We start from the raw sequence: 115,343 nt of genomic DNA, 5'->3' as shown, positions 1-115,343 counted from the left end.
CTACATCGCTGCGTTGCGGGACTATTGGTCGGCCTGGTATGAACTCCGCTATTTGTCACTATATGATTTTCAACTGGATAAAAAAATAGATTATAAATAACTTACGTCATGATCAAGCTGCAAAACATCGAAAAGGTATATCGTACCGACACCATCGAAACGCTGGCCCTGAATGGCATCAACCTCCATGTGGCCAAAGGGGAATTCCTTTCCATCATGGGACCTTCCGGCTGTGGTAAAAGTACTTTACTGAATATTATGGGTCTCCTGGATGAACCCTCCAACGGGCAACTCCATATAGACGGACATACCGTTACGAAGTTGTCCGATAAGGAACTGGCAGGATTCCGTAATAAACGACTGGGTTTTATCTTCCAAAGCTACCATCTTATCAACGACCTGAATGTACTGGATAATGTAGAACTACCCCTGCTCTACAGAAAAGTGAATGCAAAAGAACGCCGCCGCCTGGCCACCGCCGCCCTGGAAAAAGTGGGACTCAGCAATCGTTTGCGCCATTTCCCTACCCAGTTATCCGGCGGACAAAAACAAAGAGTGGCCATTGCCCGCGCAATCGTAGGAGAACCGGAAATTATCCTGGCAGATGAGCCGACCGGTAACCTGGACAGCGCCATGGGTAATGAAGTCATGGATATCCTGATTCAATTGAATCAACAGGATAAAACCACTATCGTCATGGTAACGCATGATGAACAGATGGCAAGAAAAACGCATCGCCTGGTACGACTCTTCGATGGAGCACAGGTACAGTAATCACTTGATCATAATTTTAACAGATGCTGAAAAATTATTTTAAAATAGCCATCGCAGTACTGAAAAGACGGAAGTTCTTCACCTTTATCAGTCTCTTTGGTATCAGTTTTACGTTGGCTACCTTATTGGTGCTGACTTCATTCCTTGATAAGGTTATCAATGATGAATACCCTGATGCCAAACGTAGCCGCTCCATATACGTCACAGGTATAGAAGAGAGGGGAAAAGGTACCCGCAGTAGTTCTGCGCTTTCACTAGGCTATGTGAATAAGTATATACTGCACATGAAAACGCCGGCTGCGATTGCTTTTCATAGCATGCAAATTGGGACTAATGCATATCATAATGGTAAAAAGATTAGCGTTAACTACAAATTTGTCAACAGCGTTTTCTGGGATATAATGGAGTTTGACTTCCTACAGGGCAAGCCCTTTTCCGCCCAGCAAGTAAATAGTCTGGATAAAGTGGCGGTCATCTCCCAGGACCTCAGCGACGCTTACTTCGGTATCGGAGAACCCGCTGTGGGAAAATACCTGGAAGTAGGTAACGATAAATATCGTATATCCGGCGTCGTTAAAAATGTGCCTGCAACGGCCTATATGTTGAATGGCGATATGTACATCCCCTATACCTTATCGCAGGATAATCCGAATGAGCAAACCTATTTTGGTTCCTGGAATGCAGTACTGCTGGCCCGCAGTAAATCGGACATGCCACTGATACAAAAGGAATATGAGGATATTATTGCCAGATTACCACATTCTGATAAACGATTTACAAAGACGTTGAGTAATGCGGATGAATACCTCGATGCGTATATGCGTGCAGGTAATCAGGATGGAAAGAGTAAAACCTGGATCTACACCGCACTCGGTATTTTTGTATTCCTGATTGTATTGTTGCCTGTAGTAAACCTGGTGAATATCAATATTACCCGGATTATGGAACGTTCCTCTGAGATCGCCGTCAGGAAAGCATTTGGAGCAACCGCGAATACGCTGGTTTATCAGTTTATAGTAGAGAATATTATTCTTACACTGCTGGGCGGTTTGTTTGGTTTACTGTTGGCGCAGTTTTTCCTCTGGATACTCAATGGCGCAGCCCTGTTGACGAATGTGCACCTGACACTGAATCTTACCGTATTGTTTACCGGACTGCTGATCTGCCTGATATTTGGATTTCTGTCTGGCGTATACCCGGCATGGAGAATGTCCAGATTCCCGATCATAAAGGCATTGAAAGCTTAAAAATATCACTATGTTCAGACATCTTTTAAAACTCATATGGAATAAAAAGAAACATCATCTGTTATTGGTGGTAGAAATTTTTGTCTCCTTCCTCGTTATATTCTCACTGACAAGTATGTTGGTGTACTATTATCGTAACTATATGAAGCCGGCAGGTATTGACGACAGAAATATCTGGCAGGTGAACTATTATGATGTAACCAAGCCTAAACAAATAGATTCGCTGCGACAGTTTTATGCCATGATGTATCAGCAGTTGAAAAATACGAAGGGTATTGAAGAAGTTTCTTTTGTCTCCAACAATACGCCCTATTCTGCGAATATGCACCGAAGCTCTGTGGGAATTAATAAGAGAAATGCGGAGAATACAGATATTTACGAGGGTACAGAAACCTATGCATCCCTGTTAGGTATGCAAATGGAGAGCGGGCGTTGGTATACCAAAGATGATATGGCCGGGAAATACCCGCCTGCGGTAATAGGCGTCGCGTTGAAAGAGGAATTGTTTCCTGATAAAAATGCAGAAGGACAGGTGGTGAAAGTGGATGATACGGAATATAAGGTGGTGGGTGTTGTGAAAGAGGCCAAATACAGAGGAGATTTCCAGGAATCAGGGAAGTCGGTTTTCATTCCTTTGGATACTTCCTCCTTGAAACGGAATACCACCATACTGATGAAGGTGAGTCCCGCTGTATTCAATGATGCTAATTTTGAAGGACAGGTATACAAACAACTGGTGTCCTGGCTGAAAGGCGTGAATATTGAAATACAGCATCTGGATGAAAGACATAGAAGTATGGATCGGCTGGCTATTATTCCTGTTATTATACTGCTGATCGTGAGTGCATTTCTCATCATCAATGTGGCTCTCGGTACTTTCGGGGTACTCTGGTATAACATCAATAAACGTAAAGGCGAAATAGGTCTTAGAAGGGCCATAGGCGCTACCGGCATGAATGTCAACCAGCAGTTAATCGGGGAGTCTATGGTGATCGCTACACTGGCATTATTGCTGGGCTGTTTTTTTGCCGTCCAGTTTCCGTTATTACATGTGTTCGATATCGCTTCCAGTACCTATATCATCGCCATGGTTTTGAGCGTTTTGTTTATATATTTGCTGGTATTGCTGTGTTCCATTTACCCAGGAAAACAGGCAGCTGCCATATTCCCGGCTACTGCGCTACATGAAGATTAATTGAAAACATGATACTGATTGTTGATGATGATATAGCAGTTAGAACCTCATTGCATTTGATGCTGGAAACGCAACATTTTCCGGTAGTCAGTGCAGACACTGCGGATGCAGCCCGGCTTAAGCTGGCGCTGCATCCGGTGTCGTTGGTGATACTGGACATGAATTTCAGTCTGGAAACTTCCGGAAAGGAAGGACTGGCCCTGCTTCGGGAGATCCGCGAAGACTATCCCGCTATTCCGGTGATCCTGATCACTGGCTGGGCTACTATCCAACTGGCTGTGGAGGGCATGAAGCTGGGAGCCGCTGATTTTATCAATAAACCCTGGACCAACGATTACCTGCTGCAATCCATCCGGACAGCCTTACAGTTGAAGGAACCACCCACGGAATCGCATACACGCAAAGAACTGAATGAGCGATTCCAATTTGGTCAAATAATAGGGGAAGATCCACAACTGGTACAGCTCCTGGAAACCATCGGGCGAGTGGCCCCCACAGATGCCCCGGTACTGATTACCGGTGAAAGTGGCACTGGTAAGGAATTGATCGCGGAAGCTATTCATCAGAACAGTCTCCGTCATGGCAAACCTTTCGTGAAAGTGAATCTGGGCGGTATTTCCGCCACACTTTTCGAAAGTGAAATGTTCGGCCATGTGAAAGGCGCTTTCACCGATGCCCGCAATGACCGAACGGGCCGATTTGAGATGGCCTCAAAAGGGACCATCTTCCTGGATGAAATCGGAGACCTGGACCCTGCCAGTCAGGTAAAACTCCTGCGGGTATTACAGGACCGCACCTACGAAGTGTTGGGTAGCAGTCGCACCAAAATGGTGGACGTTCGCGTCATATGCGCTACCAATCGTAATCTGGAAGAAATGGTACGAGACGGACTTTTTAGAGAAGACCTGTTATATCGAATTAACCTGATCACTGTAAAATTGCCTGCATTGCGGGAACGACCAACAGATATCCCCCTGTTATTAGATTTCTTTACTTCCAATCTGAAAGAGATTTATCGTCGTCCTGGGCTGGGAGTGACGGCTGCTGCGGTGAAGTGGCTGCGTCAGCAATTATTTCCCGGTAATATCCGTCAGTTTAAAAACCTGGTAGAAAGAACCATTTTGTTAAGTCCCCATGACATGCTGGATACAACCGATTTTCAGTCACAGTTATCCGCTACTGCGGCAAATAAATCAGGCCGTTCCCTACCGGCAGTAGGAGAGCTGACCCTGGAAGAAATGGAAATATTGATGATCAGGCGCGCGATGGAATTCCATCGGAATAAAGTGGCCAAAGCTGCGGCATCACTGGGCCTCACAAGGAGTGCTTTGTATCGCCGGTTAGAAAAGTATAACATTCCTTATGATGAAACTGAAGATTAAATACCTCTTATTTATCAGTATCCTTCACCTGCTGGCATTGGTACTTGCCTGGCATGTTTTCCGCCAGGAGAAGGTATGGTTCATCGTTTCGGAAATATTTGTACTGTGTTCCGCAGGGATAGCATGGCGTCTCTATGGTCAGTTGATACGGCCACTTGGCTTCCTCATGCGAGGAGTAGATGCTATCCGCGAAAGAGATTTCAATGTAAAGTTCCGTCCTACCGGACAAATGGAAATGGACCGGTTGATCACAGTATATAACCAGATGATTGATGAGCTGAGAAAAGAGCGTACCAAGCAGGAACAACAACATTTTTTCCTGGAGAAATTAATCCATACCACCCCAACGGGCATTATTATCCTGGATTTTGAAGACCAGGTACAGGAGGCGAATCCAAAGGCATTACAACTGCTGGAAACCACCGCAGCTGCTATTTACAAACGGAGTATACTGGAATTGAAGCATCCCGTATGGCAGGAAATTGCGGCGCTTAAATCCGGAGAATCCCATACTATCACGATTAACGGCGTCTCTACCTATAAAATTCAAAAATCGCATTTCATAGATCGTGGTTTTCCCCGCCATTTCGTGATGGTGGAAGAACTGACGGCAGACATACTGGCCGCAGAAAAGAAAGCCTATGGTAAGGTGATACGGATGATGGCGCATGAGGTGAATAATACCATTGGCCCGGTGAACTCCATTCTGCAATCTGTTCAGAAAATGCAGTCCGGACATGCCAGTCAGTTGATGATGGATAGTCTGCAAGTGGCTATAGACCGTAATTACAGCCTGAATTCCTTTATGCGTAATTTTGCAGATGTAGTGAGACTGCCATCTCCCCAGCTTCGGTCAGTAAACATCAATCAGCTCCTGGAGCATGTAGGGGTACTGATGCAGCCGGTTGCAGCAGAGCGAAATATAACATTGCATATTTCCTTACCACCGCAACCCTTACTCATTGCAGCAGATAAACAACTGCTGGAACAGGCCCTGATCAACGTAGTTCGCAACGCCACGGAATCTATTGGCCGGGAGGGTAATATTCGTATATCCCTGAACGGTAGTACGCGTCTTTTAACCATCACAGATGATGGGCCGGGAATCCCGGAAGCATTGGCGGATCAATTGTTTACGCCCTTTTTTAGCAGTAAGAAAGATGGGCAGGGGATAGGGCTCACACTGGTGAAGGAAATTCTTTTGCAGCATGGGTTTACTTTTGGGCTGCAAACAGTGGCGCCCCGGCAAACAGTTTTCAGTGTAGCGTTTAGCTAGCGACTTCCAATAAGAAATCGTACAGATTGATGTCTCCGGAAATATCCAGTTTTTTGCGCAGGCGATATCGGCTGGTTTCCACGCCACGTACGGATATACCCATGGTTTGCGCAATTTCTTTTGTACTGAGATTGATCCGCAGGTAAGCGCATAGTTTTAAATCAGTCGTGGTTAATTCAGGAAATTTTTTCTTTAAGGTCAGGAGGAAATTATTGTGTACTTCATCAAAGTGCCGGGAGAAGTCGGCCCAACTTTCTTCGTCGTTTTCTGCTTCCTCAAAGAGTTTCATGACTTTCCTGAATTTAGGCAGCGGGGAAGGATCTGATAGTTTCTTCATGGATTCCAGCAGGGCTTCTTTAATATCTGCGAGGGTTTTTCCATTCTGCACTATATTCATGGCGGCGGTGGCCAGTTCTTTGTTCTTGTGCTGTACGTCTGCCTGCAATTTATCATTTGTCAATTTCACCAGCTGCATTTCATTTCTTTCTATTTCCAGTTGATGTTGTATAATCAGTTGTTGTTGCTCCTGGCGGTGTTTCTCCTGTTGTGCAGCCAATCTGCGTCTTTGCCGCCGTCTGATGGCGATAATCAGTAATACTAACAGTAACCCATATACGCACCAGGCATACCAGCTTTGATACCAGGCTGGTTCAATATAGAAGCTATAGGTAGCAGGAGTAGAAATGTTTCCCAGATTATCTCTTACGACTACACGAAAAGTATAATGTCCGAATGGAATATTGGTGTATTCCTTTTCCGTTTTGGAGGTCCAGGTGGAAGGCTCTTTGTCGAAGCCCTGTAACTGGTAACTGTATTGAATATTATTGCCGGCGGCAGCAGCAGGCGACGAAAATTCAAACCTGAAATTACGCCAGGCATTTGGTAGCGAAATCTCTGCTAAAGCGCTGCCATTGGAGTATCCGCCGTAGAGGAGACTGTCTTGTTGCTTGCTGGTGGTAGTGATGCTTCCCATGAGCATCATGGGGCCAGTGTGTTGCTGACTGTATTTCCGGTAGTTCAGGTGCAGGATACCTTTATCGCCTGCGAAGAAAATGTTTTCATCATTATAGGGATAGATAAATTCGAAACCGGTAATGATCTTATCGGAGAGCTCCGGGAAATAGATAATGCGTTTTGTCTGGACGTCGGCGAGGCCGACTTTTCTATCAGATACAAACCAGATGTTTCCATGCGGGTCCTCCCGGAGGTACTGAATAGCGATGTTGCCGAAAAGCGCCTGCCAGTGGGGAGAGGGACGGAATTTGTGACTATTGCTGTCGAATTCGTATAGCCCTGCAGGTGTGGTGACCACCATTTTCCCCGCCAACGTATAAACGAAATTGTTGTAGTTGGAGGGCAGGCCGTCTCCCTGGGTATATAATGTATACTGCAATGAATCAGCAGTGAATTGCAGGTGATAGATACCGCGGTAAGGATGCGAAGACCATACATTGCCGTTACCATCCGGAGCGAGAAAGCGCAGGGATTCATACAAGCCATTGATATGCGGTTGCACTCGGAATTGGTTGTTTTGTAATTGCAGTGCAGATAAACCGGTATAACAGCCAGCAATCAACCGATTTGTGATGGGCAGATAGATCCAGCTGCCGGTGCCTTCCAACAGCGCTGTGGCTTTGTTTTGAACGATCTCGTAAGTGCCTTCGCTATGGCCCATGAGCAGGTGATCCTCGTATTGACTGAGTCGCCATACCTGGCCGGAAGTATTGGGGATGCGGCTAAAACTACTCCTGGAAAGGCTGTAATCTGTATTGCCGTCCAGTGGCGTTACATAGAGTCCATCGATGGTACCGATGTAAAGCTGATTTTTAAATACGGCTGCTGCATAAGCCCCGATGAGATTGTTTTTATCTGGTGCAATACGCTGAATGGCGGCATTGTACTGAATATGATCGATCCCATTTTCCAGCGCCATCCATAGCTGTTGACTCTCATCCGCGAATATTTTCAGCACATTGTTGTTCTGCATGCCTTCATCGCGGGAGAAGCGTTGCAGCACTTTACCACTTGGCAGATCGATAATGTAGCAGCCATTGGAGAAAGTGCCGATGGCATATTGGCGTTCATTTAGTTTGAGTCCGCAGTAAATATGTGTGTTTCGGAAGACGACATCTGCAGCGGTATGTACGGGGATCACCTGGTCGTGAAATATTTTGACGAGTCCGTCTTTCACGGTTGTTACAAGGAGGGTATCATTGTTTTCCTCCAGGAAAGCGGTAATCACCAGTTGTTTGTCTGTTACTGCGCTGGAGTATAGTTTCCAGCTATTGTTTTCAAATCTATATAGACCAGTGTTATAGTCTTCCGCATAAAGATTTTTACCAGTGCTACCTAGTATTTTCCATTCTATGGCGGCAAGGGAAACGTCAATTTTACCTTTATTATCGAGGCGGAAAATCTTGTTGTTGGTGCGGAAGAAGTAATGATCCTGGAAGGGAACAATATTCCATACATCTGCGAACTGCTGGTAAGCTTTGGGGATATTGGGTTTAAGGGAAGTGTATTGCAGGCAGCCTTGCAGATTGGGGGCGAAATAGCCGAATTCGTCCTGGGCGCCAACGTAGATCCGTCCGTTTTCTCCCACTTTCACGCTGCGCACCCTTGTTTTATTGGGTACCTGGAACAGATGCCAGTTGCTGCCATTGAAAGTGATGAGTCCTTCATTGTTGGCAAAGAAGAGCATTCCTTTCTGGTCGATATCGATGTCCCATGTTTGTCCATTGCCTTTATACGTCATGCGATCATAGCTGGCAATGGCAGGTAAGCCAATGGTATGCTGAGCAGATAACGTGGTGCAGGCAAAAGACAGTACGTGGAATAACAGGTACCGGATAAACTTCATAGTAGTAAATGTAAAATATTTTTCGGGTAGTAGGTATGTAGTAGACAACTTCCTTTGATTACAGGCAGTTTCCGAGTGTATGTAGTAGAAATGACGTAGTGCAGAAAGTGAATAATTTCAATGGATTATAGATTTTAGCGTTATAGATTTTTGTATTTAGAAACGGCTCATTTTATGCGATTTCACGGTTATGATACCTCCTGGTCCAGGAGGTGGGTAGTATTGTCCATTATCTTTTTAGGGTTTGGAATGTTGGCTAATGGTCAGGGATATCTGAAAGCCAAGGGACCTATTATTGTAAATGAAAAAAACGAGAAAGTCATACTCCGGGGTATGGGATTGGGCGGATGGATGTTGCAGGAAGGATATATGTTCCGTTTAGGAAATATTGGTCAGCAATATAAGATTCGGGCAAAGATACAGGACCTGGTAGGGCCGGAACGTACAGAAACCATTTACCAGTCGTGGATAAATAGTCATACCCGGAAGGCGGACATGGATTCGTTGGCGAAGTGGGGGTTCAATTCTGTGCGACTTCCTATGCATTATCAGTTGTATACTTTGGCGGTAGAAGATGAACCGGTGGCGGGTCAGCAAACCTGGAAAGAAGAGGGTTTTGCCCTAACGGATTCCCTCCTGGCCTGGTGTAAGGCCAATCGCATGTATCTGATCCTGGATCTGCATGCCACTCCGGGTGGGCAGGGACATGATCTGCCTATCTCCGACCGTCATCCGGAGCGGCCCTCTCTCTGGGAGAGTGAGGCTAACCGACAGAAAACGATTGCCTTGTGGCGCAAATTGGCTGAAAGATATGCCAACGAGCCATGGATTGGCGGTTATGATATCATCAATGAACCTAACTGGGGATTTGAAGATCCTGCGGATAAAATCGGTAACAAAGAAAAGACCAATGCCCCCCTGAAGAAACTGATGCAGGATATCACTGCCGCTATCAGGGAAGTAGATAAAAAACATATTATCATCATTGAGGGAAATGCTTTCGGCAATAACTACAATGGCATTCTGCCTGCCTGGGATGATAATATGGTCCTGAGTTTTCATAAGTACGGCAATTTCCCTGACAGGGCTTCCATTGCGAAGTTCCTGGAGTTGAGAGCGCAGTATAATGTGCCTTTATGGATGGGCGAATCGGGGGAGAATTCGAATAACTGGTATCAGCAGGTTATTAGTCTCGTAGAAAGTAACGACATCGGATGGGCATGGTGGCAGCAGAAGAAGATAGGAATCAATCAGCCTATGGAGATGAAAGTCGCTCCCGGCTACCAGGCGATTCTCGATTATTGGAATGGGAAAGCTCCTGCGCCTGGCGCAAATGAAGCCTATCAATCTCTCCTGGATTGGGTATCCGCTACCAGGGCTGAAAATACAGTCGTGCATCCGGATGTCATTGATGCGATGTTCCGGCAGATACATAGTACAGCCGCTATTCCGTTCAAACAGCATGTCATCACCAATAGCACCAGTATTGCAGCGGTGGATTATGACCTGGGTCGTAACGGATATGCGTATAACGACCTGGATACTGCCAGTTATCATTATACGCCTGGCGTGAATACCAGAGGGAACCGGGGCGGCGCTTACCGCAATGATGGAACAGATATCAGAAAGGCAGATGGAGAATATGAGGTTTTCAGCATAGAAGATGGAGAATGGTTACAATATACAGTAGAGGTGCCGAAAGCGGGCAATTATCAGATCGGCATTAAAGCGGCGAAAGACAGTGGCGATGCCGTTTGCAGCATTTTAGTGAATGGCCGTAAAGCCACTGCGGATGTAGCAGTGCCGGCAACGGAAGGTTGGCAGCAGGTTGCCATGGGACAGGTAAAACTGACGAAGGGTACGCATCGTATCCGCATTTATTTCAACAAAGGAGGTTGTTTATTACAGCAGCTGACATTTAAAAAAGTATAACCATGAACTTAATATATCACCCCTCAATTGTTAACTTTTATAAGTGTAAAATCCATGAAAGCAAATCCATTCCACGTGGGCGCATTGCTGATGCTTGCCCTTATTTCCTGTTCCAAGGAACCTAATAAAGTACTGCAGTCTGCCGAAAGCACAACAACCAAAGCGGCCGTAGAAGCAGTAACGTATAACCTTATCTGGTCGGATGAATTCAATGGCACAAGCGTAAATACAAGTAACTGGAATTTTGAAACTGGTCCCAACAACGCAAACAACGAAAAGGAATATTATCAGGCCGCCAATGCTACTGTCAGCAATGGTAACCTGGTAATTACCGCTAAGAAGCAATCCGTGGGAGGTATGCCATATACTTCTGCGAGAATGAATACGGCGGGCAAATTTTCTGTTACTTATGGCCGTATAGAAGCGAGGATTAAGCTCACCTCCGGACAGGGCCTCTGGCCTGCCTTCTGGATGCTGGGCAATAATATTGGTTCTGTAGGCTGGCCTAAATGTGGCGAAATAGATATTATGGAACGGGTGAATACCAGTAATATTATTTATGGTACTATTCACTGGGATTCCAATGGACATGTGTCCTACGGCGGTAACCTGACCACTACGCCGGATGATTATCACGTATATGCGGTAGAGTGGGATGCCAGTGGTATCCGCTGGTTTGTGGATGGCACACAGTATGTGTCTGCCAACATCCAGAACAACATTAACAACACCGGCGCTTTCCACAATCCATTCTTCATCATACTGAATCTGGCGGTAGCGGGCGACTGGCCTGGTCAGACGGTAGATGAAAGTAAACTGCCGGCAAACATGTATGTAGACTATGTAAGAGTTTACTCCATGACCCAATCTGGCGGCGGTGGTACTGCGCCTATTGGCCAGACGATTACGCTGAAAGGCTTCAATAATGCTTTTGTAAGCAGTGAGAACGGTACACAGGCCATGACCTGTACCCGTGCTACCGCACAGGGCTGGGAGCAGTTCACTGTAGTAGATGCCGGCGGTGGAAAGGTAGCGCTGCAGGCTATGGGAAAATATGTTTCATCAGAAAACGGCGCCAGTGCGATTACTTGTAACCGCACTACTATTGGCGACTGGGAAAAGTTTGACTGGATCGTGAATGCAGACGGTACAATATCGTTACGGGGCAATAATGGGCGGTATATTTCCTGTGAAAACGGGACGCAGCCTATGACCTGCAACCGGACAACGATATCCGGCTGGGAAGCTTTTCGTATCTAGTTATTTTGGGTGATGTATCAGGCCACGCTTTCCAGCGTGGCTTTTCTTTTTTATAGCAATAAAAAATGCCGGACTGAATCAGCCCGGCATCCCTAAATTTTTTATCGGAAGATATTACTGTTGTGCAGCTTTTTTCTTTTTCGCATGGTCTACAATTGCGCCAGTACCTGCGCCTACGCCAGCGCCAATGAGCGTGCCGATGGCAGCGCCTTTCACGTGGTCTTTGTTAACGATAGCCCCGGTTACAGCACCAGCGCCTGCGCCTACCACAGCGCCTTTAGCAGTATGACTCCAGGAGCCGAAGCCTTTTTTCTTCTTAGCAGTGGTGGCTGCAGGAGTAGCAGCTGTTGCCGCAGAAGATCCCTCTTCAGGAGCATTGTAGGTAGCAGGACTGTAGCCCGCTTCACTAGCGCCTTTTTTATGATGATGACCGGCTTGGTTCATAGAATCAATGACCTGTTGTTTCACCAGATTGACATTGTTGATGGAATCGATGGTGGCTTTTTTGGCACTTTCGATGGCTGCCTGATCAGGTTGGCCTTTGCAGGAGAACAGTACTACAGCGGCGGATACGGCTACAATTACTTTACGCATTACGGTTAAAATTTTTTTGTTTTTCCCTCTAGCAAGGGGATCGGCCAAAATTATGCCATTTTTCGGACTGCAAATATAATATATTATAAAAAAATCACAAGACATGGATGTGTGATAGAGTAAAAGCAGTGATTTTTAATCATTTTGAATACCTTTACAGCTTCAATTATTCGGTGGTATATGCGTTTTTTAGCGGTAAATGGAATCAACAAGCAGTTGCAGGATCAGCCTGTGCTGAAGGATGTTAGCTTTAATCAGTTACAGTTTCAGAAGCTGGCCATTGCGGGCGCTACTGGGTCGGGGAAGAGTACTTTACTCAAAATTATTTCAGGCCTGGTACAAACGGATGAAGGCACGGTCGATTTCCTGGAAAAACGGGTGAAAGGGCCGTTGGATGTATTAATTCCAGGTCATCCGGGTATTGCCTATTTATCGCAGCATTTCGAGTTGCGTAATAATTTCCGGGTAGAGGAAATCCTTGAGCGGGATAATAAACTAACAGAGGAAGACGCCATGCATGTGTATGAAGTATGTCGTATCACCCATCTGTTTAAAAGAAAGAATGACCAGATATCAGGAGGAGAACGTCAGCGGGTGGCGCTGGCCCGGTTGCTGACCACCGCGCCGCAGTTGTTGGTGCTGGATGAGCCGTTTTCCAATTTGGATATGATTCATAAGCAGCAGTTAAAGGATGTAATCGCGGATATTTCCAGCGAGTTATCCATTACCTGTTTACTCACTTCCCATGATCCGCTGGATGTATTATCATGGGCGGATCGTATCATGATTATGCGTCATGGAGAGGTGGTGCAGGAAGGTACGCCGCAGGAAGTATACCTGCATCCGCAGGATGAATATTGTGCAGCGCTCTTTGGCAAATTTAATCACCTGGAGGCAGCACAGGCGGCAGTATTAGGAATCAAAACCGCGGAAAAGTCGATTTACATCCGTCCGGAGAAGATTGTACTTGCGGAGAGTGACGGGATAGATGCGAAGGCATTATCCGTGAAATTCTTTGGCAGTTATGAAGAGGTGCAGTTGCAGGCTGGAGATATCCCATTGCTGATGAGCGCTCATCCGGGCGCAGTGAAAAAAGGAGAGACCGTGAAGATACGTGTCGAGCTATAAATAGCAGTACTAACGGTACCGAATAAACGTTGTTAACCCCTGGAATGCCATGCCCGTTTAACCCGGTCTGTTTCCGGTTATAAATCTGCCCCTTGTAATAACCAGTATTTTTCACGAAGTTCGTTAGACCATAAACTGCTTTATGAGAAGATACATTTTATTATTGACTGCTATCCTGGGATGCTCTGCCATAAAGGCCCAGGAGCTGTATATGCCCCGTAATATCAAAAATGCCTACAAAGCCCAAACCAGGGATATGAGTGGTAAACCGGGTGTAAATTACTGGCAGAATAAAGGGAGATACGATATCCAACTGAAGGTAGCGCCTCCCACCCGCACCGTATATGGCACCGAAACGATTACTTATGTGAATAACAGTCCCAATGACCTTTCCCGGTTACGTATTCGGATGAACACGAATCTGCACAAGTATCAGGCTCCCCGCGACGGTTATCACAGCATGGATTTCCTGGATAGCGGCGTTGTAGTACAGCGTTTTGTATGTAACGGCAAGGAATTGGAATTTTCAAATGATGTAGGCACTGTGGGCGTAGTGGAGCTGTCGTCTCCCATTAAATCTCACGACAGCGCCAAAATTGAGATCACCTGGCGTTACGATCTATCCAAAGAAAGTGGTCGCGAAGGGATGATAGACGCTACCACCTGCTTTATGGCATATGCCTACCCTCGTGTATCCGTATATGATGATTACAATGGCTGGGACGATATTCCGCATACCGACCGGGCAGAATTCTATAATGATTTCAATGATTACACTGTTGCAGTTACTGTTCCCAAGGACTTCATCGTTTGGGGAACCGGCGATCTGCTGAATGCAGCAGAGGTATTACAACCGGAAGTGGCAAAGCGACTGAAAGCGTCCTATACAGCCAATGAAACCATGCATATTGCCACGCAGGAAGACCTGGACGGACATAAAGTAACTGCGCAACAGGATTGGAATACCTGGAAATTTGCTGCGAATCATATTACAGATGTCACCTATGGCGTAAGCAATCATTATGTATGGGATGCCTCCAGCGCATTGTTGGATACGGCGAGTGGCCGCAGAGCCAGCGTACAGGCAGCTTATAAAGCAAGTGCCGCCGACTTCCAGCATTCCGTTGAATACTCCCGTTATGCTTTGGGATGGTTTTCCAATCACTGGCCTGGCGTGAAATATCCGTTCCCGGTTATGACTGCGTTCCAGGGGTTTGCCGATATGGAATATCCTATGATGGTGAATGATGCGACAGTGGGCACTAACTTGTCGTTTGCCCAGTTGGTGCAGGATCATGAAATTGCGCACACTTATTTTCCATTTTACATGGGGATTAATGAAACCCGCTATGCCTTTATGGATGAGGGTTGGGCTACTACTTTTGAATACCTGATCGGTATTTCGGAGAAGGGACAGCAGGCAGCGGATGATTTCTACAAACGTTTCCGGGTGCAGTATTATACCAAAGACCCATCTACTGAAGAAGATCAGCCGATCATCAGCATGTCTACACAGGTAAGTGGAATAGGCTATGGCAGCAATGCTTATGGAAAGCCTTCCCTGGCTTATCTGGCATTGAAAGATATGTTGGGAGACGAGTTGTTTAAGAAATCGCTGCATGTATATATGGATACATGGCATGGGAAGCATCCTATTCCGTGGGACTTTTTCAACATCTTCAATACCGCTTCTAGTAAGAATTTGAACTGGTTCTGGAATAACTGGTTTTTCTCCAATAACTATATAGATCTGGCCGTTGGCAGTGTGAAAAGTGGTAACATCACTATTAAAAATGTGGGTGGATTTGCTATTCCGTTTAACTTGGTCGTTGTAACCAAAGATGGACAAGAATTGCAATACCACTATACGCCATCCGTATGGCAGGCGAATCAGAAAGAGTTGGTGCTGAAAGTGCCGGTGAAAGAAGCGCTGAAGGAAGTGCGACTGGAAGGCGGACTGTATATGGATGCGACTCCGGCTGATAATACCTGGAAAGCGAATTAATAAAAAAATATAGATAGATGAATGTCCCCAGCAGGCGTAATGCTTGTTGGGGACATTTTTATTTTAGCCTTTTGTGGGAGTCTGCATTCCATTGCCAATAGGAGATTTTAGATTTTTTTTGGAAGATAAAAAAGCCCCAACGGTCATAAACCAATTGGGGCGCTGTATAAACGGGGTATTTATTAAGGTTGGAGGTTGTCTTTGAATTGTATGGCGGCATGGGAGCCATCGCAGAAAGGTTTGTTTCTGGAGGCGCCGCATCGGCAGAGGGTTACGCGGTTACGTATTTCGTAGGGGGTACCTTTTTCGTTATGGATAGTGATACCGCCTTGTACGTAATAGGGGCCGCTGATATTTTTGGAGGGATCTTCCACTACGCCGATGGCGGGTGGTAGTTCTGGCTCAATGGGTGTTTGCGTGTCTTTGTCCCATGCCATGAGTCGCCCGCTGGGGCATTGGTGTACTTGTTTGAGGAATTGTTTTTTCACGGCGGGATCGTCTGTATGTTCTATCATGCTCCATACCTGGCCGTTGGGGTCGCAGAATCTTGCGAAGGCGCAGAGGCCTTCCGCATCGGTGAGGAGGGTATCGGGGCCTTCCATCAGGCCTGCTTGTTGCAGATAGGAGCGGTGGTGGGGATTGGTAGTGCCGTTGAATGGAATGTTCAGATGGGATTTATCGCAGAACGGTTTGTGGGCGGACTGGCCGCATCTGCATAAATACACGGGATCAGACTTAGACTCAAATTTTTTTCCTGGCACCCATTCGATGGATTCGCCTTCATCGTTGGTACCGATGGTCATTAATTGCAGCGGGATATTGCCTTTTACTTCGTAGGGGCCATTTGGAGTGACGGACACAGACATGCTGTCTGGGGCTGCGGGATGTGGTTTCATGGGGAAGAATTTGTCTAAGGAACAAACATTTTAAAAAAAAGTTGTTATTCATAAAATACTACTGACATAGGGTTGTCACTTCAGCATTTTTACTTTGTATCACAAAACAGAAGTATTATGAACATTATTGAAATTCTTCAGAAGGAAATGGAGGAGGAAGCAGTAACCACCCGTAAGATGTTGCAGCGAGTACCGGCGGAAAAGCTGGACTGGCGGCCTCATGAGAAAAGTATGCCGATGGGTATTCTGGCTACGCATATTGCGGAACTTACAGGCTGGGTACCGATGGCGTTGAATACTTCAGAGCTTGATTTTGCGGTAAATGAATACAAACCTACGATCGTTACTTCCAATGCCGAATTAATGGAGCATTTTGAATCGAACCTGAATAAGGGCAGGGAAGGGCTTGCGAAGGCGCAGGAATCTCAGTTATCGGAGCGTTGGGTGCTTCGTAATGGGGATGTGATATTAAGTGATAGCAATAAATTGGAAGTTATCAGAATGGCATATTGCCAGATTGTGCATCACCGTGCGCAGTTGGGCGTTTATCTGCGACTCCTGGACATACCGATTCCAGGCAGTTACGGGCCAAGTGCAGATGAACACTAGGCTGCAAGGAGAAACAAAAACTGGGGCAAGGTAATGTTGTACGGGCGCAACATTACCTTGTCACGTTGACGTATATACGCAAATTTGTAAAATATTTTTTCCTTTGAAATAGGCTACAGTAATGGGTTTTACATTTTTGTAAATAAAAATGTTTCAAAAATATTTTGCAGGAATGAATATTTTTCTATCTTTGCACTCCCGTTACAAACAAGGGTATCACGGTGAAAGCAGTGATATGATTCCGTAGCTCAGTTGGTAGAGCAATACACTTTTAATGTATGGGCCCTGGGTTCGAGTCCCAGCGGGATCACAACAAGAATATCAAAGGTTATTAAAGCCGCTTAAATCACAGGATTTAAGCGGCTTTTTTGTTTTTGCCAATTAAAGGTAAATCATACAAAACGAATCTGAAAGGATACAAAAAAGGATACACAAAACAGTTTTACTTTTAGTGTATCCTTTTTTCTGGTAAAGGCTTATCAGTAAAGGGTTTTAGGACTTACAAACCGATGTAAAACAAACCAAACAAAAACAAAACCAAACATCGGCACTAAAACTTTATGGACTATGAAAGTAAGCCAAGAATTTTCTATCCTCTTTCACCTTCGGTATGATAATAACAACTCCGAAGGCAAAGCAACGATCTGCGTTCGTATTACTGTAACTGGTTTTCCCAGAGATGGGTTTTCACTGGGTTACAAAGTTGACCCCTCAAAGTTCAACAAAGATGCGGGTGCCATCATCGGTAAATCTGCGGAAGCAATTGAAATTAATAATCACTTGCAGCATGTAAAAAGTGAACTTATCCGCCATTACAATCTCCTGAAAGCGATCGACACCACCGTAACCCCAACGATGATAAAGAACGCCTACAACGGTATAAACCGGGATAAGCGAACGCTTTTAGAAGTCTGCGATTTCCACAATGAAAAATTCCAGGAGAAGGTGGACAAGGATAAACGTAAAGGTAGCAGTATGAAAAAGTGGGTTACTACAAAGGAAAGAATTTCAGGTTTTCTCTCCAGTGTTTTTAAAATGAAAGATATTCCCTTGGGCAGGATTGAATATTCCTTCGCTGAAGATTTCTTCGATTACCTGACCTTAACGGTAGGTATCCAGGACAACACAGCTATGAAGTACGTGAAAAATACAAAGCAGTTACTGAAACTTGCCGTACAACGTAAATGGTTAAACGCTAACCCGATTGAAGGTTACGCCTGTTCCTATATCAATCCTGAAAGAGATATTTTAAACGCGCAGGAGTTGAGTGTACTTTATCATAAGGAATTTAGCATTCGCCGATTGCAGGAAACAAAAGACGCTTATCTGTTTATGGCTTTAACCGGCTATGCTTACAAAGATGCCCTGTTGCTTACCCGCGATAACATCGTGAAATTCTTCGATGGTGAAGACTGGATCGTTAAAAACAGGGAAAAGACCTGGTGTCGTGAAAACGTTCCCCTGTTGCCTATTGCAAAAGAGATCCTGAAGAAATACGAAAATCACCCGTACTGTATCGCCAACAATGTTTTATTACCTATCAACAGCAACCAGCGGTTTAACGGTTACCTGAAAGAAGTAGCGGACCTTTGCAGCATAGATAAAAACCTGACAACCCACACCGCCCGGCATACCTTCGCCACCACAGTAACACTAGCCAACGGTGTACCATTGGAAACAGTGAGCGCCATGTTAGGCCATAAGTCCATCCGGACGACACAGATCTACGCTAAGATTGTGGCTTCAAAGGTGAGTCAGGACATGAAAGAGTTAAAGACTACATTTAATTTGATAATACCAAATTCACTTCTAAGTAATGTGGCCTAGAGTTACAAATGGTCTATGTCCTCCCTGTGGTCAACTTCTTTAAAGTATGAATATCATACTTTAAAGAAGTTGAATGGTAAGAATAATTAACGAATATACAGGTAGATAAATTGGTTCATAATATTTATACTATTTTAGTAATATTCCAGATTTATAATTATACTAAGATATTCCCCCAATTTTAAAAAATATCAGAGAATGAGTATTCCACCGATTTTTTACTTTGACCTAAATGTTTTTAACAAGATCGAGAAGATTGACACTCTTGAGGGAGCCGAGAAAGAGTTCTATCAAAAATTAGAACAAATGGCAGTCAAAGGCGATATCCTGGTTCCTTATTCTAATGCACATATGCGCGATCTTGTCCGTGGATATCAGAAGAGCAAGGAATATATAGATGGTCATTTGGCAACAATCGGACGAATAACACAGAATCTTTGTGTAACTCAATATTGGAATGAATCAAAGGTTAGGTGGCACCAAAGAGATGTAAAGGATTTTTTTCAGGACACATTAGAGGATGCTCCAATAAATAGCTTTTACAATTTATATAAAGGAATAGATGATGATAATCCCTTAATGCAGATGGCAATAAGGGCACATCAATCAAGATGTGAATTAATGAAGCTGCAACCCATTAATCCGATTTTTAAACAAATTTATAAGGAAGATCCGATCTTTGGCCATATATATCCTCTTACTAGGGAGAATATGAACCTATTCTCCCTCAATGAAGACCTTTTGAACTTTTCCCAAAATGTGAAAACTGATTTCGTACTTTACAAGAATTTTAGAAAATATTTAGGTACTCTAAGGCAAAAATTTCCACAGTTGGTAAAAGAATATGGGGTAACAGATATCTTTCAAAAAATTTCAACTTTAAATCCAGCTCATCTTACATGGGAAGGGATATGGGATGATCTTTCGTCTAAATATAAGCCTTCTTCTAACCCAGACATGGACCGTATGTTCGATCTTTTTGTAAAGACGGATTTCAATGGGTATAAGCAGGATGAACGATTTGCGAATCTGGTGGATGATGCCCTTCATACCTGTTATGGAGCTCACTGTAATGTTTTCGTTACTAATGATAACCGTTGTTTCGAGAAAGCTAAGGTTGTATACAAAAAGTTTGCCCCACATGTGCATTTAATTAAACCTGGAGATATTTTGGCTTTGATGAAAACAAACAATTCCGTAAAAGAATAAATTCTTAGCTAAAACATGAAAAGTTTAAAGGCTTCCTTTAATTTGGCCGTTCCGGAGTCTTTATTACTCAGCCCAGTAGCATAGTGGCCTATTTCGTAGGTGACCGGCGCCGGTCACCTATTAGTACAAAACCGACATTAACAACTGGTTAACAGATGGTTATGTTCTAAACCTATTTATTGCAGACCTTGTTGTATTAGCTGGACCCTCCCCCGGCTTTCCATATCCTTAATAACCACTGACACCAAACTATCTGGCGCTAGAAAAACCGAGTTCCATGCAGCAGACCTTTCAATTGGCCTATTTTGAAAAACTGATTAGAATTGATCTTAAAACGAAATTTCAGCAACACAAAAAACCGGAAGCGAATTATCTTACTTCAGTAGTTGATGAGGCGGCAAAGCATAAAGACCGGTTAATACAAGACTTCAGCCAACAGCTTTATGATCTTGGGAAAAGGAAGCAGGCCGACTGGCATGTGCAGAATTGTCAACACCGGCTTATTCAATTGATGGACTTGGCCACCGAACATCTGGACGCGGAGGACATATTGAACCGGACCGTTACACTTCCGTCTGATTCCTGGCGATACCTCTACCGATTTTTGTACAGGATACTAGCCGAAATTCTTTCTTTTATTGAATCGCAGTATCCGCGACACATGGACATAGACTACAAAATTCCCGACTCATATTTGTACCTGGCACAAGAAACCTTTGTGGCTACTATGATGCTGTTGCAGGAAAAGTCCGAAGACGGAGAGGTAGAAGCTTTATTAATCCCGATACTAATACAGCCCTTTGAGGACTTTCTTGAAATAGAACACCCTGGACAATTTATCAGTTATAGCCACCTACATTATTTAACGAAACTTAGTAGTCGGATACGTCAAATCCTTGACAGTTGCCACTCTGAGATAATTACCGAAAGCATAGAATCGGAACTACATGCTTTAAATTTCAACTCCCCTGCATACTTACAGTACTGGGCCGACCGCGCCAGTAAAGAAATAGAGCAATTACCATCCTCACGGGACCGGCTAAACCGCCTGATTTTTCTTCAGAAAAAAATCGCCCAGACCCGTACCAAACCAGGTATTAGTTTAAACAGACTTCACGACTCTTTACGGAATCAGCTATTGTGCTGGATTTCGGCGGAAATCGCCTACCAGAAGGAAAGAGAAGTCATTTCATTATCCATCCATTCGACAGGAGAGCTTGACCGGTGGAAAGATTTTAAGGTGCAGACTGGTTTTTCAGTTCCACAGATGGGCGCTATTCTGAAACTCCTTTTTGACAGTGGCTACTACCTGAACAAAAACAAAACGGAGCTGCTGGACTTCTTCTCTTTTTTCTTTACCTCAGCAAAGCAGGACGCGGTTTCCAGCCAAAGCCTGCGAAGCCATTTTTATAAGGATAGTGCCGCAGTGTCCAGAGCTGTACAGGAAATCCTGGGAGAGCTGCTGGACATCTCACAGAAAGGCATCAACGTTTTATGCTGCTTTATCTGGAATCTGTATGTTTTCCATGATTTCCTAGCGTTAAGTGACTGGTTAGACCTATTCTAAAATAATTTTTTAAAATTTTTCTTCTTAATAATCAATGTGTTACAGGGGGTTACGTATACCCCCGTGACTGTTTTTGTGTTCAAAAAGAATATTCTTTTGCTGCTGTATCAAACAAACATAAATCTTATGGCAGCAGAAATCCTAACGCGTGAAGATCTGGCGATCTTCAAAGTTGAATTATTCAAAGAACTACGGGAAGTGATAGGTTCTCACCCGGCACAACCCCGCAAGTGGTTAAAGTCTTACGAAGTCAAAGACCTACTCAACATCTCCTCCGGCACACTTCAGAATATGCGTATCAATGGCACTCTTGCCTATACGAAAATCGGCGGCCTGATATTCTACGACTATGAGGACATACAAAAACTCATGACTGCAACCGGACCGCATAAACGCTCCTGATGCCGGTGTTACCTGCACATACGAACTATATAAAGCATTTGAATTCCTTTTTCATAAAGGTTCGGACGGATGATCGTCTGTACGCGACGCATATCAGTTTGTACATGGCTTTATTTCAGACCTGGAATCAATACCGCTTCAGTAGTCCGTTTCCTGTGGTGCGGGAGGATATTATGAGGTTATCCAGGATAGGGTCACGTAGTACTTATGTCAAGTGTTTGCGGCATTTGCATGATTGCGCTTATATAGTCTACCAACAGTCAAGTATGGCGTATGCTCCCAGTTGGGTATCTATTGTGCCACTCGGCAATATGTTGACGGAAGAAGAAAGCCGACAATTATTTCTTTTCCACCCACTAAATCAGGACGAAAATGAGCCAGGTTATTTATCCAAAAATGGGCTTTCTGCATGGCCCACTTTTGGGCCTCATATGCGGCCCAAAAGTGAGCCACATACGTGGCCTAAAAGTGGGCCACACTCAGGCCCAAAAGTGGGCCTCTTTTATAAACATATAAACAATAATAAACAAGAGGGAGAAAACAGGCTCCCGCCCTCAAAAAAAAATAAAGATGAAACAGGTAAAAAAAATGACCTGCATCATAAGGACGCACCCCGCGCGGAAAATTCAAAAGAAGAGCAACGGGAGCTCCCGACCTTATCCCAGGTGCAGGACTTTTTTAACACCCACCAGTACGCACCACTGGAAGGTGACAAATTTTTTCATCATTACCAGGCAAACGGCTGGCGGCAGGGTGGACAAACCTTAATCCTGGACTGGCAGGCAGCGGCCCACAAATGGATGCTCAACATTCACGCACAAACGCAAACAAACCATGACAAACATACCAAATCAACACGCGGAGCAGGACGACTCCACTCCAATGAAAACAAAAACTATTCGGACCCCTTATGATTACCATCTGCTGGTACAGCAATTGGAAGAACACGGGAAAACAGTCTACGGCCCGGCCTTTAAGATCGAAGAAATAGACCGCCCTGTTGTACTGAAGTTGCTGGCGTATTTCTTACAAGACGAGGAAGTGGCCCAATCCGAGGGGTTAGACCTTCGGAAAGGGGTATTCCTCACCGGAAAGATTGGATGCGGTAAAACGTCCTTAATTACGCTAATGCGCCCCCTTTCGGCAGACGCCTATATGCCGCATATGGTTTCCTGCCGTGAAATCAGTTTTGAGTTTAGTAAAATCGGCTACGATATTATCAGCAGATATAGCCGAAACGCCTTCTTCCCATACACTGACACCCCCCGAGTTCATTGTTTCGATGACCTGGGTGTGGAGCAGCCGGTAAACCACTGGGGGAATAGCTGTAACGTGATGGCTGAAATTCTGCTGTCCAGGTATGACCTTTGGATCTCCAACCAGATGATCACCCATGTGACGACGAATCTGAATAGTCAAGAGCTTGAGGAAACGTATGGGAATAGGTTGCGGAGTAGGATGAGGGGCATGTTTAATCTGATTGCTTTCAATTCGGATTCCATTGATAAACGAATATAAATGAATATTTTTTGGTATAATTGCTTAGGGCTTAATTATAGAAATCGAGTTCTTAAATTTTAAACTAGTTTTTAATGCTAAAACCATTCTAAGGTACCTAAAAAAGAATCGTTCTTGTTACAATCCTGCTACATCAAAAGGACATGTTCCCCCAGCTTGTTTGTTTCCAGAAGAGAAAGACATAAAGACATCTGCTTTTCGGAATAATTTGATAACAGTTCTGTCATGTGATTTGCATAATTCCAAAAAAACTAATGATGATGAGTTTTTGATGGCATGTATATCAGGCATTGTTGGGAATAACAATATCGTTTTTTTACTTTCGTACAAAAAATCAACGGGCACTTCAAAGGAAAGGCAATTCGCTAGATTTGATAATGAAGGATCAATTATTCGATAATTTCACAACTGCTGATGGAGTAAAGTGCCCTGTAATTATCGGACGTCCAAATATTGAGAGACTACGTTCTTGTTTTCTTCATATCGCATCTGGATTGTATCATTATAAATTCAATAAGGTATTTACGGGTGAATGCAAAATAATTATGGATTTTGTAACATATCAAGATTATAAAACAGAGGCATTTAAATTACTCTGTAGAAAGATTTTTCAGATAGATATTGAAACCTTTAATAGTGAAGAAAATAACCAATACATATTTAATTATAAGTTTCTTGAGCCAGATCAATTTGAGGGTGTATCAAAAGTAATCTGAAGGCTGTAAGAATTGCATAAACGAAAATTCTCTCCATCAGGTACCCGAATAAAATCGAGTAAAAATTACTTTTGATACACCCTCTTTTATGCAGGAGCAAATGTATTTATCGCATTTAAAGGAGGAAGACGCCAAAGAACCTTATAGTTTTATTTCAGCTTCTATAAACTCTGGGATTGAAACAGTTATCCAATTGGATGATGGCTCAAAAGCTTGAGTTTAATAAATAATCACAGGTATCAATATTTAGGTGAATAGTTTCTTATTTATTAGTCGTTTGCCTTTTGTGCTATTGAATTTCAATTCTATCATTGAACCGTTAAATTAATACTGCTATTGGAAAGTTAATCTAGGACCATGTATTGTTCCTCCAGCGTCTGTTCATGCTTTCTTGATCCATTGCCCATTGAGGACGCGCGGCGATAATAGCATTTCTTTGAGCATCTGTAGGTTCTGATGGAAGCTCTAGTAAATGATTGGATAGATTTCGTCTAACCAACGCGTTCAAAGAATAATTAAAGACGGCCCCTCTAAGGTCGACTGGCCCAATATTAGATGCTTGGTAGATAATGCCTTTATTTAATAGTCCAATCATAGTATCATCATAGATAGGTATCTGAATTGCAAATTTATCCTGAATAAAAAACTCTCTGATTAGTGCTTTTTCATTAGAGTTTAGATTCACTAATTCCACCAATATTTCCTTTTTGAATCTCCTTTTTGAAATAAGATTCTTTATGTATTTAAAAAATGAATTTAAGGTACTAATTACCAAGAGGGAAAGTGTGATTATGAAAGTGATTCCAATATATTTCCCATAGTCAGATAAGAATACGGAAAGATTTAGTTTCGTTAAAAAATTCGAAGGCACAAATAACAGGACTGCACTACAAAGGCAGATAACGAAAATTATCTTCGTTGGAACTTTTTGTATATCAAACAGCTTTTCTAAAATTTTATCCATGATAAGTTTTTTTGTTCGAATTATTGACACCTGCTAAATCCAGGTTTTGATCTTTTTTACGAGAACCATGCCGAGACGGGTGATAGATTATATATTTGTGTTATATGTTTTTATATATAAAAATGTGCCATAAGACAACTGCATGACAGTAGGGCCTCTCATCTAGTTTTAGCTTTTATTAACATGATAAATTTCTTACGAAAAATTTTTCACGTGACAATGAGTCAGTAAAGATTGTCATTATTGATATATTATGCTGATAGGAAAGCGACATTAAAAATGTAAAAATGTATCAATGTATTAATCATTAATTTACATTAATTTATATTATTTAGACTGTTGTGGCGGATTACTATTCTGTCTATTTGACACGTTTGAAACTGATACAAATCAATAATTTTAGTTTTCAAATGCTTTTCCTTTTATCAGGATTGTCATTATCTAGAGTTGAAATGTCAATTATTCTTTGCTACCTCACAAAAGGAATTGCTTGAAGGTGATATATTTTCTATATATTGATAATAAATCTATCTCAATAACTATTTAATATCATAAGCATAACCCTATGCCTGGACTAGATGACCAATTCCTAGACAAAGAAAATTTCTATCTTGCTTTCAAAAAAATAAGCTTTTACATAAGACAGCTTAATGAGTGGTATGACCCAATTTTGTTAGCTGAATATGAAGCAACCCTTCCGAAGAGAATACACGATTTAATCGAATCCTTAAAAATTGGCCAATACCTGCCAAGGCCAATCGAACCTTTACCGTTTCCCAAGAAAAGTCGATCAAATGGAACTAAACGTATTAGACCATACTATAATATTCATTTCGATGATCAGTTGGTTTGGATGGCGCTTGTGAATATTATTGCGGAGCATGTAGAAAATGAAATGCCGGACTGGAACTATGGGAATAGATTGTATAGACCTGTATGGTTTGAAAATGAATCAGGCACTAAGGAAAGAAAAGTTCTAAAAAAGGGTTCATTTAAAAATACATCTAGATATGTATATAGAAAATGGGGACAAAGCTGGCCGTTATATAAAAGGCACATTGCCCTTACTATTAAAACTATTGCAAAAACAAGTAAATTTAAAAAAACAGATATTGATGATGAAAAGGAATTAGCAATATTTGAACAAGCCGAAATCACAGGGTTTAAAGGTGTTAGATATCTGAAAAAAGAATTTTGGAAAGTTGGGGAATATCCCAAACTAGTTTGGACTGGATTGGACTTTGAGACATTCTTTCCTTCCATTGATTCTCAGAAAATATTGGAAAATATTGAATCCTGTTTAATTCGCGAGGATGGAACAAAAAGGGATGATGTCACATTGATTCTCCAAACTATGAGAAGGATGTTGTCATTTCCATTGAATATAACCGGATGGAATGAAAAGGACCTGCAAAATAAAGCATTTTTCAATTTACAAGATTTTGTCAATTATAATGGAATACCTACAGGTTTAGTGGTAGGTGGATTTCTAGCAAATGCTGCTGTAATTGATCTTGATCGTGCTGTTGATAAGTATATAAATGAAAATAGAGAAGTAGCTGTATTTAAGTATGTTGATGATCACGTTGTAATAAGTCAATCTGCGGAAGCACTGTTAACTTTTCTGAATTTTTATCACAATAAAATCAATGAGTTAAATCATACGTTGAATTTTCAGAGTAGTAAAATTGAGCCTGCAAACGCTATTAAGTATGATAAAAACAAGGGTTTTACAACTAATAGAGGCTATCGAAAATATATAGAGCTCGATGTGGAGTTTCCGAGTCCACTAATGACCAATACGTTGAAGAAGGTATCACATATCAACGATATTGACTTTGATTTGTTAGATGAGGATGATATTGATAATTTAGAAGTAGACCTAAAGCATCTTCTTATTACTGATTTTCCGGCGACTGAAATTAGAAAGGATACCAAAATGTCATTTGCATCAAGTAGGTTATGCAGATTAGCCATGGAGATAAAACCAAATTTCAATGCTGTTGACCCAAACTATGAAAGTAATAAAGAAAATGTTTATTCCATTTACAAAGGTCTATATAATAACGAAAAAAACTTGCCAAAGGAGAAAGAGGCATTAGAGGTAATTAAAAGTCGCATTAGAGAAGCAGCTGCAATAGAATTCATCATTCAAAGATTTTCGGCAGAGGTCAGAGTTGTTCAAATGAGACATGAAGCTATTTTTAAACTACTTCTGAAAGCACTTAAAGAAAATCCGGACAAGGTTAAGCTTTGGAAAAGATGCATTGAATTTTGTTTTCATACCGGATACCCAGGTTTGGAGAAAATTCTTGATTTGATTAAAAAATGTGAAATTCATCCTCGTAGTATTGCGTATCTGACAGCTTATTGCATAACTAATATTCAAGTAAGGCTGGAAATGGCGTTTCAGGAAATTGATTTTGATCAAACCCTTTTCTGGAAACGTTATTGCTCGTCTGAGTTTATAACTAACACTCTCAATTTACAAATAAAAAGATATTCTACTCCTTCAAACAATTACCCATTCTATCGCCAATCAGAGATTAATTTCTTGTCATCGAGAAAGTTTGTTGTTGATCAACTGGGCATTTTTTTTAGTAGCACGGCTGCTCAGAGATTAATGCCATTCCAGAAAAAATTAGAAGGCGTAGTTTATTCCTTCTCAAAAAAGAAGTCAAAAGTCGTTCAAGATTTATATAGCGTGACATTACTGTGGTACTATTTGTCTCGAATAACCTGGAAGGGAAGAGATGATTTTTTTTTAAAATATGGCAATTCTGTCGACCTAAATTCTCCTCTCGCATGGAGCATTCTTTCACTCTCACCTCGACTTATATCAGAAACCAAACTACAGGAGGTTATTAGTTTTATTACTGAAATAAATGGGTCAAAAATAGACTATCACTCAGAGATGTTAAACCTTATAAAAAGTTGTGGATATACATACGATTTGTTCTATGAAAGTAAATATGGAGATTCGAAAATTTTTGAAAAATATATTCATTACTATGCGACCCTAGAGAATATTTTTGCAAGAAATGAAAATGACTTTATAGGATTGGATAGATGGTTAAATAATACTGTTGCTCAGAGTGACAATAAATATTGGCTAGATCCAAGATTAACTGAGTGGTCATTGCTTGAAATAATTAGACAGATAGGTAATCTCTTAATACAAGCAAATGAAACTCATAAGGATGTCTTTTCGGGGATTTCTGGAAAGAATTACCATTATCTTCATCCAGCTAACTATTTAATCCCTAAGCAATGGAGTGATATTAGTCATCACAATTGGGCTACATGGAAAAAATTGGTTATTGATCATCCAATTACCTTGGCCCCAGAAAGTGAGTTTATTCATGATCATCGATATTTCCCAATTACGACAAATTGGAGAAGTACTGTAAATATTTTTATGGGAAACAAGGAGATACCTAGTGTATTAGGGCTTTCTATTCTTTTAATTAAATTATTGTCAAAGTCTTTCAATTGGCCTTCTGCAGCAAATAAAATTAATTTCATAGATCAGCTTTACAGTAATGCTTATATGACAATTGAAAAGGAGGCGTTGTCGTCTGATTTGAGAATTCTATTAGATGCTATATTCTCCAAGGTTGATTTTGGAGATATTTTTTATCAGCATGATTTTATAAAACTTGGTGATGGCTCTAAAATAAAGGGGCTTCAAGATTACGTTTTATTCTTAGAGAAAATTCAAATTAGACTTGAAAATGCTCAATGGAATGTAGTTAATCGCGAACCTAGACAGCTTAAATACATTGATATTGACGATCTTAATAAATCTAAGACCACCTTTTTTAATACATTATGAAGGAATACACGAAGGAGTACTTAAAGATAGGCATGATTCAGCCTGTGATAAACCCAGATACTTCATGGAAGAAAGCAGCACCATTTTCCTTAAATATTGATTCGGTATCGGCCGAACGTGTGTGGGGAGAGATTAAAACAGGCTTAATAGAGATGCTTAAAGTTGATGGAAGACCAGATATCATACTTATACCTGAACTTCATCTACCCGTTTCAAGAGTTCAAACAATAAAGAAACTAAGTAAAAAACATGGTGTTGTGATAATTAGTGGGATAGATTTTCAGTCCAGTTCTGTAAATAGAAACCGGATTCACAATAGAGGAATAATATGTTTTCCCAATGAAATAAATACTGGGCAGCCATCGCTAAAGCTCACAGCAATGCAGTTTGGAAAAACATATTTCACTTATATGGAGCGGAGTATGTTCAGTAAGGGAATAGTAGGTTTAGGAGTATGTTATCCGGAGCCGGAACAAAATATGTATATATTTAAATCCTCTGAGTTAGGAGATTTTGGAATAATGATATGTTCCGATATATTTGACATCGAGCGAATGGCCATCTATCAAGGGCAAATTCATCATTTATTTGTAATCTCATTAAATAAAGATCTGAATACTTATTTTGCGATGGCGGAATCCTTGACTAGATTGCTTTACTGTAACCTTATAATTTGTAATACTGGTCATTATGGCGGTACTTTGGCGGTATCTCCATATAACGATGCGAATGAACGGACTATTTATAAATACCTAGGGCAAAGAATGTTCAATAGTCACGTTGTTAACATTCCATTGATGTCACTTGACAAAGCACAAAAATTTGATTTTATATCTGATAATAAGGATGGCATTAAATTCAAAGCATCACCTCCTGGATATCTAATACGTAAAGATTGAATAGTATGATTTATCAAAGATGTGAATTATGTTTTTCTAACATTTATGAAGATGTTTTGTAATGCCATTATTTCAAATATAACTATCATTCATCTAATGATTTTATTTCTGTGAAGATCTATAGATTTCTATTCGCGCAATAAGTGAATTGTAGATCTAAGCGGGTTTATAGGTCTCGCTTCGGCCTCAGTCGGCAAAAAGGGCGCCAGTCCTCCGTTAGCCCCTACGCTTCGCTCCGGGGCTGCACTCCGGCCTGTCACCCTTTTTGCGCTCCTTCAGCCTACGCTCGGGCAGCTCCCGGTCTTGCTCGTTTCTTTCAATAAATGGCCTCCTCGGCTGCCCGCAATCCCTACGCTGCCCATTTTGTCCGCCCCCCGCCTGTCGCCCCCGGCCTTTCATTTTTGATTTTGCCGTCCGCTCCGCTCCCGGCCATTATTTTGTCGAAGGCGCGGCCTGCTGGTGCTCCGCTTCACTTGCCCATCGCTTGCCCCTACGCTTCGCTTCGGGGCTTCGCTTTGGGCTGCGTTCAGCTCTCGCACCAGCGGCCGGGGGCGAATGGGCGGCGGGGGCGGACGGCCTCCATTTATCTACGATCATTACAAGAGTCCTGCCTGGACGCAATAACCCCAACGGCTCGACGATAACAGCGGAGACAAAAACGGGAGATGGTAGGGAAGATCGAAATTTGAACAAAGAAAAATTGAAAAAAGGAAAGCAAAGATCGGAACAAAAAAAAGTGAAAGAAAAAAATAGCTGTTACAATAAAAGGTCTACGCTACGCATTTTTTTCTTTCATTTTTTGTTCCGGGGAGATGGCTTTCTTTTTTTCCCTTTTTTCTTTGTCAAAATTTTTTATGAAAGGCCTGTATATGATAGTAGCGTATGATTGGAGCGGTTGGGTTTATAGGGTTTCCGCAGGTATCGTTTGCCCTGTGGTTTAGCCGTGCGGGTAGGGCGGTAGAATAAGGGTGCGCGAACCTGAGCTTTTGTACCCTGGTCAACAGTCTACAATCGCGCGGCGTCTGCGTGAATAGATGATGGGAGCAGCTTTAGAATAAGATTCGACTTTTGATCTTTGACCACCGGCAGGCTATAGGCTAAGCATTTGTAACCCATCATCTATACCCGCAGACGTTTACCGCGTTTGATTTCCATAATTGATAACCAAGAGGCATAAACGAAATTGGTCTGTTACCCCTGTCGGAAAGTCCTGACAGGAAAAAGAAAACGGTTAATCATCTGCCAGCGACAGGGTGCCGTATATCCGTGATTGGAATTCCGCCAAAGACAGAACCCACGTAAAAACAACATCCCCACCAATCAAGGCCCCACAGCCGGGGCCTGACTGGTACCATAAAATCAATAACATTCCCGCTCTCCTTACCATGAAAGGCAGGTGGTTAAAATGATAATCTGATTATTAAGGTTATGGGAAGAGGTGGAGGTAAGAGGCTATTACGCCTGTTTGGTTCTTAGGTTATATCTTTCGCTTGCTTCTTTCAGGTCTTTCATTAAAAGCTCAAAGTTGCCATAATATTTAAGGCTCAATTTTTCCTTAATTTTTCGAGCCTCTTTCACTGCATTGTATGGTTTGTTTTTCTTCATGGTAAAGAAGGTTTTAAAATTTCTCTTGGTGTTCGAATTTCAATTGTCCGATATCCTAATTGCAAGTTAATGGAATTATACATTTTTATCTTGTTAAGGTTAACAATATGTTTAAAATTCCAGCTCGCTAATATGTCGGCATTATTCAAAGTGGCTAACGCGATATGTAAGGCATCATTAAAGCTCTTATTGGTTAAAGCGCCATGACTGATGTAGGTTTTCGCCAGTTCATTTGCCTTATCAGTTGTTTTAATCTCAATTTTGAAATGCTGAGGAACTTCATCAGGTTTACTCATGACTAAAGGCCCTGCCAGTTCGAGTTCTACCTTTACAAGATCAGATAATACGAGTCTGTTAGTACCTGCTTTGAATTGCTCAAATAATTCAGAACTATGTTCCTGAAATACTTTGTCATAACACCCTCCAATTACTGAGGTGTCAGTATAGATATTTAACATAAATGTGGGTTAACTAAGGTTTTTAATGATATGGGTTAACTTGTTGCCCTATTTGAAAGGTTCTGGTTTTGGAGCTTTTTGTACTATGGTGATAACCAGAGAATTATTTTTAACCTCAATTTGATAATTATCACCAATATCAAATCCTACCTTTTCAAGCCAAACGCCAGAAAGGTTCAGCCAGGGCACCGATTTATAATAAGTATCTCTTGGTACTGACTTGTAGTGTACTTTACCGAATCGATTTTTGTACTCCATAAGAATCTTTTTTTAGATTATTTTATAGTACAAATGTATCCTATTTGTTTCATTAAAACAAATCTAAAAGGATTCTTTTGATATAGTATGAGTCATTTAATTGTCATAAATGTTCCTTATTTATTCTAAAAGAACCCTAAAGGAAACATTTATGACATGAATTCATATGTATATGTTTTTGTATGTATCACCTTCCTATCTGTTACATTTTTACTATTAAATCCTATTTTTAATAAAATCAATTATTTATGTCATTTGGTGAAAGATTAGGTATATCAAGAAAACGAAGAGATTTAACACAGGATGAATTAGGCGCGGCTATTGGCACAACTCGTATTATGATTGGTAAGTACGAAAGAGATGTAACTGCTCCTTCAATCGACGTTGCTGGTAAGATGGCAGACGCTCTCAACGTATCGCTTGATTACCTGGTTAGAAATATCAATCCTGAATCCGAGACGTCATCCAAATTATCGCCACTGCTATTTGAGAAGCTCGAAAGCCTTGAAAAATTATCCTTAAAGGATCAGGAATATTTAATGGCTGTTATCGATGCATTTATTGCCAAATCCAAACTCGAATCCATCATGAAATAAAAAGGCCCTCGCAGACGCGAAGGCCGAACAACACACCAAACAAATCCTGTAGGTAACCACACCTTATGGACAAGCTTTTTTGGAGGAATTTTAACCCCCTTCTTCGTTGTGAACTGCTGCCTGACTTACACCACTCATTACGGTACCGGCAACGGCCAGGTAACCAGCAATTTTGGCGATGATGACAGGTAACGCGGGAACGCCCATTAATGCACCGCTGATGGCGGTCAGGATTAAACCTATATTTCTAACCTTACTGAAAAAAGGGGGCGTTTGTGCCGCAAATCTTTGTGTAAGTTTCATACAATTGAATTAAAGGGTGAACAAGATCAGGGTTCTTCCTGAATATTTACGGAGTGTCTGGGTCTACTGGCATACCTGATACCTCGACCATCGACAATGCGTTAAAGGCACCATTACGAAGACTGTAAAGGCTTCCATTAACCAACTGAAAGAATTCCACTCCCAGGACCAGGAAAATCGGGTGCGCACCATTTTGGGCCAGTGTTACACTAAGGCTTAGTGCTACAGGAGGACTGGGCACAAGTGCGAAATTTGATGAATCAGTACTGCCACTAACGAAGGTTTCAGCTTCGAAGTCAATTGCAGCGGCGCCGACCCTGATTTTACAATGTGTAGCTCCTGTAGGAGGGGCAACCATTTTCATTGCGTCGAAGACAGGAATATTTACAGTAGCAGTGCCGGCAGCGCGATCAATAACAGCCGTGTAGGTAGCAAAGAGGGTTGATCCTAATCGGGCATTACTGTTGAACTCAAAGCCTCTCAGTAGTTCTGCTTCGCCATCGATAACGTTACGCTGACCTCTTATGTTAGTAGCATCCGCCTGGATAACCTTCACCATTGTACGTGTCAGCCTTGCTGTTACATAACTATCGGCAACATTCATCAGTAGCGGACGGATAGCGGTACGGAGCAGCTTTCCTGCTTTTCCGGCACGTCCAAACTCTGCCCCGTTCTCACGAGTACGAACAAACGCTGGATCATTAGCGATTCTTTTACCATCAACACCACCTTTTTCCCTGGCTAAATTTCCGGCTTTCGATTTATAGAAGGTAATGTTACCTATCGTGCCTTTTAATGGGATAATTCCACCTTGTTTTGCCATAAAACACAATTTTGGATTAACGATAAAGGCTTTCACATAGCCAAGCCTAACAAGCTCACATCTTGCGCAGGATGCTGTAAATTTGAATACAACCACCAAACTAAAGCCAGTAACTATTCCTACAAAATTTCCATTCCGATTATGCCGAAATCACATAAAATAGTACCTACTCGCATAGTGATTTATGCAAAAGATGTAATGAACATTACCGGTAGGAGTGAGCGCACATCCAGGAAGATTTTACAGCAGATCCGGCAGGCTACCGGGAAAAAGCGGGGAGACATGATAACTGTATTGGAGTTTTGCCAGCATACCGGCATAGATCAACACCTGGTCACGGATTTTCTACTATAGGGATGGTATTAGTCTGAAACCCGTATCAGACGTGTATAAAGCATGTGTTACTGTTAATAAGTTTTGGTGTGTTTTGTGCTGATTCAGCGGGGCTTTTCGTATATTTGTACTGGTTATAAGTTCTTTACAATCCGGCACAAAGTAAGCTATTCCAGAAGGATACAAATTCGGATACACAAGCTTTTAAAACCGTGAAAAGTGGCTCTGATAGAGCTTTTGATATAGTCCCAACGGGATCACAGAAAATCAAAGGAATTAAAGCCGCTTGAATCGTAGGATTTAAGCGGCTATTTTTTTGCCAATTGAAGGGAGATTTCCTATAAAGCGAGTCTGAAAGGATACAAAAAGCATTATCTAACCTCAAATAATTTCATACTTAGAGCTGATGTAAATTTTCAACCTATGGTTTTAGAAGAATTACCAAGTATACTACCAAACTGAATTTTAGCGAATGCGTTATACTCAGATTTGTATATTACATGTCAGAGATAATAAAAGACTGAAAACAAAAAGCCAGTTATTTTAGAGGCATATTTAAAAATAAAGATAAGTGTCAATCCAAAACGCTTTAAAAGTTATTCATCAGATTCGGGGGAAAGAAAACGAAAATCTAAAAACTATCAGAACCATTAGAGAGTTGGCTGATATGTCTGTGCAGGAAAATCTTCCTTGTTCCGTGGAGGAACTTAAAAAAGCATTTCAAATTGATTGGGATATGCGTTGGCTTAAGTACTCCCGACAGTGAATAATTTGTCTTATTAATAATCTTGTATGCTGAATATCCCTACCCTGAAGAGTACCTACACAAATGAACAAATACTGGTTATCTTATTGACGCGTTTATACTTTGGTACACAGCATTCTGATGAAATACGTGATTTTCTGAATAAAGAGATCGTTGACTGGAAGTTATTTTATAAGCTTATTACGTATAATGATATTAGAAGCTTTATAAATGAAGTTATTACTGATGCTCAGATAACTATCGATCAGCAAATCCATGATGCGTTAAAGAAGGACACAATGGGGATTGCCTTGTTAGGCGATTACCAGGCAGGTTTGATCACCCAATTAATGACAGCATTTGAAAAATTGGATATCAGGGTCATTCCATATAAAGGATATACACTGGCTAAACGATATTATAAAGCTCCACATTTAAGAGAAAGTTCAGATGTAGATTTGTTAGTTAATAAATCAGATCTCCCTCTATTAAGAAAGTATCTTTATGAGAATGGATATGAGCCCAAAATTAATATATCAGAACATCAGATTAAGTTCATCCTGCGGTATTTTAGAGAACTCTCCTATAAATCGCCCAAAAACAAGATAGGGGTAACTTGTTCAGTGGAGCTTCAATGGAAACTGCTGGACTATTATTATGGACCATGCTGGGAGTATGACCAATTTGTACAAAACCTACAGTCTTTTAGTGCTGCTGATGGAACCGTGCATGTTGGTTTAACTCCAACCTATGATTTTTTATGCGTAGCCTCTCATCATTTGATTAGAGAGCCTTTGATGAAATATAAATATTTGATTGACCTGGCTTGTATTGTCAAGTCTTCTCCAGGTCAGCTGGATTGGAATGAAGTAAACTTACAATTTGAAAAATACAAATTTTCAGCTTTATTATGGTCTGGAATGAATGCACTGGAGGATATAATTGGGCTGCAACTTCCCTCTAACAATATTCCCGTGGCCGCATACAAACTGTTCACGGCCACAGAAACCCGAAGTGGTCTTGAGGTTTACAGCAGGAGGAGGAGGCTCTCAAATTTGAACCGAACCTTCAAAGAAAAGATTGAATTTTATTTGAAAACACAACTATTTCGGTTAATTCCCAATTTAAATGATTTGTCCAGAACAACCTTGCCCGTATGGACTATTCCCTTAATTATACCTGTCAAATCTTGCAGGGTTCTATATTTATATGTAACTAAGAAACGTTAAACTCATCATATTTAATTAAAGCATCCAATATAGTAATAGTAGTGAAATTCCTTTTATGATCTTTATTTATGAATACATTTTCTCCTTTCTCGTGATTAGTATCATCAAATTTTGGAATTCTTAGTTCGGCGGAAGAGTTCCAGTACCCGGAGGGCTGTTGAGTGTTGATGAGGTAATTTAGCGTTGCGTTTATTAATATTTGATGCTTCGTTTTGTTGTGGGAACAAAGTATTATTCTCAGCAAGAATGCAATTTTAAAATCGTTTGGAACGAGCCTATCCAGTTCTTTTCGAGCGCTTTCACAAGCCCAGTTTACTGAAAGCTCAATTGCTTTTTCATATTTATGGGCATCATTAGTATATAAGGCTTCCACGCTTAGGGCTGTAGCGTATTCGGGGCCATCCCACCAATAACTGTACCAGTATCCTGCTGTATTCTGATGATCCAGTAAGTATTCAATAGCACGTTGTCTCCCTGCTAACGCGCATGCTGCGGTAACACATAGATGCGGTATCTGCCAGCCATGAAAGCACGCTGCATCACGATTTCTGCTATCCTGCCCAATTGGTCCATCTGGCGTATAAGTAATGATGCCTCCATCTTGGGTGGAATACTTATTCATTATGTCAATACCAGGTTCTGGAAATTCACATGCGAATCCTGCTGTATTTGCAAAAAGCCAAGTCCATATAGTACTATCCGCATCCGCCTGCATCAAAACATTATACCCCCAGCCTTCATTTTTTCTGTAGCGGGTTTGTAATATTTCCCAGGCTTTATGGAGGGCTTCGCTGGTTTTAGGAGACTTTATGCGGGCCAGATGATAGGCAATATAAGCGGTTACCCACTCATCGCTTTCTCCCGGGTAAGTATAAAAATCCTTCCACCATCCTGACTGTTGCTGATTTGATAATAAATAATCGACTCCATTGTTGATAGCCTGGTTGACAGTAAGGGGGGAGATCAGCGCTGACGGTTTTTCATTTAAACTATTAATTTTAGACTTCCATAGGTTTCCATAACCTAAATATGCCTTCAATTCTATTTCTTTATCGGGACAATATGATAATTTTAGATGAGAGATCTCCTTCTTCAGGATTGTAAATTCATTTTCTGGTTTCCTCAAGGACTCTATCCATAAATGTTCCGGCCAATCCTCCATTTCTCCTGGGAAAATCTCTTTGTCCCAGTTTAAAATGTCTTCTATTTTTTCCTTTGAGTAAAGGCCGGATGAATTGAGCTTTTCTATGAAAAAGCGCCAATATGTTTCTTTTGGGGGCTGTTCGTTCCAGGAACATTCAAAGCCGATTTTTGGGAGCACATTTTCCCCAATATCTATGCATAAGGTTACCCGGTCAGCATGACTGTATATAAATGATATCCATTGGTCGAGTGCAGGTCCCGTCCAGGCGTAGTCCAATTTTCTTAAAAATGGAGCGACGGCAGTAAAAGGCAATTTTTTGATGTTTATCCGCAGCACTTCCATATCTCTGGAAAACATGATTCCTAAATATGCGATGAATGCCGGGTCTGGACAGGCATAGAGGACCTTTTCGAAGAGACTTAAAAACGATTGTCTTTCTCCCAATATCTCGCTTAATAGGGAAAAACAAAAATTCTTCTTTTGCGTTGCTGAAATACCAGGTTGCAACTGGAAAAATAGCAATGGTGCTTCTATGCCAGATGGGAGAACATCCAGTTCCAAAAAAACTTCAGCAATATTCCTGTAATAAGATGATGATTTATCGGCCCAGGTTTTTAAGAAAAGCAGAATCTTTTCCTGTTCCTGATTTTCGGTAAACTTGTTCTGAAACCAATTGTGAATTGCGGGCAGATCGTCCTCATCCCTGCGTATACATAGTTGGAGGTCTACTTGTTCATCGTTGGTTAGACGACATTCCAATCCGAATCTGAGAAGTGGTGGGAAAAAATCTGCTGCCTTTTTCAATAACGATAATTGCGTAGGAGATACCAGGCTTTTGGGAAGCGAGTCACAAAAAATTCCAGTCGCTTTTAAAAGCGAGTATTCATCAATTACTTTTTTCATTTCAGGATATACTTAACGTTTCAATTACCGAATCATACACTTCATCAATGCGCATTATATTATCTGGAGAATGTATATTATAGGCTGGAACAATTTCAAGGAGGGAAATTGCTGATTGAAAATAAGTCTTAAGGTACTGTTTGGAATTAAGACCAGGAAGTAATATTTCAGCCATTAATACGGAAAGTGCATCTGTTCTTTTTATGGTGGTGATCAGTTTTTCGGGCGCAGGTACTCTTGTATTAATGAAAAATACGGCTGCAACCTGTCTGGGAAGAATATCTACAGAAGGGGTTTGCTGACTGAAGTAATATTTTTGGGTCATCATTTCCGACCATGCGGTTCTCTCCCAACCATCTGGCAAATCGAAGACGCGTGTAAGGTTTGCCTGGGGGATATCCAGGGCAGATGCTATATCCGGATTAATCTTTAGGGAAGTTTCCCCCTGTGATGCAATGAAAGAATTATTTTCCTGTTGCAATAGTGAATAATCGTCGCACCATATCGCATGGCCTCTAAGGTGGAAATAGGTGGCTAGCGTAGATTTTCCGGCTCCCTTTTTACCCATAAAAAGTACTACTTTATTCTCTATGCATATAGCAGATGCATGTAAACAAAAATAACCCTGTTCCTGTAAGCAGAACTTAGTAATATTCCCCCGAATTAACGATTGAACAGATTGCTGAGAGGCGTTGCTGGTAAAATGATAAAACACGCTTTTACCATCTGACAGGATAATGAAACTTACTGCTGGTGCTTGATCATCGTGATATTCAAAAAGGAAACACTTCTTATTCTCAGAAGTGTTTCCTGCATAAATATTTTCACCAAAGGTTGCGGAATAAGTAGAGCGTATAAGTGTATTGAATTCGAGTCCTTTCTTCAGTTCAGCGAATTCAGTATTACTTACATGAATGAATTCTATAGTGAAATGCAAAATTCTTTAACTAATTATGAATTATAACCATTGGTACCGCTATCTTGTGATCCTGCCCCACTGGAATTTGTGTTTGTCACTTCTCCTATCTTGCCAAGATCTTTTAATTCTGGGGACTGATATACCTTTTTTTCTATTTGTGCAGTTACTTCATGTTGCATAATTAAATCTTCATTTTAAGTTAGTGAAATTATTAAAAGTGTAATTTTTCCATAATAAAACATGTGAAACAGGTAAAAAGTAAGTATAGGACATGTCAGCATAAACAGGATCTCTGATTGCAGCCAGCAGATTTGGGACGTCTATTTTACCAGCTAAGAAATCACCTGATTGCGTAATTATTTCTTCGAGTCTATCTTGTATTTCCTGTTTTTTTAAGTTTTGAGAAAGAGGATTTCCGAATAAGAGTGTTTTAGGCCTTCTTATAACTTCTCCCGGAAGGTATGGTATCATGGACATGCGTAATAGTGACTTTTGATACAATACATGAGGGGGAAGCGCAAGAATAAACAGATAAAGATCTAATGTAAAAAATGGTTGTCTTACCTTTACTTTTTTACCAGTAAAGCCAGGATGAGAGGTTTCAAATAACCATGACCAGTAAGGATTTTCGGTCATAGAAAAATTTGACCGCATGGAAGGAGTATCTTTATTTGGTTTAATTGGCGAATATCGGTCAGGAACAGAAGAGGAATTAAACCAGAAAGGCGTCTTGTCGTTGTTGATGGGCTCCTTCTTTATTAATTTCCTTATTTTTTGCCCTATTGTTCGGATAAGATGGCCAAATGTTTTATAGAATATCAGATTATCCAGGAATGGCTGCAGCCAGTAGCCTTGCATGGAGAGTCTTCGATGAGAGAGCGGCTCAAACTCGAACAATGGATCTCCTCCAAATCCTGTCAGATATATCCTTGAAAAAGTTGTGGTATCAGAAAGTATTTGAGACTCTGCTGTTGCGCTAGGTACACCTGCCGGCTCGGGAATCCAGGTGGTCAGTGGCTGGGCCACATTTTTAACATAATCCTCTGCAATGTATTGTTCAATGGGAATGTTAAGATGCCTGGATATGAGCATTGCAAAATATCCTTCCTTTTCACTTACAAGCTGAGTGTAGGCAATATTGAAAGATACAAGTGTATGATTGTCGCCATAGTTCTCATTAAGTACTTTTTTTGCTATCGCTGTTATGGACGAACTATCCATACCACCGCTTAGTGAACTGGCTATTTTATTGCTGCGAGTGCGGTCTTTAATCGATTGCTCAAACAAGTTATAGAAATGGCTGACATACTCTTTCGTTGTTTTGTACCGGATAGGCTCCATATGGGATGGGATTTCCCAATAGCGACTAATATAAGTTTCTCCGTCTTCATAAATCAACTTATGAGCAGGCGGAAGTTTTTTTATTTTTTTATAGATCGTTTGATCGAAGCGCTTGTTTTGTCCACTTCTCAGATAATCTTGCAGCACATCATCCGATAGTTCAGACATCAGATCAGGTATATCTTTAAGCGCATGATAAAAGTTGGTGAATAGAAACCGCTTTTCATATGAAGCATAATAAAATGGAATCAAACCAAAATGATCCCGGGCGCAAAACAGGTTACCCGTCTGCTCATTCCAAATGGCAAAGGCAAAATCTCCAGCGATATGTTGCAGACAATCCTCTCCCCAATGCTTATAGGCATACAGAAGCAGGTAGGAATCAGGGGTAGACGAATTGATGGCTTCAAAGAAGGCACCAAGTTCAGTCACCAGTGCAATACGATTATCCAGGCGCACATCTCCCACAATACGGAGATTTTCATCTACACTAAATGGTAGATGCTCTTCTGCTGTATCTTCTGAGGTTTTAAGCCAACCAAACCGCAAATCAGCCTGATGGCTATGCCATGACCCCGTGTAGTCATCACAACAGGATGCAATTGCAATTGCTGACAGATCAAGGAGCGCTGTGTTTGTTTCCTGGGGTTGAGAAGATATTATACCAATGAATCCGCTCATTTAATTTTAAGAGTCATGTTTAATTTACTTTCTGGCAAAACAAAATAATTTGCAATTACAGAAGGGTGGTCATTTATTAGTATACCGTCTCTCTCTAGCCATGCATGGGCATCAAAATTCCCACGGATCTGATTTACACCTATTTTTAACGCTGAAGTAATACCCTTTCTCTGTAGTAAGCAACGCAGGGCCAATGATTGTGATAAGCATCGCCCTTTTAAATCAGGCTGATGGTTTATCTGATTAAAGATGGTAGCGTACTTGTCCAATATAGCAACCATCTCTTTTTCATTGGGAGGAGAAACTTTCTTTGCTAAAATGGATAGGATCTTTTCAGTAGTTTTTAAACTTGTAAATCGAAGACTTGTTTCTATAAGGATCGTAAGCATTCGAGCCCTAAAAAACATTCGATCATTGGCTCTTAATGCCCTGTTAAGGCTAATTAAATCATGATCGTAATACATTAGCAGTTGACAATTAGTCCGGCCTTTTTGAGGTCTTCAGTTAATCTGGAAATGTCCTTCCGGAGTTGTTCCGCAGTCACATCATATTCTTCCTGCAAGATATTGAGTGTCAGCGTATATTCTTTATTTTCAGAAATTAACTCCCAAAAACGTTTCCCAACTTCTTTGAGTTCATAAAAACGCTCAGTGCTTAAATTGAGGATGACAAAACCATCACCCATTTCTCGAACAATACAACTTTCGGATAGTGCTATTTTCTCTTCCAAGAAGGTCATTGATTTGAACAGTTAAGGGATTAGCGCGCTTAAAAAAAGTATCACTATTTTCATAGTGAATATGAAATATTCTTGGGAGTGAAGATAAGATAAATTTATTATCTTGATAATGAAAAATATATAATTTTATACACATGTTATATTTATGATATATAACTATGTATTCTCTGACACTTTTCGTGGTTCCAATATTTTGGCGGAATTGCGTTTCCTGTATTTAGTAAAATTTGCTTTTCTTTTTTACCAGAGTAGAGAATGAAAATTACACTCGTGCCATCGTGACGAATCTTGTTTACTCGGCAAACCTGTTTTGTTGGGAACAGCATTTTTAGCCAAGTTTTTGGTCAACCGCTTAGGACAAGCTTTCGAAACTGAAAGCCTGCCCTTTTTAGTTCCGTCGGAAGTCGCTCCCAGCGAAGTTGTAAAATGTTTGTACAGATTTCAAGATAAATCTGTTATTGGAAGTATGTAGCATGATCTGCTATAAAAGTTTCTAAGGTTCGTGGTGGACAACCCAGTATTGTCCTCACACAGTCTGTAACAATTTCAGTTTCTCCATTGCGCTGTGCAGCGTCGTAAGCCAGAAAAGTTTCGATTAATGTGGCCGGCATGTTCTTTTCTTCCATATCCTGCTTTGCCTGTTCAAAAGAAATAGGACAGTAGATTACTTCTTCATGAATAACATTACTGATGGCCGTCGCAACATCATAATAGTTTACGGCCTTATCGCTGGTAAGGAAATATATTTTATCAAAGTGAGTTTCGGGTACTGTCAGACATTTAAAAGCCACATCTGAAATATCTCTCCTATCCACATGTGCTCTCTTACCATCACCGGTCGCTTCATAGAATTTCCGTTCCTTACGCACAGCATCGGCTATTTCACCTAACCAATTCTGCATAATTCCATTGGGACGTAGGATCGTATAATGGATTCCCGATGCTATTAAATAATTTTCGATCTGACCGTGGGAATATGGTACATAAAACCTGGAGTTGGGGTCAGCGGCGCCTGAGGAAAGCTTTACAATATGCTTAATTGCCATTTCCTTTGCCACATCAATCACATTTTTTTGCTCTTCTACAACTGTGGGGCTATTTCCAGATAATAAAAAAACAGCCTTACTATTTTCCATTGTAGCATACAAACTTTCCTTATGGGACATGTCTGCCTGTACCCATCGTGAAAACGGGAAATCAGTAGTATTATGGCAGTTCCGGGTTACTGCGATTGTTTCAATTTGTGCTTTAGATAACAGGTGGATCAGCAATGAACCGATATTGCCAGATGCGCCAAAAACGGTAATTTTATTATTTTTCATTTTGAAAGATTTTGAATTATGGCTCAAAACTATCTTAACGGAAAAAAGGAAAATTGAACAAACCCGACATTTTTAAGACAACCATTCCGGAAAATTTATTACTTGTTCATTTGCCTGCTGCGAAAACTGTTTCGGTGTAGTGCCAGTAAACGACTTAAAATCACGGATAAAATGTGCCTGATCCGCATAAGAATGCTGATGGGCTATTTTAGTATAAGATGTAAACTTCCGGCCACGAATGTGATCCAGTGCTGCCTGAAAGCGGCAAATGCGAAAGTATAACTTTGGAGGTATGCCTATATTCGTTTTAAACATCCTTTGCAGCGAACGTTCTGTAATGTTAAGTTCTGACTGAATTCTATATAAACCATCGTCATTGTTTATATTCAAATTGGATACTGCATATGAAGCGTATACATTTTCACGATGTTTATTTTTTGTAATCAACTGTGAGAGGAAATCGGAGATAATAGTGATTCTTTTATTTAAATGTCTCTCTTCCAGCAACTGCGCTGTTAAGTTATTTTTTACAACATCATTTAAATGAAAATAACTATCTGTTAACTCATTGGCATCAATTCCGAAAATTGATTTAATGGCATTGGTCTGAAAACATACGATAAGGTTGCAATAGCTATCGCTGACTGTTTTTTGCGAATTGGAACTTGTCAGACCATGCAGATAAAGTGGGGGTAACTTTTCATTATTAATATTTGTAAAACAGGTGGTTTCCTGAAATACCAGGCCAGGGTTAGCGTCTGCAATTATCTTGAATGTTTTTATTTGATCACAACGGCCGTTACTTTCCAGTAAACCGAAATATCGTATGTATGGTCGCAACTTCGTAGCTGGTTGTATTTGTGTATATTTCATCCGCTTGCATTTGGCGTAATAAACTGAGTTAACTTAGAAAGGGCCATTGCTTATCTTTGCGGTAATCCCTCTTTAAGTTTACATTGATGAAGAAAATATTTATCTGACCTTAGCAAAAATATAAACTGATTGCAATACCATTTTAACTGTTTTTAGTATGAATTAGCAGATTTTTACCAAATTACGTAAATCATACATGAATAAGTTCGAGTTATTGTACCATAAGGATCACAACAAGCATATTAAAAGGTTATTAAAGCCGCTTAAATCCTGTGATTTAAGCGGCCTACTGCCCAACAAAAATAAGCGCTATTATCTCCACCGTATCCCGGAATAAACGCCATGCCCTAGTAAAAGAATTGTTCCAGTATGATCTGACCGTCTTTCACTTCATACAGCATGATCTCGTTGAACTGTATTCTTCCGTGTGGGTCCACTGTTATATCCAACTCTCTTGCTACCACAAAGTGATTACCGGTTACCAGTGGCTCACTTGTATAAGCACGATGGACTGCTGTGACCCGTTGTACTAAGTCTTCCCCTTTTTTGCGGACAGCGGCTTTACCTTCTGCATATCCCAGATACGGTGAGTCGGGAGGATCTACGCTCTTCACATTTTCTGCAAAAAATTCTTCCTGGATCTCAAACCATTTTTCCTGTTGGGCCAGTTCATGGAAGCGGGCTGCCACTTCCTGTGTGGTCAGTACGTTTTTAGGTGTTGTTATCATTGTGCTGTTTTTTGTTGAGGTGAATAGTGCTTAACGGGGATCTCCTGCTCCGCTTTCGCAAAAGGATTTCAGGCTTTTCATAAATATTGCCCAGTCATAACTGCAACCGGCAAATGTATCTGTTACTGCTTTCCAGTCTCCATGAGTAAACCGTAAAACAGTATTTCCGTTCTTTTCTTCCAGATCGAAAGACACATGGGTACCTACCCATTCTTCAATGGATTGAATACATTCCCATTTCACCATTTGGTTGGAGGAGAGCGCTGCTACTTTCATTTCATTCCGAAACTGACCAAAAGTAAATATGTTCACAAACCCTACTGTTGGCTGTGCAGTAGTTTGTTTGCACCACCATGACTCAATGCCTTCCTGGGTGGTAATGGCGCTGTAAACCTTGTCCGGACTAGTTTTGATCACTAATTTGTGTTTGATATCTGCCATGACTGTCGTGTTTTTATTGTGAGATATTATTGACAAAACTAGGGTTTAAATATTTCGCTGATACGGGACTAAATGGACTTTATTGTAGGGGGATCTGGCCAAAAAACGTTGAGTCAGTGCTGTCCTGCGGAATTGGAGATCAACCGATCTCCAATGAAAATATAGTCCACTTGCCTCATCTGGTAATGGAGCGGATTTACTGAAGTGGCTCTTAACTTCACTAGTACCTGTGAGTGATTGGTTATGGAAGGAGTGGTCGCTTCCGCAAACTGGAGGACTTCCTGTTCCCCAAAGTAATTGATTAATACAGGTTGACTTTATTAACTATTGATTAGGTTAAACCGAACGGTTTCTTTTAGTGAAATAACTGAATTACTTATCTTTAACTATGGTCATTATTGTCCGAAAAATATAGCAGGAAGATTTTGAACAATGAGGGGCTATAGGCAAACCCAGAAAACAAACGGCAATGCAATTGTATGATAAATTGGCAGAAAAGTCGGTTTTTGAGTTTGTCGTAAGTTAATAGGGTGAGGCTTTCCCAAATATTGAAACAGATAAACTCATAGAAATACAAACGATTCGGGTAACTATAAATCGCTTCAGTCAAAATAATCGGGAAAAATGAAATTACGAAATTACTTGCAGCAGAGAATAACATTGTCGCCGGAAGAATGGAAAGTGTTTGAGGGTATGTTGATAAAGGAAAGCTATCCTAAAAAATTCCCTCTGCTTAAAAAGGGAAGTATAGAAGAGTATGTTTCGTTTATAGAAAAAGGGATAGTCCGTTTTTACGTACCAGGAGAAGAACTGGACACCTCTTTCGCTTTTATATTTGAAGAAGAGTTCTTATGTGCTTACGATTCTTTTTTATTACAGCAACCTTGCAGATATGCCGCTGAAACCGTTACAGAAACGACCATCTGGCGATTGTCTTATCATGATTTGCAAACATTATACGAAGATTATCCACAGTTTAACATTTTGGGACGGATACTTAGTGAACAAATATATCTTAAGAAGGCAGACAGAGAACTGGCATTTCTGACACAAACACCCGAAGAGCGCTATACTGCTTTATTCTCGCAGCGTCCTAATGTGATGAAATTCATTCCATTGCAATACATTGCTACTTACATTGGTATTACTCCTCAGGCGTTGAGCAGAATAAGGAAGCGAATTTCTTAACCCGGATTCATTGTTTGTGTAAGTATGAATGGAGAGCTTTGCAAGTAAAAAGACAGATGAGATTTCATGGAACGTTGATATTGTTCATAACCCTGTTATTATTTTGTTTATCAGGCCAGCCAGTGTGCAGCGGTGGGGTATCTTATCAGTCACCGATGAGGTTGGCAGATGGGATATCCGTAGGATCATTCAACCAGATTGTAAATGTAGGTGATACTAGCGAGATTATGCGTCTTGACAGTGCTCTTGCTGATGGTAGGCTGCACAATGTACATAGTGTATTGCTGTATAAAGATAGTGTTTTGGTCTACGAAAAATACTTGTGCGGAAAAGATGAACGACATGGCAAAAAACTGGGTAATGTAGCGCATGATGTTTACACACTACATGATATGCGCAGTATATCCAAAAGTGTAGTGGCTGCCTGTATTGGAATTGCCTTGCAAAGAGGTGTATTAAAAAGCGTCTATGAGCCAATCGGAGATTTCTTCGGAGGACTGCCGAAAGAAAAAGCAAAGATCACTATTCACGACCTTTTGACTATGTCCAGTGGGTTGAGTTGGAAAGAAGTAGGGTTATATGGTCATTTATTGAATGACGAAACTAAAATGAATATCAGTTTTTATCCCTTATCGTTTATTCTGCGTAAGCAACAAGTACATAAACCGGGAACTGTCTGGAATTACAGTGCAGGAAATACGCAGTTATTAGCCGCGATTCTTAAAGTTAGAACTGGCTTGGATATAGATTCTTTTGCCAGAAAATATTTATTTGCGCCTTTAGGAATACAACAAACTGAATGGATACGGCTGTTCTGGAAAAGCGATCCGGCGGCGGCATCCGGCTTGCGGCTCACTTCAAGGGAATTACTGAAACTGGGGGTGTTGTTTGAGCAAAATGGACAGTATCATAATATGCAACTGATAGATAAAGCATGGGTGGATAGTTGCCTGACTTCCCATATCAACAGGCCTGACCTTTCAAAATTATTATTGGATAACGGTGGATACGGGTATCAATTCTGGACATATAACTATAGCCGGAATAATAAATGGATTTCTATTGCAGAGGCAAAAGGGAATGGCGGACAATCTTTATTTATCTGCAGGGATCTTCATTTTGTCCTCGTTGTTACAGCTGGTAATTATGGCCAATCTGCGTACAACGATATTCCCGGTAAAATATTAAAGGACTATATCCTGCCATATGTTTGCCAATAAGTATTAGTAACCAGTCCGGGACTACAGAAGGTATTATTAGAAACACTTTACAACCTGCGCTGGTCGCAGGTTTTTCTTTTTTAGTCGAGTGCCTTTAAAAAATAGTTCAACTTATCATGGATATTGGATGAATATTAAACCCTGACTTCCATCTGATAAAGACAGGGTTTAAAAGAGTACATGTCGCTAGCCCATCGAAATGCCTATCATGGCATTTTTCTCTATAGCTTCCTCGATCAAAGATTTAAACGCAAGGAGTGTTTCAATTTCCCCATTTTCTTTAATTTCTCTTATAGTAGACTTATCCTTTTGTTGTTTAAGAAAATGCAGAATATTATCTTTTGCAGCAATTAACTCAGTAATGGGATAAAGTAAACTTGAAGCTTCAAACATTAGGCAGGTTGTCTGTCCTTCATGCTTTCCCAAGCTTTGGCCACTCCAGCGGCATGATGCTAATTGATAGAAAAGTAATGCTGTTTCATTCAATTTATGATCCGTGATTTCAGCTATTTCCTTCCTGCTTTCAGTTATTAGGTATAGCTCTCCATAATGGAAAATTGGCTCTTGGCGAATCCTGAATTTTTCAATGGCGTCTTCTTTTACTTCATAATATCCTAAGAAGCTTATGTGGCCAACAATACAACTTGGTTCTTTTAGATAACCATTGATAGAAATTACTACACCCATAGGTTTTTAGAGGTAATATTAATTTATTTTTAATATATATGCTAAAAATTTATATAAGGTATGGTTTTGGAGAGAAACAGTTACTGACTTTTAAGGCAACATTATCAAGGATGATTACCTTTTAGGGATGGGGGCCGAAACCCTTATCAGATAAATGTAAAATGCGGATTAATGTTATGGTGTAGTCGTCTGTTTTGTGCTGGTTGCGGAAAGTATTGGATGTAAAGCTGTGTTTCCAGTAAGCAAACATTCGGGACGCAGCGCGTCCCGAATGGCCCATCTGTATTACATTCGAGAATTTTCCTTTTTGCTGAGGTTTCGTATGCAATAAGTCTTCCATATACTTATCAACCTCCTATGGAATAAGTAACCGTGCTTTTACATAGTCTATTAATTGACCGACAGTCTGGATCTTATCCATATCCTCATCATTGATCTCTATATTGAAATGATCCTCCACACTTTTGATAAGCTCAATATAGTCAAGGTAGTCGCCCATTAAATCACGGAAAAAATTAGCTTCCCGGGTAATGATGCCAGAAGGTACGCCATATTTTTGAGCCACCAATTCAATTACTTCTTCCTGTACTCTTACTGGAAGTCCGGATAGCCTAATCATTTGCGGATAGTCCGTGACAGTAGTGGCTGTTTTTGTTGCTGGCATTCGTGCAGCGGCGTCGGTTGGCTTTGAATAGGAGAGGAGCAACAATGCTACTGCAAGGCACATCAAATAGGGCTTGTTCATCATTGATTTCTATTTTGGATTATAGGATAACAACCAAAATACCATCAAATACTGCGAAGCCTTTGCGCTTTGTTTATACCAATGGAAATTACTCCATATTCGCTTTTCGCAATATTTCCATCAGGTCTTTATCTAAATCCAGCCAATACTTCAGCTTAGTGTCAATGATTTGCATTACAGCAGGCGTGTCTTTATAAAATTCCTTTACCTCGTTTCTGAATTTATTATTTAATATATTTTTTAGAAAGAGGTAATTGTTGCCAGGCTTTTCAAGGGTATAGAATACCTGCTTCGAAGAATAAGTGCCTCCTATGGTTTGTGTCCCGTATACATAAAGACTAGACTTGGGGCCGGTGAAAATGGGAGATAGGAATTTCTTATTTCCATTTTTTATAGGTTTGGAGATGAACCTGTAATGTTGGCCCTTGTATAAGAAACCGAATCCATTTATTTCTTCAGGATGGTACTTGATGAAACCTTTTAAGCTATCAACTATTTCAATTTCATCTGAGAAATCGTTGATAGCTTGTCCGGATACGCCTTTTCTGATTTTAATTTGTGCAGAAACAGTGTCATTCGCTTGTGTAAGGTAGTATCCGGATGCAACAGATTGACCTTTGCTATAGGTTGTTAGCAATGATAAAATAAATACCAGGGATAAATATCTCATTTTATATGAATTGTTAGGTGCAAGGATGGCTTAAACAAGCGATGGACGGACTGTAATAAAAGTGACCTTTATTGTACCACTTCACTGACCATAAGTACAGGAATGACATTGGTGTAGTTGGCAAAATCTGCACGAATGGCATCCAGATTCGGAGCAATGGCTGCCTGATATTCACTTAAGCTTTTTACATAAAAAGCGCCAATAGCCATATAAGGCAAAGGTTGGTTGGGAATACCGTTCGGAACCCCCTTCTCAATAGTATATTTAACCAGATTTGCTCCCAAATAACCTGCAACCATAGGCATGTGCTTCGTTTCATAGTACTCCATATTGAAAGTTTTTCCTTCCGAATAAGGGTACATGATGGTAACCTTGATTAAACCCTTGTCAGTAACACTCATATTGTGTTTTGAGATTTTATCAGATTTTTTTTCTTGACTAAAAGCAACAGTACAAATGGTTAAAAGCGAAAATAATAAGATAAGTTTAGACTTCATGATTAATTTATTTTAAATAGATAAAGAAATAACATTATCATATGGACGGATAAGCCATTGAATTTGATCCCAAGTTCCTATTAGAGGGGACAGGCCGGGCCAAAACGGCTAAGCTGTTACTAAGATATTACATTTCATCAGTGTTTTTGTCCTGCATTTACGGCTATGTTAACTGCACCTTAGCCTGATATTTTAACGATCCTCCCTTTGCAATTGGATTGATTATGAATATTTAAGTGCTTTCTATATATTTGACATCAGAGATTGTTAGACCATATCTTTCACCCGTTAACTTTTTATAATTAACCCACAGAAGAATTTTATGAGTATGAATGAGTATTTGAATCGCATTAACAATGAATCCCAGGCTATTTTTAAGGAATCATTAAAGGAAGAAGAGCAGTTTACCAATGCACATCGCATGTCTGCCTGTATCTTTGAATTCGCTCAGTTATTGACGGAAACGAACGAAAAGAAGATGCTGATAACTACCAGTGAACATTTGGAGGCGGCATCTATGAATCTGGCACTGGGATTTTACAGACAAGCCTTTGCTTCATTGAAACTGGCATTGGAAGTAGGGCTCGGCGCAGTGTACTTCTCCGTATATAAAATGGAGGATTATGAATGGCAGAACGGGATCGCGGATGTTCAATGGCAAAAAGTAATTGATAAGGAAACCGGTATTCTTTCCAAACGATTTGCGACTGCCTTTTATCCGGAAATGGAGAATGCTGTTAAAAAGTACCATGAATCAACCACTGCTTTATACAGTCAGCTGTCAGCCTATGTGCATGGTAATACTGGAAAATGGGACTGGGAATTCAATGGTATTTTCCTGAGATATAATGCCACCCTGGCGAAAACGTATTTTGAGCTGTCAGCAAGCGTTACTGAAACCATCTTATTCGTTTTATTTAGTAGGTATATCAGAAGTTTTTCGGAAGACCGTTCAGACTTAATACCGGCAGAAATCTATCAGATTCCCACCATTCATAGTGTATTGACGGGAGAAGAATAGCATGTAAATAACAACATACATACTTTATCCTTTAGGTGCTATAATGGCGCTAGTGAAGGATGACAAGTATTTATTAGACCTCACGCCTGGCGTGGGGTTTTTATTTGCCGAGTATCTTTCATATAGCCAGAGGGGAAGGGAAAGACATTGGATTTAATGCTGTAATGGCCGCAGTGGCCTTGTTTGTATTATGGGGCAGAAAAAAGGTATCGCCGTTTTATATCCAGTGATTGCAAATTAATCGAATGTAATTAAGGTAATCTGTTGTATATTTAATACTATGCATCTGCAGGCGTTTTGGAAGCCTTTAGTACTGCTGCAAAAGTAGCCCCCGTTTGTCTTCTGTCTGAATAGTGAAATTTGCGTTATGCGGAGGAAAGGTCGTGTTTAGCTTTTTCATAAGTCGTTTAAACTCTTATCTTTCACATACTCTCAAAAATTAATCATGATAGACATTCTTACCCCTACAACATCCTCATTTGCCAGCGCAGATGGCTTGAATGTATTTTACCGCAACTGGAAAATAACCGACCCCAAAGCCATTGTGGTTTTTGCCCATGGTTTCAACTCCCACAGCGGTTATTTTCAATGGACTGCGGAGCAATTAAATAAAGAGAATCTTGAAGTATATGCGCTCGATTGGCAGGGAAGAGGAAATTCAGATGGCGAGCGTTATTACATAGCTGATTACAACGCTTTTGTAAAAGATCTGGATCATCTGGTGGAGATAGTCAAAACAGAGCATCCGGATTTGCAGATATTCCTGATGGGGCATAGCGCCGGAGGCGTATTGTCTGCCGTTTATACCCTGGATCATCAACAAAAACTAAGTGGCTTCATCTGTGAAAGCTTCGCTTTCCAGGTACCGGCTCCGGAATTTGCATTGGCAGTACTCAAAGGGCTTAGCCATGTATTCCCGCATGCCCACGTGCTGAAACTGAAGAACGAAGATTTCTCCCGGGATAAAGCGGTGGTAGACTTCATGAACCATGATCCGTTGATCGCAAATGAAGTGCAGCCAACAAAAACTGTTCAGCAACTCGTGTTGGCCGATGAGCGCCTGAAAAAGGAAATGGCCAACATTAACCTCCCTGTGCTCATTCTGCATGGTACTGGCGACAAAGCTACCAAACCAGAAGGCAGCCAGTTTTTCTATGAGCAGGCTGCTTCTTCAGATAAAACGCTGAAGTTGTACAAAGATCATTACCATGACCTGCTGAATGATCTGGAGAAGGAAACCGTGATGGGAGATGTCATCAGCTGGCTGAACGCACACGTAAAATAATATCTTTTCAATCATGGGTGTGCTGGAGAACGTACACCCATGGTTGTGCCCATAAGGAGTAATAAATTAATCCAGAAGAATAATGGTATGTTAAAATTTTTATATGTAACTTTGGTGCGAGCGAATTTTAAATAAGAGCAACCATTTTACCGAGCACCATCCTATGCCTACAACTACAAGTCTGAAACACCTGCTTTTCATTCCATTAGCAGCAGCCACCTTCGTTTCCTGCAAATCAACTGAACTGGTTTATATTAAGGTATTAGAACCTGCGCCTGTGACCATTCCTGCCTATGTTAAAAGTGCCGGTGTGGTGAACAGGACCATCATTAACCCACAGTACAAGGCAGTGGATGTCGTGGACAAGATATTTAGCCTGGAAGGGAAACAGCTGGATAAAGAAGGCGCACAGAGTGGCGTGAGCGGACTCACAGAGGAACTTCGTAAGAACGGCCGTTTCACCGATGTACAAGCCCTGGGCGAACTGGATTTAACCACTAATGCGCCGGGCCTTTTCTCCGCGCCACTCTCCTGGGATATCGTAGACAAAATCTGCCGGGAAAATCATGTGGACGCCCTCTTCTCATTGGAGCTTTTTGATACCGATTCAAAAGTCAACTATACTGCCGCACCGGTTTCTCTTAAAACGCCGTTGGGCAATGTACCAGGTATAGAGCATCGGGTTGGCATGGTTACCACGGTAAAAACGGGCTGGCGCATCTATGATCCTGCCAGCAGAAATATCCTGGATGAATTTCCGCTGAGCAGAAACCTAACTTTTTCAGCAAAAGGTATCAACCCTGCTGCTGCGGCCGCGGCACTCATCAACAGAAAAGAGGCAGTAAAGCAAGTGAGCGCGCAAGCGGCGCAATTTTATGCAATGCGAATTCTTCCCTGGCGGACAAAAGTTACCAGAGATTATTATGTGAAAGGGACGGACAATTTCAGAACAGCCCGCCGTAAAGCACAAACCGGCAACTGGGACGGCGCTGCGGAGCTATGGAAGAAAGAGACGACGAATCCTAGCAAAACAGTAGCAGGAAGGGCCTGTTACAATATGGCTATCATCTGCGAAATTAACGGGGAACTGGACCTTGCCATTAAATGGTCGCAGAAAGCTTACGAAGAGTACAACAACCGCCTTGCTTTGAAATATATTCGGTTGCTGAAAAACAGACAAGTGGGCAATGACCTGCTGAGACAACAACAAGTAGAGTAATTTTCGTTTGGCATTCAAACAGGCGAAGATGTTTTATGAAGAAAGACCCAAGCGGGGGAAATCTTTTTCATTCCTGACCAGCGCAAGTATGCAGGATCTGGAGAAAAAGAATTTTAATTACTGTTGGTATGTCCTGCAAGATATGTAAACATAGATATCTTCCGTATGCTTACGGAAGATATCACTAAATGAATGGACAGCAGAAAGTCTATAGTTAAATGTTAGCTTTTACTCCGACTTTAAACTCTTCACCGGATTCATTCTTGTTGCCCTGATGGTTTGATAACTTACCGTCAGGATAGCAATAAACAAGGTTCCTCCTGCTGCCAGTGGAAAAATCCACCAGGCAATAGGGGTATGATATTGGTAATGCTGTAGCCAGATGGTCATTGAATAATAGGCCACCGGAAATGCAATGATGAAAGAGATAAGGACCAGCATTAAAAGGTCGGTGGATAGAAGTCGCCATAGACTGAACAAAGAAGCTCCCAACAATTTCCGTAATCCGATTTCTTTTGTTCTTTTCTCCGCCATATAGGAAGTAATACCAAACAAGCCAATACAGCTGATAAATATAGCGAGAATGGAAAATATGCCAGCGAGTTTGGCGAAGCGCTGTTCTTCTCCAAATTTTCTGGCATATTCCTGATCTACAAAATGGTAATCAAATGGGGCGTTAGGATTATATTTTTTAAAAATGTCGGCTACTTTCTCCAGCGCCTCACGGGTACTTACCGCTGGATTTATTTTTACAATCATCTGGGTGCCAGGATCTGAACTCAAATGAAAAAACGTTGGCCGCACAGGCTCATACGGCGATTCTGCAACAACATCTTTTATAATGCCAATGATAGAATAGGGAATGCCATCCCAGGTAACGGTTTTGCCTAATGGATCTTTTATTCCCATAAATTTTGCAGCCGTTTCATTGATGACAAATGCTGCAGAGTCGGTCGCAAAAGACCTGGAAAAATCTCTTCCTGCCAAGAATTCCCAACCTAACGTATGACCATAATCATAGGAAACACCATCATTCGGAAAATCAATTGCCAGGCCGGGGTCCTTTCCTACCCAATTAAAACCACTGTTCGTGGACCATACAGAGGTAACAGGGCTCCATGATTCCGCCATATCTTTTATAGCGCCTGTTTCCAATAGTTCGGTCCTCACCGCATCAAAATGTTGATGTATATTATGGGTATACATAGGTACCATTATCAACCCATTTCTGTCATATCCGATAGGCCGGTTTTGGGCAAATTGTATTTGGCGAAAAACAATCGTAGTGACAATAATTAAGGTAACTGAAACGGTAAACTGTACTATCACTAACACTTTACGGGGAATGGCTGCTGATTTGCCCGCCCTCATGGCGCCCTTTAATACGCTGACAGGACGGAAGGACGACAAATAAAATGCAGGATAACTGCCTGCTATCAATCCTGTGATAATGCAAAACGCTAAAGCAACGATCCAGAACAGGGGAGAGGTCCAGAACAATACTAATCGCTTGTCAGAGATCTGGTTAAAGAAGGGCAGCAGCAAATACATTAGTAGTATTGAGATCAACAACGCGATGAATACCACTATGAACGACTCGCCAAAGAATTGATAAATCAACTGATTCCGTTGTGCCCCCACTACCTTACGGACACCCACCTCTTTAGCCCGTTTTTCAGATCTGGCAGTGCTCAGGTTCATAAAGTTGATGCAAGCCAGCAACAAAACAAACAGTCCCCCCATGCCTAATAACCAAAGATACCTGATCTGGCCGCCGGTATTTACCCCGTTATTGAATTCTGAATACAGATGCCAACGACTCATAGGATGCAGGAATAGCTGCGGATGCAATATCAATTCATCTTCCCGGATGTTTTTCATCTTAACATCCTTAATTTTCTCCGATACTATCTTCATGTCGACCTGATCCGCCACCTGTACAAATGCCCGGTAGGAATTTGCTTTCCATGGGTTACTGTCCTGATATAATCCATCATTGCGGGCATACTGCTCCCATGGCATCATATAATCAATTCCTACAAATGTGGAGTTGTAAGGAAGATCCTGATAGATGCCTGCTACCACTACTGCTTGTTTATTATCGATTGTAAGTGTTTTATTAATAGGATTTTCATCTCCGAAACAGGCATGCGCGAGTGATTGGGAAAGCAGGATTGTATTGGGATCTGATAACCTGTCTGTTCCCTGCACCATTTGTAACGTTAATATTTTTGTGAGATCAGGCTCACAATAAATGCCTGTCCTGCTTAAAGCATTATTTCCCGGCGACAGGACATGCGTTTGATTCCAGGTACTCATAGCAACATAGCGGAAGTCGTGGCCATAATCCTTGCGAAGTGTAGCGCCTAATGGAAAGGGTTGATTATTTCCTGTACCAATAGTACCATTATTGGATACATTTTGCCATACCTGGGCAATCTTTTTATAGTTTTTGAATTGCTTATCATAAGACCACTCGTCTATTATCCAATGAGCAATCAACAGGAATATAGTTATCCCAAATGCCAGGCCGATAATGTTAATGGCCGTGTACAACTTGTTCTTACTTAAGTTCCGACAGGCGACTTTAATATAGCTCTTAAACATATGGTTATGTGTTCTAACGGTAGCGAATCAACGGTAAAATAATCTTTATATCGAAATGCTTTGCTAAGGTCCTCCAAATTAAACGCCGAAATGTAAAACGTTATTTTATAATGAATTAGAATATCCTGATAATGTTTTTTTGTTCGTTAATGAACACCTGGATGTCCATTAATGAATGTTGAATCGACCATTAAATATGCATGTATTTTAGTCGCTTTTTAAAACTTAATAATCCCTTAATACACACACCAGAAAATTGCGCTTATGTTTGTTGTTGTGAAAACTGTGGCAAACTATGCGGTTACACTTAGCTGAACAATCGGATGTATTATTGCTGGAAGAATGCCGGAAAGACAATACCAGGGCTTATGATATACTGTTCGACAGATATTCTGGAAGACTGTATAACTATGCGCTGAAATATATCCGCAATGAAGCACAGGCCGAAGAAGCGATGATGGACCTGATGTTCTGGCTTTGGGATAAACGTCATCAGTTATCGCCGGATGTACAACTGGCGCCCTATCTCTTCCGGGCGATGAAACATGCTGTGATCAAGGTGTTGACCCGCCATCAGTCACAAACTGTACCCCTGGATTTTGCAGATGATGCATCTTTCGATGATGCCGGCAACCGCCTCCGCGAAACAGAACTTACTACATTGTATCATGAAAAGTTGAACGCGCTTAGTCAACAGCGACAAAAAGTATTTCGCCTCAGCAGACACGATGAGATGAGTCACGCCGAAATCGCAAAAGAAATGAATCTCTCGCTGTTCACCGTTAAAAATCATATCAAAGCATCGTTGACCTATTTTCGTACTGAATTAAAGGACTACATTGATATTTCAGGGATGATCATCATCTTCTTCCTGTCCTGAAAAAAATATTTTTACTACCATTAGCCCTCCTGGATTTTTTTTGGCCTTTATATAGTAGGTGATCCGTTTTTCACCTGCATAATATGGCAAATATTTCAAAAGCACTCCTACTAAAATATCTCGATAACAACTGCAACGATGCAGAAAAAGCTATCGTGGAAGCATACTTGCAACAGCCGGAAAGTAATACTGTACTGAGCCAACTGCTGGAAGAAAGAATGGAGAAAGATATGGCAGACAGTATGGAGATGCCGGTAGACAAAAAACAACAGCAACAATGGGCTGCGAGTATGCGTGCCCGTATGGGAAGAGCAGACAAAGTGAATTCGCTCCGAATGCGCTATTTCATCGCGGCTGCTGCTGCATCAGTATTGCTGTTAGCAGGTTTATTTACCTACTTCAATAACAAGCCACAAAATAGAATAGTGCCATTGGTGCTCCAGCAGAACAAAGCGGGAGAACGCAAGCAGATACAGCTAAGCGACGGTTCTACGATTCATTTAGGCGCTGCCAGCCAACTACAATACCCTGAACAGTTTACCGGTGCAACAAGGGAAATTACCCTGACTGGAGAGGCCTTCTTCGAAGTGGCCACTGATGCCAAACATCCATTTATTATACACACCGGAAATATTGCCACCACCGTGCTAGGTACCTCTTTTAAGATTGCTGCATTTGAAGGGCAGCCGCTGGTCGTATCTGTGGCTACAGGAAAAGTGCGGGTGGATGATAGTAATAATGGTGTAGTGAGACAACTGGCTATCCTGACGGCCGGTAAACAAGTAAGCTGGCATCAGGAGCATGCATTAGTAGAATATATTCGTGCAGAAGATGTTGCTAACTGGCAGAATGGGCGTCTTGTATTTAATAATCAAACCCTGCAGGAAATAGCTACTACGCTGGAAAGATGGTATGATGTGAAAATAAGTTTCAATCGCCCGCAAAAAGCAAAGGAAAAAGTAACCGTCACTTTATTCGCGGGATCCGCGCTGAATACGACACTGCAAATACTTTCGGCAGGAAATAATTTTAACTATTCACGGAATGGCAGAGATGTAATTATTTATTAAACCTATAATAAAATATTATGCACTAACAGTACACATCAAAATGAAAACGTCCCTGCTTGCATTGGACCGCCGCAGGAACGTTTAAGTATTTAACGGTTTGCCAAAAGTTTTCTCAGGACCAATGGCAGCCGCATTATTAACAGATTTCCCGGTATAAAACCGGGTTTAACTATCAATATTCAAAAGTATGGAAAAAGGATTAAAAAAAGATCCTTTAGGATTTTTCGTGGAACCTGTGCCCGAAAGCTTTGAATTTGTGTTAAAGCCCAGTGGTACAGCAGGTTCTCCTCCTGTCTCCTGTAAGCACAGACACAAAATTTACTTCCTGATGAAATGCTCATTTATCGTTTTGGCAGCGCAGTTTACATTCGTAAGCCTGTTGTTCGCGGATAATCTCAAGAGCCAGGACCTATCCCGCCGCCTGAATCTTGATCTGAAAGATGCAGATGTTAGAGCAAGTTTACTGAAAATAGAAAGCGAAACCGGCGTCCATTTCCTGTTGCCTGAATCGCTGCTCTCTACCGTTAACAAGAAAGTAAATCTCCGAAAGGAAGATATTACGGTGAAAGATGCCATCGCCGGCGTGCTCAGTGGCACTCCACTCGAGTATCATCTTGTGAATGGCTATGTGGTGGTGGCCAGGAAAAAAATCCCAGTGAAAATATCCGGTCGCGTACTGGAGAGCAAAACAAAAGAACCATTACCGGGCGTATCCGTTCGCATAAAGAATAGTGCAGGCGGCGCTGCTTCCGATCTCCATGGCAATTTTACCGTAGAAATCCCTGCGGAAGGCGCCGTACTGATATTCTCGCTGATGGGATATGAACCCAAAGAAGTGAAAGTAGTAGGCGGTTCAGCACCAATCACCGTATTGCTGGAAGTGAGCACTCGTACCCTCGGAGAAGTACAGGTACAGGCGCGTCGTAAAACCAATACGGAAATCACAGTATTGCAGGAGAGACGAAATGCCGCCATCGTGCAGGATGCTATCTCTGCACAGCAAATTGAAAGAACCGCTTCTATCACTACCACACAGGCTTTGCAGAGGGTGAGTGGCGTTACGATTACAGATGATAAGTATGTGGCCATCCGTGGGCTGGGCGACAGAAGCGTAATCGGCCAACTGAACGGCGTCCGCCTGGCATCTTCGGATCCCGACAGATCCTCTATTCCCCTGGACCTCGTGCCTGCCTCGCTGTTGGATAACATCACCATCTATAAAACTGTTACGCCGGATAAACCGGCCGATGCTGCTGCCGGTATCGTGGAATTAAAAACGAAATCAGTTCCTGATAAGAGAACATTGGAAGTGATTGCACAAACTGGTTTCAACTCCAATATCGGCCCCGGCGGACGCATGAACAGCTTCTATAACAGCGATCTCGGTTTCTTCGGAAATAAGGTGAATGACAAAAATCTGAGCAGCGATTTTCTGAACCTTTCCAAACAATATCCTGGTAGTTTGAATCAGATTCAGAAGCTGATATCCGAAAGCAATGGAAGCCCTGCTATGCAACAGGAAGCTGCCCGCATCAATAAAATCATGCATGCTTTTGATCCGGTGATGACCACTCGTTTCAAAACGGCGCCACTCAATCAACTATATTCGGCTACCTATGGCAACAGTTTCAAAGTGTTCGGTAATAAAACACTGGGACTTGTAGCTGGAGCAAACTACTATCGCCGGACTACGGATGTATATGGAGGAGACCTTACACAGTACAGTATTTATCAAGGGGTGATTACTGGCAATCCGGACGTATATAGTCCGCGTAATATTCCGAATTATATCACGCCGAATAACCTGTACATGGGTAAGTATCAAACCTATAAAGAAAATACAGGTACGGAAACGCTGAACTATGGCTTGCTCACAGGTTTGACTTTCCGTTTCGACAAACGAAACGAAATCAGTATGCAGTACATGGGCAGTTGGGGAAGTGAAGCGCAGGCCATCAACATGTACGGAAAATACCAATATACCGGGTTGCCAGGGGAAGTGAACAGCACCATCTATTCTCTGAAACAAACTCGTCGTAACCTGAATACCTTTAACCTGCAAGGCGAGCATAAATTCCTGGATGGGATCTATTCGCCCAGATTGAGTTATAACCTGGCTACATCTACCTCTTCCCAAAACGATCCGGATTTCCGCTTTGTAACGCTGACAGATTATATGCCTCGTGGCGGCGGCTACTACACTATTCCCTATACCGGTCAGAAAGCTTATTCAGAACATCTGTATGCACTGAACTCCGGTTATGTAAACGGATATGGTACCTACGGTATCATCCAGGCAGAACCCAATGGCCGTCGTTGGCGTCAGCTGAATGAAACCAACTGGAACTACAAAGCAGACCTGGCATTTCCATTCCCGCTGTTCGGACAGAAACAAGAGTTTAAAACAGGTTTCAACTACCTGAACCGCGATCGTAAGTTCCGGGAAAATATGATGTTCCTGCCGGGCTCCAACTTCGTACAGAATCGTACATCAGCATTGTATGCGGTAAATGGTAACCTGGATGCACTCGTGGGACCTAAAGTGATTGGTATCCAGCAACCTACCGGAGGTACAGGCGAAGGCGCTGATGCAATCGGCGGTTTCCTCTACAATACCCAGAAATCTCCCAACAACTATAATGGTTTCTTTGAAACCAATGCGTATTACGGTATGCTCGATCTCCATTTGCGGAGTAATCTTCGTGTAGCCGGCGGGGTACGTTTCGAGAGAACCAATATCCAGTCCGCTGTTGATACGGCGAATGTATTCCTGGACCCTTCCCTGACTGCAAAAGATGATAAAGGGAATAGTGTGCCGGTGATGATGATCAATCCGAATACGGTCTATAAAACGGCTTATAAGCCATATTACGCGGTGAACATGACCTATGTCTACAGAGAAGATATGAACTTCCGCGTGGCTTATAATACCACCCTGGCCAGACCTGAGCTGAGAGAGTTGACCAATGTGTTTGAATTCGATGCATTCCAAATGGGACTCGTGGTAGGTAATCCTAACCTGATCAACCAACATACAGAGAACCTGGACTTCCGCTGGGAATGGTTCCCGAATCCGGGTGAAGTGATCTCTGTATCCGCTTTTGGAAAACGTATCAACAACCAGTTGGTGAAAGTATTCAGTTTGCAGACAGATGGACTGGCCGCTAAATATCCGGAGTATCCTACCATTCAATTCCAGAATGATCCCAATACTGGTAACGTATGGGGAATGGAATTGGAGTTGGTAAAGGATTTAGGGAGACTAACGCCTGTTTTCAAAAACTTCTTCATCGGTTCAAACCTGTTACTGGCACAAAGCAGTATCAGAAAAACAACTGCCAGATATGAAGCGAGTAAGTCGCTCGACAGAAACACCCCTGTCAACAGTCCCCTGTTCGAACAGGCGCCATACTCTATCAACGGCTGGTTGAACTATAAGAACACTAAACTGGGTACAGACCTGACCGCAGCATTCAACATGGTAGGAGAGCGGTTAGTACAGATAAATCTCACTGGGGAACCAGATCTGTATACTCGTCCTGAACCTGTCCTGGACATCATTTTCTCCCAGCAACTGGGGAAAAGATTACTGTTCAAAGGTTATGCTAAAAACATCCTGAACCCTGCGATTGAAACAGTATATGCGAATCCTGGCACTGGTGGCCTCTGGTATGGTGAACGCTATGTAAACCGCAGCTACAAACGTGGTGCAGAGATCATGCTTGGATTTACTTATAAGTTGTTCTAATTCATTAAAAAGGAAGATATGTATTATAAACATTTTGCCGTCGGTCTGATGCTGTTAGCCATGGGGATGCTGTCGTGCAAAAAAGAAAAGCTGGACCATTCCTACGATAATCGCCCTGATATCGCAGTAAGTGGTAACTCTACTGTTCGGCTGGTAAATCTTACAGGCAACAACCAGCTGTCGGTGAATGGAGAGCGATTGACCGGTTACCTGACAATTCGCCCAATTCCTGGCCAGGAGACACTTTTCCCAGGTACCTATTGGTTTCCAACAAATGGTAAACTGGGTTCCAGCTTTACAGTTCCCCGCCAGTTTCTCACCAATGGAAGTGCAGAGATCTCTACAGATTACCTGGAATACTCTCTTGGGCGTGATTCTTTTGGCTTTAAAGTGATAGAGGACTATAACAAGCCGAAGGACTATTTCATGATGAAAGGGTTTCCCTTTACGGCTGCTGTAGTGCCAAGAGTAACGGAAGTACAGAGAGAAGTAACGGCGCCATCCAAAGCCGGTTATTTCAAAATCCGTATCGTCAATCTGGCAAATCCAGTTAATTCTTCCTGGAGTGCGGAAGATGTAGCGAAACCGCTTACACTTGCTTATGCAGATGGTACGCCGGTGAGTGCTACTACCAGCAATATAAATCCGCAGTCATGGTCTCCATATGTAGAGCTGCCCTATGGTACTTACCAGTTTAAGGTACTCGCACCCAATGGTGTTGAAGTGAGAGCCAGTGGCGGAAATTCACTGGAAAACACTTACATGTCAGAACCTGCAAGCTCCAATTTAATGCGGATGGTCAACGGTGGCATTCCGAATGCGGTCAGCGATGGTCTGACCTATGCGCCACTGAAATCCTACCAGCCAGGAGGCGTCTACACGATAGTAGTAGGCATAGATCACCTGACGATGCTGAATGTATATGGCGTTCCAGGCGAAACCTCTGTCTATTATCAGAATGTTTTTCGTGTACTCGCAGACGTTAGCGAACCACTGAATACGGATTATTATCGTTTACAGGCGGTGCAGGCGAATGTGGATGAAGGACAGGTCAGCTTTCGTGTAAACGGAACAAAGCTGGGTGATGCAGGATATACGGCTGCTACCGATTACAGTATATGTGTGGCAGGTCAGGCCACGATTGAAGCCGTGAATGCAACAGGCGCAGTACTGGCAACAGCCACACAACGCTTCCTCGCTGGTCAGAATTATACCGCCTGGTTATATAAAACGCCAGAAGGGAAAGCCGCTATCAGCATGGTAGCGAATAACCTCACCGGCAGCTGGTACGAAGTGCCGTCAGGTACGGACAACAGCGGTCAGGATGGTTCCTTCAACAGAATGACCCATACTTATCCATTCAATTACCGTTTCCTGAATCTGTGCCCGGATCTCCCTTACGCCAGTTTTACCTACGGTAATGGCCAATCAGCGGGAGCTACCAGCACATCCAGAAATCTGCAACCAGGCGTTCCTGTGACGGATCTGCCATATGCCCGTAGCGGACAGGATGCGGAAGCATACCAGTTTATGGTATATAAATCTTCTCCTACTGTATATCCCGGTAACTGGATTTCCACTATCCCCGTGCTGAAAAGCACAGATTTTGTTGCCCGCCCGGACAGATATACCCGCGTAAAGCCGGTACATGAACCCGGCGTGTATACGGTAGCGTTAGTAGGCCGACTCACCGCTAATCAGCCGGAGGCCAAGAGCGCTAAAATGATCATTATTAAACACACGAAGTAATTGTTATGACGAAGATAAAACACTTCCTGGCCGCTTGTGCAATGATATGGAGTTGCAGCTCCTGTAGCAAGGTGGAATATACCAAGGTGGATAAGCCGGCTTATTTGCGCGTGTTCAATGATTTCAACACGAAAATTGGGGTGGATAATAAAGATGAGCAGAAGCCTTTTATGTGCATGCTGATCGATCCCACATTTGATAAAGACGGCGTACCAGTAGGCGCTGCTATAAAAGGCGACTACCTGGATAAACGGGACCCTTATGCGCCTCCCTATCCTTCACACATCGGTAGCAGTACCAGTAAAAATAATCCGGAATATCCAGGTAAAGAAAGCGTGCCCGCAGGTCCGGTGGTGAATGGTTTCGATTTGTCCAGCTGGGCGCAGATACCATCCGGCAAACACCGCATCATATTCTATTACAGACCGATGAATGATATTCCGTTCTTCAATCTGGAGCCTGCTGTCCGCAAGAATGTAGTAGTGGATACGACGCTGGAATTAGGTATGGATGAGATTTATACCATGCATGTATTGCAAACAAATTTCAAAACCAAATCCAGAGGTATCATTGTCCGTAAAGAAAATTTTCATCTCCTTCCGCTGTCTGATTCTATGGTGTATGTGAATTTTTATAACTATAGCGCTGAGGGTTACTGGAGTGCAGATAAGAGTGAGAAAACCGACAATTATGAAGATGGCGTGATGCGATTTGGTCTCAGAGATGATGTAAATATCTGGATGTCGCTTTGTAAGCCTGGCGGATGGAACACGATTCCCGGCTATAAGTTTGCTTACCTGGGCCAGATGAAAAGAAGCATTGGTAACGCGGTAGCGCCTTACTATAGTTTCCCTTTGTTTGCGGATACCGCTTCGAATCGTATCACCACGGATATCTGGCAGCGCTTTACATTGCTGGTGCCAGGATTGGACCCGGAGCTGATTCCTTATGGCGACAGAGACTCGTATGTAGATGGGCAATATGGTCTGCTGGCCATGTATGGAAACGGTACCCGGCAAACATTTGAGCGTGGCGGTTTATTCCTGCCCAGCATGATTGTTAATATTCACTCCGGTACCTATAATCCGCGCTCATTCGCTACTGTAAATACTATTGAAGTCGTGAATGGTACCGCATATCTGACCACCATTCAGCGCCAGTATGCAAAACCCATCTACTGATGGCCGCGATTCTCTTCAAAATAAAAAGTAACAAAATGCTTAAATATATCAAATCCTGCATGTGGATTGCTTTACTGCCGGTGTTGTTTACAGGCTGTAAGCATGATGAACTCACGGTTCCGGATAGCCGGGAATCCTACAGGCTTGCAGGAGATTTTGTTAAAAATAACTACGACTTGCAACTGTTTAATGCCGCTTTGGAGTACACTGGATTGTCGGTGGATATGAACGGGGAAGGGCCTTTCACGCTTCTGGCGCCCAACAACAGCGCTTTCAATGAGTTGGGCATTACACGTGCATCTGATTTTCAACGCCTCAACAAAGATAGTCTGAAACTGGCAATGCAATATCATATCCTCAATCGCAGACTGCCTTTATCCGATATCCCAACCAACGGTGTGGATGTGAGATATCTCAATCTTGCAGGAAAAGAAGTCTTCCTGACCTTCGCCGCAGTGAATCCCAATAATCCAGGATTCCCGGTCAACAACCTGTATGTAAACGGATCTTTCGCTGTTAAGAAAAATGTGACCCTGGCAAACGGTGTATTGTATGTGATGGATAAGGTTATGAAATATATACCAGGTACGGTACAACAGTTTCTGGCAGCCCAATCGGAATACAGTGTTTATGTAGCGGCACTCAAGCAGAGCGGACTCTGGGAACAATTATCAGGAGCCGGCCCGTTTACCATATTTGCGCCGGATAATGCAGCATTGGGGAGACAAGGTATCACGATGGAAAATTTGTCTCTCTACAATTCAAACAAATATGTAACAGCACGACTTTTCGGCATGTATGTACTAAGTAAAAGAAATCTCTTTCTTACAGATTTTCCGGCAATGTACATCATCTATGGTAGCTCGCAATTGAAAGCTAAAATTAGCAACGATAATTACATTTTCCTGGTATCGGCTACGAAAAGTACTTACCAGGTAACACCCACAGAATTTTCGTTTTCATATGTGGACCCGGATAATCCGGCGCTGGGTAATCAGGGAACCGTTTATGGGAATACCTCCCGTAAAAACGATAATCTCACCGACAACGGTATCGTTCACTACTTGCCCGATCTGGTGATCAAACCAGAAGTGGCAATAAAGAAATAATTATTTCAAAAAGCTATTGATATGAGACGTATCATATTTTGTACACTCGCTTTTGTGGGGTTGATCACCGCCTGCCGGAAAACAGAATTCCAGCGGCCGCCAGTTGGGGGGCAGGTACCTTACACCGATACTGCTACCAGTGATCTGACAACACTGCTCAGTAAATCGCCTCAACAACTATTTTATACTGCCTGGCAGAAAAGCCATCTGGATTCCCTGCTGAAATCACAAGGCAAAGGCATACGCTTTACAGTGCTCGCACCCGATGATGCCGCCATGAAAGCAGCTGGTTTAACAGCAGATAAAATTGCTGCTGCGAAAGTAGCAGACCTAGACTCCCTGCTGCTTTTCCATGTGATTCCTGAAAATATTGATTCGGCCGCACTGCGTGGACAACAAGGCAATGTACGCCACAGATCCCTGTTGAAAGACAGAACCATAAAGGAACAGGTAACGCGTCCGGGCTCCAATGTACTGTATACCGAAGCCTATACTTACAAATTGTATTTCGGCATGACAACCGACGGATCACTGCTAATCAATGGTAAAAACAGTGGTAAAGTAGCGCCGATGTACGCTAAGAACGGCGTGATATATCCTATTACCAAACCATTAGTACGCCCGACAAAAACGGTCATGGATGTGATTAATACAGATCCGCGTTTCAGCATACTGTCGGGGATTTTCAGAGCAATGGACAGTACCTGGGAGGAGGTTACTTACGGTTTTTATGAGCGGAAACAATACCAATGGATGCAGCTCAGAATAGGGAATGTCGTTTCCAGTGATGGTTTTTTTGCTCCAACCAATGAAGCGTTCAAGAAAGCAGGTTTTAATTCTGTGGATGACCTGATGAACCTTAATGCGCGCTCTATGCCATATCTCGATGAAGAGGATTGGGAGATGCACAATGGTTTGTTTGTTACCGATTCCCTGTTAGCGTATTCCTTCTGGGGCCGGATGTATACCCCCAGGAGTTCGATAGGCGGAGGAGCAGGAGTTTCTGCCATGTTCTGGTCCAATGACCTGAATAATGCTATGCTGGGCACTTTTGCGCTGTCTACCAGTGGCGATAATGCGGTACCTCTGTACCTCATGCCCCTGGATTTTGGCATCAACGGCGGCTTGGTGACGGTGAAAGTTAAAGGTAGCAGTCATCCTGCAGCCACTATAGTGGAAGCCGATATCCCAACCCTGCAAGGGCCCTTTCATGCGGTAGATAACCTGATTCTTAGCGATAAAGTTAAGTTCTAATGATACAATTAAATAGCAATATAAAAGTCCTGGTAATGAGCGGTATTATGCTCACCGCTGCGGGCTGCTCTAAAGATAAAGACGTACAACCTGCAAAAGACCATAACCGGGTAGTACAGGTGCTGGCAGATAACTTCAACCTTTCTATCATGAGCACAATAGTAGGGCGTTCTAATCTGGGCAATGATCTGAATACGCCAGGTCCGTTCACCGTGTTTGCTCCTTCCGATGAGGCATTTGCCAAATCTGGTTATGCAACCACCGTATCCGTACTCAGTTCACCGCTGCCGTTGATTAATTCCATTGGCGCTTATCACACTGTGGAAGGCAATTATGACCTGAATAAAATGCCTTTCCTGTTTAACCAGGAAATTACTTCCCGAGGTGGAAAGCTCTTTATCACCAGATGGATTAAAGATAAAGATACCGTGCTCACTATCAACGGTAGCCGGCTGCTGGCAACTTCCATCAAGGCATCCAACGGACAAGTGCAGGTAATTGATCGCATGCTGCAGCCCTACCTATACGAAAAAATAGGTGATGCCATCGCCGCAGAATCTTCTCTGACGCTGTTCTGGCAGGCTATTCAGCGTGCGGGTCTCGTAGAATTATTAAATGGGAAATCGCCGGTTACCGTGTACGCACCTACGAATTCCGCCATGATAAGCAGAGGATATGCTACGTTAGAAGCCATCAATGGCGCTCCTGTTGGAGAGATCGCGGCTTTAGTGAAATATCACATTGTTGCGGATCGTCGCTTTGTAAATGATTACATCCTGACCACTGCTGCCGGAAAAACATCCACGGCGCAAGGCATGCTGGATAATAACGCCATTACAGTAACGCTGATTCCCAATCCGCAACAGGTCGGGGCTTTCACCGGAATCCGGCTGAGAGGTCCTGGAAATAGTGCCGATATAAACCTGCTGAAACAGGATGTGATTGCAGGCAATGGCGTATTGCATATTGTGGAAAGCACATTGCGCATCACGCAATAATCATCAATGATTTTTAATAGCTCAGACATGCAAGTTTTTACGTTTAAACATATACGCTTTTTCTTACTATTGCTGATGCTGCCTTTTGCAGTGCTGGCGCAGGAGACGGGCGGTGGCCTTACCGGTAAGGTACAAAATACGAAGGGAGAAGCCCTGCCTGGCGTGACAATTATTGCCGTCCATGGTCCTTCTGGTACAAAATATCCCATTCTTACAGATAATGGCGGACGCTATCGCATCAATGGAATGCGTATCGGTGGCCCTTATAAGGTAACCGCCACCATGATGGGAATGGAACCGCAGACGATCGAGAATATCACCGTGAAACTCGGAGAACCCCAGTTGCTGAACATTACGCTGGCTGATCAAAGCACAAAGCTGGGAGAAGTAGTGGTAAAAGGAACCAAGGCTGGTCCGCGTGCCAATAACTTTGGAGCAGGACAAAATATCAGCAGACAACAGCTGAATAACATGCCTACGGTGAACCGCAGTATTCAGGATATTACCCGCATGGTGCCACAAGGTTCAAAAGATAACAGCTTCGGGGGTACGAATTTCCGCTATAACAACGTCACCATTGACGGCGCTATCAATAACGATGCGATCGGCTTCAGTCCCTCCAGCGGAGGACAGAGCGGTACCAGCGGACAGCCGGGAAGCAGTACCCGTACTAACCCTGTTTCGCTGGATGCGATCGAGGATATGCAGGTATACCTCGCTCCTTATGATGTGAAGATTGGTAACTTCACGGGAGGTAGCGTCAATGCGGTTACTCGTAGCGGTACCAACACGCTCACGGGCTCTGTGTATGCCTATGGCCGCAACGCCGCCATCACAGGGAAAGATAAAGTAGGAACATTAGGGAAGATGAACAGCGATTTTGAAGATTACCAGGCAGGTATCCGCCTTGGTTTCCCCATTATCAAAAACAAGCTGTTTTTCTTTACCAACGAAGAAATTACACACCGTACCGAACCTACACAACTGATGGCAGGTAAAGATGAAACCAGCCACATTCTCAGCGCTGCGGATGCAGATGCTATCCGTAACGAAACAATCAGCCGTTATGGTAAAATCTTCGATCCGGGAACGGCAGGTAGTTACAATACCAACTCCAGGTCTACCAAATTCTTTAACCGCCTGGATTGGAACATCAACGACCGTCATCAGTTATCGGTACGTAATAATACCATCACTTCCAGCGCTGTGAATATGGACAGAGATCAGCAGGATTTCCGTTTCAGCAGCATGGCGTTCAAACAAACTAACAATCAGAGCAGCACAGTACTGGAGTTGAAAAGTAGATTCAATAATACGCTCAGTAACAGCTTTGTGGCAGGTTATAGCGTGGTGCATGATTACCGCGATCCGCTCAGTGATCCCTCGTTACCACAGGTGCAGATCATGGGCCGCACACCGGGAACTACCATCTATCTGGGTACAGACCGTGAAGCGTCTATCTTCAATATGAAGCAGCGCACCATTGAAATCAGCGATAACGTTACCCTTACAAAAGGTAAACATACTTTTCTCTTTGGTACCCACAATGAGCTGTATCATATCGACTACGGTTTTGTGAATAGCTGGAATGGGAGGGTCGACTATCTGAGCATAGAGGATTACCTAAATAACACGCCGTACCGTGTCCGCGGTAGCTATAACTATATTAATAACAATCGCGATTATATCCGCGACCATCCTGGCGCAAGATTTAATGTGAGTCTTCATAGTATTTATGTGCAGGATGAAATCCAGGTAAACGATAAACTGAAAGTAATGCCTGGTCTGCGTGCAGATTATACCTGGTTGCCAGAGAAACCAACGTTGAGTGAGAAAGTAACCAACTCGCCGGCAGATCCTTACTTCGGTACTACTTACCTCTATACTCCTTTGAGTCGCATTGAAAACAAGTTTTTCAATAAAGTGAAGATTTCGCCAAGACTGGGTTTCCGTTATGACTGGTTAGGGAATCAAACCCTGATCCTGCGTGGTGGCGTTGGTTTGTTCACAGGGCGTATACCTTTTGCATGGCTGGCTTATGCTTATTACAACAATGGTATTGGATATGGATCATTTGATCAGCGTGCAGATCAGAAGCCTTTTGCTGCTGGGTCTGATGCGATCAAACCGGGTCCTGATGGCATTGGCGGTTTCATTAAAGACAATGGAACGATCATTAATAATCCTAATGCAGGAAAAACGCAGGTGGATTTGGTAGACAACAATTTCTCTATGCCTCAGGTGTTACGCGCGAGTCTGGCCCTGGATTATACTACCGGCAACCAGTGGAAATTCTCTGTGGAAGGTATCGTAACGAAAGTATTGAAAGATGTATTCTTCCAGCAGGTGAATATCACCGATAATCCAAAGTATTATGGTTATGATAAAAACCATGAGCAGCCGGTGTATGCGGGTACGATCAACCCTGCGTTCTCCAATGCGTATTTGCTGAGTAATACTACGAAAGGTTTCCGCTATAATGTAACAGGTACAATTACTAAAACCTTCCAGTCGGGTCTCTATGTATCCGGCAGCTATACTTTCGGAAAGAGTAAAGACATGTTCAATGGTATCCGTAACTCTATGGAGTCTAACTGGCAATTGAATCAGGCTTTAAGTCCTAATAATGCCGGCCTGGCGTATTCTAACTTTGATATCAGACATCGTATAGTCCTGAACGTTAATTACAGAAAACAATGGAATCAGGTACTGGTTACCACCCTTGGTTTATTTGGTACCGCGCAATCTGGTAGTCCTTTTACCTATGGTATTGTAAATAACAGTGTGCAGGGATTGCCGCAGCAGGTGAGTCTGGCTTACATTCCAAAAGCAGAAGAGGCAATTAGTTTCTTCCGTGATGTAGATGGGCAAACAGCAGCGCAACAGGCGGAGGCTTTTAATGCCTACGTAGATGGTAATGCCTACCTGCGTACCAGGAGAGGATTGTTTACAGAAAGGAATATGGGTCGTACTCCATGGAATATCCAGGGCGATTTGCATCTGGCACAGGAGTTTCATATCCCTTCTCTGAAAACGCATTATATCACCATTACTGCGGATATCATCAATTTTACCAATATGCTGAATGGTAATTGGGGTCGACAGTATTTCTCTCCGAATACCTTTAACAGTACGGCTTCTGTAGGTTTGACGCCTACATTATATCCGCCGGTACAAGGTAAAGAAGGGTACCCTGTTTACAATTTTACAGATCCAGGGAAGCCTTATTCCATTGATTACTTTGGTTCACGTTACCAGATGCAGCTGGGAGTACGTTATACTTTTTAATATAACATCTATAACATCCTGACAGATGAAAAAGATTCTCACATATTTATGTAGCCTTCTGCTGATAGTATCTATTGGCTTGCTGGAAGCCTGCAGAAAGAATGATTCGCCAGTTGCGAGGCCCCTTGCCATCAGTAGTTATTATCCGAACAGTGGTAATGCCGGTACACTGGTTACCGTACTGGGTACTGGTCTTGTAGCTAAAGGTAAGATCATGTTTGGCGATAAGGAGGGCGAAATACTGAACAGCAACGATACCTCTCTGGTAGTAAGGGCTCCGGAGAATGGTACGACTGGCAAACTGACTTTTATTACAACAGATAAAACGATTGAAATCGGTACCTACACTTATCAAAGTTTGAGTGTGCACAGCTTTTTCCCAATGAATGGTTCTGTGGGTATGCAGATAAGGATTGCCGGGGAAGGATTTGGTAGCACCAGCGCCCCTGCAGAAGTGACCATCAATGGCATCAAGGCAGTGGTGGTAAGTGTGAGCGACACACTGATAGTAGCAGAAATACCGGAGAAAGCCAGTAGTGGCGCAGTAACAGTAAAGGTAAATGGGAAGACATCTTCCGGTCCGAACTTCCGTTTTCAGTCAGTTACAGGAATTAAACCGTTGACAGGCGGAGTAGGTACGAAAGTAACCGTTACAGGTGAAGGCTTTGAAGGAACGGTTGCTGGAAATATCGTTGACTTCAATGGTAAGGCAGCAAAAGTATTGGAAGTGGGACCTACCAAACTAGTGGTAGAAGCGCCGGCAGATGTAGCGACAGGCCCGGTCGCAGTTACGATTAACGGTCAGAAAACAGTGGGACCTGTGTTTACAATTGTTCCATTGCCTGTTATTGCAGCAGTAACGCCACTGAGTGGACCTAAAGGGCTTGATATGACGATCAGCGGCGCAAACTTTAGTGCGATCCTCGATGAGAACGTAGTGATGATCAATGGTGTTGTTATTCCGGTGAAAACGGCTACAGCTAGTAAGCTCACGTTGACACTCCCGGGAGGAACCGGCGATGGTAAAGTAGTGTTGGCAGTAAATGATCAGAAGGTAGAAGGTCCGCAGTTTAAAGACCAGAATCTGGGTATCACTATGGTGAATCCTGCTACCGGTCTTGCAGGTACGAAAGTAACGATTACGGGCGCAGGCTTCAGTACTGTGGCCAGCGAGAATATTGTCACCTTCAATGGGGTGCCTGCTGTGGTGGAAAGTGCCACTGAAACATCCATTGTAGTAACAACACCTGCCAGTCTAACTTCTGGCCAGTTGGTGGTAAAACGTGCTGCACTGGAAGCGCAGGCGCCGAATGAGTTCCTCCGTGCAGGGGTACAAACATTGTACGGCGGCCCGGGAACAGGTAGTGTTATCAACTATGCCACCACCAGTATAGCAGTGGATTCTAAAGGGAATGTGTATTTATCCAATCGCCAGGATGCCACCATCCGCAAAATCACCCCTGATGGTAAAGTGGACATCTGGGCAGGTAAAGCCGGAACATTCGGAAATAAGAATGGTACCCTTGCCGATGCGACTTTTGGTTCCATCAACAGTATAGTAATCGATGCGAACGATAATATGTACGTTTCGGAGGCTTCTTCGGCAAACGCCATCAGGAAGATTGCTTCGGATGGTAGTGTTACCACCTTGAAAACAGGGTTGGGGTATGCAGGACAGTTATTCCTCAATAAGGCCGGAGAAGTATACATTACACAGTCGTATAGCGGTATTCTGAAAGTGTATGCAACAGGCGCCACTGAAAAGCCTTTTGGCGGATCGGTAGGAGATGCATGCCGACCTACTATAGACGCTGCGGGAAATATCTATTTCCTCAATGATGATTATAATCCTTATTTATCCAGGATCATAGGCACAGGCGGAATGGATTATCAGTATATAGGGCAGTCATCGGACGGCTATCAGGATGGTCCGCGACTCTCTGCCAAGTTTGGTCCCGGCATTGTAGGTACCCTCCTGGACCTGGAAGGGAATCTGCTGATATTGGATAAATGGAACTACAGTATTCGTAAATACAATTTCTCTAACGGTGAGGTGACTACGATGATGAAAGCGGCTGGTGGATTCCAGGATGGGGCCTTTGATCAGGCTAAATTCTCTGTGAATGTATCCGGTTTTACGATCGCCAAAGATGGTAGTATCTATGTGCTGGATATGAATAATAGTGCGGTGCGTAAAATATTCCTCCGATAAGAAGAACACTTTAAAGCTTAGCATAATACATTCAATCAAAGCCCTGTCTGTTCTCAGACGGGGTTCTTTTTATTGTTGATTCTGCGACTGTTGATAGATAAAACCTTCCTTTGATTCCATGCCAATAAAGAATATTTCAAAGTTGGGATGCAGATGGGATAATGTGTGCAACTGAGTAACCGCATAGGCGAGTGCTTGTTGTTGAATGGGGAATATCTCATACCAGCATTTCCTTTGGGTATAGAATTCGAAATTCCTGGGTATAGATGCATGTTTTATGTTGGCTATGCGGGGAAAAGTATATTTCTCTGGTTGATCATAATTCCGTGTAACATGGTTCTGTGCTGGCGGGCGGTCTCTTTTGGTCAATTTGCCTTGCTCCATTTTTTGATGGTAACGTTTTTCCAAAGACAGGAGTAAGTCTCCTCTATACTTTTCACTATTTTCAAAAGTATCGAAAGAAACAGTCGTTTCCAGGTCGTAAATATTGGTAGCAATACAACAGGTATACAATGCCGTCTCTGCATGCAACGCAATCTGTTGAAAAGACAGGTCTATGGCTGCTTTCAATTCGTTCAGGTACTTCTCTTTATCGAATTGTTCGAGATAAGGAATGATATCTTCAGGATACAAACGACCGTTGAATAATTGCATAAGCGTGGCTTTCGCAGATAAAGATAAGGGATAAAAAAAATAGTGGAAAAGAGGGTACGGTTTATTTTTTTTGAAAAAAATCTCCTTAAATGATTGATTATCAGAAAATTTTTCTATACCTTTGCAACCCGCAATGATTAAATAATCACTGCTTGATTCCGTAGCTCAGTTGGTAGAGCAATACACTTTTAATGTATGGGCCCTGGGTTCGAGTCCCAGCGGGATCACAGACAATTTTTAAAACCTGCGCTTGGCGTGGGTTTTTCTTTTTTAGTCGAGTAGTTAGTCGAGTTCCTTTTATATAACCCCGATTTCTTTCCCGTACTTTATACAGGTTAACGAGCTTTTACCAAGATAAAATTTTCTCTTTAAATAGAAGATGCTTCCTTCTATTTACATTTGTGATTCAACTATATAATAGTATTTTAATTCTCTATCAACACTTGATAGGGCTGATTGACCTTTATCATACTTTTCAGGCGTTCCTTTATTTCAATTCCGGCTTTTTCTGTTGGCAAGTTATCAATGGTCTTGCACAATGCAATAATGTCTTCTTCCTTCTCAACCAACAAATGCGTAATGTCTTCTAACCCGAAATCTAGGCTGACGTTCTTTAACAGAGGCTTTTCAGGGTTCTCTTCACGCCACTTTCTATACTGCGCCATGGACTTGTACATTTCATTGGAGGTCTGAAGGCTTACTGGAACATAACACCATTCCCGTTCGTCATAAAACCGATAGTTCTGACAAGAAAAACGGCACATCAAATGATTGCAGCTTTTTACTGTTGGAGTGGACTCAAAATGTATTAAATCTCTAATTGCTTAATGACAAAATCAATTTGTCTGTCAAATCGTGTTCTCAGGTCATTGGGCTGTACTTGTATTTCGACGTCTGGCTTAATTCCTTTTGGATCATTTATGAAATGGGGTGTTTTCATTTTGTATTGAAAAGTAGGTATCCAAACCAATGTTTTGGAATAAGGAAAAATAAATGCCTGTCCGCCCGAATTACTATAATTACTTCCTTGTGAATATTCTCCGTAAAATTTCCCGATTTTATATTCTCTCATCAACGCCAATAAATGTCCGGTGGTTGAAAAGCATCCACCATTTATTAAAACGGAGATCTTTCCTTTGTAATAGTTCGCTTTGTTTCGTTGTAGTTCGAACCACCAATAATCTGTACTGTCGGGTTCTGTGTAGCAATTTAATCCGTCCCTGAATTTTGTCTCATTTAAATTTATTTCTTCGATATTGTCCGGATATTGGGCGTAATGCTTCCAGTCTTTTGTACTGTTATATTTTGCTCCTACAAAATCAAAATAGTAATAAGGGGCGCTGGTTAAATATGAAAATAGATAGTTTGCAATATCTGCCGACCCGCCACCATTATCTCGTAAATCGATAATTAGATTTTTAGTCTTTAAACTGTCAAGTTGTGTGAAAAAGTGGTCTAATTGTTCCTCTGCTAATTTTCTATCCGCTTCATTATAACCATTTTCAAATGAACGAAATTTCAAAACAGCCAAATCGTTTGTTTTAAATTCTGTTGTTAAAGGTGTTGTTTTTTCTGAAATAATACTTGTGTATGTCTTAAATGTTATTCCCTTGAATGTGCCTGTCAGTTGATGATTTTTACTGTCTAAATATTCAATTTCAAATTTTTCTGTTTGATTGTAAATAAAATAATAAAAAGGAAAGCTACTAAATCGTGTGTTTAATCCTGTTTCATTTCTGCCTTCAAGATGAATGTATTGTTTAATTTCGTTCACAACAGAATGGATATCTTTTCCATTTATTTTTAAAATTCTACATCCGGTATATTCCTTATTTTCTTGAGATGATTTGTCTAAATAATAATTGTCCTTAATTTTATAGATGCTGAAAGGAAAAACTAATCTGTCATTTAGTAAGGCAACAATTTGACCCCTATCCACTGCGGTATGCCCATCTTTAATTTTTGCCATTAAGGTGGCTGTTAATTTATAATACTCTACAAGTGAAAGGTCAGTTTTTATCCTGTTTTTTAAAGACAAATACGTTTTATCAAATTCATTTTTTGAACAAAACATAAATTGTCCTGGGTGAATCGTATTTGTTAAATTATACAGTTCAGAGAACTCTTTAATTATGCTATCTTTTTTTAGCGATTTGTCAAGCAACCCCGAATTTTTTAATGCTAAGTTTTGTCCAAGCGCAAAATTGATTGTAAAAAATAATGGAGCTAAGAATATCTTTTTAAAATTCATCTAAAATGTTTTTTATGCTACCGGGTATTGGGATTTCTAAAGAAAAAATGTCGCCTGGGATGACAACCAAAACTTACAGCTATGGTACGGTTGGCGTGTTACCTGACTTATTGGATAAACCTATTTCCCGCTCTTCGCAAATTTATGTTCCTGGTATTCTTTCAGCCGGCGATCCAACAAGGCAGAAGCGATATTGTAGTGTTCCTGGTCAATTGGTATCGCGTCTAGGACGGCTGTTGCTGCTTCGCCCCGATAGTTGTTCTGCTGTGCGGGGTCTTTCAGGAAGGTAAGTGCCAGGTCGCGGCCGTAAAGCACATCGTGTCCGCTGAGATTTTTAATATAAGCCTTGATAAATGCATGTTCGGCGGCAAAATCTTCTTCTGTCACATAGCCTTTGTGCTGGCTCTGCACCCAGTCCCGCGCGGCAGTATGGACGGTGCCGGCAATAAGTTTCCTGTCAAGCGCCCATTGCAGGAACATTAGGGTGGAGGTCTTATAAAAGGTTTGCTCTTTCATAAATTGCTCCAGGGTACAGTAATCCATTTCGTTGTAGAGGTGGAATAATGGATTTCTGTAATCCAGTCCGAGTACAATATCCTTGACAGTCTGTTCGTCTGTGAATTCCGGTCCCCAGCTTATATATTTCTGTTTATCGACCGGAATACGCCAGCGATAGAAACTTTCACTGCCATCGTCGTTTAGCCATATAGGTGATATCTCGCTGCTTTTGAGCGTAGGAGCGCCAAGGGAGGTGTTCAGGTGCTCAAAAGTGGCATTGAAGTCTACCTGGGCCGGGAAAGTGGTCGAGGATTTATTGTTGTACCACTTTGCACTTGCCAGTCGTGGTACAAATATCCCTTTTTTGTTGCTCTGTACCAGCGGGTATGCTGCCAGGTATGGCTGCGCATTGAACAACAGGTCAATTCCCAGTTTTTTATTTTCAATCCAGTAGGAGATTTCGGTTGAACGGTTGGAGATATAGGGCTTCTTTGGATATTTAAATCCGTGCTGCTCCAGGAAAGTAATGATGTCTGCGGAATCAATAGCGGATCCCATGAGGCTTACCAGTGTATTGAACATTAGGTCGACATTTTTCGGGTTAAGATGATAAAGGCTGTAAAATAATGAATTTTACTGCAGGTCCGTAAATGCCTTGGGTAGAATCATGAAGAGTGGCTTTAGCACATTCTATTCCAATAGGCCTAATACCCTTATCGAAACGTAATAATCTGATATCCACTTTGTAGCATGAGAATTTGGCCAAATATATTCTCTTATAAACAGCGGTGGATATAATTCCAGGCCTTCGACCTGTTGCACCAATACGCAGCGGTGTCCAGAACAGTAACCGATTATATCAAAGCCGTCCGTTCAGATGTGCTGCAACAGTATTCAAAGTTCAAACCGAGACAAAATGTAAAGAAATATGGACAACATGGATGTGAATCAAAATGGTGGCGGCAATTTCAGCGAAGAAAATAGCTGATTTTTGAATAAAAAAATCAGCATGTAACTGACAGGTTATCTCGAAAAGTTGAGACGGCCTGATTATTTGTAATTAACTGATGTTCCTCTATCAGATTATTTTTTTTGATAATTTACAATAAGAAGAGAATATCTTTGCGCCAAAATATACCCCTTATACCTATGAACAAATTTTTTCAGCTTACGGTAGCTTGTAGTTTGTTGATTTTTGCAGCATGCAACAAAGAAAGTATTCCTGCAGACTATACTATCACGCCAGGAACAAATATTTCTAGCAAACAAATCAGTGCGGGCGTTCAGGGCATCGTGCTGGACGAAAAGAATCGGCCGGTATCCGGCGCGGCTGTCAGCTGTGGCAATAGCTCCGCTATTACTGATCAGAACGGCGCTTTCCAGATACCCAAAGCTGATATGAGAGAGTATGCCGCTGTCGCTATCGTTAAGAAAGCCGGCTACTTTAATGGATTCAGAACTTTTCAAGTTACCGGCACAGGGAAAACACAATTCGTACAAATACAGTTGCTCCCTAAAAAAGCTGCCGGCACTTTCGATGCCAGTAAAGGAGGCACTATTAATGCCTCCAATGCACAATTTACTTTTACTGCGAACCAGGTATTGGATGGCAATAACCAGCCTTATGCCGGTAAAGCCAGTCTTATTTATGCGCCAATCAATCCGGAAGATGCTAACTTTGCCAGCCAGCTTCCTGGTGACCTGCGTGCGATAAACAGTAATAACGAGGAAGTAGGATTGAAGTCCTATGGCATGATGGCATTGGAGTTGCAGGGGGAAAATGGAGAAAAACTCCACCTCGATGGTAAACAGGATGTTAACTTCAAAATGACGATCCCTGCGAGTTTACAAGCTTCTGCTCCATCAACCATTCCATTATGGCATTTTGATGAAGCTGATGGTCTATGGAAAGAAGAAGGAAAAGCTACTAAATCAGGAGATAGTTATGTTGGAACAGTGAAACATTTCTCTTTCTGGAATTGTGATGCACAGTTTCCTTTAGTGCAATTTCAGGCAACATTCCAGGATGCAAATGGGATACCTTTAGGTAATATGCGCGTTACCTTAACCCGTGCAGACGGCAATAACAGCTATGCAACAACTGATATGACCGGGACTGTAAAAGGTGGTGTTCCTGCTAATGAACAGCTGACTTTAACCTTAAGAGATAAATGCAATGAAATTGTTTATACCAAAAAAATAGATCCGTTATCAAAAGATACTGATCTTGGTAAGATCGCTGTTACCTTTTCGACCCCAGGGGCGTTAACCATAAAAGGCCAGCTGATTACCTGCAATAATACACCTGTTAAAAATGGGGCAGTAGCCATCAAAATTGAAGGGGTTAACTATGCTGCAGTGCTTCAAAACGGTAGTTATCAGGCAACGATAATACGTTGTAATACTAACCTCGCTGATGCGACCATTACTGCGGTTGATACAGATGCAAGCAAGGCTTCTACTACAACCATACAGGTAACTGCAGGTGTTGTTACCCAAGATGTACAAGCTTGCGATAATGTACAATATGGTAGCGTTTCACTAACGGTTGGAAGCACCTCTTACAGCTTCAACAGCATTACGGACTCGTTGCTTTTGTATCGTAATGGATATGGTGACACTACGACAAATACATTTTTCGTTACCAGAAGAACCCAGGGAGAAAGCCTGAGTTGGACAATTAGTGATATAGCTGTTGGTACTTATACTCCAACTAGTTTTTATCTTTATACCAATACGTATCTCAACTCACCAAACATACAAGTAAACATTACGCAAACCGGCAATGCAGGTCAGTATATTTCTGGCAGCATCAGTGGCACTGCTGTACAACCAGCCGATTCTGCATCAGGCAAGCCGAGTGAACAAGTTCCTATTTCCGGAACATTTAGAATCCTGAGACAAAACTAAATTTTATGATAAATAAAAACGGCTGACTAATTCTCTCTGGTCAGCCGTTTTTTACTAAATCATTAAAGGAAATTAAAGCCGCTTAAATCACTGGATTTATGCGGCTTTTCTGTTTTTATGATAAAAAGATAACTTGGCTTCCTGACAAATCAGTTGCAAGCCGACACCCTCCGAGCTTCCCAAATTTGTTTACTATCTACTTATTGAAGCTGCTTATAAAGACTTCCATTGCTTTTGCATTTTGAATCCTGGGGTTTAATGCGAGCGCCTTCCTGTAACAAACCACTGCCTTTGAACGATCGCCATTTCTCAGGTACGCATCGCCTAACAGGCTGAAGGCATTTGCTGATGAGGGGTAGTTTTGAGTATTCATTTCCAGTAAACTTATCGCATTATACAGGGCCCCATAGTCAGCTATTAAATCCATTGCCAGATTGGTAATGCTCGCTTCTGTTGGTGTAATAGCATATCCATACCGCTGAGATAGTTGCTGATAATGTCTTTTAATAAATGCCGCATTTAATAATTTCGGATCTGTTTGAGGTATATCCCATTGTCTGAAAATAAATCGCAATGCATCATAATAGGCTTTCACCGGTTCTGTCATATGTGTATCTTCAGGATAATGAACATACTTATAGTCCAAACCCGCGATCTTCCTTTGGTTAATCAAAGCGTCGAATTTTAGCAGATCTGCATGGAAGGTAGATTTGTCGTCCGACATTCCTTCATTGACATCACTGTAGAAGATCATTTTGTTTAATACATGGTCATTTCTTAAACTTTTATCAGCGAGCCGAAGCAAATATCCCTGATCCCACCAGAAGGATGGACGAATTGCTATATATGCACCAAACATATCCGGATGCGTTAGTAGGAGCTATCAGGCTAAAGTGATTGTCTCCATCCAGTAAGTACAATACCGGGTAATGCTTATCGGGCAGTAAGGTATCTGCTGGCGGCACGTAGATATACACTTTACGGTTTTCCCCCAACATCATGGACGATAGTTGGATGATATCAGGTGATATGGGTTGAAATACCGGGTCGGTTTGTGCTACCAGTCCTTGTGGAATCAGCAAACTAAAACAAACAGAAACTATGATAACTCCCAAATGCTGACCTCCCCCCGAAAAAATATAGCGTTGTAAGTTGGAAATTTCGGGGCAATGTACTTGCGACATACTAATTTTGGCTCCTGATGCTGTCGCAGAAATCTTCTAATACTTTTTCAATAGATTTGATCTCTCCAGATAGAACCTCGTTAGTTGCCATTATGTTAGTTAAGAATACATATCCGGTTTTAGTTTTGGGATTGAAGCGTAGACAAGTACTAATTCCTGGATCATCTCCATCATGCCCGATATAACCAGTTGGATATAAGTTCCAAAAAATACCTTTATTTCTCTTGTTAAGGTTAATATTCTTTGGGGGGGTAGTCACAAAAAGTTGAGGTGTGAACATTTCTACATAGAATTTCTGAGATAAAATATCAGATTTCCCATTAAATCCTTTTATCATCTCAATTACATACTTACTTAAATCATCCACTGAAGTTCTAAGTCCACCATCAGGATAAGTCACGAGCTGATATAAAGGGAAGACTTCCATATTTTCAGCATAAAGTTTGGTGTGTTGGGATAGATCAATGGACTTTAAAAACCATCCTGATTTGAACATCTTTAATGGGGTTAATATGAATAGTTCTGAATACTCACTAAAAGACTTACCTGATTTGCATTCAATTAAGTAAGCTGCAAGGGCTGAAGCAATATTGCTATATTCGGATCTTTCCCCGGGCCTGCTATCATAAAAGTTTTCTTTTGTGAAAAACTTTCCATCTGAATTGAGATATGAATACATAAAGTCTTTCAATGTAGTATCCACATCAGCTCCTGTGGACATTATACTATAGATGGATGAAGGGAGCAGTTCTTTAAGAATAGATATATTTTTGGTGTCCCAAATATATGATTTATAGTAGATTTCATTTCTGTCTACTATTCCGGATGTATGAGTTACAAGATGTTTGATCTTAATGGAATCATTAGGAAAATATGGGTTTGATACCTTGAAAGGTAATATATCATTGATGTTCGTTTCCAAAGTAAAATACCCATGTTCTATCGCCTTCATTAAAGCTACTGCAACGAAAGTTTTACTTATAGAGCCAATGTTTTGAATAGTAGTAGGAGTAAATGGCTTTCTGGCTTTTATATCTGCATAACCGTACCCGTTTTCATATATAACTTTACCTTTGTTTACTATGGCAATGCTGAAACCAGGCAATTTATAACTTTTATACATAGCTTGGAGGTTTGCATTTAACTGGTCAATTGTCCTTTGTGCATAAAGGGAGGAAGATGATATTTGAAAAAGAAATGTTAAGATCCCTGCAAAAACGAATAGTTTTATGTTTAAAAGGCGCATTTTTTTTCTATTAAGTACAGAGGTGAAAACTCATGTCAAGATATAAAAATAGAAAAAAAGCTGATATTGTTTATCACTTGATTCTGACAAAACTGAACAAACAATTTTCAGGTCAGTGTCACGGTTAGCAATAAACGCTCACCACTATCAAACACCCATTCTACAAGATATTACGAAGATATGTGCTACTACCAACGGGATCACAATATAAATATCAAAGGTTATTAAAGCCGTTTAAATCCTGTGATTTAAGCGGCTTTTTTGTTTTTACTATTAAAAGGTAAATCATACAAAACGAACCTTACAGATACAAAAAAGAAGCTGCTGCTGACCGCGTCTTTCCTCTTATCTTATCCGGGAACTGGTTTCAAGCTATACGAAGTACATTTGCAAACGCGAATCACTGAAAACTCCTTTTCTTCTTGAAGGAGATATTATTTAATAATCTCCCAATTGTTTAGATAATAGTTCATTTCATGGTTTCTGTTGCCCAGATAGACTTTTTCATTTCTAACATCAATTTTGACCCGATATCTTTTATAGCTCTGTATATAAATAATTCCCTTTTCAGCTACTTTCTTTTCCATCTCATGCAAAGGAATAATTAAGAATTGAGTCTGTGCTTTTCCTTTAAGAATGAATACATAAAAAGTATTACCGGCATAATCTTTTTCAAAAGATACTTTCCTTACATCAAAATTATAGGTATCAAATGCATTTGCATTGGCGGTTTTTACTTGAATGGAGAAAAGCTTGTTATTCTTTGTAGCGATAATATCCATACCAGAATCTACGCTCATGATGCTTGCATTATACCCTCTAAATAACAGCTCGGAACAAACCAAATGCTCACCAGCCTTGCCAATAAAGCCCGTTTCTAAATTGATTTTTTCTTCCTCTACTGCTTCCAGCTCTAGTACTTTCTTTTGCCTTTGAGGTTCTAGTACCTTCTTATGGGGATTTAAGCTATAAGTAGATGGAGCTGTTTTGATAAAATCTGACCCTTCACCTTTTTTGTTTATATCCGTTATTATTTGAGCATTCATGCTGGCATCCGGGGTCGCGCCTTCTGTCTCTAATATCCCTTTCTCTAATGCAAGTTTAGCTATCTCCTTATAATGAAGTGGTTTTTTGCTTTCGGTAAGTATTTGTATAGCAGCTGTTTTAAATTTATTCATAGCAATAGTTTCTTCTGTTAATGTAGATGATTTAGACAGGGCTTATAGTTTACTTAATAAAAGTCAATTTAACAATAATTTCTGTCATAAACATTTGCGTGAGTCGCGACGCAATTGATTCTCTTATAAACTTGACATATTAACAAAAAATCTCTACTTTTCAAGTTAGAAGAAAGCTATTTCCTTCCGTAAAAAGCATAGATATGATACATTCCTTTTTAATGATCGGGCAGTCCAATATGGCCGGTCGTGGTTATGCGAAAGATGTTCCGTTGATCATTGATGAGCATATTAAAATGCAGAGAAATGGATTATGGCAAATGATGACCGAACCTATCCACTTTGATCGACCTAGTTCAGGCGTAGGGTTGGCTGCCTCATTTGCCGCTTTATGGAGGCTGGATCATGCGCAGGATGAGATTGGCCTGATTCCGTGCGCTGAAGGAGGTAGTAGCCTGGATGACTGGGCGGTTGGTGGTGCTCTCTTTGAAAATACCCTTTCTCAAGCCAGACTCGCCCAGCGAACAAGCGTCATCAAAGGGATCTTATGGCATCAGGGAGAAAACGACTGCTCTCCGGAGCAGGCAAAAGACTATTCTGAAAAACTGGCTGTGATTATCCGTACACTACGTCAAGAATTAAATATCCAGGAAGTGCCACTTATCGTAGGCGCTTTAGGCGACTACTTATCGAACGGACTATTTGGCCAGTATTTTACCGCCTATCCTTTGGTTAACGATGCATTGGTGCACTTTGCCAACTCCCACTCCAATAGCTACTTTGTGACTGCGCAAGGACTTACTGCAAATCCTGATGGTATCCATTTCAATGCCATGTCCCAAAGGATACTGGGCGTTAGATATTATAACGCGTATCGTGACTTAAAACATATTTTCGACCCTGTAACGGATGAAGACAAAATATTGTCTGCGATCTATGAACGGCCTTATACTAAGACAGAGAAGAGTAAGCTATTGGAATATGAATTCACGATCGGGAATATGGATGGTAAAGAATATTTACGACAACTAGGCGCACTGGGGTAAGCCTAAAAGAGTAGGGAAGCACCCTGATGAACAATTCACCAGGGTATTTCTCCGGTTACAGGATTATTTTCCTCACTAAAAAATTTCCCTGTAGGGCCATCATTATCAATTAAAGCATACTTTATAATCCGTTTGCCGGCATCTTCCAGCGTTCCCGTACCACGATGCCCGTTGAAATCAGTTTTGGTGTATCCCGGGCAAACTGCATTTATTTTGAAGTTTGTATTTTTTAGTTCATAGGCCAAAACAACTGTATACATATTTAAGGCCGATTTTGAAGATAGATATACGGCGCCTTTATAGTCATAATATTTATAGGTGGGGTCGCTGTGCAGCGTAATGGAACCTTGACTCGAACTTACATTCACAATGCGGGGCGCTGATGATTTTTTTAATAAATCAATAAATGCTTGTGTAACTCGCACAACGCCGTAAATATTTACCTCATAGGCTGCTTTAAACTGATCAATTGATGCGTCCAGTGCTGATTGTGGATAGCCGCCATAAATACCCGCATTATTTATAAGTATATCTAATACTTTTGTTTTGTTGCCTATTTCTCTCCGCGCATTTATTACGGATGCGTCATCTGTGGTATCCAGCTGAATAACTTCAACGTTGTTTAACCCTTTCGCTTTTAGCTGACGAATAGCCTCCATGCCATTTGCTAAATTACGACTGCCGAGGAATACGTGGATTCCTTTTTGAGCAAGCTGCTGCACAACTTCGAAACCAATGCTTTTATTGGCGCCTGTTACTAATGCATATTTCATTGCTGGTGTGAATTTAATAAGACAAAAGTAGAGGGCCAAAAGATAAGGGGAATGGACAATTCACTTTATTTCCCCGACAAATCTTGCTTGGGCAGAAATTCACTGGCGCTTTTTCCCGTACTTTTTTTGAATAGCCTAGAAAAATAATCGGGGTCATTAAAACCTAATTCATAAGCCAGTTCTTTGACGGAAGTATTAGAATATCGTAATCTCCGCTGAGCTTCCGCCATCAATCGGTGAATAAAATAATCTTTGGGCGATGTTCCCGTATATTCTTTTACAATACGATATAAACTGTTCGTAGATAAAGCCAGTTTCTCTGCAATAGCATTGATAGAGGGTTGCTCTGTCAGATGAGTTTCTACGGCTAATTTGAACGCTATAAACTTTGAAAGGTTGCTGTTTAAAATATGGGGAGATGCATTGTTTTTGAAATAAGCACTGTTTAACTCTGATAGTAATGAATGCAAATAAGCTAATATTATTTCTGTATCGGTCTCATACTTATCAGCATATAATATCTGGTTTAATATCCCAAAAACTGTTATTACTCTCTCCTTTGCAGCGCTTTCAAGTACTATCGTTTGTGCATTCAAAGGGTTGACCAAAAAAGGGAATGGCTGTGGCAGCAATGCTAGTGTGTTTTCATCAAACAGCAACTTGAAGTATTTAAGGTGGTCTGCTTTGGCGGGAGGGATAAGTATTTGATTGGGCATTGCAAAAAGTAAGTGCCCGTCTGTCAGTGGAAAGTTTTGCGAATCTATGTTGTATGTAATCGAACCATGCTCAATTAATACAATAAAATAGGAAGCTAGTCTGCGGGGTTGCAGTAGTTTTGCTTGATGATCGGCTGAAATATAAGGATGCTCGTTTGAACGAATCATTACTCCCAACTCGTCCTGCTGTAAGCGCTCCTTTTTTCCTTTTTGTACTTGCATATTACGCCCTTTAAATTTGTTGGGGATGGCCATGTATAAACTGCGAACTCGTGTTTGAGGCTAATACAAAATTCGCACTTTTTTGTATTTTATTTCCACTTTTTTTACTCCTTGAAGAGTTTGATTAATATGCAGGTGTAATGCCGACAGAAATTTAGAAGCAAATTATTTCTGGTAATATCCGCCTGATGACGCAATCGGTAAAACTGAAGTTTCATTATAGTTTATCTTGTTAAAAATTTCTATTGGTTATTATTGAAAAAGAATCTACTTTCATTCAAGCCGAAGAAATGAATGTATTATCTGAGTTGTGAGCCTGCGTTTTGGCCCCTTATATTTTGTTGCTAAATCTTTTTTTGTCCACGTTGCCTAAATGTATTGATAAATGCAGCTTTATTAAACATGTTCTATGCCTGTATTAAGCTATACTCGTCACCGCTGAGAGCACGCTTTAAAATGTGATTTGTATACATAATCAATGAACCTATTTTTAAGTCCACTAAAGCTTGTTATGTTATGAAACTGTTGACTCTGAAAATGCCACAAAATAGCTCCCGGAGATAGGGAATGCTATACTGAATATTTCTGCGTTACACTGATTGCACTATTTTTCAATAATTAAAATAACCTTCCCATGTTTTGGAGACTCTCGGAACCGAGGCCTAATGGCCCTATGGCTGCGCATTTATTTTTAGAACTGGTGGATGTAAAATTATCCTACACCACATTGCAGCAGGAAGTGGAAGATCATCCGGATTATCCCAGCTTGTTGAGTATTAGTGATGTTTTTAGTAAATATAAGGTGGGAAATATCACTGCGAGTTTTGCTCCTGGAGATATGGCGAAGATACCGCCTCCTTTTATTACACAGGTAAAAGGCAAAGATAGCGAGATGGAATACTTCACTGTAGTAAAAACTATCAATAGTGAAAAGGTATCCGCTTTTGATCCTGAACGCAAGAAATGGAGAGAGTATCCATTCCAGGAATTTGCTGAACAGACAAGCGGAGTAGTGCTGTTAGCAGAACCAGAAGATGACGCAGGAGAAATAGATTTTAAAGATAAACGAAGAGAAGAACGGTACCATACCTTTAGTATGTACGCCTTAATAACCCTGCTGATAGCCATATTTGCAACCGTAAATGTACAAGCATTCCTGCAAGTGGGCTGGGTAGCGCTGCCACCGATAATGTTCTCCGTGCTTTCAGCTGCTGGCGTACTCACAGGGATCTTACTAATGTGGTACGACCTGGACAGATATAATCCTGTTATTCAACAATTATGTAAAGGACGTAAACATGTAAATTGCGATGCTATTTTGCAATCGAATGCGGCACATATTTGGGGTGTAAGTTGGAGTACTATAGGATTATCCTATTTCTCCGGTCAGTTGATTTTTATGTTGGCACAAGGCATTGTTTCCCCAGAAATGCAATCCGTTACTGGTATTGTCAGCTTGTTAGCGCTGCCATATGTTTTCTACTCAGTATATTTTCAGTGGCGTATTGCAAAACAATGGTGCGTACTGTGTTTGACCATACAAGCAATATTATTACTGCAAGCATCGATTGTAATATGGAAAACAGATATGCTCATCTCAAACTTTTCAGTGTCTGCTTTACTTCAATTTACAATGTTCGGCGCTATCGCCTTCCTGGCTGTGGTACGACTGTTCCCAATGCTGAAAAAGTTAAAAAGAACCAAATTTTTTAAGAACCAGCTGAAGCGTCTGAAATATAATCCAGACGTGTTTAACGCAGTATTAAGTAAACAGAAAAATGTGCATGAAGGCGCGGCTGGTTTGGGAATCATACTCGGTAATCCAAATGCTACCAACAAAATCCTGAAGGTATGTAATCCCTACTGTGGCCCATGCGCAAAAGCGCATCCACCAATTGAAGATCTGCTGGAACGTAATCCGGATGTACAGGTGCAAATCATTTTTACGGCTACCAATGAGGATTACGATGAACGGAAGTTACCTGTGCAACATCTACTGGCAATTGCGGCTGATAACAATGAACACTTAATCAAACAGGCATTGGACGATTGGTACCTGGCACCCGAAAAGAATTATGCACAATTTGCCGCCCGATATCCGCTCAAGAATGAGCTGGTGCAACAGGAAGGAAAGATTAAAGATATGCGCGATTGGTGCGATAAGGCAGGGATTGCGCATACCCCCACTATTTATGTTAATAATCATGAGTTACCCAATATCTATGATGTCCATGATTTGAAAAACTTTCTGTCTGCTTAAATGACAGTTTGAATGAATTAATGACCTGAATATAGCGGTGCGCGCCCGCTTGCAAGTGTCATTAATAGGCACAGGCAGCCTATACCTTCGCCTGTATTGTTTTTTTAACAACCTAAATTCACATGAATGAAAAAGCTTAAATTAAAAGCGCTGGACCTCGGCGCAAAAGAATTGCTGTCTCGTGAACAACTCAAAAATATCCTTGGTGGAGACGGTTCCGATGATGGTGGTTCTACTGGTATTTCCGATGGTTGCGCTGCTGATAAAGTGGCTGCTTGTAAGGATAAAAATGAAGGTAATTCTTGTTGCTTTTACTATCAGGGACATCGATATGATGGATTATGCCGTAAGTATGCCCCCAATTACGTAAATCACTGTTCTGACCTGAACTAGGTTTATTAGAAGTTTATTGGAGGCGGCAATTGTCGCCTTCAATAAATCTTAGAACTTAATATAGAATAAATCATCACCATGATATCATTTAGAATAAAGTTGACCTGCGTCGTTTTGGTATTTCTGCTGCCGTTGTTTGCAATGGCGCAATTCGACAAACCATTTGCAAAAGTCGGAACTGTTAAGATCAGTGGTAGTGTATCTATCCCGCGATCAATTATGAGAGATAGTATTAAAGTCTGGATAAGTGTGCCCCAACCATTTACTGGAGATGTTGGCGTATATAAAGTGCCGCTTGATTTTAAGGGACAGTTTGCATTGAATGTCAATACGGAAACAAATATTAGCAGATGTGTCATTAGTACGGATATAAATATCAATAATCAGGTTACAATGCTGCTGCAAAGCGGTCAGGAATCTACAATATCATTCGGTTATAATGATGATGGCGTTATTAACAGATTAAAGACTAACTATAATGCTGGTTTTACGGACGCAGAACTCATAGATGCGCAGAATCAGTTTAATAATATGATCAATGAAAGATCCGGGAAACCTATGGAGCCCTTATATAATAAAGATTTTAGTGTCTTTGTTGATCATACCAATAGTGTGCTGCTAAGGAAACGCTCCATACTAGATCGAACAACTGTTCTATCGAAAAAAATGAAGGATATACAGTTCAAGGATTTTTCGTTAGCAACATACTATAATGATGTATTCAATTACCATACAGTAATGGTGTTTAACTACAGCGCTACCAATAATCATAAAATGCCCGATAGTACTGATATAAAGACACCCGTTAGAAAGGATTATATCTTTCTAAAGAATCTGGATCTGAATAATCCGATGAACCTGTATTGCTTTTCTTACCCCACCTTCACACAGGAATTGTTGAGAAATAATACATTAAATATTCCACGTATCGGTGATACTCCTATCCATGAATGGACTAAAACAATTAAAGCAATAATAGGCGATCTGACGGGATTTGATAAGGGACAGTTCTATGATATGCTGATTTCCAATGCTTATGCAATGCAATTTGACCTGGAGCTGAAACCATTGACAAATACACAATTGCAGAACATCACCCAATATTATAAAGGAAGCGAACTGCAAAAAATACTGCTTAAAAAAAACCAGGAAGTGGCAGACATGGCCAGGTTGAAAGAAGAAATGGTACTTAATACTACGCCTGATGTATCCCCAGAAGCATTAATGAATGCAATCATTGCCAGATATAAGGGGAAAACCGTAGTGGTTGATTTTTGGGCAACCTGGTGTGCGCCCTGCCTTGAAGCCATTAAAGCATCCAGAGAGTATAAAAAACAACTGGCTGACAAAGATGTAGTGTTCGTTTATATAAGTAGTCCCAGTTCCCCAAAGAAATTATGGGAAAAACATATCCAAGGTATAGGTGGGCAACAGTTTTACCTGACGCAGAAAGAATGGAATTATTTGTTAGATACTTTCCATTTTAGTGGTATCCCCAGCTATCTGATCTTCGATAACAAAGGAGTATTGAAACATCAATTTACCGCCTATCCTGGGAATGAATTGATGCAAAAGAAGATTGAGTCAGTAGCGGGAGTGCAATAGACACTTAGTCAGCCATTAGTATAGAATGAAGTTTTTTAACTAGATGTAATTTTTTCAAGATGCCTTTCCCGTTTTATAGACAGCTAAATGCCATGGATTGTGGCCCCACGTGCCTGAGAATGATAGCGCGTCATTATGGTAGGCATTATAATACTGATTCTATCCGGCAGAAAGCCGGTCTAGGAAAACAAGGCGTTTCATTATTAGGAATAAGTGAAACAGCCGAGAAAATGGGCTTTCGTACCCGAGGAGTACAGATTGGATTTGATAAATTGAAATCTGTGCCATTGCCAGCCATCTTGCACTGGAACCATAATCATTTTGTAGTACTGGTGGATATTAAACGGAACTCCGTTAAACTCGCGGATCCCGGAAAAGGGATGATAGCCATCCCGGCGAAAGAATTTGAGCGAAAATGGACAACCAATAAAACCAGCGACCAACAAAGAACAGGTACCGCATTATTATTGGAACCTACTCCCGAATTTTATGAGAACAGTGGAGAGAAAGAACACAAATTGAAATGGAGTTTTATTTCCCAATACCTGAAAAGCAGCCGCTGGCAATTGACGCAGGTATGTTTTGCGCTTCTGATGGGAATGCTGTTACAACTGATCATGCCATTTCTCACCCAGAGTATGGTAGATAACGGCATTAACGCGGGAAATATGCAATACATCACATTAGTACTGTTTGCGCAACTGATGCTGACCTTCAGTAGCACAGTGATAAGTTTTATCCGCAACAGGCTTCAATTGGCTATCTCTGGTACCATCAATATATCCATCCTGTCTGATTTTTGGATGAAACTTACCAGACTCCCGCTGTCTTACTATGATTCACGTCATACAGGAGATACCTTACAGCGTATCAGCGATAATAAACAGTTGCAGTCTTTCCTGACCGGACAGACGCTCACCACTTTATTTTCGATGCTCAATTTTGTGATATATGCGGTTATCCTCATTATGTACGATATCAATCTCTTTATTTTGTTCGTAGTAGGTAATGCGCTGTATTTTGGATGGATTAAGCTTTTCATGAGATTCCGGAGAAGAATTAATCATGAAGTATTCGCACTTTCTGCCAAGGAGAAAAGTACCACACTGGAACTGGTTCAGGGAATGCAGGAAATTAGGCTGAACAATGCAGAGCAGGTGAAACGCTGGGGATGGGAAAGCTTACAAGTACAGTTGTTTAAACTAAACTTCAAAAGCCTTAATTATAATCAGTGGCAGAGTGCAGGTGCACTGCTGATCACACAAGCAAAAGATATTGTTATCAGTTTCACAGTGGCAAAACTGGTAGTGGATGGCCATCTGACATTCGGCGCCATGTTGTCCATTCAATACATTATTGGTCAACTAAGCGGACCTGTATCGCAGTTCATCGGATTGGCGCAAAGTGTGCAAGACGTAAAGATTAGTTTGGAGCGATTGAATGAAATTCATGAACTGGAGGATGAAGAACCGGTAGATCAAACATTTATTGATCGCCTGCCACAAGAAAAAACGATCCGCGTTAATCAGCTTTCCTTTACTTACCCCGGCGCGGGAAATGCGCCGGTGCTAGAGAATATTGACCTGACTATTCCCGGTGGAAAAGTAACGGCACTAGTGGGGGACAGTGGCAGCGGAAAAACCACCATTTTGAAATTACTGCTGAAAATATATAGCCAATATACGGGCGAATTGAAAGTAGGAGAGAACGACCTTCGGTTTATCAGCCCGGTATTCTGGCGGAGAAACTGTGGCGCTGTATTGCAGGATAGCTACGTTTTTAACGATACTATCGCAAGAAATATTGCTGTAGGGGATGAACATATAGATGAAGATCGCTTAATAATGAGCTGCAAAGTAGCCAATATTTTATCCTTTATTGAAACCCTGCCAAATGGGTTTAATACCAGGATTGGCGCAGAAGGAGTAGGCGTCAGCCAGGGACAGCGGCAGCGATTATTTATTGCCAGAGCGGTATACAAAAATCCCGAGTACCTGTTTTTTGATGAAGCCACCAATGCATTGGATGCTAATAATGAGAAGGTCATTGTTGAGAACCTCAACGAGTTCTTTGAAGGGAAAACGGTGCTGATCGTAGCACATCGCCTGAGTACCGTAAAGAATGCAGATAAAATTGTTGTGCTGCGTCATGGAAAAATAGTGGAGGAAGGTACCCATGAATCCCTGACAGCACAGAAAGGATACTATTATGAACTGGTAAAAAATCAACTTGAACTGGGTAAATAATGGAAACTGTAAAAAAACATATAACAACGACACCCGCAGATACTGTAATCCGTACGGAAGAAGAGGCTGCTGATTCCCTGAACGATTTGCGCAATACCGTTATTAACCGGTCTGAGGCCGTGGATGAGATTATGTCCCGGAAAACAGGATTTATGGAGAGATGGGCATTACTGTTTTATGCGGGTATATTTGTTGGTATCACATTGATCTGCTGGTTCATCAGATTTCCTGATATCGTAGACGCAGATGGCGTGCTTACTGCAGTAAATGCCCCCAAAGAAATATTGGTCAACCAGGATGGACGATTAGTTAAACTATTCGTCACCAATAACACAGTGGTAGAAAAAGGCGCCATCCTTGCCTGGATTGAATCCACCGGAGATCATGCTTCCATTCTTCGTTTGCAAGGCCAGGCAGACAGCGCCATCATCTTGCTCGATAAAGGTTTGTATCCGGAATCCATTGCCACCTTCCAAGGCCCCTATCAGCAACTAGGAGAGGTGCAAAAAGACTATCAGGATTTTCTGAAAGCCAGAGAACAGTTCCGGGATTACACCGACCATGGATATTATATACGCAAAAGAGAAATATTGCGAGAGGATATGGCACGAATGGCTAATGAAAATGAAATAGTTGTCCGGCAAAAGGAATTAGCAATACAGGATATGAAAATGACGGAAGCCACCTTCAATATGCAAAGCAGACTATTTGATGAAAAAGTGATTTCTGAGGAAGAATTCCGCAAAGCCAAAAGTATAGTACTCAATAAAGAAATATCCATCAATAACTATGATTATACCCTTTCCACCAATCAGTCGAAATTAAGCGATAAACAGAAAGAAATTGATGAATTAACACATGAAATCCAACAACAACTGAGCGTGTACCAGCAAGCATTAGGCGTTTTCAAATATTCCCTGGATGAATGGGTGAGAAAGTATGTCATTTCATCTCCGATTGCAGGTAAAATTAATTATTTGTTACCCATGCAAGAAAATAAACATATGCAGCAGGGCAAACAAATCGGTTATACCATTCCAAACGAAGATGCCGTTTACGTGGAAGCCAATTTCCGACAAAACAACTTCGGGAAAATCGATACGGGAATGAAAGTTCGGCTGCAATTTGAGGCATATCCTTTCCAGGAGTTTGGAGAGTTGTTTGGCACCGTGTCTTATATCTCCAATGTGCCTGCTGATAGCGGCTTCCTGGGGAATATACGGCTGCAAGATGGACTTAAGACGCAAAGGGATTATAATATACCCTACAAGAGCGGCCTGAAAATACATGCCAAAATAGTAACGAAAGATATGAGACTATTGGAAAGATTCTATTACAATTTCGTCAAATCTGTCAATATGGATAAATAGAAATCCACCTTATCCTGAAATATACATACCTGCATTGTCAATCCCACCTGTGTGTACGCTGACTCACTGCGGATGGAAGCATTTATTTAAACAGCATAAAGTCATTATTATGTTATCAATACCTATCCCCACTTTTATCATTAATCTCAAACACCGGTCTGATCGGAGAACAGCGGTCACAAAAGCCTTTCAAAACCGGAATGAGTTTGCCGTTCAGATAGTGGAGGCAAAAGAACACAAGATAGGCGCTGTAGGTTTATGGGAGTCTATTCAACATATACTGGAACACCTGGTAACCGATAAAGATGATTTTATTCTGATCTGTGAAGATGATCATCAGTTCACCACCGCTTATACGGCCGATATCCTGCAGAATAGCATAAAACTGGCAAAAGAAAAAGAGGCGGATATCCTCCTCGGAGGAGTGAGCTGGTGTAACGCGGCGGTACCTGTTACGGACCATTTATTTTGGGTAAACAAATTTTCCGGATTGCAGTTTGCCATCATTTTCCGAAAGTTTTTTGACGTCTTAAGGTCCCTCAGTTTTCAGGAGCAAGATGCTGCTGACTATAAGATCGCTGCTATCACAGAAAAAAAGTTCGTTATCTATCCATTCATATCCATACAAAAGGGATACGACTACTCAGATGTAACCGCAAAGAACAATCAGGTGGGAAGGGTAGAAGAATTGTTTGCCAGTAGTTTGGCCAGCCTGGAGGCCATCCTTAAAGTGAAACAGTATTATGGACAGCAATCAGATCATGAAATCCCTACTGATACAGAATTTGAAACTATTACTCTTCCCACATATGTCATCAATTTGCCGGAAAGAGTAGAGCGATTGGCACATATCAAACAACAATTTGAGGGACGTATGGAATTTGACCTGAATATTATTGAAGCCTGTAAACAGGAAGTGGGGGCGCTAGGGTTATGGATGAGCATTAGAAAGATAGTGGCAATGGCAAAAGAAAGAGAAGAAGATGTAATTGTTATCAGCGAAGATGATCATGAGTTTACGGCAGATTATTCGAGAGATGTATTCTTGAAAAATGTACTGCAATCATTTTACCAAAATGCGGATTATATAAGTGGCGGAACAGGAGGGGCATCACTTGGAATTATGATTGATGAGGGCCGGTTCTGGGCCAGCAGACTGTTGTCTACCCAATTCATCGTTATTTACAGCAAATTCTTTGACGCTATTCTGGAAGAACCATTTGATGAAACAGTGTTGGCAGATATAAAGCTCTCGGAAATGACCAGTAACAAAATGGTATTATATCCTTTTATTTCTGTTCAGAAAGATTTCGGATACTCCGACATCACAGCGGTACATAATGAACACAAAGGAATTGTTCAAAACTTGTTTGCTGCAGCTTCCCAGCAATTAGGTATGATCAAAAGAATTCAGCAAACACAGCTATTATGAAAAATAAACCCAAAATAGCGGTTGTCATGCCTTGCTTTAATGGTGAAAAGTATATAGGCCGATCCATTGAGAGTATCCTGTCGCAAACCTTCGACAGCCTGGAGCTCATCATTATTAACGATGGATCCACCGATGAAAGCGAGCGCACCATCAGTTCCTATCTAAAGGATCCAAGGGTCAAATACCATGCATTGGAGAAAAATATGGGTAATTATTATGCAAGGAATTATGGAATGAAGTTGGCAACTGCAAAGTATATAGCAGTGATGGATGCAGATGATATTGCTGATAGTAACAGACTGCAGATAGCATTTGATTTCCTGGAATGTCATAAGCGTGTAGGCGCAGTAGGTAGCCAGGGATTTTGGATAGATACGGAAGACAAGATTATAGGGAATCTGAATAAACCCTATCATACACGCCGACTCAACATGTTACTCCTGAAGAATAATTTCACGCTTCATCCGTCGTTGATGTTCAGAAATACGCTGCTTAAACGAAATAATCTGTATTACAATGAAAGGCTGCGGTATTCAGCGGATTATGATTTCGTCGTGCGATGTTCCCAATATTTCAGAATAGAGAATATTCCAAATCGTATTATCAAGTATCGTATGCATAGTGAGCAGATATCCAGCAAAAGAAAGCAGGAACAAACAGCGTTCGCTAACGAAGTAAGATTCATGCAATTAAAAAGATTCGGGATTAATATGTCTGACGAAGAGATAAACCTGTACCAGCAACTAATGAGAGAAGATCATCTGACAGTAGCCGAAATAAATGTACTGCTGGAATTCCTGAACAGAATAGTGGAAAGTAACAAGAAACTGAGGTTATATCCAACCAGTCATTTATTTAATTTCTTTCAGCTCTTATTGTCAAAAGCATACCACAAAGCGATAACTGTAATCGATAAATTATCTTATTCTGATCGATGAATCAGATTTAAAACAACATGTATTCACCTTTTAAATAATCCGGTATCATGAAAGTCCGTGTATCTTGCTTTACCAAGGCCGACAAAGCCTTCCTGAATGATAACATAAATCGTTATAGTTTCGGTCAGAAGAAATGGAAAGATATAGAATTTGTATGTGATGATTCCTATGATCGGCTAGTGTTTTTTTCCTCTCCTCACAGATCCATGTTAGAACAGGGATATGATTATAAGAAGGCGGTTACATTTCTGACCAGTCCCCCAGATTGTTGGTCTACTCGCGTCGCCTATCCTACATCAATGGTTTGTCCTGTCTATCTGCCAGTTCCATTCTGGCCCAGTAATGTACTGGATCAGGTGAAAGAGAATACAACAAATATAGAGCAGGTGAAACAAAATCTGCTATCCACTGTAACAAGTGGGCTAAAAGCTTTTCCTGGACATAAGAAAAGATTACTTTTTTTGCTTCAATTCGACCGCATTATTGAAGAAGGCAATTTTGATATTTGGGGTAAAAGTCATAACAATCCGCTGTTTGATGAGTTGAAACATTATAGGGGCGCCATTGAAGAGAAGTACGATGCTTTATGGCCTTATAAGTATCATTTTGCCTGCGAGAACTCCTTTCATAAAGGATATTTTACGGAAAAGATTATTGATCCAATCATCTGCGAATGCCTGACATTCTACGATGGCTGTCCGAACCTCCCTGAGTTTATTGATCCTGAAGCCTACATAAAAATTAATACGGACAATATGGAAGAATCCTTTGAAACGATTGCAGAATCCATTGAGACAGACCAATGGGAGAAAAGAATTAAAGCAATCAAAGCGCAAAAGGAGCGGCTCTTATTCCACCTGAATCCATTAAATATAATCTGGATGACTCTTCATGGAAAAGAAGCGCTGGATGAATGCAAGCTGCCTAAGGTATAACGTAGACGCACATACGGATCTTAAATAATAAAAAGCATTGACTATGGATGATTTTCCCCAGATATCTACCTATATTATAAACCTGCCTTCCAGGAAGGAGCGATTGACCAATGTTCTAGAAGAATTCAAAGGGCGTTCTGAATTTGATATTACAGTGGTAGAGGCGAAACAGCATACTATAGGCGCTTATGGTCTTTGGATGAGTATTTGCAGTATTGTAGAAATGGCAATAGATAGGGAAGATGATGTAATCATTGTCTGTGAAGATGATCATCAGTTTACGGAAGATTACAATAAGGCGTACTTATTCGAGAATATTGAAGCGGCCTATGCCCAGGGTTGTGAACTACTTTGCGGGGGTATCAGTGGCGGATTTAACTATGTGCTGCCTGTAAGCAGCAACCGAATCTGGGTGAATGCTTATTGGTGCAATCAGTTTCTCATCATCTATAAACGATTCTTCACAACAATACTGTATCACACTTTTGACTTGAATAAGAAAGTGGATCAGACGTTATCCGGATTATCTCTTCATAAAATGGTGCTTTTCCCATTTGTATCCATCCAGAGATATTATGGATATTCAGATGTAACTGCCTTTAATGGAGAAAACCCGGATTGGGCGCAGTCGAGGTTTTTGACGGCATCCAGGAAACTGGAGGAATTACAATCTATCTATAAATATTATCACCAATAGTTCATCTGTATCGATATAAGATTTTTGTGAGCGATCTTATGCGGACTCTTACCCGATTTTTGATTAAACAACTTTACCGCAAATTACTGACTTATATATTGCTGTACGCCTATACCAGAGATTGTCTTTATCAGACGTGGGCTGCCACACGCAAAAGCTTGTACTGTTTTATTAACAATTTTAATGATTAATTATGAAGAAGCTGAAATTAAAAGCGCTGGATCTGGGCGCTAAAGAACTGTTGTCACGTGAACAACTAAAAAATATTCTTGGAGGAAGTGGTTCCGATTTGGGAGGATCTAATCTGGGGTGCGCCGAAAGTGCGTACAGTGCTTGTGGTAGTCGTCCTGTACCTCATAACTGTTGTTTCGTCCAGAGTGGTATCGTTTATCATGGGGTTTGCAGAAAGAGTGTGTATTTGGAAGAGTATACCTGTTCAGATTTGAACTAGAGGTATCCAAACTTATTGGGAAGTGACAATGGAACGAATTAGTAATATGTAACTAATGGTGCGCGCCCGTTAGAGCATCTTATTGATAGGTAAAGGCAGCCTGTACTAAAGTCTTGTGCTGCTATTCATCACTTAAATTCCAATTTATGAAAAAGCTTAGATTAAAAGCCCTGGACTTAGGGGCAAAAGAATTACTATCCCGTGAGCAACTGCGGAACATCCTTGGAGGAGATGGGTCTGATGATGGAGGATCCGGACCAACCAACTGCGGTATGACTCCTACCATTGCATGTAGTGGCAAGTCTTCGGGGGATCAATGCTGCTGGTATACTAATCAGACCGTTTACTATGGCATTTGTCGCTCATATGCACCTACTTATGTACTACGTTGTTCTGATTTGAATTAAGTGTCGTCTAAGTATTAATGGAGACGATAACTCAACGAATTAGTTACCACAGGAGGCCCGTAGCTATAACCTGTATTGTTATTCGCAGTTTAAATTCCAATTTATGAAAAAACTGAAATTAAAAGCGCTGGAACTAGGCGCCAGGGAATTGCTATCCCGTGAACAACTCCGGACCATATTAGGTGGCGACGGCTCCGACGAGGGAGGATCAACTCCCTGCAGTAACTCTCCGACCACTGCATGTATCGGTAAAGCGGTAGGTAGTAGATGTTGTTGGCAAATTGATAGGGAGGTTAATATAGGAAGGTGCCTTCCAGTCGGAGCTTTAAGCTGTATCGACGCCTGATGCCAGCTGTATTCAAAATTTTACGGAAGTCGATAATTGAAGATATTAATGACGTATAACTTACGGTGCGCGCCCGTTTGAATGCGTAATTGATAGGCGCAGGCAGCCTGTATTAAAAGCCTGTATTATTATTCATGACCTAAATTTCAATTTATGAAAAAACTGAAATTAAAAGCGCTGGAGCTGGGCGCCAGAGAATTACTGTCCCGTGAGCAACTCCGGAACATCCTTGGAGGCGACGGTTCAGATGATGGAGGATCCGAACCAATTCCTTGCGCGGAAACAACAACTGCTGCCTGTGACAAAAAGGCTGTTCGTGATATTTGTTGCGTTAAATATGATAATTCCTACGTTTATGGGAGGTGTGCTAGCTACGCCCCAACTAATGTAATGCGTTGTTATTACCTGTAGATGTATTCCACCTTATATAGGAGACGACTTTAGTCGTCTCCTATGGTTTTATTCTTCTACCCACATCCCTGTACGCTTTGCCAGATCTATCTTTTCCTGTCCATGAACGGTCATCAGTCCTGATGCAATCATTTGTTCCGCCCGTTTAATATTGGGTTTACTCCATTTACTTTTGGCTTTGCGGGGTGTAAATGTCAGATAGAAACTTTCGGTATCCCGTTTTTTTGCTTTACTGTCGATCCAGCCATAACATAATGCTTCCTCTGTTGCATCAATCAGCGATATGCAGGGGACCTTACTTTTTTTATGATATTGTATGAGCCAAACGCCGGATTCCCCCTGGCAATTACCTTCCAGCCATTTCCTCCATTCTGCTCTGGTGGTGGCGTATACTGCTTGTCTTCCGTCCAGTGTTTCCATAATTATTGATTGGCTTTTTGTTGTAAAATTTTCAGATAATGTGGGTTAGTCATGATACCAATAATATTACCGAATGGGTCACTTAATGCTGCGGTGGCGAAACCGCTTCCTTCCTGGCCTCTTTCTGTAATAGGTTCAAATTCTTTTGCGCCCAGTGCTATCAATTGGTCGAAGGTTACTTTAATATCGTCTACATGCCAGTAAGTAATGGCGCCACCGGTTTCAATTGATCTGGCAGGAGGTGCATATTTGCTGTCAATCACGCCCAGTTCGTGTTGGTAGTCGCCCAAACGGAATTCAAAATAGCCCGGCATGTCAAAATAAGGCGCTTCTCCGAAGAATTCTGTGTACCATTTCTTTGCTGCTGCGTGGTCTGCTGCGTAAAATGTCAGGGTTGCAATGCCGCGTAATACTGATGATTGTGCCATTTTGTAAAGATTTATAGGTTAATGTTTTAACAAAAGTAGATCCGGGGTTTGACAACAGTATGTCAGTAGGCTAAAAGAAATTTTAGAAAAATAGGGAGACACGTGTTCAAATAGCTGTCTGAACCATGGCTATACGAAAACCAGCGGCCTTTTCGCGGCATGCCCTTGAGATTAAGGAAGTTTTAACAGGTGTTTTATTACCTTTGGCGCTGAAGCTATTCCCTTACATGTCTACACCTGTTCTTGATCAAACGCCGGATATTGAGTTGTGGCAGCTTGTCCGGATGGGCAATCTGCAAGCTTACGGAGAGATATACGAGCGTTACTGGGAAACCCTGTACGAAAGCGCTTACTGGCGTTTATATGATAAATCTGCCGCCAAAGATATTGTACAGGAAGTATTTATTTTCTGCTGGCAGAAAAGGGAAGAAATACAGATCACCCAATCGGTAGAAGCCTATCTTCGTGTAGCCGTCAGGTTTAAAATCCTGAATCATCTTAAATCCGAACAAGCCAGAGAGAAATACCGCTTATTGGCCGGCCGGGAACTGCCGGAGATTACCCATTCTACAGAGGAGTCTATTGCCGGAGCCGATTTACAAGCCACTTATCACAAAGAACTGCAACGCCTACCCGAAAAAATGAGGCAGTTATTTATAGATAGCCGCGATCATGGACTTTCTATCCGCGAAATTGCCGAAAAACACGCCCTTTCGGAGCAAACCGTTAAAAACCAACTGTCCTCCGCCCTCAAAAAACTGCGAGCGGGGCTGGGTAATTACCTTTTAGATTAATTTTTTTTCCTTTACATAGTACTTCCGGTATTTGAGGATTGTCTATTAAACAACAGCGTATGAGTCACCCTGATCAAAACACCATCGATCTGCTGCTTGAAAAGCATGCTCTCGGCACTTTAACGAGGGAGGAAAGCGCTGTCCTGGAAAAATGGTATGCCGCATTTCCTGCCGGTAGCCAGGCGTTTGAGGATGCATCCGAACGCCACCAGACGCGGGAATCGATGAAAACAGACATTTTCAGGGCTATTCAGGCAGAAATGCCAGCAGCATCTTATCAAGCGGTAGAACCAGCAGTTGTTGCAGCCGATCACGTACCGGAAAAAAGGCCTGTCCGATACATGTACTGGCGCGCAGCTGCAGCTATATTATTACTACTGGCAACAGGTGGAGGCATATACCTTCTCAAAGGAAGATCTGTACCGCCATCTTATACAGAAGTAACCGCTCCTGCTGGCAAAAACCTATTCTATTTGCAACTGCCGGATGGCTCCGCATTATGGATGGAACCTGGATCGAAATTGCGCTATGACAGCCACTTTGGTAAGACAAGCAGGGACGTCCAAATCATAGACGGCCTCGCTCACTTCGCTGTGGCGCCGGGTGCATCACACCCTTTCATTGTTAGTACCACTGCCGGTATACAGGCAAAGGTGCTGGGAACTGAATTCAGTGTGAAAGCCTATAACGGGCTACCGAATGTAACCATACACGTTGAATCCGGCGCAGTACAGGTTTCCGATAGTACCCAAGTATTAGGTGTACTGAAAGCAGGGCAGCAGATAGAATACCAACTGGGAACGCACACGGCTATACGTAATGAAGGCATCGAAGACAACTGGCGTCAGGGAAGCCTCACCTTACAGAACGTAACCTTTGCGGAAGTAGCACGCATACTGCATAATCGTTACCAGGTGGAGGTATTATATGATAGCGCAATCGTGTCTCCCTACCGTTTCAACCTCCGGATAGACAGCAAAACTACGCTGGAGGAAGTTATGGAAATGCTGAAAGATCTGAGTGGCATGACTTATACGCTTAGTAATGGCCAGGTAAAGATCACCGGCGTACAACAATAATCACTGAACATAGCATAAACCCTCTTTTTTCAGCTGCAATAGCGGCAGGGGATACCTATGTCTTTAAAAAGGAATCGCGTAATGCAACGAATATTAACCATTCTGTTCTTGGCATATAGTCTGGCCGCAACTGGCCAGCAACATGAAATAAAGCTTAGTATCAGTATTCCCGCCACTTCGCTGGAAAATGCGCTTAAACTGTTGGAACAACAAAGTAAGATGCATATCTCCTATGAATATACGAGAGTACAAGGTATCTCCGTTAAAGCGCATACCTATAAAGATCAGCCATTGGAAACCATTTGCAGGGATTTGCTGAAAGGAACTTCCCTGATGGTTAAACAAAAGAATGATCAACTTTTTATAGGGCCTGCTCCCAGTCGCGAACATACGCTGAGTGGATATGTTGAAGATGCTGCCTCGGGAGAGCGACTCATTGGCGTTTCCCTGGCCGCGCCACAATTCCAGACAGGTACTGTTACCAATGCATACGGTTTTTACAGCCTTACTTTGCCATCAGACTCGCTCCATCTACAACTGTCGTATATGGGCTATCAACGGCTGGATACGGTGATCGCTATAGGTAAGGAAGGGATGACTTTCCAGTTACAGGCGCTAAATCGCCAATTGGAGGAAGTAACAATCCGGGGGAAACAAATGGAATCGTCGGTATCCTCCTCCCAGATGAGCCGCATTAACCTGTCGGCGGACCTGGTGAAATCCACTCCCCGTCTGCTGGGAGAGGCAGACCTGTTCAAAACGCTGCAACTGTTACCAGGCGTCAAACAAGGTACGGAAGCTACCAGCGCCCTCCTGGTACGCGGCGGTACTCCCGACCAAAACCTCATCCTGCTGGATGGAGCCCCGCTCTATAATCCGATGCACCTCATGGGGATATTCTCCACCTTCAATACCAATGTGCTGAAAGATGTAACCCTTTATAAAGGAGCATTTCCTGCACGTTACGGCGGAAGGTTATCCTCTGTGATAGACGTCTCCACAAAAGATGGGGATATGCATAAAATACACGGCGATTTTTCAGTAGGTCTGCTCTCCGCTCAGGCTACACTGGAAGGCCCTATCCAAAAAGGTAAAACGACTTTTTTGATTTCCGGTCGCAGATCCTACCCGGATCTGCTGGCCAAGGCTTATTTCAATGGCGATCGAAATGCTCCGGACAGATTGAACTTATATTTTTATGATATCAACGCCAAAATCCATCACAAATTCTCTGACAGGGATAAACTGTATTTCAGCTTCTATTCAGGTCGGGATAAAATGCAGGCGAGATATAAGTATACCAGTATAAACGCCAATAACGATTATGTGAGCGATGGCGGCGTACAATGGGGAAATATGATCGGTACCGCCAGATGGAACCACGTCTATTCTCCGAAGTTATTCTCTAATGTGATGCTCATTGGTAGCGATTATCATTTTAAATCCGCTTTTTCCCAGGATGGGAAGTCTAACGGTGAGGCATATACGGATTTACAGCGACTTAAATCCGGTATTAAAGACTATGGGGCGAAGGCCGATTTCGAGTATCATCCTAATCCCGCACATGCTATCAAAGTAGGCGGAGGATATATGTTCCGCATTTTTACCCCCGGTGTGTTACGGTCAAGGCAAACCCAGCAAGATGAAGTAACAGTGGATTCTGTAAATAATAACCGGGACATTAATGCGAGTGAAATGGACCTGTATGCAGAAGACGATTGGGAGCTGTCCAGTCGCCTGAAATTGAATGCAGGATTACATCTCAGCGCCTTCCATGTAGAAGGGAGATTATATTCTTCGTTACAACCACGCCTGAATCTGCGATATATGCTGCCGCATGACTGGGCATTGAAAGCTTCTTATTCCCGCATGGCGCAATATGTTCATCTGTTGGCTAGTAATTCTATCTCTTTGCCAACCGACTTATGGGTGCCTGTTACCGATAAAGTGAAACCACAAGAGTCGGATCAATTTGCATTGGGAATTGCCAAGAATATCTTCCATGATAAGTTTGAATTTTCTGCGGAAACGTATTACAAGCGACTGCACCATGTGATTGAATATAAAGAAGGCGCGGATTACCTGACCAGCAGCAGGGGAGATGCCTGGCAAACCCTGGTGGCAGCCGGCGAAGGAGAGGCATATGGAATGGAACTTTTGTTGCAGAAGAAAGTCGGCCGACTAACAGGTTGGGTGGGATACACGCTCTCCTGGGCCAACCGTCGTATTCCGGCAGTGAATTTTGGACGGGAATTTCCTTATAAATACGACCGTCGTCACGATTTTCATATCGTAGGCGCCTATAAACTGCGTAAAGGGATTGAGCTCTCCGGTTCCTGGACTTTCCAGAGCGCTGCTCCTTTTACCATTCCAGTCGCCTCTTATGAAGCAACAAATGGTCCTGTTTCAGAGAATGGCACCAGGGATTGGGTAACCGGAGTATCCCGCATCAATGGACGTAATAACGTACGTATCAGCGCTTATCACCGACTGGATGTGGGCGTGAATTTCATAAAGTATAAAAAGAACGGATTGGTACGTACCTGGAATATCAGTCTGCTCAATGTATACAACCGCTTTAATCCCTTCTTTTATTATCTGGACAGTTATGACAAATCAGGACCCAGAGCGAAGCTCAATGCGATTAACCTGATTCCATTTATGCCCAGTATTTCTTACAGCCTGAAATTTTAAGAATGAAAACGAGAATATTATTGTTTCCTGTATTGCTGTTGCTTTTTTACAGTTGCAAAAAAACAATCACAATAAATTTACCCGAAGAAGCCAACAAACCGGTACTCAATTTACTTATGAGTAAAGATAGTTTGATTATCGCGAGGGTAACAGTTTCCAGCCGCACCTCCGGGAATGATATCTTTCCTGAAGTGAAAGAGGCTACTTTGAAATTATATGAGAATGGAACGTTTAAAGAGAATCTGGCTCCTTTCCTGTTGGCTGACTTAACTTATTATAAAGGTACTAGTAAGGCGGTTGCAGGCGCCACCTATAGGGTGGTGGCTAGTGTTCCGGGATATGAGGATGTAGAGGGCAGCGACTTTATCCCTGAACAAGCAAGTGTAGGTGAGATGAGTGTCAAACTGGTGAAGGACAATGATGGATGGGGCTCCAAGGGGAATATATCCGTTGTGCTGCATGATAAGGCTGGGGAAAAGAACTACTACCGGATAAGATTATACGAATTAGTGACATTAAAAGATGCCGTAGATACCGTGGGTACAACCTACAAGTTTAAGGTAGATTTCCAGACGAATGAACTGCAGGATGGCATTTTTAACAAAGAAAGCGAGTGGGATTTCTATACCGATGATGCGCTTTTTGATGGCCGTAGCCCGCGATTTAATTTTATCACCGGCAGGGGAGGCGAGTTTAAAAAAGTAATAGTAGAAGTAACATCGCTTACGTATAGTAGTTACAGTTATTTGCACAGCAGCTTTATGGCGCGACTTAAAAATGAGGACCCCTTGTCTGAAAGAGTCATCGTGTTTAATAATATACTGAACGGTCTCGGCATTGTTGGAGGAATGGCCATAAAAGAATACCTGATAATGCCTTAGTATCTTGAAACCTGCGGTAATCGCAGGTTTTTTTATTAGCAGCGGTTATATCGCAGGGTGAATATCAGGCGGAAATTACCTGGTGAGGCGTCAAAAGTATTCCCTATTTTTACCTCCTATAACCGCGTATATGTCTAAAACCGTCCTGGTACTCGGCGCCAATTCCGATGTAGCAAAAGAAGCTATTTTATTGTATCTCAAAAAAGGATATCAGGTGATCGCCGCATCCCGCAGCACTGCGGAGATAGCTACGTTTATGGAAACAAGAAACGTCTCCATCCAGCAGCTGACTATCTCTTACTTTGATGCTACGGCTTTCGAAACGCATGAACAATTTTATGCCAGCTTGCCGGCAAAACCCCATATAGTATTGTATGCTGCAGGTTTTCAGGTAACGAATGAACAGGCATTGGTCGATTGGCAAGGTAGTTTTCGCATGATGCAGGTGCATTATGCCGGAGCGGTATCTATTCTCCACATTATTATTAATGACAGGGAGAATGACCATTTGGAACGGATCATTGGCCTATCTTCTCTTTCCGGCGTACGGGGGCGAAAAAGCAACTTTGTCTACGGTAGTACCAAAGCGGCATTCACGCAATATCTGGCTGGATTAAGACAGTATTTGTTTGCCAGGAAAGTCACTGTGAATGTGATTGTAGCAGGTTATATCCGTAGTAAGATGACCGCCGGCCTGGACCTCCCTGCCTCCTTATTAATGGAACCTTCGTTTATTGCCCGCGAGATCGTGCAGGCTGGTAGCCGGTTTACGATTGTACCCGGCATAAAATGGAAATTCATTCACCAGGTATTGAAGTACATGCCGGAAAGACTGGCAGCCAGATTGCCTTAACATGATAAGAAAGGCTTCTACGCAGATTCCCTCCACAACACTCCTTTTCTGCTATATATTTACACTGTCCAATATTGAACATTTATTGTACTGGCAATGGACATATAATGAATTATTTTATTTTTAATGTTCAGGATTTTAATCAACTACGATAAGGCATTTTCTTTGGCAAGGATGGATTAGGTCATTCACTTTCATAAACGTCCGTATACTATGCTAAGAAATTACTTTAAAATAGCCTGGCGTAATCTGTGGAAACACCGGTTATTTACACTGATCAATGTAATTGGTCTGGGTCTCGCTATGGCCATGTGTCTGTTGATCATTATCCAGGTACAGAGTGGTTTCGAGAAAGATTCTTTTCATCCTTATCCGGACCGTACTTATCGTATTATTTCAGATGTTACCAATCCGGATGGCAGAACATTTTCGCTGGCCAGTACGCCTGTGCCATTGGCGGATAAGCTAATGCAGGAACAGAGCAGTGTAGAAGACGTGGCCCAGGTCATTCGTGGCTTTGGGGGCAGCTTCAGCAACCGGATCAAGTCATTATCTGCCTGGGGACAGTATGTGAGTCCAGGTTATTTCAAGATCTTCTACTTTCCCCTGGAAAAAGGACAGCCAGCCATAGCGCCTTATACCGTTGTGCTCTCCCATGAAATGGCAGAGCGATTCTTTGGAAATATTGATCCCATTGGCAAAACCCTGGAGCAGAAAGACATCGGTACTTTCACCATTACAGGCGTGTTTGCGCCTTTGGGAGAAAAGCAATCGCATCTGGATGCCGATATCGTCGTATCCATGTCTACCTATCCTTTACTCAATACCTCCGCCCAAAATGAATGGCTTAACTATAACGCATATACGTATGTGCTCCTGCGTAAAGGAACGCCCCCGGAACAGCTGGATCGCATGCTGACAGAAGTAAGAGCGGATAACAAAAAGCATGTCGACTTTACCGGCATTAAGGATCATCGTTTTGAAAGGCAGCGGCTCAGTGAAATATCGCCGGATTTCAGAGGACTTATGAATAACCCGGGAGTGGAGCCCTGGTTCAAGCTACTGGTAAATATTATCATGTTGCTGGTGATCATCTCCCTGGCCATATTTAACTATACCAACCTGACCCTCACCAGGTCTTTGAGTAGGACCAGAGAAGTAGGCGTGCGTAAAGTGGCCGGGGCTGCCCGTTGGCAGCTGGTAATGCAATTCTTAATTGAAAGCGTACTCATTTCATTTTGTGCGTTGTTGATAGGCGTGGTAGGACTGTATTGCATGAAATCGTTTATTCATGCCCGTTGGCTCATCTGGGAAGTACAACATCCTTTTTTGTTGTGGTCTGCATTTATTGGGTTTGCCATCATCACCGGATTAATAGCAGGTGCTGCGCCGGCTCGTATCTTGTCGGCCGCCAAACCCGTAGCAGTGCTGAAAGGGGTATTGGGGCCTGCAGGATTTGGAAAGATAGGTTTCCGCAAAGCCCTGATAGTGGTACAGTTTGTGGTATCTCTTGTATTCATGGTGGGTACTGCCGTGATGTATAGTCAGTTCCGCTATATGGCTACAGATAATGATAACTTCAACCGCAAAGATATCCTCAATATACCACTGGCCGAATCCAGTCAATACCCTTTGCTGCGGAATGAAATCGCTAAGTTGTCTAGTGTAAATAGCATAGGCGCTACCTCGGCGCCATTGAATGAAGCTGCCGGACGCGCCAGGATCACCCGGCAAGAACGCGCTAAAGAAGGAATGGACCCACTGGATGCTTTTACCTATGCTGTAGATGCAGCTTTCATTCGCAATATGAAGCTCACCTTCGTGGCTGGTAATAACCTGCCGGAAAGTAGCGCCGATACCACTAAAGGCCGATTTGTGGTCATCAATGAAAAAGCGGTGGCATCATTGGGTATCACAGATCCCAGAAGTAGCATTGGCCAGACAATGATGCTGGACAGCAATGAAGTGATTATTGCCGGCGTAGTAAAGAACTTCAACTTTATGCGCTACGAAATGCCCGTGACGCCGCTGGTATTCCAATACGATCCTACTGCATTCAAAACAGTTTCCCTTCTGGTACAAAAGGGCACACAGCAGGAAGCATTTACCGCGTCTCTCCAAAATATCTGGAAGAAACTATTCCCATATGAACCTTTCCTGTACAGTTGGTACGAAAAACAGATGTACGACAGATACATGGAAAACGAAGACCTGAAGCTGAATGGAGTGATTATCCTTATTGTATTTGTGATTGCTTCTCTGGGAATGCTGGGAGTAGTGACCCATAGCACCGAGAAAAGAGCGAAAGAGGTGGTACTCCGTAAAATTATGGGGGCAGGCATGGGGCAGCTGATGCATATTTTATCCTGGGGCTTTGTGAAACTGATGCTCATTGCGGCGCTGATAGGCCTGCCATTAGGCGCATTCCTGGGCTCCTTGTTCCTGCATATTTTTACTTATCATGCTTCTCCCGGCGTCGGTATCTATCTGATGTGCCTGGGTAGTCTGGCCCTCGTTGGTATCATGACAATCGGCGTGCAGGTATATCGTACTGCCCTGATAAACCCCGCTAATACACTCCGACAGGATTCCTAAGATCGTATAGGCGTCACATTTATTTGAAACAAATAAATAATTTTATATAGCTTAATAGTTGAAAATAATCTTTAGGAAACTATAACCTGTTCTGTACTAAAAGCATATTTCACATGGAAAGAAAACCATTAACCCATCCACGTAGGAAAAAGTATTCTTTTTTGTCCGTGATACTATTAGCAGCTGTAATGTTGGGTATGTCTTGTCATAAGTCGAAGAACGCGGACCCCTGTGAAGGCGTATTAAGTGAGGGGACGCCTTTAATGGCAGGACTCATCTTCATAGATAAACAGACCAATGAGTTGCTGTTGTTGTCCAGGAATATTGATCCGGCTACGATTACTATTACGCCAGTGCAGTCAGATATTCCTGCAGAAAAAGGGGCGATTGTAAACCAGGTTGGTTCGCCTGTACATGGTGCGCTGCTGTTTCATGTAAATGATACGAAAAAGGGAACTTTCAGTTATAAAATTACGATCCCTGGCGTAGGCAGCACTATGCTGTCTTATACCAATCAGGAATTAAAACAAGATAATCCCTGTCATCCATATTACATCGCTACCGTTGATACAAAAATCGAAGATCATCCCTATACAGTTACATTTTCCAATGCAAAACTGGTTTTTAAAATCACGATTTAATTTACAATAGTATCCAGAAATGCTTTTACCATCATGGTGAATTTTTCCGGTTGGTCCATATGTACACTATGACCGGCTGCTGAAATTTGTGCTGCTTGTAATTTGGCATTAAGACTTTGCAGATGTGTAGCTACTTCAGTTGTTACAACACCTTTGTCGCCATATAAGAGGAGGCTTGGAATTGTTATCAGATTTATTAATTGGCTGTAATCGGGGTTGGGAGGTCTGAGTACTTCAAAAGCTGCCATGTTAGTTTGCAGTCGGGCCCTGGAAAATATTTCAATCATTTCAGCAGAACGATGAGGGTGTCTGACCTTTGCTGCAGCCATGACTGCTTCCAAAGGCATATTCAGTATTTGCTGATGTTGATCTGACACATCGCTGTTATATACTTCCTGCTGCATGGATGGGCTAAGAAAAGTGGGATCTGCCAGTATCAGTCCCCGAAGTAAATTGGGTTGATGAGCCGCTACCATGGCTGCTGTCATGCCACCCATAGAGTGCCCGATCAGTATAGGAGAGGGGAGTCTCAATACATTTATCAATCCCACTACATCATTGGCCAGATCATTATATTGATATCCAACTTCGGGCGCACTGGATTGTCCATGACCCCGGGCATCCGGCATCACCACATCATAATCTTTTTCCAGTTCACGTGCGAGCATGGTCCAACACAAGCCATTTGTCATCAGGCCATGTAGTAATATTACAGGTGGTTTGTTACCTCCTGTTCTGGTGTAATGAATTTGAATATTGTTTGCTTCGCAGACGCTGGTCTTCCAACTCACTGTTTGTTCGTTTTGCTAAAAATAAGATTAATCGCTGACAGAGTGGGCATCTCCACGAAATTACAATGGAAGTCACTGTTTGGTAATCCAAATTTTTTTGTTCAATTATTAATTTTATTTACCTTCATAACGCAATTTTAGTTGCAAAATATAAGCTTGTTAGTGCCAATTTTGAAACCCGTTTAAAACAGTATTCAAATTACGGAACCTTGTTTAAAAGCCACTGGGCTTATGAGAAACTTTACCACTTTTACATGCGTTTTTTAGCAATAAACGATTGTTAATTGATTTAAAAAATCATGTGTGTTTTTAGCGTAAAAGAACATCAGGTTAGCCAGGATGCTATATGCTATTGCAAATGCAGTAATAGCATCTTCTTACCAATAATTTAATGATATCATACACCGGACACAATGTGTAATGGCATGCCTGTGCATGCTTATTGTCAGCCTGTTGAATGATGAAAAGTAAGTGAAAATTTTCCTATAATAAAATACCCTACGAACATGAACTCAAAATTACTATCCGGGACTTGTTTATTATACCCGTTCTCCTAAGCGTATCAGCAGTACACCTATTATCATATCAATATAAAAATTCATTGAGAATGTAATACGATTACCTGCACAGATATTCTGATACTTTTAACCTATTGCCAACTGCTGTAGCCTGTTGGAAAAGGATTTTTATTGCTTATCGAAACAGAAAATGCCAGCATGATCAGGTACTTGCCTGATTCATTTTTTTCATCAATTAATGACTGTTAGACCATGTCACTCCATGTAACGCCAATTCATCCTGCACAGCGGGATATCCTGATGGATTTGTTAATCAATGCAGAGAATTCCACCTATAATGTCGGAGGCGTAACCCGACTTACCGGGCCGCTCGATAAAGAAAAATTTATAGCCGCCGCAGAAACATTGCCGGCCGTATTTGATGTATTCCGGATGAGGTTCGATATGAGCGGAGATACGCCGCAAGCCTTCCTGGACAATAGTTTTCATATACAGGAAGTCCTCTGTGTGGATTTCACCAATACGCCACAAGAAGCTGTAGAAATGTGGATACGGGAACGCCTAGAAATGCCCTTCCAGCTTCAGCAAGAAAATTCACTCTGCGAACAATATCTGCTGACCTTAGCGCCAGAAGAACATTTATATTTCTCTAAATATCATCACCTGATAAATGATGGATATGGACTGGCGGCAAGTTATCAATATGTTGCCCGTAAATACAATGCGCTATTAGAGGGAACAACGCTGAATTGGGCCCCCCTTTCTTATATCGCCGCTGCTGATAATGCCCTCGTCTATCAACAATCTCCCGCATACCAGGAAGATGCTGCCTACTGGAAAAATGTGATGGATAAGAAACCAGCGCAGCTATTGGAACGCCGGTACCAGCATACAAATGCTAATCCGCGGCAATGCCAGACTATCCTGCTGGAATTTAGCGCGGAGGAAAGAAATGCGTTAGATGAGCTGCAACAAGCTACACAGGCCAATCTACTCCGCTTAACGCTGGCGGCACTCACCATTTATTTCGCAAAAACAACAGAACACACCGCCTTTGTATTTGGTACGCCAGTACATCGCAGAAGAGATAAAGATCTACAACAGATAGCCGGGATGTTTTCCGGTATCACCCCATTTCAGGGCAAATATCAACCGGAGCAAACAGTGGCCGCTCTGCTGGAGAACATAGCAGTGTCCAGAAAAAACGACAATCTGCATCAACAATACCAGCTTGCAGACCTGACCCGTTCTCTGAAACTCAACGGTACCACCGAACAACTGGTAGATATCCTTGTTAACCACGCTAACCTGAACTTCAACCTGGACTTCGGCGCAGGCATACAGGCCGTTACACAAGACCTGACCAGCGTAATCACCCGCTATCCGCTGGAACTGCTATGGCGTGACTATGGCCAAGGGCAGCCGCTGCAATTGAAAGCGGATTATTATCCCTCCCACTTCACGGAAACGGATATACGTTTATTAGTGAAACGCTTATTGCACATCATACGGCAATTCAAGGGCGGCACACAACTTACACTTGCGCAAATCAGCATTCTACCGGAAGAGGAACAAACATTGCTGGCCTCCTTTAACAATTCCCATATTGAGGTAGCGACATTCCCTAATATTCACGCGCTCATAGAAGAGCAGGTTAGGCTGCGGCCAACAGCAGAAGCGCTGGTGTTTGAGAACCAAACGCTCACTTACCAGCAACTGGATGAAAAAGCCAACCAATTGGCACATTACCTGCGTGAAAAAGGCGTTCGGGAAAATACTTTCGTTCCCGTATGTATGGAGCGATCAGCAGAAATGATCATAGGCATACTGGCAGTCCTGAAAGCCGGTGGCGCCTATGTACCGGTAGATCCCGCCTATCCGCAACACCGCATCAGCTTTATGCTCCAGGATACCCAGGCGGAAGTAGTAGTAAGCAATATTGCTGATACGCTGTCGCTGCATCAATATACCAACGCAACAATTATTGGTGTCCGCCAATTGGCAGATATATTACACCAGTACCCTGTAACGCCCGTGGTCACTGCCTTGCAACCGCAGGATCTCGCTTATGTGATATATACCTCCGGTTCTACAGGCAATCCTAAAGGCGTAACCATTGCGCATCAGCAACTGGTAGCCTCTACATTGGCAAGAAAAAATTACTATGGTAATACCGGTACCGCATTGCTGGTTCCCTCTTTCTCTTTTGATTCTTCCGTAGCGGTTATTTTTGGTACATTATGTACTGGTGGCCGACTAATCGTATGCAAAGAAGAAACGCTGAAAGACGCGGAGACCGTTAAGCAACTGCTTACCCGCACAGATATGATACTGTGTGTTCCTTCCTATTACCGTTTCCTCCTGGAAGAAGGGCTGTTGCAGGAGGCGGCATTGTCTACCGTTATCCTGGCGGGGGAAGCGCTGGATTTATCCCTCACGCAACGTCACTTCAGAGAAGTGAAAAAAGCGGCGTTGTATAACGAGTACGGACCTACGGAATGTACGGTATGGTCTTCAGTAGCGCAGATACAGCCTGAAGATAAACTGATCACCATCGGCAGGCCGGTACCGAATATGCAGATACATATACTGGATGCCCAGCAGCGGCTCCTCCCGGTAGGAGTAACCGGTGAATTATATGTCAGCGGTCCGCAAGTGGCAAACGGCTATCTGCACCTGCCAGGAATGACCGCAGAAAAATTTATTACGATGGCTGGTAACCGGTTGTATAAAACCGGAGATACCGGCCGCTGGCTGCCAGATGGTAATATCGAATACCAGGGCCGCATAGATGATCAGGTGAAAATTCGTGGTTACCGCATTGAGTTAGGTGAAATTGGCCACGCACTGCAAGCATGCAAAGGCGTGAAACATGCGGTAGTGGTTCCATGGACAGATGAACGTAACAATAAACGCCTGGTAGCATATGTTACCACCGATGCCGGTTACAATAAGCAAGAGGCATTAAACCGGCTGAAAGAAACGCTGCCGGATTATATGCTGCCCTCAGTAATGATGGAATTGGCACAATTGCCTTTATCTGTCAACGGTAAGGTAGATAAAAAGGCACTCCCGGCTCCGGAGGCGGCAGATCTCCAATTGCAGGAATATATTGCGCCGCGCAATGAGACAGAACAACAGCTGGTAGGCATCTGGCAGGAACTGTTGGGACTACAACGGGTAGGGATATACGATAATTTCATAGAACTGGGTGGCGACTCCATCATATCCATGCAGGTAGTGAGTCGCGCCAGAAGACTGGGATACGAACTAAAAGCAAAAGACCTGTTCAGATACCAGACAGTTGCCGCACTGG

97 protein-coding genes and 2 tRNA genes (2 of these 99 running past the window's edge) are annotated in these 115,343 nt (G+C 42.0%); 62 read left to right on the top strand and 37 right to left on the bottom strand.

All coding sequences use genetic code 11. The features are described from left to right. The 6 genes in view from CLV59_RS22965 to CLV59_RS22940 are tightly spaced (at most 23 nt apart) and all read left to right on the top strand, a layout consistent with a single transcriptional unit that may run on beyond the window. On the top strand, positions 1-100 hold the 3' end of the coding sequence (locus tag CLV59_RS22965) for a TolC family protein (protein WP_111594416.1). The gene continues 1,373 nt to the left of window position 1, outside the view; 100 of the gene's 1,473 nt are visible here — the last part of the coding sequence; its start codon lies off the left edge, out of view; it ends in the stop codon at positions 98-100. 8 nt (positions 101-108) lie between these two features. Beyond that, entirely contained in the window at positions 109-774 is a 666-nt protein-coding gene (locus tag CLV59_RS22960; RefSeq protein ID WP_111594415.1) for an ABC transporter ATP-binding protein, read from the top strand. A gap of 23 nt (positions 775-797) precedes the next feature. Further along, a complete protein-coding gene (locus CLV59_RS22955) occupies positions 798-2,021 on the top strand; it encodes an ABC transporter permease (RefSeq protein ID WP_111594414.1) in 1,224 nt (407 codons plus the stop codon). Positions 2,022-2,031: 10 nt separating this feature from the next. Continuing rightward, positions 2,032-3,216, top strand: a complete 1,185-nt coding sequence (locus CLV59_RS22950) for an ABC transporter permease (RefSeq protein WP_111594413.1) — start codon at positions 2,032-2,034, stop codon at positions 3,214-3,216. A gap of 8 nt (positions 3,217-3,224) precedes the next feature. Continuing rightward, the gene (locus tag CLV59_RS22945) at positions 3,225-4,598 is read left to right on the top strand and encodes a sigma-54-dependent transcriptional regulator (protein ID WP_111594412.1); all 1,374 of its coding nucleotides are present in this window, start codon (positions 3,225-3,227) and stop codon (positions 4,596-4,598) included. Continuing rightward, the gene (locus tag CLV59_RS22940) at positions 4,579-5,874 is read left to right on the top strand and encodes a sensor histidine kinase (RefSeq protein WP_245950933.1); all 1,296 of its coding nucleotides are present in this window, start codon (positions 4,579-4,581) and stop codon (positions 5,872-5,874) included. Before CLV59_RS22945 ends, CLV59_RS22940 begins: the two co-directional genes overlap by 20 nt. Here the strand turns inward: CLV59_RS22940 and CLV59_RS22935 are convergent. Beyond that, complete coding sequence (locus tag CLV59_RS22935; RefSeq protein WP_111594411.1) at positions 5,867-8,734, bottom strand: triple tyrosine motif-containing protein; 2,868 nt, start codon at positions 8,732-8,734, stop codon at positions 5,867-5,869. The two genes, CLV59_RS22940 and CLV59_RS22935, sit on opposite strands and share 8 nt — an antisense overlap. A 174-nt stretch (positions 8,735-8,908) precedes the next feature. Here CLV59_RS22935 and CLV59_RS22930 point away from each other — a divergent pair, with 174 nt between their 5' ends. Both CLV59_RS22930 and CLV59_RS22925 read left to right on the top strand, forming a co-directional pair. Further along, positions 8,909-10,666 carry a cellulase family glycosylhydrolase gene (locus CLV59_RS22930; RefSeq protein WP_245950932.1) on the top strand — a complete coding sequence of 586 codons (1,758 nt, stop codon included), beginning with the start codon at positions 8,909-8,911 and terminating at the stop codon, positions 10,664-10,666. A 54-nt stretch (positions 10,667-10,720) separates the two neighbouring features. Further along, a complete protein-coding gene (locus CLV59_RS22925; RefSeq protein WP_211324017.1) occupies positions 10,721-11,926 on the top strand; it encodes a family 16 glycosylhydrolase in 1,206 nt (401 codons plus the stop codon). A gap of 114 nt (positions 11,927-12,040) precedes the next feature. On the opposite strand, the gene CLV59_RS22920 is transcribed toward CLV59_RS22925, so the two are convergent. Continuing rightward, the gene (locus CLV59_RS22920; protein WP_111594543.1) at positions 12,041-12,520 is read right to left on the bottom strand and encodes a glycine zipper domain-containing protein; all 480 of its coding nucleotides are present in this window, start codon (positions 12,518-12,520) and stop codon (positions 12,041-12,043) included. A gap of 180 nt (positions 12,521-12,700) precedes the next feature. On the opposite strand from CLV59_RS22920, the gene CLV59_RS22915 reads away from it, so the two are divergent. Together CLV59_RS22915 and CLV59_RS22910 are read left to right on the top strand one after the other, a co-directional pair. Next, entirely contained in the window at positions 12,701-13,648 is a 948-nt protein-coding gene (locus CLV59_RS22915; protein WP_111594410.1) for an ABC transporter ATP-binding protein, read from the top strand. Positions 13,649-13,790: 142 nt separating this feature from the next. Continuing rightward, positions 13,791-15,653: a M1 family metallopeptidase gene (locus CLV59_RS22910; RefSeq protein WP_111594409.1), complete on the top strand. Its 1,863-nt coding sequence runs from the start codon at positions 13,791-13,793 to the stop codon at positions 15,651-15,653. Positions 15,654-15,835: 182 nt separating this feature from the next. Here the strand turns inward: CLV59_RS22910 and CLV59_RS22905 are convergent, their stop codons facing one another. Further along, a complete protein-coding gene (locus tag CLV59_RS22905) occupies positions 15,836-16,549 on the bottom strand; it encodes a CDGSH iron-sulfur domain-containing protein (RefSeq protein ID WP_211324016.1) in 714 nt (237 codons plus the stop codon). Positions 16,550-16,666: 117 nt separating this feature from the next. On the opposite strand from CLV59_RS22905, the gene CLV59_RS22900 reads away from it, so the two are divergent. The 9 genes from CLV59_RS22900 (at position 16,667) to CLV59_RS22860 (ending at position 24,397) form a co-directional block, all read left to right on the top strand. Then, positions 16,667-17,158: a DinB family protein gene (locus CLV59_RS22900; protein WP_111594408.1), complete on the top strand. Its 492-nt coding sequence runs from the start codon at positions 16,667-16,669 to the stop codon at positions 17,156-17,158. Between the two features lie 237 nt (positions 17,159-17,395). Continuing rightward, positions 17,396-17,468: transfer RNA gene (locus CLV59_RS22895), tRNA-Lys, on the top strand. A 257-nt stretch (positions 17,469-17,725) separates the two neighbouring features. Continuing rightward, complete coding sequence (locus tag CLV59_RS22890; RefSeq protein WP_111594407.1) at positions 17,726-18,985, top strand: site-specific integrase; 1,260 nt, start codon at positions 17,726-17,728, stop codon at positions 18,983-18,985. Between the two features lie 198 nt (positions 18,986-19,183). Then, a complete protein-coding gene (locus CLV59_RS22885) occupies positions 19,184-20,194 on the top strand; it encodes a hypothetical protein (RefSeq protein ID WP_111594406.1) in 1,011 nt (336 codons plus the stop codon). A gap of 277 nt (positions 20,195-20,471) precedes the next feature. Beyond that, entirely contained in the window at positions 20,472-21,761 is a 1,290-nt protein-coding gene (locus tag CLV59_RS22880; RefSeq protein WP_111594405.1) for a hypothetical protein, read from the top strand. 126 nt (positions 21,762-21,887) lie between these two features. Then, a complete protein-coding gene (locus CLV59_RS22875) occupies positions 21,888-22,163 on the top strand; it encodes a helix-turn-helix domain-containing protein (RefSeq protein ID WP_111594541.1) in 276 nt (91 codons plus the stop codon). Positions 22,164-22,474: 311 nt separating this feature from the next. Further along, complete coding sequence (locus CLV59_RS22870) at positions 22,475-23,077, top strand: hypothetical protein (protein ID WP_170137887.1); 603 nt, start codon at positions 22,475-22,477, stop codon at positions 23,075-23,077. Next, the gene (locus CLV59_RS22865) at positions 22,998-23,681 is read left to right on the top strand and encodes a P-loop NTPase family protein (protein WP_111594403.1); all 684 of its coding nucleotides are present in this window, start codon (positions 22,998-23,000) and stop codon (positions 23,679-23,681) included. Before CLV59_RS22870 ends, CLV59_RS22865 begins: the two co-directional genes overlap by 80 nt. Before the next feature lie 377 nt (positions 23,682-24,058). After that, entirely contained in the window at positions 24,059-24,397 is a 339-nt protein-coding gene (locus CLV59_RS22860) for a hypothetical protein (protein ID WP_111594402.1), read from the top strand. A gap of 349 nt (positions 24,398-24,746) precedes the next feature. On the opposite strand, the gene CLV59_RS22855 is transcribed toward CLV59_RS22860, so the two are convergent. Then, the gene (locus tag CLV59_RS22855; RefSeq protein ID WP_111594401.1) at positions 24,747-25,361 is read right to left on the bottom strand and encodes a superinfection exclusion B family protein; all 615 of its coding nucleotides are present in this window, start codon (positions 25,359-25,361) and stop codon (positions 24,747-24,749) included. Positions 25,362-25,926: 565 nt separating this feature from the next. On the opposite strand from CLV59_RS22855, the gene CLV59_RS22850 reads away from it, so the two are divergent. Beyond that, entirely contained in the window at positions 25,927-29,196 is a 3,270-nt protein-coding gene (locus CLV59_RS22850; protein ID WP_111594400.1) for an RNA-directed DNA polymerase, read from the top strand. 32 nt (positions 29,197-29,228) lie between these two features. Beyond that, positions 29,229-30,095: a carbon-nitrogen hydrolase family protein gene (locus tag CLV59_RS22845; protein WP_170137886.1), complete on the top strand. Its 867-nt coding sequence runs from the start codon at positions 29,229-29,231 to the stop codon at positions 30,093-30,095. Between the two features lie 1,455 nt (positions 30,096-31,550). Here CLV59_RS22845 and CLV59_RS29005 read toward each other — a convergent pair. Genes CLV59_RS29005 through CLV59_RS22825 form a run of 3 tightly spaced genes read right to left on the bottom strand, consistent with a single transcriptional unit; the run spans position 31,551 to position 32,416 of the window. Further along, positions 31,551-31,700 (bottom strand): hypothetical protein, encoded by a 150-nt coding sequence (locus tag CLV59_RS29005; RefSeq protein ID WP_170137885.1) that lies wholly within the window; start codon positions 31,698-31,700, stop codon positions 31,551-31,553. Then, positions 31,697-32,158 (bottom strand): PIN domain-containing protein, encoded by a 462-nt coding sequence (locus CLV59_RS22830; RefSeq protein WP_111594396.1) that lies wholly within the window; start codon positions 32,156-32,158, stop codon positions 31,697-31,699. Before CLV59_RS22830 ends, CLV59_RS29005 begins: the two co-directional genes overlap by 4 nt. A gap of 48 nt (positions 32,159-32,206) precedes the next feature. Continuing rightward, positions 32,207-32,416, bottom strand: coding sequence for a SymE family type I addiction module toxin (locus CLV59_RS22825; protein ID WP_111594395.1), 210 nt, complete (start codon positions 32,414-32,416; stop codon positions 32,207-32,209). Between the two features lie 248 nt (positions 32,417-32,664). Between CLV59_RS22825 and CLV59_RS22820 the strand changes: the two genes are divergently transcribed. Then, a complete protein-coding gene (locus CLV59_RS22820; RefSeq protein WP_111594394.1) occupies positions 32,665-33,012 on the top strand; it encodes a helix-turn-helix domain-containing protein in 348 nt (115 codons plus the stop codon). Between the two features lie 90 nt (positions 33,013-33,102). Here the strand turns inward: CLV59_RS22820 and CLV59_RS22815 are convergent, their stop codons facing one another. Together CLV59_RS22815 and CLV59_RS22810 are read right to left on the bottom strand one after the other, a co-directional pair. Continuing rightward, on the bottom strand, positions 33,103-33,315 hold the full coding sequence (locus CLV59_RS22815) for a hypothetical protein (RefSeq protein ID WP_111594393.1): 213 nt from the start codon (positions 33,313-33,315) through the stop codon (positions 33,103-33,105). A 46-nt stretch (positions 33,316-33,361) separates the two neighbouring features. Further along, complete coding sequence (locus CLV59_RS22810) at positions 33,362-34,138, bottom strand: hypothetical protein (RefSeq protein ID WP_111594392.1); 777 nt, start codon at positions 34,136-34,138, stop codon at positions 33,362-33,364. Positions 34,139-34,279: 141 nt separating this feature from the next. On the opposite strand from CLV59_RS22810, the gene CLV59_RS22805 reads away from it, so the two are divergent. Together CLV59_RS22805 and CLV59_RS22795 are read left to right on the top strand one after the other, a co-directional pair. Further along, positions 34,280-34,492, top strand: a complete 213-nt coding sequence (locus tag CLV59_RS22805) for a hypothetical protein (protein ID WP_211324015.1) — start codon at positions 34,280-34,282, stop codon at positions 34,490-34,492. Positions 34,493-35,263: 771 nt separating this feature from the next. After that, positions 35,264-36,445 (top strand): nucleotidyltransferase family protein, encoded by a 1,182-nt coding sequence (locus CLV59_RS22795; RefSeq protein ID WP_111594390.1) that lies wholly within the window; start codon positions 35,264-35,266, stop codon positions 36,443-36,445. Here the strand turns inward: CLV59_RS22795 and CLV59_RS22790 are convergent. From CLV59_RS22790 to CLV59_RS22750, 10 genes are all read right to left on the bottom strand, one after another. After that, positions 36,432-38,492: a prenyltransferase/squalene oxidase repeat-containing protein gene (locus CLV59_RS22790; RefSeq protein WP_111594389.1), complete on the bottom strand. Its 2,061-nt coding sequence runs from the start codon at positions 38,490-38,492 to the stop codon at positions 36,432-36,434. The two genes, CLV59_RS22795 and CLV59_RS22790, sit on opposite strands and share 14 nt — an antisense overlap. A gap of 1 nt (position 38,493) precedes the next feature. After that, complete coding sequence (locus CLV59_RS22785) at positions 38,494-39,429, bottom strand: phosphoenolpyruvate carboxykinase (ATP) (protein ID WP_111594388.1); 936 nt, start codon at positions 39,427-39,429, stop codon at positions 38,494-38,496. Positions 39,430-39,443: 14 nt separating this feature from the next. Beyond that, entirely contained in the window at positions 39,444-39,590 is a 147-nt protein-coding gene (locus CLV59_RS29000; RefSeq protein ID WP_170137884.1) for a hypothetical protein, read from the bottom strand. Between the two features lie 10 nt (positions 39,591-39,600). Then, on the bottom strand, positions 39,601-41,433 hold the full coding sequence (locus CLV59_RS22780; RefSeq protein ID WP_111594387.1) for an asparagine synthetase B family protein: 1,833 nt from the start codon (positions 41,431-41,433) through the stop codon (positions 39,601-39,603). Continuing rightward, entirely contained in the window at positions 41,430-41,897 is a 468-nt protein-coding gene (locus tag CLV59_RS22775; protein WP_111594386.1) for a lasso peptide biosynthesis B2 protein, read from the bottom strand. The genes CLV59_RS22780 and CLV59_RS22775 overlap by 4 nt, the downstream gene beginning before the upstream one ends. Continuing rightward, the gene (locus tag CLV59_RS22770; protein WP_111594385.1) at positions 41,897-42,172 is read right to left on the bottom strand and encodes a PqqD family protein; all 276 of its coding nucleotides are present in this window, start codon (positions 42,170-42,172) and stop codon (positions 41,897-41,899) included. The genes CLV59_RS22775 and CLV59_RS22770 overlap by 1 nt, the downstream gene beginning before the upstream one ends. 455 nt (positions 42,173-42,627) lie before the next feature. Beyond that, on the bottom strand, positions 42,628-43,494 hold the full coding sequence (locus CLV59_RS22765) for an NAD(P)H-binding protein (protein ID WP_111594384.1): 867 nt from the start codon (positions 43,492-43,494) through the stop codon (positions 42,628-42,630). A 72-nt stretch (positions 43,495-43,566) separates the two neighbouring features. Beyond that, a complete protein-coding gene (locus tag CLV59_RS22760) occupies positions 43,567-44,367 on the bottom strand; it encodes a helix-turn-helix domain-containing protein (protein WP_111594383.1) in 801 nt (266 codons plus the stop codon). A 347-nt stretch (positions 44,368-44,714) separates the two neighbouring features. Next, positions 44,715-45,095, bottom strand: a complete 381-nt coding sequence (locus CLV59_RS22755; protein WP_170137883.1) for a SnoaL-like domain-containing protein — start codon at positions 45,093-45,095, stop codon at positions 44,715-44,717. A 30-nt stretch (positions 45,096-45,125) separates the two neighbouring features. Beyond that, on the bottom strand, positions 45,126-45,536 hold the full coding sequence (locus tag CLV59_RS22750) for an SRPBCC family protein (protein WP_111594382.1): 411 nt from the start codon (positions 45,534-45,536) through the stop codon (positions 45,126-45,128). A gap of 624 nt (positions 45,537-46,160) precedes the next feature. On the opposite strand from CLV59_RS22750, the gene CLV59_RS22745 reads away from it, so the two are divergent. After that, positions 46,161-46,724 (top strand): Crp/Fnr family transcriptional regulator, encoded by a 564-nt coding sequence (locus CLV59_RS22745; protein ID WP_111594381.1) that lies wholly within the window; start codon positions 46,161-46,163, stop codon positions 46,722-46,724. A gap of 155 nt (positions 46,725-46,879) precedes the next feature. Next, positions 46,880-47,944: a serine hydrolase domain-containing protein gene (locus CLV59_RS22740; RefSeq protein WP_170137882.1), complete on the top strand. Its 1,065-nt coding sequence runs from the start codon at positions 46,880-46,882 to the stop codon at positions 47,942-47,944. A 186-nt stretch (positions 47,945-48,130) separates the two neighbouring features. Here the strand turns inward: CLV59_RS22740 and CLV59_RS22735 are convergent, their stop codons facing one another. From CLV59_RS22735 to CLV59_RS22715, 4 genes are all read right to left on the bottom strand, one after another. Then, positions 48,131-48,631 carry a hypothetical protein gene (locus tag CLV59_RS22735; RefSeq protein ID WP_111594379.1) on the bottom strand — a complete coding sequence of 167 codons (501 nt, stop codon included), beginning with the start codon at positions 48,629-48,631 and terminating at the stop codon, positions 48,131-48,133. A 355-nt stretch (positions 48,632-48,986) separates the two neighbouring features. Then, the gene (locus CLV59_RS22725) at positions 48,987-49,376 is read right to left on the bottom strand and encodes an acyl carrier protein (protein ID WP_211324014.1); all 390 of its coding nucleotides are present in this window, start codon (positions 49,374-49,376) and stop codon (positions 48,987-48,989) included. A gap of 88 nt (positions 49,377-49,464) precedes the next feature. Next, positions 49,465-50,046, bottom strand: coding sequence for a hypothetical protein (locus CLV59_RS22720; RefSeq protein ID WP_111594376.1), 582 nt, complete (start codon positions 50,044-50,046; stop codon positions 49,465-49,467). 68 nt (positions 50,047-50,114) lie between these two features. Beyond that, a complete protein-coding gene (locus CLV59_RS22715) occupies positions 50,115-50,543 on the bottom strand; it encodes an EthD family reductase (protein WP_111594375.1) in 429 nt (142 codons plus the stop codon). Between the two features lie 328 nt (positions 50,544-50,871). Between CLV59_RS22715 and CLV59_RS22710 the strand changes: the two genes are divergently transcribed. The 3 genes from CLV59_RS22710 (at position 50,872) to CLV59_RS22700 (ending at position 54,068) form a co-directional block, all read left to right on the top strand. Continuing rightward, positions 50,872-51,564, top strand: a complete 693-nt coding sequence (locus CLV59_RS22710) for a hypothetical protein (protein WP_146616282.1) — start codon at positions 50,872-50,874, stop codon at positions 51,562-51,564. Between the two features lie 445 nt (positions 51,565-52,009). Then, positions 52,010-52,849, top strand: a complete 840-nt coding sequence (locus CLV59_RS22705; RefSeq protein ID WP_211324013.1) for an alpha/beta hydrolase — start codon at positions 52,010-52,012, stop codon at positions 52,847-52,849. Positions 52,850-53,012: 163 nt separating this feature from the next. Continuing rightward, complete coding sequence (locus CLV59_RS22700) at positions 53,013-54,068, top strand: DUF6340 family protein (RefSeq protein WP_245950931.1); 1,056 nt, start codon at positions 53,013-53,015, stop codon at positions 54,066-54,068. A gap of 228 nt (positions 54,069-54,296) precedes the next feature. Here CLV59_RS22700 and CLV59_RS22695 read toward each other — a convergent pair whose 3' ends face one another. Continuing rightward, a complete protein-coding gene (locus CLV59_RS22695; protein ID WP_111594373.1) occupies positions 54,297-56,675 on the bottom strand; it encodes an ABC transporter permease in 2,379 nt (792 codons plus the stop codon). Positions 56,676-56,970: 295 nt separating this feature from the next. Between CLV59_RS22695 and CLV59_RS22690 the strand changes: the two genes are divergently transcribed. From CLV59_RS22690 to CLV59_RS22645, 10 genes are all read left to right on the top strand, one after another. After that, positions 56,971-57,555, top strand: a complete 585-nt coding sequence (locus CLV59_RS22690; RefSeq protein ID WP_111594372.1) for a sigma-70 family RNA polymerase sigma factor — start codon at positions 56,971-56,973, stop codon at positions 57,553-57,555. An 83-nt stretch (positions 57,556-57,638) separates the two neighbouring features. Next, the gene (locus CLV59_RS22685; RefSeq protein ID WP_111594371.1) at positions 57,639-58,625 is read left to right on the top strand and encodes a FecR family protein; all 987 of its coding nucleotides are present in this window, start codon (positions 57,639-57,641) and stop codon (positions 58,623-58,625) included. 187 nt (positions 58,626-58,812) lie between these two features. Beyond that, a complete protein-coding gene (locus CLV59_RS22680) occupies positions 58,813-62,373 on the top strand; it encodes a TonB-dependent receptor (RefSeq protein WP_211324012.1) in 3,561 nt (1,186 codons plus the stop codon). A gap of 18 nt (positions 62,374-62,391) precedes the next feature. Next, positions 62,392-64,122, top strand: a complete 1,731-nt coding sequence (locus tag CLV59_RS22675; protein ID WP_111594370.1) for a DUF4397 domain-containing protein — start codon at positions 62,392-62,394, stop codon at positions 64,120-64,122. A gap of 5 nt (positions 64,123-64,127) precedes the next feature. Next, on the top strand, positions 64,128-65,303 hold the full coding sequence (locus CLV59_RS22670) for a hypothetical protein (RefSeq protein ID WP_211324011.1): 1,176 nt from the start codon (positions 64,128-64,130) through the stop codon (positions 65,301-65,303). Between the two features lie 35 nt (positions 65,304-65,338). Then, the gene (locus CLV59_RS22665; protein WP_170137881.1) at positions 65,339-66,412 is read left to right on the top strand and encodes a fasciclin domain-containing protein; all 1,074 of its coding nucleotides are present in this window, start codon (positions 65,339-65,341) and stop codon (positions 66,410-66,412) included. A 21-nt stretch (positions 66,413-66,433) separates the two neighbouring features. Continuing rightward, positions 66,434-67,666: a fasciclin domain-containing protein gene (locus CLV59_RS22660; protein ID WP_111594367.1), complete on the top strand. Its 1,233-nt coding sequence runs from the start codon at positions 66,434-66,436 to the stop codon at positions 67,664-67,666. After that, complete coding sequence (locus CLV59_RS22655; RefSeq protein ID WP_111594366.1) at positions 67,666-68,664, top strand: fasciclin domain-containing protein; 999 nt, start codon at positions 67,666-67,668, stop codon at positions 68,662-68,664. Before CLV59_RS22660 ends, CLV59_RS22655 begins: the two co-directional genes overlap by 1 nt. 27 nt (positions 68,665-68,691) lie before the next feature. After that, complete coding sequence (locus CLV59_RS22650; RefSeq protein ID WP_111594365.1) at positions 68,692-71,952, top strand: TonB-dependent receptor; 3,261 nt, start codon at positions 68,692-68,694, stop codon at positions 71,950-71,952. A gap of 25 nt (positions 71,953-71,977) precedes the next feature. After that, on the top strand, positions 71,978-74,164 hold the full coding sequence (locus CLV59_RS22645) for an IPT/TIG domain-containing protein (protein WP_111594364.1): 2,187 nt from the start codon (positions 71,978-71,980) through the stop codon (positions 74,162-74,164). 69 nt (positions 74,165-74,233) lie between these two features. Here CLV59_RS22645 and CLV59_RS22640 read toward each other — a convergent pair whose 3' ends face one another. Further along, entirely contained in the window at positions 74,234-74,818 is a 585-nt protein-coding gene (locus CLV59_RS22640) for a hypothetical protein (RefSeq protein WP_111594363.1), read from the bottom strand. 154 nt (positions 74,819-74,972) lie between these two features. Between CLV59_RS22640 and CLV59_RS22635 the strand changes: the two genes are divergently transcribed. Continuing rightward, a tRNA-Lys gene (locus CLV59_RS22635) sits at positions 74,973-75,045 on the top strand. Between the two features lie 198 nt (positions 75,046-75,243). Here the strand turns inward: CLV59_RS22635 and CLV59_RS22630 are convergent. The 3 genes from CLV59_RS22630 to CLV59_RS22620 all read right to left on the bottom strand — a co-directional run bounded on the left by CLV59_RS22630 (position 75,244) and on the right by CLV59_RS22620 (position 78,149). Further along, entirely contained in the window at positions 75,244-75,582 is a 339-nt protein-coding gene (locus CLV59_RS22630) for an abortive infection system antitoxin AbiGi family protein (RefSeq protein WP_394336938.1), read from the bottom strand. 44 nt (positions 75,583-75,626) lie between these two features. Continuing rightward, complete coding sequence (locus CLV59_RS22625) at positions 75,627-77,069, bottom strand: S41 family peptidase (protein ID WP_111594361.1); 1,443 nt, start codon at positions 77,067-77,069, stop codon at positions 75,627-75,629. Between the two features lie 120 nt (positions 77,070-77,189). Next, entirely contained in the window at positions 77,190-78,149 is a 960-nt protein-coding gene (locus CLV59_RS22620) for a hypothetical protein (RefSeq protein WP_111594360.1), read from the bottom strand. A gap of 567 nt (positions 78,150-78,716) precedes the next feature. On the opposite strand from CLV59_RS22620, the gene CLV59_RS22615 reads away from it, so the two are divergent. Continuing rightward, positions 78,717-80,477 (top strand): carboxypeptidase-like regulatory domain-containing protein, encoded by a 1,761-nt coding sequence (locus CLV59_RS22615; protein ID WP_111594359.1) that lies wholly within the window; start codon positions 78,717-78,719, stop codon positions 80,475-80,477. 196 nt (positions 80,478-80,673) lie between these two features. Here CLV59_RS22615 and CLV59_RS22610 read toward each other — a convergent pair whose 3' ends face one another. From CLV59_RS22610 to CLV59_RS22600, 4 genes are all read right to left on the bottom strand, one after another. Then, complete coding sequence (locus CLV59_RS22610) at positions 80,674-81,231, bottom strand: tetratricopeptide repeat protein (protein WP_170137880.1); 558 nt, start codon at positions 81,229-81,231, stop codon at positions 80,674-80,676. A gap of 34 nt (positions 81,232-81,265) precedes the next feature. Continuing rightward, positions 81,266-81,661: a hypothetical protein gene (locus tag CLV59_RS28820; protein WP_146616281.1), complete on the bottom strand. Its 396-nt coding sequence runs from the start codon at positions 81,659-81,661 to the stop codon at positions 81,266-81,268. Between the two features lies 1 nt (position 81,662). Then, on the bottom strand, positions 81,663-82,907 hold the full coding sequence (locus CLV59_RS22605; protein ID WP_111594357.1) for a serine hydrolase domain-containing protein: 1,245 nt from the start codon (positions 82,905-82,907) through the stop codon (positions 81,663-81,665). 434 nt (positions 82,908-83,341) lie between these two features. After that, entirely contained in the window at positions 83,342-84,085 is a 744-nt protein-coding gene (locus CLV59_RS22600; protein WP_111594356.1) for an HTH domain-containing protein, read from the bottom strand. 203 nt (positions 84,086-84,288) lie between these two features. On the opposite strand from CLV59_RS22600, the gene CLV59_RS22595 reads away from it, so the two are divergent. After that, entirely contained in the window at positions 84,289-85,131 is an 843-nt protein-coding gene (locus tag CLV59_RS22595; protein WP_111594355.1) for a sialate O-acetylesterase, read from the top strand. Between the two features lie 35 nt (positions 85,132-85,166). Here the strand turns inward: CLV59_RS22595 and CLV59_RS22590 are convergent, their stop codons facing one another. Continuing rightward, positions 85,167-85,904, bottom strand: coding sequence for an SDR family oxidoreductase (locus tag CLV59_RS22590; protein WP_111594354.1), 738 nt, complete (start codon positions 85,902-85,904; stop codon positions 85,167-85,169). Between the two features lie 65 nt (positions 85,905-85,969). Then, positions 85,970-86,842 (bottom strand): helix-turn-helix domain-containing protein, encoded by an 873-nt coding sequence (locus CLV59_RS22585; protein ID WP_111594535.1) that lies wholly within the window; start codon positions 86,840-86,842, stop codon positions 85,970-85,972. 634 nt (positions 86,843-87,476) lie between these two features. Between CLV59_RS22585 and CLV59_RS22580 the strand changes: the two genes are divergently transcribed. The 12 genes from CLV59_RS22580 to CLV59_RS22530 all read left to right on the top strand — a co-directional run bounded on the left by CLV59_RS22580 (position 87,477) and on the right by CLV59_RS22530 (position 100,333). After that, entirely contained in the window at positions 87,477-89,102 is a 1,626-nt protein-coding gene (locus CLV59_RS22580) for a vitamin K epoxide reductase family protein (protein ID WP_111594353.1), read from the top strand. Between the two features lie 126 nt (positions 89,103-89,228). Beyond that, the gene (locus CLV59_RS22575; RefSeq protein WP_111594352.1) at positions 89,229-89,495 is read left to right on the top strand and encodes a hypothetical protein; all 267 of its coding nucleotides are present in this window, start codon (positions 89,229-89,231) and stop codon (positions 89,493-89,495) included. A gap of 78 nt (positions 89,496-89,573) precedes the next feature. Then, entirely contained in the window at positions 89,574-91,100 is a 1,527-nt protein-coding gene (locus CLV59_RS22570; protein WP_111594351.1) for a TlpA family protein disulfide reductase, read from the top strand. 59 nt (positions 91,101-91,159) lie between these two features. Next, positions 91,160-93,346 carry a peptidase domain-containing ABC transporter gene (locus tag CLV59_RS22565; RefSeq protein ID WP_111594350.1) on the top strand — a complete coding sequence of 729 codons (2,187 nt, stop codon included), beginning with the start codon at positions 91,160-91,162 and terminating at the stop codon, positions 93,344-93,346. Continuing rightward, on the top strand, positions 93,346-94,716 hold the full coding sequence (locus CLV59_RS22560; RefSeq protein ID WP_111594349.1) for an HlyD family secretion protein: 1,371 nt from the start codon (positions 93,346-93,348) through the stop codon (positions 94,714-94,716). The genes CLV59_RS22565 and CLV59_RS22560 overlap by 1 nt, the downstream gene beginning before the upstream one ends. Positions 94,717-94,825: 109 nt before the next feature. After that, a complete protein-coding gene (locus tag CLV59_RS22555) occupies positions 94,826-96,148 on the top strand; it encodes a glycosyltransferase family 25 protein (protein ID WP_111594348.1) in 1,323 nt (440 codons plus the stop codon). Continuing rightward, on the top strand, positions 96,145-97,086 hold the full coding sequence (locus tag CLV59_RS22550; RefSeq protein WP_111594347.1) for a glycosyltransferase family 2 protein: 942 nt from the start codon (positions 96,145-96,147) through the stop codon (positions 97,084-97,086). Before CLV59_RS22555 ends, CLV59_RS22550 begins: the two co-directional genes overlap by 4 nt. A 206-nt stretch (positions 97,087-97,292) precedes the next feature. Further along, positions 97,293-98,021, top strand: a complete 729-nt coding sequence (locus tag CLV59_RS22545; RefSeq protein ID WP_170137877.1) for a glycosyltransferase family 10 domain-containing protein — start codon at positions 97,293-97,295, stop codon at positions 98,019-98,021. A gap of 43 nt (positions 98,022-98,064) precedes the next feature. Further along, entirely contained in the window at positions 98,065-98,718 is a 654-nt protein-coding gene (locus tag CLV59_RS22540; RefSeq protein ID WP_111594345.1) for a glycosyltransferase family 25 protein, read from the top strand. 193 nt (positions 98,719-98,911) lie between these two features. After that, positions 98,912-99,169, top strand: a complete 258-nt coding sequence (locus tag CLV59_RS28815; RefSeq protein WP_146616280.1) for a hypothetical protein — start codon at positions 98,912-98,914, stop codon at positions 99,167-99,169. A 146-nt stretch (positions 99,170-99,315) separates the two neighbouring features. Then, the gene (locus tag CLV59_RS28810) at positions 99,316-99,576 is read left to right on the top strand and encodes a hypothetical protein (RefSeq protein WP_146616279.1); all 261 of its coding nucleotides are present in this window, start codon (positions 99,316-99,318) and stop codon (positions 99,574-99,576) included. A gap of 499 nt (positions 99,577-100,075) precedes the next feature. Then, the gene (locus tag CLV59_RS22530; RefSeq protein WP_111594343.1) at positions 100,076-100,333 is read left to right on the top strand and encodes a hypothetical protein; all 258 of its coding nucleotides are present in this window, start codon (positions 100,076-100,078) and stop codon (positions 100,331-100,333) included. 48 nt (positions 100,334-100,381) lie between these two features. Here the strand turns inward: CLV59_RS22530 and CLV59_RS22525 are convergent, their stop codons facing one another. Further along, positions 100,382-100,753 carry a YdeI/OmpD-associated family protein gene (locus tag CLV59_RS22525; protein ID WP_111594342.1) on the bottom strand — a complete coding sequence of 124 codons (372 nt, stop codon included), beginning with the start codon at positions 100,751-100,753 and terminating at the stop codon, positions 100,382-100,384. Between the two features lie 2 nt (positions 100,754-100,755). Further along, positions 100,756-101,181 carry a VOC family protein gene (locus CLV59_RS22520; protein WP_111594341.1) on the bottom strand — a complete coding sequence of 142 codons (426 nt, stop codon included), beginning with the start codon at positions 101,179-101,181 and terminating at the stop codon, positions 100,756-100,758. 227 nt (positions 101,182-101,408) lie between these two features. Here CLV59_RS22520 and CLV59_RS22515 point away from each other — a divergent pair, with 227 nt between their 5' ends. The 7 genes from CLV59_RS22515 to CLV59_RS22485 all read left to right on the top strand — a co-directional run bounded on the left by CLV59_RS22515 (position 101,409) and on the right by CLV59_RS22485 (position 110,718). Continuing rightward, positions 101,409-101,975: an RNA polymerase sigma factor gene (locus CLV59_RS22515; RefSeq protein WP_111594534.1), complete on the top strand. Its 567-nt coding sequence runs from the start codon at positions 101,409-101,411 to the stop codon at positions 101,973-101,975. 59 nt (positions 101,976-102,034) lie between these two features. After that, positions 102,035-103,054 carry a FecR family protein gene (locus CLV59_RS22510; protein ID WP_111594340.1) on the top strand — a complete coding sequence of 340 codons (1,020 nt, stop codon included), beginning with the start codon at positions 102,035-102,037 and terminating at the stop codon, positions 103,052-103,054. Positions 103,055-103,135: 81 nt separating this feature from the next. Continuing rightward, a complete protein-coding gene (locus tag CLV59_RS22505; RefSeq protein ID WP_111594339.1) occupies positions 103,136-105,748 on the top strand; it encodes a TonB-dependent receptor in 2,613 nt (870 codons plus the stop codon). A gap of 2 nt (positions 105,749-105,750) precedes the next feature. Next, positions 105,751-106,629 carry a DUF4249 domain-containing protein gene (locus tag CLV59_RS22500; protein ID WP_111594338.1) on the top strand — a complete coding sequence of 293 codons (879 nt, stop codon included), beginning with the start codon at positions 105,751-105,753 and terminating at the stop codon, positions 106,627-106,629. A 130-nt stretch (positions 106,630-106,759) separates the two neighbouring features. Continuing rightward, entirely contained in the window at positions 106,760-107,482 is a 723-nt protein-coding gene (locus tag CLV59_RS22495) for an SDR family NAD(P)-dependent oxidoreductase (RefSeq protein ID WP_111594337.1), read from the top strand. Positions 107,483-107,695: 213 nt separating this feature from the next. Next, complete coding sequence (locus CLV59_RS22490; RefSeq protein ID WP_111594336.1) at positions 107,696-110,077, top strand: ABC transporter permease; 2,382 nt, start codon at positions 107,696-107,698, stop codon at positions 110,075-110,077. Positions 110,078-110,190: 113 nt separating this feature from the next. After that, positions 110,191-110,718 (top strand): hypothetical protein, encoded by a 528-nt coding sequence (locus CLV59_RS22485; protein WP_146616278.1) that lies wholly within the window; start codon positions 110,191-110,193, stop codon positions 110,716-110,718. On the opposite strand, the gene CLV59_RS22480 is transcribed toward CLV59_RS22485, so the two are convergent. Beyond that, on the bottom strand, positions 110,715-111,509 hold the full coding sequence (locus tag CLV59_RS22480) for an alpha/beta fold hydrolase (RefSeq protein ID WP_111594334.1): 795 nt from the start codon (positions 111,507-111,509) through the stop codon (positions 110,715-110,717). The genes CLV59_RS22485 and CLV59_RS22480 overlap by 4 nt on opposite strands. Positions 111,510-112,279: 770 nt before the next feature. Here CLV59_RS22480 and CLV59_RS22475 point away from each other — a divergent pair. Further along, positions 112,280-115,343, top strand: the 5' end (the start) of a protein-coding gene (locus CLV59_RS22475) for a non-ribosomal peptide synthase/polyketide synthase (RefSeq protein ID WP_111594333.1). It continues 15,401 nt past the right edge of the window; the window shows 3,064 of its 18,465 coding nt (coding positions 1-3,064); the start codon lies at positions 112,280-112,282; its stop codon lies beyond the right edge, outside the window.

It is taken from the genome of Chitinophaga dinghuensis (genome assembly GCF_003259435.1).
GTDB classification, from domain to species: Bacteria; Bacteroidota; Bacteroidia; order Chitinophagales; family Chitinophagaceae; genus Chitinophaga; species Chitinophaga dinghuensis.
The sequence above is the reverse complement of the archived record's forward strand: the minus strand, read 5'-3'. Positions and strand labels throughout refer to the sequence as shown.

Excerpts from the sequence above, each read along its gene's own strand:
- CLV59_RS22960 (WP_111594415.1), top strand. The coding sequence starts at position 109 with ATGATCAAGCTGCAAAACATCGAAAAGGTATATCGTACCGACACCATC.
- CLV59_RS22955 (WP_111594414.1), top strand. The coding sequence starts at position 798 with ATGCTGAAAAATTATTTTAAAATAGCCATCGCAGTACTGAAAAGACGG.
- CLV59_RS22950 (WP_111594413.1), top strand. The coding sequence starts at position 2,032 with ATGTTCAGACATCTTTTAAAACTCATATGGAATAAAAAGAAACATCAT.
- CLV59_RS22945 (WP_111594412.1), top strand. The coding sequence starts at position 3,225 with ATGATACTGATTGTTGATGATGATATAGCAGTTAGAACCTCATTGCAT.
- CLV59_RS22940 (WP_245950933.1), top strand. The coding sequence starts at position 4,579 with ATGATGAAACTGAAGATTAAATACCTCTTATTTATCAGTATCCTTCAC.
- CLV59_RS22935 (WP_111594411.1), bottom strand. The coding sequence starts at position 8,734 with ATGAAGTTTATCCGGTACCTGTTATTCCACGTACTGTCTTTTGCCTGC.
- CLV59_RS22930 (WP_245950932.1), top strand. The coding sequence starts at position 8,909 with ATGCGATTTCACGGTTATGATACCTCCTGGTCCAGGAGGTGGGTAGTA.
- CLV59_RS22925 (WP_211324017.1), top strand. The coding sequence starts at position 10,721 with ATGAAAGCAAATCCATTCCACGTGGGCGCATTGCTGATGCTTGCCCTT.
- CLV59_RS22920 (WP_111594543.1), bottom strand. The coding sequence starts at position 12,520 with ATGCGTAAAGTAATTGTAGCCGTATCCGCCGCTGTAGTACTGTTCTCC.
- CLV59_RS22915 (WP_111594410.1), top strand. The coding sequence starts at position 12,701 with ATGCGTTTTTTAGCGGTAAATGGAATCAACAAGCAGTTGCAGGATCAG.
- CLV59_RS22910 (WP_111594409.1), top strand. The coding sequence starts at position 13,791 with ATGAGAAGATACATTTTATTATTGACTGCTATCCTGGGATGCTCTGCC.
- CLV59_RS22905 (WP_211324016.1), bottom strand. The coding sequence starts at position 16,549 with ATGAAACCACATCCCGCAGCCCCAGACAGCATGTCTGTGTCCGTCACT.
- CLV59_RS22900 (WP_111594408.1), top strand. The coding sequence starts at position 16,667 with ATGAACATTATTGAAATTCTTCAGAAGGAAATGGAGGAGGAAGCAGTA.
- CLV59_RS22890 (WP_111594407.1), top strand. The coding sequence starts at position 17,726 with ATGAAAGTAAGCCAAGAATTTTCTATCCTCTTTCACCTTCGGTATGAT.
- CLV59_RS22885 (WP_111594406.1), top strand. The coding sequence starts at position 19,184 with ATGAGTATTCCACCGATTTTTTACTTTGACCTAAATGTTTTTAACAAG.
- CLV59_RS22880 (WP_111594405.1), top strand. The coding sequence starts at position 20,472 with ATGCAGCAGACCTTTCAATTGGCCTATTTTGAAAAACTGATTAGAATT.
- CLV59_RS22875 (WP_111594541.1), top strand. The coding sequence starts at position 21,888 with ATGGCAGCAGAAATCCTAACGCGTGAAGATCTGGCGATCTTCAAAGTT.
- CLV59_RS22870 (WP_170137887.1), top strand. The coding sequence starts at position 22,475 with ATGTTGACGGAAGAAGAAAGCCGACAATTATTTCTTTTCCACCCACTA.
- CLV59_RS22865 (WP_111594403.1), top strand. The coding sequence starts at position 22,998 with ATGACAAACATACCAAATCAACACGCGGAGCAGGACGACTCCACTCCA.
- CLV59_RS22860 (WP_111594402.1), top strand. The coding sequence starts at position 24,059 with ATGAAGGATCAATTATTCGATAATTTCACAACTGCTGATGGAGTAAAG.
- CLV59_RS22855 (WP_111594401.1), bottom strand. The coding sequence starts at position 25,361 with ATGGATAAAATTTTAGAAAAGCTGTTTGATATACAAAAAGTTCCAACG.
- CLV59_RS22850 (WP_111594400.1), top strand. The coding sequence starts at position 25,927 with ATGCCTGGACTAGATGACCAATTCCTAGACAAAGAAAATTTCTATCTT.
- CLV59_RS22845 (WP_170137886.1), top strand. The coding sequence starts at position 29,229 with ATGATTCAGCCTGTGATAAACCCAGATACTTCATGGAAGAAAGCAGCA.
- CLV59_RS29005 (WP_170137885.1), bottom strand. The coding sequence starts at position 31,700 with ATGAAGAAAAACAAACCATACAATGCAGTGAAAGAGGCTCGAAAAATT.
- CLV59_RS22830 (WP_111594396.1), bottom strand. The coding sequence starts at position 32,158 with ATGTTAAATATCTATACTGACACCTCAGTAATTGGAGGGTGTTATGAC.
- CLV59_RS22825 (WP_111594395.1), bottom strand. The coding sequence starts at position 32,416 with ATGGAGTACAAAAATCGATTCGGTAAAGTACACTACAAGTCAGTACCA.
- CLV59_RS22820 (WP_111594394.1), top strand. The coding sequence starts at position 32,665 with ATGTCATTTGGTGAAAGATTAGGTATATCAAGAAAACGAAGAGATTTA.
- CLV59_RS22815 (WP_111594393.1), bottom strand. The coding sequence starts at position 33,315 with ATGAAACTTACACAAAGATTTGCGGCACAAACGCCCCCTTTTTTCAGT.
- CLV59_RS22810 (WP_111594392.1), bottom strand. The coding sequence starts at position 34,138 with ATGGCAAAACAAGGTGGAATTATCCCATTAAAAGGCACGATAGGTAAC.
- CLV59_RS22805 (WP_211324015.1), top strand. The coding sequence starts at position 34,280 with ATGCCGAAATCACATAAAATAGTACCTACTCGCATAGTGATTTATGCA.
- CLV59_RS22795 (WP_111594390.1), top strand. The coding sequence starts at position 35,264 with ATGCTGAATATCCCTACCCTGAAGAGTACCTACACAAATGAACAAATA.
- CLV59_RS22790 (WP_111594389.1), bottom strand. The coding sequence starts at position 38,492 with ATGAAAAAAGTAATTGATGAATACTCGCTTTTAAAAGCGACTGGAATT.
- CLV59_RS29000 (WP_170137884.1), bottom strand. The coding sequence starts at position 39,590 with ATGCAACATGAAGTAACTGCACAAATAGAAAAAAAGGTATATCAGTCC.
- CLV59_RS22780 (WP_111594387.1), bottom strand. The coding sequence starts at position 41,433 with ATGAGCGGATTCATTGGTATAATATCTTCTCAACCCCAGGAAACAAAC.
- CLV59_RS22775 (WP_111594386.1), bottom strand. The coding sequence starts at position 41,897 with ATGTATTACGATCATGATTTAATTAGCCTTAACAGGGCATTAAGAGCC.
- CLV59_RS22770 (WP_111594385.1), bottom strand. The coding sequence starts at position 42,172 with ATGACCTTCTTGGAAGAGAAAATAGCACTATCCGAAAGTTGTATTGTT.
- CLV59_RS22765 (WP_111594384.1), bottom strand. The coding sequence starts at position 43,494 with ATGAAAAATAATAAAATTACCGTTTTTGGCGCATCTGGCAATATCGGT.
- CLV59_RS22760 (WP_111594383.1), bottom strand. The coding sequence starts at position 44,367 with ATGAAATATACACAAATACAACCAGCTACGAAGTTGCGACCATACATA.
- CLV59_RS22755 (WP_170137883.1), bottom strand. The coding sequence starts at position 45,095 with ATGATAACAACACCTAAAAACGTACTGACCACACAGGAAGTGGCAGCC.
- CLV59_RS22750 (WP_111594382.1), bottom strand. The coding sequence starts at position 45,536 with ATGGCAGATATCAAACACAAATTAGTGATCAAAACTAGTCCGGACAAG.
- CLV59_RS22745 (WP_111594381.1), top strand. The coding sequence starts at position 46,161 with ATGAAATTACGAAATTACTTGCAGCAGAGAATAACATTGTCGCCGGAA.
- CLV59_RS22740 (WP_170137882.1), top strand. The coding sequence starts at position 46,880 with ATGAGGTTGGCAGATGGGATATCCGTAGGATCATTCAACCAGATTGTA.
- CLV59_RS22735 (WP_111594379.1), bottom strand. The coding sequence starts at position 48,631 with ATGGGTGTAGTAATTTCTATCAATGGTTATCTAAAAGAACCAAGTTGT.
- CLV59_RS22725 (WP_211324014.1), bottom strand. The coding sequence starts at position 49,376 with ATGAACAAGCCCTATTTGATGTGCCTTGCAGTAGCATTGTTGCTCCTC.
- CLV59_RS22720 (WP_111594376.1), bottom strand. The coding sequence starts at position 50,046 with ATGAGATATTTATCCCTGGTATTTATTTTATCATTGCTAACAACCTAT.
- CLV59_RS22715 (WP_111594375.1), bottom strand. The coding sequence starts at position 50,543 with ATGAAGTCTAAACTTATCTTATTATTTTCGCTTTTAACCATTTGTACT.
- CLV59_RS22710 (WP_146616282.1), top strand. The coding sequence starts at position 50,872 with ATGAATGAGTATTTGAATCGCATTAACAATGAATCCCAGGCTATTTTT.
- CLV59_RS22705 (WP_211324013.1), top strand. The coding sequence starts at position 52,010 with ATGATAGACATTCTTACCCCTACAACATCCTCATTTGCCAGCGCAGAT.
- CLV59_RS22700 (WP_245950931.1), top strand. The coding sequence starts at position 53,013 with ATGCCTACAACTACAAGTCTGAAACACCTGCTTTTCATTCCATTAGCA.
- CLV59_RS22695 (WP_111594373.1), bottom strand. The coding sequence starts at position 56,675 with ATGTTTAAGAGCTATATTAAAGTCGCCTGTCGGAACTTAAGTAAGAAC.
- CLV59_RS22690 (WP_111594372.1), top strand. The coding sequence starts at position 56,971 with ATGCGGTTACACTTAGCTGAACAATCGGATGTATTATTGCTGGAAGAA.
- CLV59_RS22685 (WP_111594371.1), top strand. The coding sequence starts at position 57,639 with ATGGCAAATATTTCAAAAGCACTCCTACTAAAATATCTCGATAACAAC.
- CLV59_RS22680 (WP_211324012.1), top strand. The coding sequence starts at position 58,813 with ATGGAAAAAGGATTAAAAAAAGATCCTTTAGGATTTTTCGTGGAACCT.
- CLV59_RS22675 (WP_111594370.1), top strand. The coding sequence starts at position 62,392 with ATGTATTATAAACATTTTGCCGTCGGTCTGATGCTGTTAGCCATGGGG.
- CLV59_RS22670 (WP_211324011.1), top strand. The coding sequence starts at position 64,128 with ATGACGAAGATAAAACACTTCCTGGCCGCTTGTGCAATGATATGGAGT.
- CLV59_RS22665 (WP_170137881.1), top strand. The coding sequence starts at position 65,339 with ATGCTTAAATATATCAAATCCTGCATGTGGATTGCTTTACTGCCGGTG.
- CLV59_RS22660 (WP_111594367.1), top strand. The coding sequence starts at position 66,434 with ATGAGACGTATCATATTTTGTACACTCGCTTTTGTGGGGTTGATCACC.
- CLV59_RS22655 (WP_111594366.1), top strand. The coding sequence starts at position 67,666 with ATGATACAATTAAATAGCAATATAAAAGTCCTGGTAATGAGCGGTATT.
- CLV59_RS22650 (WP_111594365.1), top strand. The coding sequence starts at position 68,692 with ATGCAAGTTTTTACGTTTAAACATATACGCTTTTTCTTACTATTGCTG.
- CLV59_RS22645 (WP_111594364.1), top strand. The coding sequence starts at position 71,978 with ATGAAAAAGATTCTCACATATTTATGTAGCCTTCTGCTGATAGTATCT.
- CLV59_RS22640 (WP_111594363.1), bottom strand. The coding sequence starts at position 74,818 with ATGCAATTATTCAACGGTCGTTTGTATCCTGAAGATATCATTCCTTAT.
- CLV59_RS22630 (WP_394336938.1), bottom strand. The coding sequence starts at position 75,582 with ATGTGCCGTTTTTCTTGTCAGAACTATCGGTTTTATGACGAACGGGAA.
- CLV59_RS22625 (WP_111594361.1), bottom strand. The coding sequence starts at position 77,069 with ATGAATTTTAAAAAGATATTCTTAGCTCCATTATTTTTTACAATCAAT.
- CLV59_RS22620 (WP_111594360.1), bottom strand. The coding sequence starts at position 78,149 with ATGTTCAATACACTGGTAAGCCTCATGGGATCCGCTATTGATTCCGCA.
- CLV59_RS22615 (WP_111594359.1), top strand. The coding sequence starts at position 78,717 with ATGAACAAATTTTTTCAGCTTACGGTAGCTTGTAGTTTGTTGATTTTT.
- CLV59_RS22610 (WP_170137880.1), bottom strand. The coding sequence starts at position 81,231 with ATGATCTTCTACAGTGATGTCAATGAAGGAATGTCGGACGACAAATCT.
- CLV59_RS28820 (WP_146616281.1), bottom strand. The coding sequence starts at position 81,661 with ATGTCGCAAGTACATTGCCCCGAAATTTCCAACTTACAACGCTATATT.
- CLV59_RS22605 (WP_111594357.1), bottom strand. The coding sequence starts at position 82,907 with ATGCGCCTTTTAAACATAAAACTATTCGTTTTTGCAGGGATCTTAACA.
- CLV59_RS22600 (WP_111594356.1), bottom strand. The coding sequence starts at position 84,085 with ATGAATAAATTTAAAACAGCTGCTATACAAATACTTACCGAAAGCAAA.
- CLV59_RS22595 (WP_111594355.1), top strand. The coding sequence starts at position 84,289 with ATGATACATTCCTTTTTAATGATCGGGCAGTCCAATATGGCCGGTCGT.
- CLV59_RS22590 (WP_111594354.1), bottom strand. The coding sequence starts at position 85,904 with ATGAAATATGCATTAGTAACAGGCGCCAATAAAAGCATTGGTTTCGAA.
- CLV59_RS22585 (WP_111594535.1), bottom strand. The coding sequence starts at position 86,842 with ATGCAAGTACAAAAAGGAAAAAAGGAGCGCTTACAGCAGGACGAGTTG.
- CLV59_RS22580 (WP_111594353.1), top strand. The coding sequence starts at position 87,477 with ATGTTTTGGAGACTCTCGGAACCGAGGCCTAATGGCCCTATGGCTGCG.
- CLV59_RS22575 (WP_111594352.1), top strand. The coding sequence starts at position 89,229 with ATGAAAAAGCTTAAATTAAAAGCGCTGGACCTCGGCGCAAAAGAATTG.
- CLV59_RS22570 (WP_111594351.1), top strand. The coding sequence starts at position 89,574 with ATGATATCATTTAGAATAAAGTTGACCTGCGTCGTTTTGGTATTTCTG.
- CLV59_RS22565 (WP_111594350.1), top strand. The coding sequence starts at position 91,160 with ATGCCTTTCCCGTTTTATAGACAGCTAAATGCCATGGATTGTGGCCCC.
- CLV59_RS22560 (WP_111594349.1), top strand. The coding sequence starts at position 93,346 with ATGGAAACTGTAAAAAAACATATAACAACGACACCCGCAGATACTGTA.
- CLV59_RS22555 (WP_111594348.1), top strand. The coding sequence starts at position 94,826 with ATGTTATCAATACCTATCCCCACTTTTATCATTAATCTCAAACACCGG.
- CLV59_RS22550 (WP_111594347.1), top strand. The coding sequence starts at position 96,145 with ATGAAAAATAAACCCAAAATAGCGGTTGTCATGCCTTGCTTTAATGGT.
- CLV59_RS22545 (WP_170137877.1), top strand. The coding sequence starts at position 97,293 with ATGTTAGAACAGGGATATGATTATAAGAAGGCGGTTACATTTCTGACC.
- CLV59_RS22540 (WP_111594345.1), top strand. The coding sequence starts at position 98,065 with ATGGATGATTTTCCCCAGATATCTACCTATATTATAAACCTGCCTTCC.
- CLV59_RS28815 (WP_146616280.1), top strand. The coding sequence starts at position 98,912 with ATGAAGAAGCTGAAATTAAAAGCGCTGGATCTGGGCGCTAAAGAACTG.
- CLV59_RS28810 (WP_146616279.1), top strand. The coding sequence starts at position 99,316 with ATGAAAAAGCTTAGATTAAAAGCCCTGGACTTAGGGGCAAAAGAATTA.
- CLV59_RS22530 (WP_111594343.1), top strand. The coding sequence starts at position 100,076 with ATGAAAAAACTGAAATTAAAAGCGCTGGAGCTGGGCGCCAGAGAATTA.
- CLV59_RS22525 (WP_111594342.1), bottom strand. The coding sequence starts at position 100,753 with ATGGAAACACTGGACGGAAGACAAGCAGTATACGCCACCACCAGAGCA.
- CLV59_RS22520 (WP_111594341.1), bottom strand. The coding sequence starts at position 101,181 with ATGGCACAATCATCAGTATTACGCGGCATTGCAACCCTGACATTTTAC.
- CLV59_RS22515 (WP_111594534.1), top strand. The coding sequence starts at position 101,409 with ATGTCTACACCTGTTCTTGATCAAACGCCGGATATTGAGTTGTGGCAG.
- CLV59_RS22510 (WP_111594340.1), top strand. The coding sequence starts at position 102,035 with ATGAGTCACCCTGATCAAAACACCATCGATCTGCTGCTTGAAAAGCAT.
- CLV59_RS22505 (WP_111594339.1), top strand. The coding sequence starts at position 103,136 with ATGCAACGAATATTAACCATTCTGTTCTTGGCATATAGTCTGGCCGCA.
- CLV59_RS22500 (WP_111594338.1), top strand. The coding sequence starts at position 105,751 with ATGAAAACGAGAATATTATTGTTTCCTGTATTGCTGTTGCTTTTTTAC.
- CLV59_RS22495 (WP_111594337.1), top strand. The coding sequence starts at position 106,760 with ATGTCTAAAACCGTCCTGGTACTCGGCGCCAATTCCGATGTAGCAAAA.
- CLV59_RS22490 (WP_111594336.1), top strand. The coding sequence starts at position 107,696 with ATGCTAAGAAATTACTTTAAAATAGCCTGGCGTAATCTGTGGAAACAC.
- CLV59_RS22485 (WP_146616278.1), top strand. The coding sequence starts at position 110,191 with ATGGAAAGAAAACCATTAACCCATCCACGTAGGAAAAAGTATTCTTTT.